Below are 111,592 nucleotides of genomic sequence, written 5' to 3' on the forward strand. Positions count from 1 at the left end.
CCATGGACTGGGCCCGCGCCGGTGCGTTTCGTGAACCACCGCGGGTATCGGACAAATGGAGGTGGCTGTGTGACTGACCAAGGAATCGGCGTACCGGCGATCGGCGCGGCGCCGGTCGGCCGATGCGGCCGTGGCCAGGCCGAGCGTTCGATGACGGGCACGGCGGCATGACCGGCGACACGAGGACCGGCGTCTTCGCGGTGCTGCGGTCCACCCCCGCCCCGGTCAGGTATCTGCTCGGCGGCATGCTGGTCAACCAGCTGGGCGCGTTCGTCCAGACGTTCTTGATCCTGTATCTGACCTTCCGGGGCACCTCGGTCGGCTTCGCCGGGGTCTGCCTCGCCGCGTACAGCGTGGGGGCGATCTTCGGCGCCATGCTCGGTGGCGAGCTGACCCACCGGTTCGGCGGCCGCGCGACGATCGTGACGGTGATGACGTGCGCGGCACCGCTCGTCGCGTCGATCCCGCTGGTCTCGGGCACGCCTCCGCTACTGCTCGCGGTGATCGCGTTGTCCGGGCTGTCGATCCAGGCCTACCGGCCGGCGGCGGCGGTGCTGCTCGCCGAGCTCATGCCGGAAGAGCACAAGGTCATGGGCTTCTCGATGATGCGCATCGCGCTGAACATGGGCGCGGCCGTGGCACCGCTGATCGCCGCCGTGGTCATCCAGGTGAACTGGGACCTGCTGTTCTGGCTGGACGGAGCGACCGCGGCGCTGTGGGCGCTGCTGGCGTTCGTGTTGCTGCCGAAGCAAACCGCGACCCGCCACGACGCCGAGCCCGGCGGCACACCGGTTCCGGCCCTGAGCGCTCGCGAGGTGTACGGGAAGCTGGTCCGGGACACCCGGTTCCTGTGTTACCTGGTGGCAGGCGTGTTCGGCATGATGATCTACGCCGGGTCGGTCGCGGTGCTGCCGTTGAACATCGTCGCCGCCGGCCATCCGGTCGGCCTGTACAGCACGGTCCTGGTGATCTCCTCGGTCGTGCTGATCACCTGTGAACTGAAGATCACCACCTACATCGTCCGGATCCCGAAGTACCTCGCCGGACTGTTCGGCAACCTGGTCAGCGCGGTGGCGTTCACCCTCTACGGGCTGATCGCGCAGCATCCGTTCTTCGTGGTCGCCGGCGCGCTGCTGGCGGTGTCCGGGCTGATGATCCACGGACCGAGCACGGCCGCCCATCCCGCCACGTTCCCGGTCGAGGTGAGAAGCCGGTACATCGCGACGAAGGAAACGCTGTCCGGCGTGGCCGCGACCTTGGGCCCGATCCTGGGGCTGTTCCTCTGGAGCGAGTTCGGCGGTCCGGCGTTCTGGGGCTTCTGCGCGGTGCTGTCCGTCATCGCCGGATCGATGCACATCTACGGCCTCAAACAGCCTCCCGTGCCGGAGCCTGTGGCCGAACCCGAGCCGGAAGTCGTGGGAGAGCGACCATGAACGAATCGAACGGCGTGCTGCTGGTCATCGGCAGCGGACTGAAGCTGTATCGCGAATACCTGGTCTCGTCCATCCACCGGTGCGCCCGCGCGGCCGGAATCGGCTTGGTGCTGCTGAACAATCTCAAACCCACCTGGCAGCACGCCTACTTCGACGAGATCGTCCACACCGACGTGTTCGACGCGGACGAGATGCTCGCCGCCGCCCGTGAGGTCGCCGGACGGCACCGGATCGTCGGCCTGATGTGCTGGGACGAGCCGGTCGTGCTCGCCGCGGGCGAACTCGCCGCCGAACTCGGGGTACCCGGGTTGAGCGTGGACGGCGTCCGCGGTTGCCGCGACAAGAACCGCACCCGCGCCGTGCTGACCGCCGAAGGACTGCTGCAACCGGGCTACGCCTTGACCACCGGCCTCGAAGAGGCACGTGCGGCGGCCGCCCGGATCGGATACCCGGTGGTGCTCAAACCGAGGGCGATGGGCGCGAGCATCGGCGTGGTGTACGCCGCCGACGAGTCCGAAGTGGACGCCGCGTTCGGTGTCGCGATGGGCGCGGCCACCGTCGACCAGAGCCGCTACGGCGGCGGCGCGATCGTGGAAGGTTACGTCTCCGGGCCGGAGATCAGCATCGACGCCGCCGTGTACAAGGGCGAGTACCTGCCGATGTTCGTGGCCCGTAAGGAAACCGGCGACCAGCCGTACTTCGAGGAGATCGGGCACGTCGTCGACGCCGGCGATCCGCTGCTGCACGACACCGTCCTGATGGACGTCCTGGCCAAGGCCCACCGCGCGCTCGGCGTGGAGGACGGCATCACCCATTCCGAAGTCCGGCTGACCGACCGCGGGCCGCTGATCATCGAGATCAACGGCCGCCTCGGCGGCGACCTGATCCCGTTCCTCGGCAGGACGGCCACCGGTCTCGACCCCGGCGAGATCCTGTTCGCCGTCGCGACCGGGCACCGGCCGGTCATCGCCCCCACCCGGGACGTGGTCGCCGGTATCCGGTTCGGCTACCCGGACCACGACTGCCTCGTCCACGGGGTCACCGTCCCGTCCGATCGGGAAACGGTGCCGGGCCTGGTCTTCGCGTCACCGATGATCGACCCGGGGACCACCCTGCGGCTGCCGCCCGGCGGCTACCTCGCCCGGCACTCGTTCGTGGTGTGCGAGGCCGAGGACCGTGAAACCTGTGCCCAGCGACTGGATACGGCTGCCGCCCTGGTGCGGGTCGACGCCGATCCGGTGGACCCACCAGAACCCGGTACCGCGTTCGAGATGCCCGCCGGGCTGCTCGACGTCGACGAACACGAGGGAGTTTCCGCATGACCATGACCGAGCCCGTCCGCACCGATGTGCCGCTGACCGGCGCGCAGATCCTCGCGAACGCGAAAGCGCTCGCGCCGATCCTGCGTGAGCGGGCCGCGGAGATCGAGAAGAACCGGAGCCTGCCCGCGGACGTGGTCGAGCTGCTGCGCGACTCCGGCGCGTTCCGGATCGGCTTCACCCGGGAATGGGGCGGCCCGCACATGACCTCGATGGAGCAGACCGAGGTGATCGAAGCCCTGTCCTGGGGCGACGCGTCCGTCGGCTGGTGCGCCAAGCTCGGCTCGGACATCGGCTTGCACGCCAACTTCCTCGACCAGGAGGAGGCGCGCCGGATGTTCACCAGCATCGACATGCACTCCGCGGGGGTGCTGCCGGTGACGGGGCACGCGGAGCGCGTTCCCGGCGGCTACCGGCTCACCGGCCGGTGGGGCTTCGGCAGCGGTTCGACCCACGCCGAATGGGTCGCCTCCGGCGCCATGGTGTTCGAGAACGGCGAGCCCTACGCCAGCCCGGACGGCAGCAACCCGCACGAGTCGCGCCTGTTCATGGTGCCGGGCGACCAGATCGAATCGGTCGACAACTGGTACACCCTCGGCCTGTGCGGTTCCGGCAGCAGTGACTACAAGATCACCGACGTGTTCGTCCCGGAGAACCACACCCTGACCTTCGACAACCCCAAGGTCCCCAACGGACCGCACGTGCAGCCGGACGTGATCCAGCGCAGCATGTGCGGGGTGCCGCTCGGCGTGGCGAGGGCCGCGCTGGACTACGTCCGCGGCCTCACCATGGAACGGGTCGACATGCTGAAAGGCTCGCCCTGGCGGATGAGCGGCGTCGCCTGGAAGGACAACGAGCACATCCAGATCACGCTGGCCGAATGCGAGGCCGACTACAGCACGACGCGCGCCGGGGTCTACCGGGCGCTGGAACGGCAGTGGGAGGTCACCGCCGACGGGATCGGCACGCTGGACGATCTCACCCCCGACGAGCGGGTCGCGCCGGCACTGACCGGCTGGCAGGCGTTCCAGATGTCCAAGCGGGTCGTGCAGCGGCTCTGCGATCTGCTCGGCACCGCGGCGATCAGGTCGGGCGACCCGATGAACCGGTGGCTCCGGGACTCGATGACGATGGCCATGCACCCGACCGCGAGGGACCGGGTCACCCAGACGGTCGGCGCGCACCTGGTCGGTGCCAAGCCTTCCATGCGGTTCATGCTCGGCATCGTGGACAAGCCCAAGACCGAGTCCGAGCTCGATGCGTGAGCGACCCATCCTGATCGTCGGGTTCGTGACGCCGGTGCTGATGGCACTCACCGGCGCCGAACCCGACGGTTCGGTCATCCTCGTCGAAGAGCCGGACGTGATCCGGAAACGGGATCTGCGCGCGAGACTGGACGGGTCCCCGCTGGTCCGTGAACTGATCGGCTGGGAATACGCCAGTCCCGGCACGGCCGACGAGTTCTACGCCACCCACCGCGACCTCGACCCGGTCGCGGTGGTGCCGCTGATCGAGTACGCCACCCCGTTCGCCGCCCGGCTCGCCGAACGCTACGGCCTGCCGGGCGCGAGCCTCGGCGCCGCGCAGATCCTGCGGGACAAAGCCTTGCTGCGCAAGGTCAGCGCGGCCGCCGGGCTGGCCAATCCGGAGTGCGCCACGGTGACCGGCCCGGCGGAAGTGCTGGCGTTCATGGCCGCCCATCCGGGCCCGGTGGTGCTCAAACCGGCGAACCGGCAGGCCGCGGTCGGCACGCAGATCGTCCGTGACCCGGCCGAAGCCGAGCAGGCCTGGACGAGCTGTGTCGAGCAGGACGAGGGCATCTTCGTACCCGACCGGCCGATGGAACTGTCCATGCTGGTCGAGCGGTACGTGCCCGGGCCCGAGTACAGCGTCGAGATGCTCGTCCGCGGTGGGCGGCGGCTGTTCGCCAACGTCACCGGCAAGCAGCTCTACCCCGGCCCGCGGCCGGTGGAGCTGGCGCATATCGTCCCGGCCGACATTCCCGGCGACCTCGCCGAGACACTGGCGGAGCAGACCGATCGCGTCGTCGCGGCCGTCGGGTTCGCCGACGGCATCCTGCACTGCGAGTGGATCGTCTCCGACGGTGTGCCGTATCTGGTGGAATGCGCGGGCCGGATCGCCGGGGACGGCATCATGGAGGTCATCGACCGCGCCTATTCGATGGAACTGCTGCGTTCGTACTTCATGATGATGCGCGGCGAGCCGCTGCCAGAGCTGCCTCGCCGCGCCACGGGCGGAGCCGCCGTCCGGTTCGTCCCGATGGAGCCGGGAGTGATCGACGCCGTGCTGGGACTCGAGGAGGCCCGTCAGGCGGAAGGCGTGTTCCTGGTGGACATCCAGGTCAAACCCGGCCACCGGTTCTCCGGGCTGCGCAGCTCGTGGGACCGGACGGGGCTGGTGATGGCCGTCGCGGACAGCCCGGCCGAAGCGTTGCGGCGCGCGGAGAAGGCCGCGGGCCTGATCCGCATCGAGGTTCGTCCGTAGCGTTGCTCTCACGCGTGAAGGCCCCCTTCCCTCAGCTGAGGGAAGGGGGCCTTCACGCGCTAGTCGCGCCTTCAGCGGCGCAGCCGCCGGACGGCGGCCGCGGCGACGGCCGAGAGAGCGGCCGCGGCCGAGTACTTCAGGATGCGATGCTGGCGGGTCGCCCGGTGCAGCGCCTTGGCATACGGGACCGTGGTGTTGGTGACCATCGCGTGCAGAGGCATCCAGCGGTGGCGGAGAACCTTCTCCAGCACGGTGTCGCAAGCGCGTTCCAGACGGACCGCCGGCGAGCGCACGGTGTCGCGGAGCTCGGCGAAGTTGCGGTGGGACATGGTCGCCAGGGCATCGGTGTTCGGCTTGCGGCGGGAGTAGTACCTCGTCAGCGCCGACGAGGTGCTGTTCGGATGATGGGCGAGGCTCTCCGTCAGCTCCAGCGCGTCCTCGAAGGCCGAGTTCATCCCCTGTGCCAGGAACGGATAGACGGCGTGGCAGGCGTCGCCGATCAGCACCACCTTGCCCTCGTAGGTCCACGGCGCGGTGCTGACGGTGACGAGGTTGAAGGTCGGTTGCCGCAGGAACGTCTCGCCGAGGTCGGGAACCAGCGACAGGACGTCGGGGAAGTACTCGCGGAACAACGATTCCACGTCCGAAGCCGTCCGCAGCGAGTCGAAGCCGTGCGTGCCGTGGAACGGGAGGACGCAGGAACAGGTGAAGGAGCCGTCGCGGTTGGGGTGGGCGAACATCATGATGTCGCCGCGGGGCCAGAGGTGGAAGACGTCGTCCGCCATGCGGTGGGAGCCGTCGGCCGCCGCCGGGATGTGGAGTTCGCGCCAGCCCCATTCGAGGTAGTTCTGCGAGAACTCCGCACGCTGCTCGTGGTGCATGAACCGGCGGACGGCCGAAAACGCGCCGTCCGCGCCCACCACGACATCCGGCTTCACCACGAGCGCCTGCCCGTTCGGGTCCACAAAGGACACCGAGGGCAGGTCGCGGTCCATCCCCGTGCAGCGCGTGTCGAACACGAATCGCACGCCGGGTACCCGGCTGGCTTCCTCCACCAGCAGCGCGCTCAGGTCCTGGCGCTGGATGGCCAGGATGCCGCCCTCGCCGTACGCCGAGAACCGCAGCCCGCCATCGGTGTTGTGCAGCATCCGGCCCTGCATCGGCACCACGAGCCGCCGCACTTCCTCCGACAGCCCGAGCCGGTCCAACGCCGCCAGGCCGCGCCGTGACAGCCCTAGATTCATCGACGTCACCGCGCTGGCTGTCTCGCGGGGGTCCGGACGACGGTCGTACACCGTGACCGTATGCCCTTGCCTGCCCAGCGAAAGCGCCAGGAAAGCGCCGGCCATGCCGGCGCCCACGATCGCGAACTCCACTATGCACTCCCCTTGTTCACGCACTGACCTCCATGACAGCGCCGAGGATTTCCCTGGCGACGAGCGGTGCGGTGCCGAACCCGGATCCGCCGCAGGCGGGACGGGACCACACCGACGGACGGATCCGGGTGAGAATCGGGCCACCGTCGACGGGATCGGCCGCATAGTGGCATTCCCGCACGGCCGCGACGGCGTAGTCCGCGGCGCCCGCGAGGATCGGCTCGGCGAGCAACCGGTCGGCCCACGGTTCGCGATCCGGTTCCGTGGTGGTCGCGACCTGACGGCACACCGCGTCCGAGCTGATCTTGAGCAGGGTGCCCTCTCCGGGCGGCAGCAGCCAGGCCGTGCGGCCGCCGCCGATCCGGCCGACTCCCGGGGCCGACGCCCACCATGCGGCCAGATCCCGCGGCGGGTGCAGGTAGATCATGGTCTGGCGGTACAACACGACGGGCTGCTCGACCAGCTCGGTGTTCCAGGGACCCGCCGCGACCAGCACGAGATCCGCGCCCACGGCGGTGCCGTCGGCCAGGGTCACCCGATGGTCGTCGATGCCGTCGACGGCGCAGTGCGGCCGCAACGTCACCGAAGGGTGCGCGGCGAGCCATTCGGCCGCCGCGCACAGGAACCGGTCCGCCAGCAGGACCCCGGCGCCCACGTCGTGCACCCCGCCGGTTCCGGCGGGGAATACCACGGGCGCAAGGGTTTCCGGCGAGACGGTGACCGCGGCGAGCCCGGCCAGCGCCGCGGTGTCGAGGGCCAGCTCGAGCTCGTCCGGGGTGCCCGCGGTGACCACGCCGACCGGGCGGAAGAGCGTGGTCCGCAGCAACGACTCCAGTTCCAGCCAACGGCGGCGGGCCTCGGCCATCCGCCGCGTGCCCTCGAGATCGTCCGGGCGCAGCACCCGCAAGGCCCGGTGCTGATCGGACGACGTAGAGGCGGGGTTCGGGACGGGGCCGCGATCGAGCACGGTGACGCGGTGACCCGCGAGCGCGCACTCGATCGCGGTCACCAATCCGGTCACCCCGGCACCGACGACGGCGACCGAAGCCATCAGCCGCCCGCCCCGGCGAGCCGGGGCAATCTCTTGGGGGTGATCGTGTCCGCGTCCACCTGTCCCGGCAACGTCGTGTCGGGCAGCGCGCCCGCGGCGAGATCGATCAGGATCGGGGCGGCACAACGCAGGAAGACGTCCACCTGATGGCAGAGGTCGCCCGCGGTCTCGGCGGTCACCGAGGCGGCCAGCCGGTCCAGCCGCCCGAGTTGCTCGGCGAGGGTCGACGCCACGGCCGTCACGCTGAACCGCGGGAGCTCGTACCCGTCGGCGAACCGCTCGATCATCCGCAGCGCCGTCCGCCTGGCGTCGGCGGAAACCGTCAGCGGACCGCGATCCACCCAGGCGTCGACCGCCGCCGCGACCCGGTTCCACGGCGCGGTCAGCCGGGTCTCGCTGACCCGGAGCAGGGCTTCGTGGGTGAAGTCGGTGCGCTGGTATTCGGGACTGGTGGCGCAGAGATGGAAGCGGATGAGATCGCGCGGTACCTCGGCGGCCAGCTCGCGGCCGGACACCACGTGCCCGCGGCTGGTGGAGAACTTCTCGTTGGCCAGCTCGTAGAACTCGTTGGTGATGTACTGCGCGGGCAGCACGTGACCGCCGAGCGCCGTGAGCATCGCCGTGCCCACGATCGCGAACGGATACGTCGCGTCGAGGCCGAGGAAGTACACCACGGTCGAACCGGAGTCCTCCTGCCACAGCTCGTCGTCGGCGGTGAGGACCGCGCCGCGTTTTTCGGCGGCGAGGGCGGTGGTGAACATGCTCCACGGCATGCCCTCCATATGCGGGTAGATCACCTGCCCCGGCACCTCGGGGAACGGCGCCGGGATACCCCACGACGTCGGCTGGGTGATCGGGAAGTCCGGCAGGGGCCCCGCGAGCGCGGACTCGATGAGCTGGGCCATGCCAGGACGCATCGGGGTCCGGGCGAAGTACGCCTCCAGGTCCGCGCGGTACCGCTCCACCGGGAAGACGAGGATGTCCGCCTCGCGGTACTCCAGCGGCTCCTCCGGGTGCAGCGTCGACCGCGGGCCGATCAGGTCGCCGGGCGCGACCGGGAGACCGCAGCTCTCGCAGATCCCGGCGTACCCGTCGGCCAGGCAGAACGGGCAGCCGCCGGTGACGTACGCGTCCATCAGGTACTCGCCGGTGCTCGGCAGGTACGGGAACCGGACCGTCCGCAGCTCCAGCTTGCCCGTGCTGTGCAGGCGGTCGTAGAAGTCCATGACCAGCTTGGTGAACCGGTCGCCGATACAGCCGAACCCGTCGACCTCGACGCCCATGGTGGTCAGGGTCTGCCGGACCTGCTCGGCGGAGCGCTCCCGCAGGTCCTCAGGCGCCACGCCGAGGCGAGCCGCGGCGGTGACGATGTAGTTCTGGGTGAAGTGCATGCCGGTGCCGTAGAGCGCTTCCGTGCCGGCCGCGCGGGCGTACCGGGTGCAGACGTCCGCGGCCAGGAACGGGCCGGCGAGATGGCCGAGGTGCAGGTCGCCGTTCGCCGTCGGTGCCGGCGAGATCACCACCAGCCGGTTCATCAGGCGGTCCTCGACTCGGCGGCGGCGCCCCGGCGGGCGAGCAGATCGCTGACGATGTCACGGGACCGGTGGGCCAGCACGCTGATCAGCGAGTCGGCGATACCGTGCGTGGCCTCGTTGATGCCCTGCAGATACACCGCGCCCCAGGCGGAATCGCCGAGATCGACCCGGTAGCAGCGGCTGACCGTGACCTCGGACAGGCCGACGCGGTCGGCCAGGTCGCGGACCATCGCGGGCATCCGCTGGTCGAAGCCGGTACCGAGGAGCACCAGGTCGCACTGCAGTGCCTCGACCTTGCCGCTGGTCCGGTCCCGCAGATCGAGGACGACCTCGTCGTCTTCGATCCTGGCGCCAACCACTTCGGTCAGGGTCCGCACCTCCGACCGCTGCTGGCCGATGCCGCGCTGCTGGTAGAGCGTGGTGTAGATGTGGTCGAGGAACGGCGGGGCCGCGCCGGCGTAGTTGGTCAGGCGCATCTCTTCCAGCACCTGCTGGCGGATCTCGGGCGGGCTGTCGTAGAAGCGGTCGACGAACGACGGGAAGAACAGCTCGTTGACGAACTTGCTGGTCTGGTAGTTCTGCGGGCCGATGGACCGCACGATCATGGTCCGGGTGCTGTTGGGCAGATTGTCGTGCAGGGCCATGAACATCTCGGCCGCGCTCTGGGCCCCGCCCACCACGACGGCGCGCAGCGGCGCGTCCGCGGGCAGCTCCGCGATCCGGCGCCGGTACTGGGCGCTGTGGATGAGGCGGTCGGGCGGCAGGTCGGCGAAGACGTCCGGCACGTGCGTGTCACGGCCGCCGCCCACGACCAGGTCGCGGCAGCGGATGGTGTCCCCGTCGGTGAGCGTGGCGACCCAGCCGGTGATCGAACCGTCGGCGCCACGCGCGGGCTCGATGCTCTGCACCTTCGCGTCGTACCGGATCCGGACCTGGTCCAGCGACTTCGCGACCCACTGCAGGTAGTCGGAGAACTCCCAGCGGAACGGGTGGAAGGTGCCGAGGTTGACGAACTCGTCGAGCCGCTTCTGGTCGTGCAGGAAGTTGAGGAACGAGAACTTGCTGCGCGGATTGCGCAGGGTCACCAGATCCTTGAGGAAGGAGACCTGACTGCGCGCCCACGGCATCAGCAAGTCGCGTTGCCACTTGATGTCCGGACTCTGCTCCAGCAGCAGCGTCTGCTCGGCCAGTTCCGGATTCCCGGACTCCTCGATGGCCACCGCGAGCGCCAGGTTCGCAGGCCCCGCACCGATCGCCAGCAAACCCACCTGTATTTCAGTCACAGATACACCCCGTTCGTCCAGAATAGGATGCCGACACTAAGCAGCGGCATTTCCCCGACGATAGGGATGACTTTCCCGAGGTCCGGGGAATCTCACCGGGGCCTCCTCGGGGTTTCCCGATGGCCGGGAAGATCTCCCCTTTCCCGGGGAAATGCGGGCGACTAGCCTCCGCGACGCTTTTCTCCGTTACCACGACGGCATAATTGCCGCCAGGCACCACGAGGCGATCTTACGGGCCAGGCCGTCCGCCTCTTCGTGCTCGCGATACGGTGAGGCACGGTGCCGTCACCAGGGCACGGACGAACGCGATCACCCTGTCTGCCGCTTCTTCCCTGTTGATCGGACGCCTCCCTCCGGCCGGAAAATTGATTGCGATCAATTGCCCATAACAGTCATATAGATCCGTTCGATACTTACTACATAGACTCCTCTCGCGGCCGGCAGCCCCATCCCCGCCACGGTCGAGCGCATCTTCATCGCAGTTCACTGAACGGAGCCGATCAGGCAGGCTCAGTAGCGGCAGGTAGGGGGAAAGATGAATCACCACGCCAGTATCGGCAACACCGCTCGTTTGTGGCCGGTCGAACATCAAGACCGGCGGCGCACCGCGAGCCTGTTGCCCAACCACACCATGTCCGAGGAGAGCAGCGGCCCCGCTTGGGTGACCGTTCTGCTCGCCGACAGCCAGCCGGCGATTCGCTACGGGGTCAGGTCCGCGCTCGAAGACGTCGGCGGCATCGCCGTCGTCGGTGAGGCGGCGACGGCGAACGCGACCATCTCGGAAACCTTCCGGCACCAGCCGGACGTGCTGGTCATCGATCCGCAGCTGGGCGAGTTCTCGACCGTCGACGTCATCAGCCGGGTGGCGCGGATCGCGCCGGAGACCAGGGTGCTGGTCCTGAGCTCGGCCGACGACGACTCCGCGATCAGGTCGGCGCTGCACGCCGGAGCGCGCGGATACCTGATCAAGAGCTCCGATCTGGACCAGGTCGTCCGCGGCGTGCAGGTCGTCGCGGCGGGCGAGGCGATCGTCGGGAAGGCGATCGCCTGCCGGTTCGGCGCGCTGATGCGGTCGGCGACCGGTCCGGACCCCTACCCGTTCCCACAGCTGACGACCAGGGAGCGGGAGGTACTCGACCGCATCGCCGCCGGCAAGGCGAACTCGGCCATCGCGCGCGAGCTCGCGCTCGCGCCGAAGACCATCAGCAATCGCGTTTCCGTCGTCTTCGGCAAACTCGGCGTAGCCGATCGCGCACAGGCGATAGTGCTGTCCCGGGACGCCGGTCTCGGCCGCGGCTGATTCACCGGCAATCGGGAATAGTTCCCCTGTTGCCGGGAAGCAGGCCAAATATAGCCTCGGTCAGCACCGAACGCCCGACATGAAAAGCACGCCGATCGGAGTGGGATGTGACTGACCAAGACCAAGCTGTCGTGGACATCCGCAGGCTGGAACACGAGAACCTGACGCGCGCCTACGGATTGGACATGAAGCTGCTTTATCCGTGGAACGGTATGACGGCACCGTTTCGAGGAGCTTGGTGCGTGCTGCGTCCTGGTGACGTATCGGTTGCCCACGCTCATCACGAGCACGAGATCTTCATCGGAATGACCGGAAGCGCCGAGGTGGTCACCGGCGAAAAGCGACACAAGTTCACCGCGGGTGACCTCGTATTCCTGAAACCGGAGATCGAACACTACCTCGTCAATGACAATGACGAGGACTTCGCCTACTACGCGATCTGGTGGGACCGCGCGATGTCCGACGAGTTCATCACCCACGAGATCGACCGGGCCGAGTCCCATGATTAATTACGACGGGCGGAAATTCCGCAAAGAAGGCGCCGAGGCTATCGCCGAATACCGCCAAGAGGGCGACGTCGTCTGGGCCGAGTTCGCCGGGGGTGAGGTGCGACGGGGAGCGATCACCGGCACCCGCCGGGAGAACGGGGCCCTCCATTTGGGGTACACGCTGGTGCTCGCCACCGGCGAGGTGATCTGCGGGCACACGGTGAACACGCCGGAGGTGGCCGAGGACGGTCATCTCCGGCTGCGTGAGGTGTGGGAACGCTACGGCCCGCACGCCGCCACCGGCGTCTCCTACCTCGACGAGGTGAGCTAGTGTCCCGCAGCCCAGACGACGCGGACTGGCGACTCCTCGACCGCACCGTGGCAGGCCGTGTCCGCCGCCCCGGGGAAACCGGGTTCGGCGAGGCCAGCACGCCGTTCAACAAGAGATTCGCCGGCATCACCCCCGCCGGTGTCGTGTCCGTGGAGAACACCGCGGACGTGCGAAAAGCCATCGAGTGGGCACGTGACGCCGGTGTCGACGTCGTCGCACGGTGCGGCGGGCACAGCTACGCGGGACATTCGGTCAACACCGGTCTCGTCATCGACCTCAGCGCGATGAACACCGTGTCCGCCAACGGATCGACCGGGCTCGTGACCGCCGCGGGCGGCGCGCGGATGGCGGACGTCTATGCCGCCATCCAGCCCCACGAAATGGCGTTCGCGCTGGGCAACGGCGCCACGGTCGGCATCGCGGGCCTCACCCTCGGGGGCGGCTGTGGTGCCACCTCGCGCGTACTCGGGCTCACCGCGGACGCGCTCGTGGCGACCACACTGGTGACCGCGGACGGGCAAGTGCTGCACTGCGACGCGAACGAGAACGCGGACCTCTTCTGGGCGTGCCGCGGCGGTGGCGGCGGCAACTTCGGCGTCAACGTGTCCTTCACCTTCCAGGCGAGGCCGGTGACCGACTGCGCCAGCTACCTGGTGCTGTGGGATCGCGCGGACGCGCCGAAGGTCGTGTCGGTCCTGCAAGAGATCGTGCGGCGGGCACCGGACGAGTTCGCGGCCAGAATCGGCGTCAGCACGGTCGGCGGGTCGAAGTCCGTGGTATCGGCCATCGGGCAGTATCTCGGTTCCGCCAAGGAGTTGCGGGAGATCCTCGACCCCGTCCTGTCCGTCGCCCAGCCGATCCGCATGGACATCGAGGACCGGACCTTCTGGCAGGCCAAGGACGATCTGCTGCACGAGACCGCCGAGGGCGCGTTCGCGGCGCGGACCAACATCGTCACCGAACCACTGCCCGACGAGGCGATCGCCACGATGCTCTCGTTCGTCGACCGCTGGCCCGGCAGCGGCAACCCGGACGGCGGTGGTGCGGCCCTGTTCTCCTGGGGCGGCGCGATCAACCGGGTGGGCGCGACGGACACCGCCTTCGCCCACCGGAACGCGATGTTCCTGCTGTCCATGGACACCTCGTGGGCCGAGAACGACGAGACCGCCGTGGTCGACGCCAACCTTCACTGGCTGACGGACCTGGCGGAGGCGTTGTCGCCGTACGTGTCCGACGGCGCTTTCCAGAACTTCATCGACCCGGATCTCGCGGACTGGCGCGACGCCTACTACGGCGTCAACTACCCGCGACTGAAGGACATCAAGAACCGGGTCGACCCTGACGGCGTCTTCACCTTCGCACAAAGCATCGGATCATGATCGGCGACAACAAGGTTCTCATCTGGACGGCGGCCGAGGTCGAAAGCGGCGCCCTGCCGGCGGAACATCTACCGTATGTCCGGGAAATCCTTTCCTGGGCGGGACGTTACCTGGTGTCCCCCCACCCGGAACTGGGCCGGAACGGCCCGGTATGCCCTTACACCCAGCCATCACTCCACAAAGGACTCTTCCATCTGGCCGCCCTGACCGCCACCAACGGCGAGACAGACGTCCACGACGCGATCGAGAGCCTGCGCTCGTGGCACGAGCGGCTGTCGGCCAGGATTTCGCCCACGGAACGGGAGTTGCTGACGATCCTCCTGGTGCTGCCGCAACTGGACTACCAGGACCCGACGGTGCTGGACGACCTGCAGCGCGAGGCGAAGGACAAGTTCGTCAACGACGGCCTGATGATCGGGCAGTTCCACCCGGTCTGCGACCAGCCCGGCCTGTGGAACGAGAAGTTCAAGGCGCTGCGCGCGCCGGTACCGTTGCTGGCCATCCGCAAACTGGTCGTCTTCGACCTGCCGTTCCTGATGGACAGCACGGTGCACGCCGAAAGCTACTTCCGGCGTTTCGCCCCGGACATCCCGCCCCGCATCCGCGACCAGCTGGTCAAGCGGCTGGCAGGCAACGAAAAATCCTTGCAGACGGCCTGAGCACTTCGGGAGAACACAGATGCGGCACTATCTCATGGTCAGACCGGCGTACTTCGATGTCGAGTACTCGATCAACCCGTGGATGGATCCCGGCAAACCCACCGACACCGAACTCGCGATCACCCAGTGGGAATGGCTGCGGGACCTCTACGTCGAACTGGGCCACCGGGTGGACCTGCTCGATCCGGTGCCGGGTCTGCCGGACATGGTGTACGCGGCGAACGGCGCCACGGTGGTGAACGGGCGAGCGCTGGTCGCGCGCTTCCACCACCGGCAACGCCGCCAGGAGTCCGAGTCCTACCTGAACTGGTTCACCGAAAACGGCTACCACGAGGTGCGGCAGGCGCGGTGGCACAACGAAGGGGAAGGCGACTTCCTGATCGCGGGCTCCCGGATCCTGGCGGGTTCGGGTTTCCGGTCCGACCCCCGGGCGCACGAAGAGAGCGCGGAGTTCTTCGGCGTACCGGTGGTGGGGCTGACCCTGACCGACCCGCGCTACTACCACCTCGACACCGCGCTGACCGTGCTGAACGACGACATGGTCATGTACTTCCCGGAGGCCTTTACCGAGGAAAGCCGGCGACGGATCGAAGAGCTGTACCCGGACGCCGTCATCGCGTCGGCCGCCGACGCGGCGGCGTTCGGCCTGAACGCGGTGTCCGACGGGCGGCACGTCATCCTGCCGCAGTCCGCCACGGGGCTGATCGCCCAGCTGCGGGAACGTGGTTTCGACCCGATCGGCGCCGATCTGTCGGAGCTGCTCAAGGGTGGCGGAAGCGTCAAATGCTGCACGCTGGAACTGCGTCACGCCTGAGGAGGCTGCCCGTCGGAGCGCTGCAGTCGTTCGATGGTCTCGTCGATCCAGTCGACCCAGGTCTGCGCCATCATCTCACCGGCGCGGCGGACCGAATCCCAGATCAGGGGATCGAGTTCGGTCCCTTCGGTGCGGGCGGCGGCCGCGGTGATCTCCTGGGGAAGCTCGTCGGCGAGCCTGTCGCGATCCTTGACGTGGAGATCGCGCATCACCCGGAGCTGGGTCACCGTGTCCTCCGTCGAGCGGGACCCGGAAAAGAAGAAGCGGACCAGGAACGGCACCCGGACCGGATCCCGTTCGGTGACCAGTTCGCCGAGCCAGTCGTCGAAGGCCCGCCGTCCGGCGTCGGTGGCCGAATACACCCGGCGGTCCGGCCTGCCCTGCTGTGGCTCCACTTCGGACACCGCGAGCCCGCTGTCCTCGAGCTGGCTCAGTGTCCGGTAGATCTGACTGAGCTGGGCGGGCCACACGAAGTTGATACTGGTGCGGATCGCGGTGGCCAGGTCGTAGCCGGTCATGGGTTGCCGCAGCAGAAAGCCCAGCAGGGCGAATCTGAGCATCGGGCTCCTTCCGGCGGCGACCGGAAGAGTATCAACCGGATCAGGCCCGGTCCGCGTGCCGGGCGAACCAGGCTTCGAGCAACTCGGTGACCCGCCGGGGTTCTTCGCGGTGGGGCCAATGCCTCGTGTCGAGCCAGTGCAGCTCGGACTCGTCGCACCGGGCGGCACTCGGTTCGGCGAGGAGTTTGCCGAGCGCACCGTCCCGGCGGCCCCAGATGATCTGGGTCGGCACCCGGACCGACAGGTCGGCGTCGGAAGGCGGCAGCGTCCGGAACAGCGCGCGGTACCAGAACAGTGGCCGCTGGATCGTGCCCGGATGGCGCCAGACGGCGCGGTGCCGGTCCACGTCGGCGTCACTCAGATTGGCGCCGCGTTTGAGCATCGCCGCGAGAACCGCGCCGCCGCGGGCACCGAGGACCGTCTCGGCGAGGCCGGGGATCTGGAACGCCAGCATGTACCAGCTCCGCAGCAGCTGGGAGGGCCGCCGGGTCAGCGTGCGGGCGAACACCTGCGGATGCGGACAGTTGACGATGGTCAGCGACCGGAGCAGATCGGGCCGTTCGATCGCCACCGCCCAGGCCACCGCCCCGCCCCAGTCGTGGCCGACCAGATGCACCGGCGCCGCCTTCTGGCGTTCGATGAGGAGCACGATGTCCTTGACCAGTTCGGGCATCCGGTAGTCGGCGACCGTGGCGGGCTTGGACGACAGGCCGTAACCGCGCTGATCCGGCGCGATCACCCGGTACCCCCGTTCGGCGAGCGCGGTCATCTGCGGCTCGAAAGTGAACCAAAGGTCGGGCCAGCCATGGAGGAACAACGCCGCCGGACCGGTTTCCGGACCGTCGGTCTCGACGTGGAGCAGGACGTCGTCGACGTCCACGAACTGCGGCTGGAACATGGGAGCTCCTCGCTCGGTTCAGGCGACTCCGAGTACGGCGGCGACGGTAGCGGACAACGTGCCCGGATCGCGGTCCCGCAAGGGCCGCAGCACCCGGCGGGCGATCCGCGGGGAGCCGAGCGAAGACACCGGCCGGTGGAGATTGAGCACCTCGTTGTACGCCGCCGCCACTTCGGGATCCAGCGCCGCCGCTCGTTCCAGCCGGTTGCGGTAACCCTCGCCGAACCGCGCCGTCCAGGGCGATCGGACACCTTCGGCGAGGCATCCGTGGCGGAGGTCCTCTCCGACGGCGAGGCGCCAGGCGTCGGCGGAGGTCGCGGCCATGGCCCGTGCGGCGCGGCGCTCGAACCCCGGCCGTGGCGCGCCGCCCTCGGCGGTGAGCACCCGGCCGAGCGCGGCCGCCGAGAGGGCGGCCACGCTCATTCCCTGGCCGTAGATCGGATTCGCCGCGCAGGCGGCGTCGCCGAGCGCGAGGACACCGGCCGGCATCTCGCGCATCCGGTCGTAATGGCGCCGGGTGTTGCTGCGGACGCGAAAGGTGCGGATCGGTCCGACGGGTGTCGACCTGCGGAGCGCTTCGGCCACCACCGGCGCTGTCAGCCGATCCGCGAAGGCGCGCAGTTCCGGCAATCCCGTGGGGACCGGCTCGCTCCGCCCGACCGAGCCGAACGAGATGTGCAGCCTGCCGTGTTCGACGCGCAGCACCACACCGCCGACCGGCGAGGCGGATTCCCCGCCGCCACCGAGGATGACCAGCCACTCGGGATCGAAGGAAGGGTCGGGCTCGGTGACCACGCTGACGTACCGGACGTCGGAATGGACGACCGACACCGGCGGAGGCCGGTACCCGATCCGTTCGAGCCACTCCGGCAGCCGGGACCCGCGGCCGGACGCATCGACGACCAGATCGGCGCCCAGGTCGTCGTCGGCCGTCCGGATCCCGGTGACGCGGCGGCGGGTCCGGTCGGTCAGCAGCCCGACGGCGAGCGCCCGGTCCCGGACCACGACGTTCGGCAAAGCCCGCACGCGCTCCCGGATCGCGTGTTCGAGCAGGATCCGGCTGGCGCCGAAACCACCGCTCCACCAGGCGGGGATCCGGATGGTCGTCCCGCCGCGGACCAGGAAGATCGACCGATCCCCCATCTCCGGATCGCCCGAGCCCGGGGTGAGCGCGCCGGCCTCGGCCAACTCCGCGGACAGGCCGGGGAACAGCCCGACCAGTACCCGGCGACCGGACCCCAGCAGACCGTGCGCGTGCCGCGACTGGGGAACGAACCGCCGATGGTCCGGCCGGTCCGGAAGCTCGTCACGTTCGACCACGACCACTTCGTCGTAGTGGCCGGACAGGACCCGGGCGGTCACGAGACCGGCGACGCCCGCACCGAGTACCACTGCTCGACCTCGACCAGCATAGGACATCATTCATATATAACTTGTTGAGTATGAGGCGTCAACCGCGAACGCGCGCCAGCGCCGCACGCGCGACGGCGTACAACAGGAGCGCGCCGGGGAATATGGCGACCAGCGACAGGAGGAAGGCCTTGAACCGCTGACCACCGACCGATTCGTCGGACTCGCCGCGGGCGACCCCGTCCACCACGGCGATGCAGGTGCTGCGATCCGGGTCGCAGATGTCCGGGTCGAGGTTGAAGGAGATCCCGAACCAGATCAGGGCCGCGCCCGCCGCCGCCCCGATGATCATTCCGAGAACCGCGAAGGTGGTCGCGACACGGTTCTTGCGGCCTAGCGAGCCGAGTGCGGCGGCCGCGCGAGTCCTGACCACCCCGCCGACGATCAGGGCGAGGAAGACCGTGCCGGGAACCGCCACGATGGTCCACAGCCAGTCCCCGATCGAAGCGGACACGGCCACCGCCGCCGGCGTCACCAGCATGACGCCCACCAGAACGCCGATCGCCAGGTCGTCTTTCCACGTCGTGCGCTTCTTCGGCACCCGATCTTCCCCCGTCATACCAACAGCCTCGGGGACTCGACGGCCGGACATGACCTGATTTGTACCTGCGGGCAAGGCATCCTCATCGAGGAATGAACGCTGCCCGCTGGTAGCATTCATCCGACGTTGAGTGATCGTCTGATTACCAGTGGGGTTTGCCGTGGGCCAGGACAAGGGAAATGTCGACCTTCCTTCGAACAGGATCGACACGACCGTGCCCAGCGTGGCGCGCGCCTATGACGCGGCCCTCGGCGGCAAGGACAATTACGAGGTCGACAGGCAGCTGCTCGCGCAGCTGAACCAGGCCGTGCCCGAGGTCAACATCATCGCGGTCAGCAACCGCGCCTTCCTGACCCGCGCGGTCCGCTTCCTCGCGGGCAAGGCCGGGATCGACCAGTTCCTCGACTGCGGCTCCGGCCTGCCCACCGCGGAGAACACCCACCAGGTCGCGCAGCGGATCAATCCCGACGCGCAGGTCGTGTACGTCGACAACGATCCCGTGGTGCTCGCGCACGGCCGCGCGCTGCTCGAAGAGAACGACAGGACCCGGCTCATCGGGGCCAACATCTTCGCACCCGACGAGGTCCTGAAGAACGACGTCGTCACCACCACGATCGACTTCGACCGCCCGCTGGCCCTGATGCACGTGGCCACGCTGCACCACCACAGCGCCGACGAAGGAATGCCGCCGGCCCAGGTGCTGCAGACCTACATCGACGCGATTCCCTCCGGGTCCTACGTGGTTTTCTCGCATTTCTTCGACCCGGAGAACGAGCACAGTCCCATCGCCCACCGGGTGCAGGCGATCCTGAACCAGAGCATCAGCCGCGGCTTCTTCCGGACTCGCACCGAGATCGAGGAAATGCTCGACGGCCTCGAACTCATGGACCCCGGCATCGTGGTCAACGACGCGTGGTGGCCCACCGGTCCCCGCACGGAACCGATGCCGGCGGCCGGAAACTGCATTGTCGCCGCCGTCGGGCGCAAGCCCTGAGCGGACCCGCTCAGGTGCGGATGATCCTCCGTTCCGTGGCGACGGCCACCGCACCGGCACGGCTGTCGACACCGAGTTTGTCGTAGATGTGGACCAGGTGCGTTTTCACCGTCGCTTCGGAAATGAACAAGCGCGCCGCGATCTGCCGATTGATCAAGCCTTCCGCCAGCAGCCCCACGATCTCGGTCTCCCGAGGGCTGAGTGCGGCTGTCGGTGCGCGCATATGCCCGAAGAGCCGGGCCGCGACCTGGGGCGCGAGCACGGTCTCGCCGCGCGCCGCCGCGTGGATGCCGCGGAAGAGGTCCTCGGGCGGTCCCGCCTTGAGCAGGTAGCCGGTGGCGCCGGCGGCGACCGCCCTGGTGATGTCCAGTTCGGCGTCGTACGTGGTGAGCACCAGCACCTTCGGGGCATCCGGGAGGGCGGTCAGGCGCTCGGTGGCGTTCACGCCGTCGGGACCGTCGCCGAGTTGCAGGTCCATCAGCACGACGTCGGGCTTCCGGTCCGCGGCGAACAGGACGGCCTCGTCGGCGCCGGTGCATTCGCCGATAACGTCGATGTCGGGTTCTCCGGCGAGCAGCGCGGCGATCCCCGCCCGCACCACCGGATGGTCGTCGACGACCAGCACCCGGACGGTCATCGGACCTCCCTGGTGGGCACGGTGACCGCGAGCGCGGTGCCCTCTCCCGGCGCGCTCTCGACGACCATCTCACCACCGAGTTCGGCGAGCCGCTCGCCGATCATCCGCAGACCGTGGCCCCGGTCGCCGCCCGCGCGCGCCGAGGCCGGATCGAAACCGACACCGTCGTCTCGGACGTCGAGAACGACCCTGTCGGCCAAGTAGGTCAGCGTGAGGGCGGCTTCGCTCGCCCCGGCGTGATCGCTCACGTTCGCCAGCGCGCTCTGAGCGATCCGAAGCAGACTCGCCTCCACCTCCGAGGACAACGGATACGGGGTCCCGCTCGTCTCGAAGCGCACCACGTGCATGGCGGCGAAACCGACCTGCTCGACCAGGTCCTCCAAGGTGGCCGCGAGATCGGCACTGTCGAGCCGCGGCGACCCCAAGCCCGAGACGAACCGGCGTGCCTCGGCAAGGTTGTCGCCCGCCGCGTCGACCGCGCGGGACACGTGTCCTTTGGCCAGCTCCAGATCCGTGTCCCACGATCTCTGCGCCGCCTGCAGCAGCATCCGCATGCTCGACAGCCCCTGGGCGAGGACGTCGTGGATCTCCCGCGCCAGCCGCTCCCGTTCCTGCACCATCCCGGCCAGGCGCTGGCTCTGCGCGAGCTCGACCCTGGCGCGGAGCAGATCCTTGACGAGGTCGCCCAGCTCCACCCGGTCGCGGTCGAGTTGCAGGAACGTCATCGTGGCCATCAGCGCGACGGCGATCGGCGCGAGCACGATGCTCGGATCGAACCCGCTCGCGATCCGCAGCTGGGCGAGGATGGTCGCGACGGTCAGCACCGCGACCACCACGACCACGGTCCGCGGGCGCAGCACCTGGAGACAGACGAAGAACAACGGCACGGCGCACCAGGCGAAGCTCGGCGCCGCCACCACCAGCGCGAGCCAGACGACGATCACCACGGTCAGCCAGACCTGGCGCAACCGGCCGAGCACGGACCAGCTCAGTACTCCCGCCGCGTACACCAGCGCGAGCGTGCCGGTGAGCACGAGGATCAGCGGAGTGGCCCCGCTCAGCCCGTGCCCCGCGACGAACCGCGCGACCGACGCGGCCAGCAACAGGAAGAACCCGGTGTGCATGGCGGCGTTCAGCCTGGTGGCCGCCCCGATATGCGACCTCATTCCGGTCCTCCCTCCGTCGCAGATGATCGTAGGCAGGAAGGGGGGTTCCGCCGCATCAATCGTTCGGTTGATGCCCGCACCGACCGGACGACGCCCGATCAAGCTCCACATTCCCGATTCGCCCACGTCCGCCGGGCAGGAGAGTCGTAGGAGTACGAAACACCCCACGGCAAAGGAAATCCGATGAACGCCAAGCTCCCCCGCACCCGCCTCGTCCTGGGTATGACGGCCGGTCTCGCGACCGTCGCACTCGCCACCGGTCTCGGCGCGGCACAGGCGCAGGACCGGAAGCCGCAGCCGCCCGCGCCGCAGGCCGTGGTGCAGACCAGCGTGCTCGGCGTCGACGCCGCCACCCGCGCCGCGCAGGCCGCGCTGGACGCCGCCGAGAAGGAGGGGCAGCGGGTCACCGTCGCCGTGCTGGACCGGTCCGGCGCGGTGCGCGTCCTGCTCAAGGGCGACGGCGCCGGACCGCAGACCGAGGAGTCCGCCAAGCGCAAGGCCTTCACCGCGGTCTCCTTCGGGCAGCCGACGTCCGCGCTGGCCAAGAACGCCCAGGGCGACGGGCCGACCATCCGTGACATCCCCGGGACCCTCTTCCTCGCCGGCGGAGTGCCGGTCGCCGCCAACGGCGGCCCGATCGCCGGGATCGGGGTCGGCGGCGCGCCCAGCGGCGACCTCGACGAGCGGTTCGCCACGGCGGGTTTGCGCGCCATCGGGGAACTCCGCTGATGATCGGCGGGCGGGCGATCACGGCGCTGCTCGCCGCCGCCGCGCTCGGTGCCTGCTCCGCGCAGGCGCCGAGCGCTCCACCACCCCCGCCCACCCAGTCCCAGCCACCCCGCCAAGGAGTCCCCGTGCAGCAACTCTTCGAAGCCGACGTGAACCTCGTCAGGCAGGCCGTCGAAGCGGGCGCCGACCTGGAGACACGGGACGATCGCGGCCGGACCCCGCTGCTCGTCGCCGTCACCGAGAACCGGGTCGAGGTCGCCGGCGTCCTCGTCGAGGCGGGCGCCGACCCGAACGCTCTCGACGGGCGGCATGACACGCCCTGGCTGGTCACCGGGGTCACCGGGAACGTGGCGATGGCGAAGCTGCTTCTCGGGAGCAAGCCGGATCTGACCATCACCAACCGGTTCGGCGGCGTCTCGCTGATCCCCGCCTCCGAACGCGGGCACGTCGAGTACGTGCGGCTGGTGGCGAACAGCGGGATCGACGTCGACCACGTCAACGACCTGGGCTGGACGGCGTTATTGGAGGCGGTCATCCTCGGCGACGGCGGGCCGCGCCACCAAGAGGTCGTCCGGGCGCTCGCCGCAGCCGGCGCGGACGTGAACCTCGCCGACAAGGATGGCGTCACTCCCCTCGCCCACGCCCGGGCCAAAGGCCAGACGACGGTCGCCCAGATCCTCAAGGAGGCGGCCGCGCGCTGATCCCGGCTATTTTCTGTTATGCCAATTGACACAAGTCGTCGTCGCTGGCTACGGTTTCAGCCGTGGATCAAGCACGAGGACGGGGCAGGCCGCGGAAAGACCCTGCGACGCTGGCCCGCTGGACACCTCCCGAGGGCTGGTCGCGACTGGTCGCCTGGATTTCACCGGAAGAGAAGAAGGCGCTGAAGCACGTGGCGGTCGAAGCCGACGTCCCCGTCGCGGAGCTGATACGTGCCCTCGCCGGCGGACTGGCCGCCGGCGCCATCTCGGCCGAGGAACTCATCGGGCACGTCGCGAAAGGGAAGACCGTCATGGAAAAGATCCCCACGCTTTTCGAGCGCGATGAGCGCTTCCACGTCATCGACAGACCCCGCGCCGAATGCGCGTGGGTGTTCGACGGCGCCGGGGTGGGCACCGAGAAACTGGACGGCACCAACATCCGGCTGACCGTGCGCTCGGGCCGGCTGGTCCGGGTCGAAAAGCGACGCAACCCGAGCAAGGAGCAGAAACAGCAAGGCATCGTGGACGGCTGGTACGTCGACACCGACAGCGAATCCGCCGACGACAAATGGATCCTCGCGGCGGCCGGGAATACCGACGTCACCGACTGGCCGGACGGGGAACATCCCAGCGAGGCACTCGGTCCCCGTATCCAAGGCAATCCCCTGGGACTCGAGGACCACCGGTGCATCCCCTTCAATTTCCAGGCACCGCCCCTGCCCGAGACACCGCGCAGCTACCACGAACTCCGGGATTTCCTCGCCACCCTGGACAGCCGGTTCTCCCCCGGGCACCCCGCCGAAGGCATCGTCTTCCACCACCCGGACGGGCGCCGGGCCAAGATCAAACGCAAGGACTTCCCTCGCGCGGGGAGTGCGCATTGAGAGGAAGGGCAAACGTGTCGGGTTCGCGGTCGGGCCGTGCCGGGGCGGATCTGGACTGGCCGAAGAGAGCCGACCACACTCCGACTGTCCATAGAGGACAGTTTCGGGGCGAGTAAATACCTGATTGAGCCCATATGCACGGTTTGCGACGGGGGTCGCGAGTGGCAATGCGGGTTGGGCGGACCGGTATTTGTTTACCTGCGCGCGACCAGGGCGAACGTGTGGTGCGGTAGTCGAGGGGGGTCGCTCCGGTCTCGGAGCTTGATCAACGGAGGATCGGGGACACTCAACGTCCCCGATCCTCCGTTGATCAAGACCGTGCCACCCCCGCATCCCCGCGGACGGCGGTCGAGCGGGGAGGATTTGAGACGTTGAACGTCTTAAATCTTCCCCACTCGCCTACATCGGCATCCAGAACCCTCTTTGCCACTCACAACCCCCGTCACGAAGCACGCAAGGCACCTAAACCGGGCAACTACACCGTGAAATGAGTCCCTTAAGGACAGTCGAGTCTTCCTCGGGTCTCCCTGGGGAGCCCCGAGGAAGACTCGAAGCCGCCCCTGGCTCAGTACCCATTCACTCGCACCCCGTTCGAGTGAGCGAGGGGTGTCACGACGAGCTTTATCTGCGCGCTCCCCAGGTCGACCTCGAAGGACGCCACCGCGTCGAGCGCGTACCCGTTGACCCGCCAGCAGTGGATGGCCGCGGCCCCCACCACCACGTCAGGGTGGTCGACCCGGACGCTGGGCCCATCCCGCCACTTCAGGTTGCAGCCTTCCGCGAAGGCGTACCCCACGAGCCCCACGCCGGGATAACGCGCGAAGATATTCGCCGCCCATTTATCACCGACCGTCGGGGCGACCGGATCCGCATGCACGATCACTTCGCTGTTTTCCCGCACCGATCGATCGATCTCGCCCTCCGTCGTGACCTGGAGATAATCCTCGCTGAGATCGGCGACACGCTCGGCGGCGATTCGCGGAAAACACTGGACGGCGACCATCGGGCCGCTTCCTGGATCGTAGACCTTCGCCAGCACCATCCAAGCCGTGAGCGGACGATCAGGTGGTACCTCGGGGTCGCCCACCGGGACTACGCGAGGTGCCCTTCGCGGAACGGGCCTCCCCGCGGCTCGCATGATGCCGTTTCGCAGAATCTCCCAGGAGCGGTCCTGTTCTTGGAACATCGCCGCGGCCACCGCGGTCACCTCGGCCGGATCGGGAGGAGCCAGGTTGCGCTCGATCTGCGGCAGCAGGTCCTGCCCGAGGTCGAGGTACGCGCTTTCGCCGCTGAGCAGCGCCGGCGGCGAAACAGGATCTAGCTCCGCTCGGCCGTCGGCGACCAACAGGTAAGGACGCCCGAGTGCGGCTCCGTAGTAGGTCACGGATCCGTGATCACCGAGCAGGATGTCCGCGGCGACTACGCCCGCCTCCCACGGCGTGTGCGGAGGAACGTACATCAATCCGCTGTCGCAGTAATCCTGCAAATAGAGTTTGACCTCACCCGCCGAGTGACCCGCCCACACGTTCGGATGCAGAATGACCAGCAGGCGGTATTCGTGGACGGGAAGCTGAGCGAGCAGCTTGGGAATCAGGTCTTCACGGGTGCCCAACGTCCCGTACCGTCCCCAAGTCGAGCTCACCACCACGAGTTTCTGAGTCTCGGTCACGTTCAGTTGCCGCCGGAAACGGCTCCGCAGGACCTCGGAATCCGCGATCCGGTCGAAGACCGGGTCTCCCAGCACGACCGCGCGTTCCGCCGCCTCCGGCACGCTTTCGCGCAGCCTGTCGATCTGCTCGGCGTGGGACACGTAGATGAGATCGGGGATCACCTCGCCGTCGTGCGTCAGCTGGCTGCGGACCAGACCGGTCGCCACGGTGTCGGACCCGGTGGAGCCGGGCACCAACCTGTTGTAACCGGCGCCGTGGGGGCAAACGACGAGGTAACCGCGCAGACTGGCCAGCTGCCACGACGCGTGAGCGGCGAGGATCACGTCGAAGCTGGACGCGGTCGCTTCTTGCCAAGCCAGAACCTCGTAGCCGCGACTTTCGATGTGATGGGACAGCCCTTGATCGAAAACCGATCCTGGTTCAATGGTGAAGCGGATTTCGGGTACGTCCTCACGCAGCACCTGCAAAAGGCTGAGCAACCGATCCAGCGTCGCTCCGTTGCGCACGACGAGCAACAGGCGGTAAGGCGGCTTCCTCGTCAGACGGTCGACGGTGCCACGTCCTTGATCACCCACAAATAGTTCTCGATCCATGCGCCGGGGGTTATCCGGTAGAGCTCGTTCACGGTTGTCTCAATCTGCCATACATCCGCCCCGATGGCTCAGATCCCGCGTCTTTCCGGAGGATGAGCATCCGGCGGGTCAGCAAGACTCCCGCGACGACGAGAACGATCAGGTACGCGTTGCCGACGAGCGCCTCCGCGAGGTTCCAGGCGCGTTCGGCGCCACCGCCGCCGGGAACCACGGCGACCGTCCAGCCGGTGAACAGGGCCGCGACCACGATCGCAGCCCCGCGCCGCCCCTTGGCTGCGAGGTATCCGAGCGCGGGCACCACCCACACCCAGTGATGGGTCCAGGAGATCGGGCTGACGAGCAGGGAGCATCCGGCCGTGACCAGCAGCGCGGCACGGTCGTCGCCCGCGCGGTGGAGCCGGTGCACGAGCCACATCGCCAGCACAGCGAAGGCCGCGCTGGCCGCCACGATCACCACGGTGGCCGCACCGCCTTCCGGCAGCGTCCGCCCGACGAATCCTTGCCATGACTGGTTTCCCACCCAGCCCTTCGTCGCGGCGAAGTGGGCGTTGAAGATCGCCGAGGTCCAGTACCGCACGGAGTCCCCCGGCAGGACGACCAGCGCGAACGCCGTCGCCCCGGCGAAGGCCGCCAGCGCCCGGGCCGCGTCAGCGAATCGCCTGACCACCAGGAGGTGGACGATGAAGATCAGCGGGATCAGCTTGATCGCCGCGACGATCCCGATCGCGATTCCGCGATAGCGGGAATCGCGCAGGAGGAACATGTCCGCCACCACCGCGGCCATCAGGACGAGATTGACCTGTCCGAGGCCGATGCTCTGCCACACCGGTTGCAGCGCGAAGGCGCCGAGCAGCAGAAGCGGAAGGTGCGCGCGATCGGCGAACGGCCGGAGCGCGACGTAGAGGGAAGGCGCGGCCGCCAGCGCGAGCAGGCCCCAGCACAGCTGGGTCGGCAGCACGGTCAGCGAAGTGAAGAGCAGCGCGGCGAACGGCGGATAGGTGAACGGCAGGTCCAGTGCCCAGCCGGGAAGCGCGAGCAGCGGTGAATAGAGACTTTCCCCGTGGACCACGGCGTACCCGCCGGCCCGGTAGACCGCCGAATCGATGCCGAGCGGGGTGTCCGAGATCCACCAGCCGAGCGCGACCAGGGCGAGTACGGTCATCGCTCCGCCGACGATCACCGGCGCCTGGTTGACGCGCGACGCTTGCGACCATTTCATGGGGAAACGATCTCCGGAAACGCACCGGGGGACATCGCCCCGGGGTTCCGTCTTGGCGCCGGTACCCCGGTACCCGATCCCGCCGGACCCCTACCCCGGTATCAGGGCGCGGTGCCCGGCACGACGAGCCCCGCCTCGTACGCGACCATGACCGCTTGCGCGCGGTCACGCACCCCGAGCTTCGCGAAAACCCTGCTGACATGGGATTTCGCCGTCTGTTCCGCGATCACCAGCGCTTCGGCGATCTCCGTGTTGGAGAGGCCGCGCGCGATCAGCCGGAGCACCTCGGTCTCGCGGGCGGTCAGGTCGGCCACGAGGGAAGGGCCCGCGTGCGCCGACGCGTGGGTCCGGGTGAACTCGCCGATCAGGCGCCGGGTGATCGTGGGCGCGAAGAGCGCGTTGCCCGCGGAGATCACCCGGACCGCGGTGACCAGGTCGTCCAGCGGGGAATCCTTCAGCAGGAAACCGCTCGCGCCCGCCCGCAGGCCGCCGAACACGTACTCATCGATGTCGAAGGTGGTGAGGATCAGTACGCGGACTTCTTGCCGTCCCGCCACGATCCGCCGGGTCGCTTCGAGCCCGTCGAGTTCGGGCATGCGCACGTCCATCAGTACGACGTCCGGTTCGAGTTCGGCGCACAGGGCGACGGCGGTGATCCCGTCCGCGGCTTCTCCGACCACACGCATGTCGGCCTGCGCGTCGAGCACGGCGCGGAAGCTCTGCCTGACCATGGTCTGGTCGTCGGCGATGACCACCGAGATCACGGTTTCGGATGCTCCTCACGATCGAGCGGAACGGTCAGGGCGACGAGGAAGCCGCCGTCCGGCCTCTCCCCCAGCTCGAGATCCGCGGCGAGCATAGCGGCCCGCTCCCGCATCCCCACCAAACCGTGCCCGCTGCCTGCCTGTTCGGTCCTTTTCGGACCCTGTCCGGGGCCGTTCTCGATGAGCAGGCCGACAGCACCCGGCCCTGCCGTGAGCTCGACGGAGACCGACGCTCCGGGAGCGTGCTGGATCGCGTTGCTGAGTGCTTCCTGCACGATCCGGAACACCGACAACGCGACCCCCACCGGAACGGCGTCGAGGTCGCCGCGCAGAGTGAGCTCGCACGACGTGCCTGCGGCCTTGACCCCGTCGACGAGCTCGACCACCCGGGCCAGCCCCGGCTGCGGCGCGACCAGCAGAGCTTGGTCCTCGGACCGGAGCACCCCGAGCAGTCTGCGCAGTTCGGTCAGCCCTTCCCTGGCGGTCCCGGCCAGGTCGGCGAACTCCCGCCAGATCTCGGCTTCGCGATCTGCCTTGTCCTTGTCCGCGAACCGGAACCGCGCCGAGTCCGCACGCAGCGCGAGCACGGACATGTGGTGCGCGACCACGTCATGAAGTTCTCGTGCGATTCCCGCGCGCTCTTCGAGAAGCGCCGCCCGCGTCTCTTCGGCGAGTCTGCGTTCTTGTTGAGCCGCGCGTTCTTCCTCGGCGAGCCTGCGCTGGCGCACCGTGTTGCCGAGGAAGAGCGCAATTCCGCCCAGCATCACCAGCAGTGCCGCGTCTCGCCAGTCCTGGACGAAGGGCGCCGCGGCGGCGAACGAGATCAGCCCCGCCCAGGCCAGTTCCGCCTGGTCGTTGCTCTCCCCCACGAGATAGAAGACGAGCGCCGCCGTGAGCGCGAGGCCCGGCGCCCAATGCCATCCCCACGAGCCGGAGATACCGGGCAAGGTCAGCGGGGTGGTCACGATGCCGACGATCAGCGTGCGCCATCCCCACAACGGCGAACGCACCGCGAGCAGACAGGGCAGCACCGTGACGATCACGTTGAACGTCTTCGCGGGCGGCGACACCGAAACGGTCGAGAACGTGACGAAACCGGACCAGAACGCCCATCCGAGGATCGTGAGACGGCGCAGCCAGCGCAACCCCGCCGAACGCTTCGGCGGGGCGTCGGTTCCGGTGAACGCCGTGTAGAGCAGGGCGGCCCACCACACCCGCAGGCGTTGTCGGTCGATCATCAGGAGTCACCCTACCCCCGGATCGGCTCACCCTGCGTAGTCTCGGCGGCCCGCTCGACCTTGCCGACGAGGAAGACGTAGGACAGGATCCCGGCGATCGTGATCGACAGGTTCGTGCGGGACGGCGGGGCCGTGAGTCCTGAGTGGTCGGAAGGCGCCATCGCGCTCACCACTCCGCGAACGAGCTGTCGGCGTGCCGCCGCACCGGATTCCGCCAGCGGTGTCCCTCCGCCGCGCGTTCGGCGACGTACTCTTCGTTGATCTCGATACCGAGTCCCGGCCCGCCGGGGATCGTGACCTGTCCGCCTTCGTACGCGAACACCGACGGGTCGGTGACGTGGTCGAGGAGATCGTTACCCGTGTTGTAGTGGATGCCGAGGCTCTGTTCCTGATCGTCGCGTTGTAGCAGCCCGCGTCGATCTGGAGGCAGGCCGCCAGCGCGATGGGGATCGGCGAGTTGCGGAGGACCTCCGCGAACCCGTCGATGTGTTCCGAGAGCACCGGTTCCTCGACGAACATCAGCCGGTACGGCTCCAGTTCGCGCAGCAGGACCTTGGCCATCGGCTTGTGCACGCGGCCGTGGAAGTCCACCCCGATGCCGACGTTCGGGCCGACGGCCTGGCGCACGGCGTCCACGTTGGCCACACAGCGATCGACCTTGTCCCAAGTGTCCAAATAGGACAGTTTCTCGGTCCCGTTCATCTTCACCGCGCCGGCTCCTTGCCGATCAGGTAGTCGGGAAAGCTCCGCCACGGTGGCGGCCACCGACGTGATCTTCATCGTTTCCCTATCCCTGCGACGGTTCAGAGTGTCCGTCGCGAGCGACATCGTGAGGGCGTGTTCCGATAATGCGAACACCGTCCCTATATGTAGGATCGCGGAGTGGCCGACCCGGCGCCGCCAGGCACCCAGACCCTCGCCCGCGGGCTCGCGGTGATCCGCGCCGTCGCCGGCGGCGCGGCCGATCTCCGCACCCTGGTCGAGCTGGGTTTCCAGGCCTTGCACGGCAGTCCGCCGCCGGTGGTCGCGCGGCCGGTGCTGGAGGAACTGGCCGCCCAGCTGCGCGACACGGTGCATTTGGCCGTCCGCGACGGGGACTCGGTGCTGTACCTGGACAAACTGCCGGGCTCGCAGGGTGCGGAGATGCGCTCCCGGATCGGGCACCGGATGCCGTTGACCCGCACCGGTGTCGGCATGGCCCTGCTCTTGGACTCGGCGGCGGAGTGGCAAGACGCTGTGTGGCGGCGCCGATCCGCGACGCCACCGGCGCGATCGCCGGAGCCATCAGCGTTTCGGCGACGCGGCCGTACATGCCCACCGCCCGGATGCGCGGCCTGAACCGCGTCGCCGGCCGTGCGGCAAAACAGGTTTCCGCCGGCCTCGGCTACCGCGATCACTGAAAGGCAAGATGCGTCCATGAGCGAACCGTCCTTCACCCTCGTGCAGCTGCGCTACTTCGAGGCGGCGGCCCGGCATCTGAGCATGACCGCCGCGTCGAAGGAACTGGTGGTCTCGCAGTCGGCCGTGTCGACCGCGATCGCGCAGCTGGAGAAGGAAATGGGCGTGCAGTTCCTCTTGCGCCATCACGCCCGCGGGCTCAGCCTGACCACGGCGGGTGAGGCGTTCTACAAGAGGGTGCTGAATTTCCTCGCCCACGGCGCCGAGCTGGTCGAGACGGCGCGGCAGTCCGGCACCGAACTGGTGGGAACGCTGACTGTCGGCTGCTTCGCCACCCTCGCGCCGTTCCGGTTGCCCAGCCTGCTGGCGGAATTCGAAGCCCGGCATCCGAAGGTGCACGTGTCCTTGCGTGAAGGCGAGCATCACGCGTTGAAGACGGCCCTTCGTTCCGGCGGCACCGAACTCGCCCTCCTCTACGGCTACGACCTCGACGACGACATCGATCGCGAAGTCGTGGGCAGCACCGCCCCGTACGCCCTAGTCCCCGAGAGGCACCGGCTCGCGCGCAGGAAGAGCCGCAAGGTGTCGCTCCACGACCTGGCCGAAGAACCCATGGTGCTGCTCGACCTCCCGAACAGCCGCGAATACCTGCTGGCGATCCTGCGCGACGCCGGGGTGGAACCGCGGATCCGGCACCGCAGCACCGGTTACGAGACCGTCCGCTCGCTCGTCGCGTCCGGCCACGGCTTCGCCCTGCTCAACCAGCGCCCGCCGGAGGACACCACGTACTCGGGTTCGAAAGCCGTCCCGCTGGCGCTCACCGACGTCGTCCCGGCACTGGAGATCGTCGTCGCTTCGATGCGCGGCGCCCGGCTCACCCGGCGGGCGCAGGAGTTCCGGGAGCTGTGCCGCACCCACTACACCCGCTGACGATCACCGGTACCGCAGATAGGCCCGATGGGTCGCGATGTGGTCGGCCACGAGCTTGGCGTCGTGCCACACCCCCCAGATGAAACTCGAGCCGCGGCGCGCCTGCCAGGGCAGCCCCAGGAAGTACACGCCGGGCTCGGCGGACACTCCCCGCCGGTGGTCCGGCCTGCCGTTCTCGTCGAACGCGTCGACCCGCAGCCAGCCGTAGTCGGTGGCGAAGCCGGTGGCCCAGACGATCGAACGGACTCCGGCGGCGGCGAGGTCGAGTTCGGGGATCGGGTCGGTGACGCGGTCCGGATCCGGACCCAGCACCCGGGCCTCCGGTTCCTCGGGCAGGTCCAGTCCGTTGCGCACGACGTAGGCGTCGGCTTCGTCGAGAGTCGCGAGGTAGCCCGCGTCTCCCCTGGCGAGGTTGGCCGCGAGGTCCGGCGCGAAGCGGAGAACGCCGTCGTCGTACGAAGAGGTCGAGCCGACGAGCTCGATTCCCATCCCGGCGAGCGCCCGGAAGTCGACCGTGTGCCCGCCACGCGCTCCGCTGACCGCGATGGTGACGTGCTCCGCGCCCCGCGGCGGGGTGTCGGCGTCCCACTTGCCGAGGACGCCGAGCCACCAGCAGAAGTCACGTCCGCGATACCTGCGCGGCGGCCGCTCGTGAGGACCGACCGAGAGATACACGCGGCGCCCGGACCGGTGGAGTTCTTCGGCGATCTGCACGCCCGACGATCCGGCCCCGACCACCAGCACCGCTCCTTCGGGCAGCTGCCCGGGATTGCGGTAGCCGCTGGAGTGGAGCTGCTGGATCCCGGCATCCTCGGGCACGATCGGCGGCATCACCGGCCGCTGGAAGGGCCCGGTCGCCGCGATGACGTAGCGCGTCTCGACGGTCCCGTCCGAAGTCTCCACCTGGAAACCCGGCCGTCCCTCGTTCCTCCGGACCGACGTCACCTCGACCCCGGTCCGGATCGGCGCGGCGATCTTTTCCGCGTAGGCCTCGAAATACTCGGCGACCCGGTCCTTCGTGGGGAAGTCGTCCGGCGCCAGATCGGCGAACTCCAGCCCGGGGAAGCGGTCGTGCCAAGCGGGACCGTTCGCGACCAGCGAGTCCCACCGCTCCGAGCGCCAGCGCTCCGCGATGCGGTTCCGCTCCACGACGAGGTGCGGCACCCCGTGGCCACTCAGGTGCTCGCTCATCGCCAGACCGGCCTGGCCCCCACCCACGACGAGAGCCTCCACCTCTTGGCTCGGCATCCAGACCTCCAGGTTCGTCATCCGTTTCGCTGCGTCCTCTGGATGGTGGCCGCGAAGTGTTGCCTGTGTCCAACAGATGTTTTCGTCCTTCAAGATCTGATTTGCAGATTTAGGGGGCGGTCGGGTTGGTCGTGAGTGGCGTTTCGGGTTAGAACCCGAAACGCCACTCACGACCAACCCGACCCATCCACTACCCGCCATGCATCTGAATTATCGATGCATTGGTCCTGAAAGATCTTCTGTACAGAACACCGATACCGGCGGCACGCTGTGGCGACGGGGCCCGCGTCCGACGGGCCGCCCTCTTCCAGGGAAGGCCGAGCAGTGACCGTCCATCGCCGCATCCGCCCGTTCAACACGCGCGACACCTATCCCGAGCAGAACCTCGACAACGACCTTTGCCAGGCCGTCGTCGCCAACGGCACGGTCTACGTCCGCGGCCAGATCGGCCAGGACCTCGACACCAGCGAGTCCGTCGGGATCGGCGACGCGGCCGCGCAGTCCGAGCAGGCGATGGCCAACATCAAGCTGCTGCTCGAAGAAGCGGGCAGCCGGATGGAGCACCTGGTCAAGCTCACGATCTACCTGATCGACCCGCGCTATCGCGAAGACGTCTACCGCGTCGTCGGCCGCTGGACCAAGGGTGTGCACCCGATCTCGACCGGTGTGGTGGTGTCCGCGCTCGCGCGGCCGGAATGGCTGTGCGAGATCGACGCCGTCGCGGTGATCCCGGAGGAGGGGAAATGACCTTCTCGATCGTGGGCCGCGAGGTCTCCGGTGGCACCGTGCGGTTCGGTGTCGCGGCCAGTTCGTCCAGCCCCGCCGTCGCCGCCCGAGTCACGCATCTGGCGCCCGGCGTCGGAGCGGCTTCGTCGCAGAACATCACGGACCCGCGGCTCGGCGGGCGCCTGCTCGACAGGCTGGCCGAGCACGGTGACGCCGAGCGGGCGCTGTCCGAGGTGGTCACGGCGACGTCGGGCGTCGAGTACCGGCAGTTGACCGTGCTCGGCCCGACCGGGCCCGGCTTCGCCTTCAGCGGCGCCAAGACGCTCGGAACATACGCGTCCGCGACCGCCGACGGTGTCGTGGCCGCGGGGAACATGCTTGCGGGCGAACACATCCCGAAGTCCATTGTGGACGCCTTTCTCTCCTCGGCAGGCGAACTGGAACAGCGGCTCGTCACCGCGCTGAAGGCAGGACTCGCGGCGGGCGGCGAAGAAGGTCCCGTTCGCTCCGCCGGTCTCGCCGTGGTGTCCGGGGTGGACTGGCGGGTCACCGATCTGCGCGTGGACTGGGCAGACGACCCGATCGACCGGCTGGCCGAACTGCTCGACGTCTGGCTTCCGCAGCGGGACGACTACGTGACCCGCGCGCTCGACCCCGGCGCGGCGCCGTCCTACGGTGTGCCGGGCGACGCATGATGACGACGCCGAAGGACGCGGCCCGCGCCGAGGTCGATCGCCACGCCGACGAACTGATCCGGCTTTCGCGACGGTTGCACGCCGACCCCGAGACCGCTTGGGAGGAGCATCGTGCCGCCGCGATGGTGCCGGAGCTGCTCGACCGCGCCGGTTTCGCCGTCACGTCCACTTACTTGGGCCTGGACACGGCGTTCCACGCGAGCTTCGGCGGCGGACCCACCCGGATCGCGCTGTGCGCCGAGTACGACGCGCTGCCCGGTCTCGGCCACGCCTGCGGCCACAACCTCATCGCGGCGAGCTCGATCGGCGCGGCGCTCGGCCTGGCCTCGATCGCCGACGACGCCGGGCTGACCGTCGAGGTCTACGGAACGCCCGCGGAAGAGGGCGGCGGCGGGAAGATCGAGCTGCTCGACCGCGGCGCGTTCGCCGATGTCGACTTGGCGATGATGGTCCATCCCGCGCCCGTCGATGTCGCCGAGGCGCGGCCGTTCGCCGTCAGTCACTCGAAGATCTCCTACCGCGGCCGGTCGGCACACGCCGCCGCGTACCCGGAGGCCGGGATCAACGCGGCCGACGCGTTCACCGTCGCCCAGGTCGCGATCGGCCTGCTGCGGCAGCATCTTCCGGCCTCGGCCCGCGTGCATGGAGTCGTGACCCATGCCGGTGACGCCCCGAACGCGATCCCCGAGCACGCGACCGGCCGCTGGTACGTGCGTGCCGAGACGCTGGCGGAGCTCGCCGAACTGGAGCCGCGCGTGCTGCGCGCGTTCGAGGCTGGCGCGCTGGCCACCGGCTGCGAACTGAGCGTCGAGCCGGAGAGCAGGCCCTACGCCGAGTTCCGCGCCGACGAGACCGCGCTGGCCGCCTACCGCACCAACGCGCTGGAACTCGGCCGCGAGTTCGCGGCGGGCGGGACGGCGTCCCGGATGAACCGGGCGTCGACCGACATGGGCAACGTCTCGCAGGTCGTGCCCGCCATCCATCCCTACATCGGCATCGGCTCCCTGCCCGCGATCAACCACCAGCGCGAGTTCGCCGCGCACTGCGTCGGCGGCGAGGCCGAACGCGCGCTGCTCGACGGCGCGATCGCACTGGCCTGGACCGGTGCGGACCGGGCCAGTGCCGTCAGGCAGCCCGCCTGACCGTCTTCGCGCGACATGGTTCAAGGAGGCATCATGACCACGCAGGACTCTCCCCCCGACGAGTTCGTCACCACCGCCACCGACCCCGCGATGCTGCGCCGCAGCATCGCCGCCGGGGCCGTCGGGGTGTTCGTGCACTGGTTCGACTGGGCCGCCTACGCCTATCTCGCGAGCACCATCGCGTCGGTGTTCTTCCCCGCGGGCGACGCCACAGCCGGTCTGCTCGCCGTCTTCGGCGTTTTCGCGGTCTCCTTCGGGATCCGGCCGATCGGGGCGCTGGTGTTCGGGCCGCTCGGCGACCGGATCGGCCGCAAGCGCACGCTGTCCATCGTCATCTTCGTGATGTCCGGCGCCACCCTGGTCATCGGCCTCCTGCCCGGGTACTCGACGATCGGGATCGCCGCTCCCCTGCTGCTGGTCTTCCTGCGGCTGCTGCAGGGTTTCGCGGCGGGCGGCGAATTCGGGAGCGCGGCGAGCTTCCTCGCCGAGTACGCGCCGCGTCACCGCCGCGGTTTCGGCGTCAGCTGGCTCGAAGTCGGTTCCCTGCTGGGCTTCCTCGCCGGGTCGTTCGTGTTCCTGCTGCTGTCGCTCGGTCTCTCGGCAGACCAGCTGGCGTCCTGGGGCTGGCGGATCCCGTTCCTGCTCGCGGCGCCGCTCGGGATCATCGGCTTCGTCATCCGCACCAAGATCGAGGACACCCCCGAGTACCGCGCGCTGGAGGCGACCGGTGACGTGCCCCGCAGCCCGGTGCGGGAGTTGTTCCGTGACAACAAGAAGCAGCTGTTCCAGGCCGCGGGACTGATGACCATGATGCACGTGCCGTTCTACGCGGTGCTCACCTATCTGGTCACCTACGAGACCGACCATCTCGGCCATTCCGCCGGTGACGCCGCCTTGCTGTCCACCGTGATCTCGCTCCTCGCCCTGGTCCTCGTCCCCGCCTTCGGACGGCTCTCCGACCGGGTCGGACGACGGCCTGTCCTGCTCGGCGCGGGCATCGCGCTCTTCGTCCTGGCGACACCGGCGTATCTCGTGATGCGCACGGGACTCACGGGAACGTGGATCGGCGGACTCACGCTCGGTGTCGTGCTCGCCGCGATCCTCGGCACCTACGCGGTGTGGTCGGCGGAGATCTTCCCGACCCGGACCCGCCAGGGCGGCCTGTCGATCGCCTACAACCTCACCGCCGCCCTGTTCGCCGGGACCGTGCCGTATCTGATGACCGTCCTGATCTCGGCGACCGGCAGCACCCTCGTCCCCGGCCCGTACCTCATGGTCGCCGCCGCGGTCGGGCTCGTCGCGGCCTTCTCTATGCGCGAGACGGCCGGAAAGTCCTTGTCACAGACGGAAGACTGACTCCGGGCGTCAGTCGACGAGCTGCGATGTCCCGGCGGCGGTGACGAAATGCGGGCGGCCGGTGATCGGATGCGGCACGATCGTGCTGCGCACTCCGAACACTTCGGCGACCCGCTCCGGCTCCAGCACCTCCTCGGGCGGCCCTGCCGCGAGGACCCGGCCTTTTTCGAGCAGTACCAGGCGATCGCAGTAGGTGGTGGCGTGGTCGAGGTCGTGCAGGGCGACCACGGTGGTCAGCCCGAGCTCACGGACGAGATCGAGCAGGCCGAGCTGGGCGCCGATGTCGAGGTGGTTGGTCGGCTCGTCCAGCAGCAGGACCGGTGTCTTCTGGGCGAGCGCCCGCGCCACCAGGACCCGTTGCCGCTCACCGCCGGAAAGCCGCGTGAAGACCCGGCGCGCGGCCCAGGCCATCCCCACCCGGTCCAGCGCGTCCCGCACGATGTCACGATCGCCGCCGTTGTCCCGTTCCAGGATCCCCTTGTGCGGTGTCCGTCCCATGAGGACGGTCTCCTCGACCGAGAAACCGTTGTCGAGATCGTGATCCTGGACGACGACCGCCGTCCGCCTCCCAGCCTCGCGAGCGGTGCCCCGCCAGACGTCGGACTCTCCGATGTGGACGGAGCCTCGCACCGGCTTCAACGCCCGGTAGACACAACGCAGCAACGTGCTCTTGCCGGAACCGTTGGGGCCGATGAGCCCGGTGACCGTTCCGGTTCCGACCTCGACGCTCACGTCGCCGAGGATCGGGAGGTCGTCGATCGTCACGGACACGCCCTGGATCTGGATCTTCACCGCAGCGATCTCCTCCGGCCACGCAGCAACATCAGGAAGAACGGCGCACCGAGCGCCGCGGTGAAGATGCCGATCGGCATCTCGTTCGGCTTGTTCACCGTGCGGGTGGCGAGGTCGACAAGCACCAGGAAGACCGCCCCGCCCAGCAGGGACACCGGGATCACCTTGCGATGGTCCGGTCCCACGACCAGCCGCACCGCGTGCGGGACCACCAGCCCCACGAAACCGATGCCGCCCGCGACACTCACCACCGTCGCCGTCAGCAGGGACGCCGCCACCAGCAACAGGACGCGCAACCGGTCGACGTCGACACCCAGCCCGGCCGCGGTGTCCTCGCCGGTCGCGAGCGCGTTCATCATCCGGCCCCGGCTCGCCAGCCACAGCCCGGTGACCGCGGTCGCGGCCGCCGGGATCGCGAGATCGGACCAGGACGCTCCGGCGACCGAGCCGAGCAGCCAGAACATGACTCCGCGCAGTTCCGACGGATCGATCAGCAGTTGCAGCAGGCCGGTCCCCGCCATCCCGAGGTAGGCGACGGCGACCCCGGCGAGGACGAGACTCGTGCCGATCAGCCTGCCGCCGCGTTGCGCCATCACGAAAACCACGAGCAGGCTCAGGGACGAGCCCACGAACGCGCCACCGGCGACCCCGATCCCCGCCGCGATCCCGGTCGTCATCACCACGACGGCGCCCAGCGACGCGCCGGCCGTGACGCCGAAGGTGTACGGGTCGGCCAGCGGATTCCGGACCAGGGTCTGCAGGCACAGACCGGCCAGGCTCAGGCCGGCGCCCGCCACCGCCGCGAGCAGCACGCGCGGGGTGCGGAAGGTCCACACGATCTGATCGGTCAACGGGTCGAGGCCCTCGGTGCCACCGGTCAGATGGGCCCACACGACGGCGAGGACGCGCCCGACCGGGACGTCGACCGTGCCGATGCCGACGGAGAACGCCACGGCCAGCGCGAGCGCGACGGTCAGTCCGCCCAGCAGGAGGGTGAAACCCTTACCCTGCACCAGATGTGTCCGCCGCTGGTCAACGCGCGGCATCGGCGATCTTCCGGACGGCGATCGCGTTGATCGGGCCGAGGTAGATGCTGTCGGAGACGCTGGTGAAGGTCTTGGTCTTCGACGCCTGCCAGGCGGGGAACTTGGCGAACAGCTCCTGGGCCAGCACGTCCGGCTTCTCCCCCGGCTGGAACAACCCGATCACCAGCACGTCGACAGGTGCGGCGGCGAGCGCTTCGGCGTTGATCTCGGCGAGCTGGGTGTTCGTCTTGCCCGCGAACGGGTTCACGCCACCGGCACGGCCGACGATGTCGTCGTAGATCCCGCCTCCGAACACCGCGGGCAGGCCGTTGTTGTTCATCATCGACATCCCCGGGTAGACGACCAGGACGTTCTTGCGCTCCTTGCCCGCCACTTCCTTTTGGACGGCGGTGATTTCGGCGCGTGTCCGGTTGACGTGGTCGGCGGCGCACTGCTGGACGTCGAAGATCTCGCCGAGGCTCAGCAGCAGCTCGGACGACGACTCGACCGACTGCTTCCCGTACCGCTCCTTGTCTTCCGGCCGGGCGTTCGGATCGCCGTTCGCGCAGTTCGACGGCGTGACGAAGCTCTTGATCCCCGCCGCGTCGAGCTGATCGCGGGTGACCGAACCGACCTTGTCGTCGAACCCGCCCGCCCAGGTGGAGATCACCAGATCCGGCTTGAGGGCGAGGACCTGCTCGCGCGGGACCTCGAAGTTCTCGTTGAGCTTCAGGTTCCCCTTCGGGATCGCCTTGATCTTGTCCACGAAGGACGGTTCGTCCGACACTTCGTAGGATTGGCTGTTGGCCAGGATGTGGTCCTGGATCCCCAGGACCACGAAGCTCTCCACCTCGGCTACCGACGTGCCGTTGAGCAGCACCACGCGTTTCGGCGGCGCGTCGAAGGTGACCTTCCGCCCGCAGTTGTCGATGGTCAGCGGGTACGAGGTGGGTTTCGCCACGGCGGGAGGCAGCAGGCCCACGTCGGCCTGCTGGGCGGCCGGCGCCGGTTTGCCGATGCCGCAGGCCGCGACGGCGGCGAGCAGCACGCCTGCCACGAGGACGCACCGGGTCAGGCGGGCGCCGTCAAAAGAGGACATGTCCCAAAGGTCGCGCGGACGTGGCGGAAAGTTCCCGGGCCCGGCGCTCCGGCGTCGCGGCCGGGCTGCTCCGAACGGGCCGCCCGCCCCCGGGGATCACATCCGCGTATGCGAATTTCTTCTTCACGCTTTCGTCCGCGCATTACAAAAAGGCGTTGTCAAGATTCTTTACGCGGCCCGGATTCACCGGGTATTCCGGTGGCGCTACGCTCTCGTCGCGTCGCCTGATCAGGCCACACATTCTTTGCCTGCTGGTCAATTCTCCTCGTTCAGGGATTGGGATGTATGGAAAGCTGTGATGTCGCCCATCCCCGGCCGCGAAAGCGCAACCGGGCACGAATCCGCGGTTTCGCCGCGCTGATCGTCCTGCTGGCCGCGGGCTGCGGCGCCGATCCGGTGACCCCGGTCCCGGCCGCGGTCGGCCAGGAGGACCTGACCCTGCTGCCCGAGGCCACCACGTTCGGCACCCTCGCCGACGCGGCCAAGGACTCCGGTGCCGCGGCCACCGGCAAGGTCGTGCACCCCAAGGACGACCTCGTCGTCTACCAGAGCGTCGGCGGCAAGGCCGTCGCCAAGCTCCCGTCGGTCCAGGTGGGCTCCCCGACCTGGGTCCCGGTGATCGCCGAACAGGGCCCGTGGGCGGAGATCCTGCTCCCGACCAGGCCCAACGCGTCCGCGGGCTGGGTGCACCTCGACCCGGCGCGCGTCGAAATCGCCCAGAACGACTACACCATCAACGTCGACAGGGCGGCCTTCTCGCTCGAGGTCACACGGTCCGGCGAGTCGCTGGGCAAGTGGACGATCGGCACCGGGAAGCCGGAGTACCCGACCCCGAAGGGCCGGGCGTTCCTGCTGGCGTCCATCGAGGAGACCGTCAACGAGTACAGCCCGATCGTCCTGCCGCTGAGCGCGCATTCGGAATCGCACGAGACGTTCGGCGGCGGTCCCGGCACGGTCGGCATCCACACGTGGCCGAATGACAGTTTCCAGGGCCAAGCGAACAGCGACGGCTGCATTCGCGTGCCGAAGGCGGCGCTCGACGAGCTCGTGAAGGTTCCGCTGGGCGCCATTGTCAACATCGTCTGAACAATTCTCGAAAGGGTAGTGATTTGTTCACCAGAAAAGCTCTCGTCGGCGGCATCGCCCTCAGCGCGGTGGCGCTCACGGTCATCGCCCCTTCGGCAGGCGCCGCCGGCCACGGCAGTTCGGCGTTCGCCCTGTCCGCCTCGGGCCTGCTGAAGATCGACCCGGTCCCCGCGGTCGACGGCTCGGACGGCTTCCGGCAGAAGTCGCTCGCGGAGTTCACCCTGCCGCTGCAACTGGTCAAGGTCACCCTGCTCAACGCCCAGGCGGGCGAGAGCGCGGCCAGGGCCAGCGTCAAGGACGTCGAGGTGAACCTCGGCGGGCTCAGCGGCAAGCAGGGCAAGCCGCTGGTCAGCGCGTCGGCCGTCCAGGCGGAATGCAAGGGCGGCAAGGGGTCTTCGTCGCTCGCCAAGGCGAGCATCGGAGGTGTCAAGCTCGACGTCGCCGCCGCGCCGAACACCGCCGTCGGCGTCGAAGGGCTGGCTTCGGTCACGCTGAACAAGCAGGTCGAGCACAAAGACGGCTCGATCACCGTCACCGCGCTGTCGATCAGCGTCGACGGCTTCCAGACGCTCGACCTCGCCTCGGTGACCTGCGCCGCGGGTGGTGGCGACGGTTCGACCACCGAGCCGCCCACGGGCAAGCCGAGCACCGGCAAGCCGTCCAGCGGCAAGCCGAGCGCGCCGCCGACCTCGGCCACCACCGCCAAGCCCGCGGGCGACAAGCCCACCGCCGACGGCAAGGCCCCCACCCCCACCCCGGTCAAGGCCCACCTCGACGTCACCGGCTGACCCGCCTCGATCGTCGCTTAGGCCGTGTCCTGTAAGTCTGTTCGATGGGCTTCGTGATCCAGGTGGTTCCTGACGGTGCGGGCGGATCGGCCTCGTACCGGGTCGTACTCGGCCGCATCCGCCCGTGCCGTCAGGGGCCGCATGGGCGCGGAGACCACGAACAAGACTTGCAGGACACGGCCTAGGGCCCCGTCCGGCTGGACGGGGCCCTTCCCTTTAGCGTTTTGTGCGCATTTTTCGTAGAGCCGTAACAACTTTCGGGCTTCTCGCGCCATAGGGAACAGCTACCGCGTTCTTTCCGGTCCCTGCGCAGGAGGAGTCGTGTGATGGGTTCTCGTCGTCCGCTGTTCTCAGCAAGAGCACTGTTCCCGCGAAGATCACGACGCGCGTTGGCGGTGGGCGTGGTCGGCCCGCTCGTCGGCGCCCTCGCGGTCGCGGTCGTCGCCGTGGCGCCCGCCGAAGCCGCGGTGCCGGCCGGTTTCACCGACACGGTGGCGATCGGCGGGCTCAGCTCGCCGACGTCCACCGCGTTCGCGCCGGACGGCCGGGTGTTCATCGCCGAGAAATCCGGCCTGGTCAAGGTCTTCGACTCGCTCACCGACACGACGCCGACGGTCTTCGCCGATCTCCGTCCGCAGACACAGGACTTCTGGGATCGCGGCCTGCTCGGACTGGCCGTCGACCCCGCTTTCCCCGCCAGGCCGTACGTCTACGTGTCCTACACCCTCGACGCGGTGCCCGGCGGCACCGCGCCGCGCTGGGGTGACGCCTGCCCGACCCCGCCGGGCGCCACCAACAAGGGCTGCGTCGTCACCGGTCGCGTGTCCCAGCTGACCATGGGCCCGGCCGGGACGGCCGTCAGCGAAAAGCCGCTGGTCACGGGCTGGTGCCAGCAGTTCCCCAGCCACTCGGTCGGCGCTCTCGCCTTCGGGCCGGACGGCGCCCTGTACGCGGGCGGCGGCGACGGCGCCAGCTTCAACTTCGCCGACTACGGCCAGGTCGAGAACCCTTGTGCCGACCCGCCCTCGCCCGCCGGGACGAACCTCACGCCTCCGACGGCGGAAGGCGGCGCGCTGCGTTCGCAGTCGCCTCGACGCCCCGCCGGGCAGCCGGTGCTGCTCAACGGCGCGTTGCTGCGCCTCGACCCCGACACCGGCGAAGGCGCGGCCGGCAACCCGTTCGCGAGCAGCACCGACGCCAACGCCCGGCGCGTGATCGCCTACGGCGCGCGGAACCAGTTCCGGTTCGGCTTCCGGCCGGGGACCAGTGAGCTGTGGGCGGGCGACGTCGGCTGGGACACCTGGGAGGAGATCAACCGCGTCGCCAACGTCGGCGACAACGTGGCCGAGAACTTCGGCTGGCCCTGCTTCGAGGGCACCACCCGGCAAGCGGGTTACGACGGCGCGAACCTCGACCGGTGCGAGTCCCTGTACAGCTCCGGCGGGCAGGCCGCGCCGTACTACGCCTACAACCACAACGCCAAGGTGGTGGCGGGCGACCCTTGTCCCACCGGAGGTTCGTCGATCAGCGGCATCGCCTTCGAATCCGGGAGCAACTACCCCGCCGACTACTCCGGCGCGCTGTTCTTCTCCGACTCCTCCCGGGGGTGCATCTGGGCCATGCAGACCGTCGGCGGCCAGCCGAACGCGAGCCGTCTGGTGCCCTTCGTGACCGGCGTCAACACACCGGTGCAGGTGCTCACCGGTCCGGGCGGCGACCTGTTCTACGTCGCGCTGGGCAGCGGTGAACTCCACCGGGTGAGCCATCCCGGCGGCACCAACCGGCCGCCGGTCGCGGTGGCCACCGCGACCCCGTCGAGCGGCCCGGCGCCGCTGTCGGTCCAGTTCGACGGCACCGGTTCCACCGACCCGGACGCCGGGGACACGCTGTCCTACGCCTGGGACCTCGACGCCGACGGCGCGTACGACGACTCGACGGCCGCCAATCCGACGTGGACCTACACGACGGCCGCCGCCGTCGACGCCGGTCTGCGGGTCACGGACTCCCACGGCGCCGCCGCGACGACGACCGTGCGCGTGACCGTCGGGAACCCGGTCGGCCTCGACCCGGTGCCGGTCATCGACAGCCCGACCGGTGCGCTGACCTGGTCGGTCGGCCAGACCGTGCCGTTCTCCGGCCGTGCCGTCGACGCACAGGACGGACAGCTCCCGCCGTCGGCGTTGTCCTGGCGGCTCGCGATCCGGCACTGCGCGGCCAACGGCACCTGCCATACGCACAACGTCCAGGACTTCCCGGGCGTCGCGTCCGGCTCGTTCGTCGCGCCGGACCACGAGTACCCGTCATATCTGCAGCTGACCCTCACCGCGACCGACTCGAGCGGCCGCACGGGTACCAAGACCGTCGACCTCCAGCCGAAGACGGTGTCCCTGAACTTCACCTCCAGCCCGAATCAGGCGATGCTCACCGTCGGCGGGACCCAGCAGCGCACGCCGTTCTCGCGGACGGTGATCGCCGGATCCACCAACTCGATCAGCGCGGACAGCCCGCAGAACGTGCCACCGCTCAACCTGAAGTACGCCTACACCGGTTGGGCACACGGTGGCGCGCGGACACAGAACATCGTCGCGCCAGGGACGTCGACGACCTACCAGGCGAAGTACCGGCTCTGCTGGCTGTTGCAGCCCTGCTGAGCCGTCGCTTTCCGTGCCAAGATGGCCGGACCGACCAGTGTCCCGGCGTTCATCGGAGTCACCATGCCTGTCGTCTTCGTCCACGGAGTTCCCGAAACGGCCGCGATCTGGGAACCGCTACGCCACGAACTCGCGAGGACCGACGTCGTCAGGCTGTCGCCGCCCGGGTTCGGCGCGGCGGTTCCCGACGGGTTCGGCGCGACCGCGGACGACTATCTCCGCTGGCTCGTCGCCGAACTCGAAGCGATCGACGGACCGATTGATCTGGTCGGGCACGACTGGGGCGGCTGCCACGTGCAGCGGGTGGCCGCCACCAGGCCCGACCTCATCCGGTCCTGGTGCAACGACGTGGCGGGCTGCACCGATCCGGACTACGTCTGGCACGACCTCGCGCAGACCTGGCAGACACCCGGTGCCGGCGAAGCCGCGATCGAGCAGATGTTCGGCGGTCCGGCCGAAGACCTGGCGGCGGGGCTGGTCGCGGCCGGGATGACCACCGCGGCGGCGGAGGCGACGGCGAACGCGGACGGTGCGGAGATGGGACGGTGCATCCTGGCTCTGTACCGCTCGGCGACGGATCTCCCGGCGTTCGATTGGGGCACCGGGCTCCCCCAGGAGCAACGCCGTCCGGGGCTCGTCATCAACGCGACGGAAGACCAGTACGTCGGCGGGCCGGAATTCGCCCACCGCGCGGCTGAACGGTTCGACGCCAGGGAAGTCGTCCTGGACGGCCTCGGGCACTGGTGGATGATGCAGGACCCGAAACGGGGCGCGGCCGCGCTGAACGACTTCTACGCCGATCTGGACAACCGGTAGGACGATCGGATCACGCCCGGAGCCGGCGGAGTTCGCTCCGGGCGTGTTCGACTCGTTCGGTCTCCTGTCCGCCCGCGCGGGCGATCTCACGGGCGAGATCTCCCGCGCCTTCGATCGAGTGGCGGGCCTTCCGCCGCGAGTGCAAGCGCTTGCGATAAGCCTTGCGGTCTTTGCGCAGGCCGCTGACCGCGTCCAGCAAGGCGGGATCCAGCACGCTCGTTTCCACCTCCGGACCGAGCAGCCGGCGGATCCAGGCACGTTCTTGCCGCGCGGCACGGCGCAGGACGGCGAACAACACGGTGAGCTCGACGGCCGCGATCGCGAAGGGCAGGACGGCGGCCAGGGAGCCGCCACCACTGATTCCGGTCATGTCGTCCCAGGCGAAGTGGAACACCATCGCCGTCAGCATGGTCGACACACCGAGGACCACGTTGCGCTCGCTCCGGGTCCGCCCGAGGACCCACATCAGGCCGGTGCAGAAGACGGCGCTGAAGAGGGCGTGCGACACGATTCCGGCCGCGCCCCGGATCAGGAACATCTGCAGCGAGGTGCCGACCTGATCGACACCGAAGCTTTGGACGGCACCGTTGTACACGTAGAGCACGTCCTCGAAGACCTGGAAGCCCAGGCCGATGAACGCGCCGATGATGAAACCGTCGTAGGCGCTGCGGACCAGCCTCGGCGCGAGCCCGATCAGCAGCACCAGGCCGAGTGCCTTGCCCCATTCCTCGTTGACCGGCGCGGTGAGACCGGCGGCCCAGTCGGCCGCGAAGGCCGTGCCGCCGAGCTTCGTCCAGATCTCCAGCAGCGCGGTGTTCGCCGGGAGCGCGATCCAGAACGCCGCGGCGATGCCACCCCACGCGAACCCCGCCGCCAGCAGTCCGGCCGGTTGGGCGGTGTAGCGATTGTGGTGGCGCAGCAGCAGCAACCACGGCACCAGGTAGAGCCCGAACAACAGCACGCCACCGGCCAGCGCCGGGGTGTAGAAACCACCGTCGGCGCCGAAGTACCGCACCATCGAGAGCGTGCCGCCGCCGATCCCGAGGAGATACACCCAGAACGCCAGGTTGTGCGGCTGGACGAACCGGAACGGCTGTCCCCAGCCCGACTGTTCGATCGCGGCCAGTTGTGCCGCCTTGCCCTCCGACGGCGCGGTCATCGGCCCGTCCCCGGCGCGACGCTGCGCAGGAATCCCGCCACCACGTCCCGATAGCGCTCGAACTGGCCCGGCGCGGTGCGGACCGTGATCAGCAAGGCGGGTGCCGCCTCGGCCGCCTGACCGGAGCCCGCCATCTTGAACGCCACGTCGAGCCCGTCACCCGCGGGGCCGGTGGTGGTCCGCACGATGCCGACCAGCCCGGCGGTGGTCGTCACCGTGCCCTGTGTCCCGTCGACTCCGGCCGGGCCGGCCCCCCTCGACCGCTCGACCTGGTCGAGGAACGCCTCGGCGGATCCGGAGTACGACGCGCCGCGCAGGTCGATGGTCGCGCCGCCCGTGGCGAGCAGGGCCTGCAGCGACTCCGGCCTCGCGGCGCCGGTACCGACGAGCGTGCCGTTCTCGAGCTGCCAGCCCACCGGCGGGACCGCCGTCGCGCCATCGCCGAGCTCCAGCACCTCACCGGCCCGGATCTCGTTGCGCCACGGGATGACCGCGTTGACCGCCGGTAGTCCGTAGATGAGCACCAAGGCCACCGAAAGGGTGATCAGAGCCGGTCCGAACGTCCGTTTGTCGAGACCGAGGAAACGGTGCTCGACCGGAACCCACCCTGAAGGTGCTGCCTTAACGCCCGAATTCGAGGTCACCGCGAAAACTCTAAACAGCGCCGTGCCGGATCCGCATCTTTTCGGCGGACGCGGGTGACAGGCGTCGACGCCTGTCACCCGCCTGACAGAAACCGGCGCGGCCGGTCGCCACCCGTTGATAGCCCGGCGACTGTTCGGTCGCCGTCCGTTGACAGTGTGCGACCGAGCCGTTTCCATTCTTCACAAGGCGCAGGACACGATCTCCGCGCTTTCTGCGACAGGCCATCGCAGTCAGGCACTTGGTCAGCCGACCTCACGTTCCGACTCGATGTGGAGTTCCCGTATGCCCATTTCCCTTCGCCGTGGCATGACCGTCACCATGACCGCGACGCTGATCGCGACCGCCCTCCTGACGGCGAGCACCTCGCCGGCCAGCGCCGACGCGACCTCGGTGTACACCGTTTCGTCACCGCTGCCCGCGGGGCAGAACGGCGACGTGGTCAAGTCGCAGCCCTCGACCTACAACGGCGCCAAAGCCACCCGGATCCAATACCTTTCCCGGGACAACAAGGACAAGCAGGTCGCCGTCAGCGGAACGGTCTTGGTGCCGTCGACCGCGTGGAGCGGTCCCGGCGAGCGGCCGATCGTGGCCTACGCACCGTTCACCTTCGGCATGGGCGCGCAGTGCGCTCCCTCGAAAACTTTGGCGGGCGAGGGTTCCCGGGACCTGGTTTCCGGATTCCAGAACGGTTTCGTCGACGCGCTGCTGGGCGCCGGGTTCGCCGTCGCGCAGACCGACTACCTCGGACCGTGGGTCGAGGGCAGTGGCGACCATCCCTACGTGAACCGGCTTTCCGAGGCGCACACCGTGCTCGACGTGGTCCGTGCGGCTCAGCGGTTGCCCGGGACCGGACTTCCCGGGAACGGCCCGGTGGGCATCGCCGGCTACTCCGAGGGCGGCAGTGCCGCCGCGGCGGCCGCGGAACTGGCTTCCACCTACGCGCCCGAACTGAACGTCAAAGGCGTCTATTCCGGCGCGCCGCCCGCCGACAAGGCCGCACTGGCCAAATCGCTGGACGGCGGAATATACCTGGGATTCCTGGGTTACGCGCTGATCGGGATCAATCAGGCCTACCCTGAGGCCAACTTGGTCGGCCTGGCCAATCCGGCCGGTGCCGAACTGTTCCTGCAGGCACGGCAGACCTGCACGCTCGACGCCGTTTTCAAGTTCATGTTCAAGCAGACGAGCTCGCTGACCAAGAACGGTCAGCCGGTTTCGTCGTACCTGACACAGCCGCCGTTCGACGCGATCATCGCCGAGAACCGGATCGGGAACCTCAAACCCGCCATGCCGACCATGGTCCAGCACAGCCCGACGGACGACGTGATCCCCGCGGCGGTGGGCAAGCAGATGGCCAAGGACTGGTGCGGCAAGGGCGCCAACGTCCAGTGGAAGGAACTGGTCTCCCTCGCACCTTTCTTCTCCCACGCGCTGGGCATGCCGACCGCGGCCACTGACGCCACCGCCTGGCTGCGGGCCGTGTTCAGCGGTCAGGCGGGCACCGGCAACTGCGGCCGGTTCTGATCCCTCAAGCACGCGGAGGGCTTTTCCCGGACCGTACCGGGAAAAGCCCTCTCAGAACCTCGCGTGAATACCGGCGAGGACCGCGCCCAGACTGGGAAGCCACCGTTGCCGGGGGTCGGGGACGGTGAGCCATTCCAGCGCGACGTCCGGACGCCGGGCGCCGATCGGCAGCGGGAGAAGCGCGCCACCGGCGATCACCTCGACGTCCTTGGGCAGAGCGGCGCGCGGAGGAACGAGGCCGTCCGTCTCGGCGAGCATGGCCACGCGCGGCCCGAGTCGCGACGGGATGACGAACGCGGGCCCCTCGCAGCCTGTCGCGGCGAGGCCGTCGAGGACCGGTCCGGCACTGAGCCTGGGGACCGTCACCGCGCAGATGCCGTTCTCCAGTACCAGAAACGGCCGGGACCCCTGCCGTTTCACCGACCAGCCGAAGAGCCTGCCGTAGTAGGCCTCGAAGTCCTCGGCCGCCGATTCCCGCAGCGCGGAAGACTCGCTTGGCTGGATCTGCTGGTCGAGGGTCATCGGCGACGCCTTCCACTGGGCGGGGTGTGGAGTGCCTCTCACCGTAACGGCACTCAGTGTCATTAGCAAGCAGAACTGCTACCGTCCCCGCCATGACGGATCCGTCACGACGCGTACCGGCCACCCGGGTCGGGGCGACCCCCGCCGGCCGGCGCCAACTGCGCCGTTCGCTCGCCACCGCGGCGGTGGATCTGTTCGTGACCCAGGGATACGAAGCCACCACGGTGGACGAGATCGCCGCCGCCGCGGGAGTCGGCCGCCGCACGTTCTTCCGGTACTTCGACGCGAAGGACGACGTCCTCTTCGCCAATCACGACGAGATCGTGGCGGAGATGGAAGAGGTCTTCGCCACCGCGGACCCGGCGTGCGAGCCGGTGGAGGTGGGCTGCGCCGCGGTGCGCCTGGTACTCGACTCCTACGCCGCCGACATCGACGGTTCCCTCAAGCGCTTCACCTTGACCCGCACCGTGCCTTCGTTGCGGGACAAGGAGGTCGCGACCGTCGACCGCTATCAGCGCGTACTCGCCCGCTATCTCCAGGGCCGGTTCGAGGAGCAGGGCGACCCGATGGCCGCCCTGCGCGCGGCGGTGGCCGCCGCGGCGATCGCGGCCGCCAACAACCACGTGCTGCGCCGTTGGCTGCGCAGCGGCGGCAAGGACGACATCGCGGCCGGCGCGGACGAGGCGTTCACGCTGGTCATCGACGCGTTCCGCACCGGCGGGCCCGCCGCGTCCGGCCAGGAGACCACCGTGGTCGCCGTGCTGAGTTCGGCGGCGCCCATGTCCGAGGTCATCGCCCAGGTCACCGCGGCACTGAACCGCGGCGGCGAACAGTAGGCACCCGGCCCGCACTGACACTCAGTGTCATTCACGCGGCGTCCCCGAATGTGAGCCATCTAACATCCGATTTGTCCGATTACCGGGGTGCCCGCCACCGGCATGCTGCAGGCGCATCAGTGATCGACACAAGGAGGCTCCATGACCGGCGAAAAGGCTGCGGCACAGTCGTTTCCGATGGCCCGGGCGGCGGGTTGCCCACTCGACCCGGCACCGGAATTGACCCGGCGGGCCGAACTCGAGCCGGTGTCGCGGGTGAGGTTGTGGGACGGCAGTACGCCCTGGCTGATCACACGGCACGCGGACGTGCGAGCGGTGCTGGCCGACCCACGGGTCAGCGTCGACGCCACGCGGCCCGCCTTCCCGCACACCAACGCGGTGAGCAAGGCGCGTGACACGCGGATGAAGACGTTGATGCAGATGGACGCGCCGGAACACACCGCCCAGCGGCGGCTGCTGACGCCGGAATTCACGATCAAGAAGATGGCGGCCTTGCGGCCCCGGATCCAGCGGATCGTCGACGACCTCATCGACGCGATGCTCGCCTCCCCCGGGCCGGTGGATCTGGTCGAGGCCTTCGCGTTGCCGGTCCCCTCACAGGTGATTTGCGAACTGCTCGGCGTGCCCTACACCGACCGCGACTTCTTCCAAGGCGTCGCGCGCACACTCGTGATGGACGAACTCGATCCCGGACAGGCCATGGCCGCCAGCGAACGACTGAACACCTACCTGGAAGACCTGGTGGCCGCGAAGAACGCTGAGCCTGGCGAAGACTTGCTCAGCACACTGACCGTCGAACAGTTCCGGACCGGCGCGATGACTCCCCGCGAGATCGCCACGCTGGGCCAGCTTCTCCTCGTGGCCGGACACGACACCACCGCGAGCATGATCACCTTGGGCACGATCGCGCTCCTGACCCACCCGGACCAGCTCCGAGAGCTCCGGGACGGCGACGATCCCGCGGCGGTGGCCGACGCCGTGGAAGAACTCCTGCGCTATTTGTCCATCACCCACACCGAGGCCCGCCGTGTCGCGCGGGAGGATCTGGAGATCGGCGGCAGACTCATCCGCGCCGGCGAAGGCATCATCGCCGTGAAGAGCACGGCCAACCGGGACCGCTCGGCCTTCCCTAATCCCGATGGGCTCGACATCGGGCGCGAGTCCCGCCACCATCTCGCTTTCGGCCACGGCAAGCACTTGTGCCTCGGCGCCCCGCTGGCCCGGGCAGAGCTTCAGGTCGCCTACAGCACGCTCTATCGACGCATACCGACTCTGAAACTGGCGGCACCTCTGGAGGAATTGGCCTTCGACGAGAACGTGATCTTCTACACGGTGCGGGAGCTACCCGTCACCTGGTGATCCGGAAGGACCACGGGCGGCGTCGTTTTCCGGACGGCGCCGCCCGCCTCGGTGGTCAGCCCAGCATCGGACACGGCGAAGGGCACCTTCATCCCGTCGCCCTTTGCCTTACCCCTCAATAGATGGAGGCGGCCCATTCGGGATGGTCGATGAAGGGATTGCGGTTGTGCTGGAACTGGTCGTAGATGACCTGGTTGCGGCGCTGCTCGCCGGCGTCGGGCGGATCCTGGCTGTTCCACTTCAACAGCACCGAGAGACGGCCGATGTTGGGCTTGGAGCCGTTGTCGACGGCATCGTTGGGCTCCAGATCGGCAAAGCCGTCGGTGCCGTCGTAGCGAACGGCCATGTACAGGATCATGCGGGCCACGTCGCCCTTCGCCGCGTCCCGCGGCTCGAACGAATCGTCGTCGGTCAGACTGCCGGGCGCTTCGTCGACCGGGGAACCACCGGCGTCGAAGTCCTTGTTCCCCCGGGTGCTGTTGACCGACACGTCCTCGGCACGCAGATGGTGCAGGTCGGTACCGGGCCCGGTCGCGGTGCCGAAGTCGCCGTGCGACTTCGCCCAGACATGTTCCCGGTTCCACTGGTCGACACCGCCGCCGTTGGCGGTCTTCGCTTGCGAGCGGCCGCTGTAGAGCAGCACGACGTTCGCCGCGTTGGCGGGATCTTCGTCGGTGGCCTTGATCCCGTCCCACACCTGCTCGTAGGTCAGCTTGGTGTTGGTACTGATGATCTTGTGCAACGCCGACTTGAGTTCGGCACCGGTCTTGCCCACCGCGTCCTGGTAGTAGTCGTCGCCTGCCGCGAGTGGTCTCGCCGAGGCCGGCGCCGCCAAGGTGATCCCCACCGCGACGGTGAGCGCGACTACTTGGGCGATACGGCGGGCCGGCTGCATGAACAGTCCTCTCCCCAGAGGCGCCACCCGGATCGCCGTTCGCCGGCAACACCGGACAACGCACTAGTCATCTAGTTGGAAAAATACTGTCATGCTTGTCAATAGGCCCACCCGGTCGCCTCGGCTACACGAAGGTATTACCGCAGGCCATGCACTCTTCGACCATCCCGCCGGGACGATTGGGCGAATCGCATCTCGGGCAGATCTTGACAGCCGCCCGACAGCGAGCGCAGACGGCGTCAACCCCCTTCGGCTTGGCGAGATGACGCAGGAATGACCCCAGCCCCGAGGTCGTCAGTCCGGTCACGGCGCCACTGGCGGCATCCCGGCCTTCGATCTTGATCCGCTCTTGAAGGGACGGCTTGTCGAAGCCCTCCACCCGTTCGCACCAGGGGCACGGCTTGTCGCTCGCTCGCCGCCGGAACTCGTCGACCCGACCCATGTCACTTGTTCCTCAGGCCCACATCCTGTCGTTCGACAGCATCGTCCTGAACGCTCCGTGCATGAACTCGATCCAGTGCGGGTACGTGGTGTCGTTGAGGAGATCCCAGGGCACGAACGACTGACGCGAGCGTTCGTTCTCGGCGACCCCACGAAGATAGGTCCTCACCTTTTTTCGCGTCGAGTTCAGGTTCCGGGGAGTGTAGTGATCGTTGGGAACCCCGTACGCCAGCATCTCCAGTGTCGCCGAGGAAACTCCCAGCGACGAGTCCGTGGCGACCTGGCTGGACGGACCGGGCGAGCGCCGGTTTCCGGAGCCGCGATATTTGAGATCGGCATGGTTATTTTTCAGATGCCGCACGAGTTGCGTGTACATTCCGCTCGTTCGCTTGTCTTTTTCCTTGACCTTCGCGATGTACTTCTTCGGATGACTGACCTGCGGTTCACCGTATCCATCCCAGAAAATGACACCCTCGTCCGCGCTCTTCCTGAAAACGGGCGGTGCTTCCAGGAACCGCTGGCAGATCAGCAGATCGGCGTTGACGTGGCCGGGAAAGACCGGTGTCACCTTGAGCACCTTCTGGACCTTGCCCCACGCGACCATCGATCCCAGTCCCGGCGACATCGTCTCGAAGTCGTAGCTCAGCGCTTGCGCGATGGTTTCCTTGAACCACAGGAATTCCGGAGTGGGTGCCCGCCCCTGCACCCGTTTGCCGAAGCTCGTACCCTGGGCCGCCTCGAAGCCGTCCCGCCAAGTGGGCACGATCGGATGGCACAGTTCGACCACCACGTCGACGTCGCCGCGCGGGTCGATTCGGGTCCCCTTCACCGAAGACCCATGCGGATAGACGTCGAAGCTGCAGCCAGTGGATGCCAGCATCCCGTGGATTCGTTCCTTCAAGAAGACGAAAGTAGCCATTCCGGCGTCACCGACCGTCACATCGACGATGTTGACACATCGCTTGCCCACTCGGCAATCTCATGAGCCGTGATATCGGGCGTCCCCGGAGAGTTTGTCAATCGATCTTGCGTAATTGCGCCAAGACCACAGTGCGGGAAAGGGACGATCCTCGCTGATCCGCGACTCACCCGGGTCAGCCGGACGGCATCGCGGCGTTCGGGTCGACGGTGATCTTGACCGGGATCGTGCGGCCCGCCACCACCGCGCCGGGGGCCGCGCAGGCCGTAGGGCACCACCCCCGGGTGGAGGCCGTGTTGGCCTTGATGTCCAGTTCGGCTGCCAGCTCTTGACCGTCGATGCCCTGGCCGAGTTACAGGTCATGGAATCGGCGCTTGTCAGCGAAAAGTGGTTTCTCGATAAGACCTACGAGCCGGATGGGCTCTTCGGACGACCCCGCTTGATCGGAAAGCCGATTCCGGGAAGGATGACGGACTCCGCCACACGTATCTCCATGGACCAAGGCGAGCTGCAACGAATCATTGTTCTGATCATGCTCTGCGCGGTCGCCGCGATCCGCGTACCGGCGCGTCCGGTCCGCGTCCCGCCGCTGCTCCCGTGAGCATACCCGCGGCCGTCAGTCCCGTCCGGCCACTCCACACAATAGGAACAGGTGATTGTCGTGATCGGCCGGATCGAACCAGGTACGACCGTTCCGGCACACCGCCGTCCGGGTGCCGATTACCGAGGAAGTGTTTTCGCGACACGGGGAACACGGGCGAGGACCAATGGTGATTCGACGCAGAACCCGAATCGGTCAAGGCCGTCTCCGAGCACTTCCCACCGCTCCACACCTCGGTAACCTCGCGGAAACATCGCCATCGAGCCACGTCCGGCGCTGCGGATTCAGCCCCAAGGCGGCCTCTCCACCGGGGAATTCATCGCGTCCGGCGCGCAGACAGTGGTTTCACCTTCGACGCTCGACTTCAAACCCCGATGGCCGTTTCCTTTATTGACACAGAGATGTCATCGGCTATATTATCCGACCGCGGCACGGTATGCGTGGAACGTGAACTTCGCTACCCTTTATCGTGCTCTGGGGAGGATCTACAAGTGGATCTGTATTGTAAAATTCTGGGGTCTTTGGCGATCGAAATCAATGGGCGGGATGTCACGCCGAGCGCACCCAAAATGCGAAGAATACTGACGCTTTTAATACTTCGAAGCAACACGCCCGTCAATATAGACGATCTCGTTCTGGAGCTCTGGGGAAACCACCCTCCGCCCAGCGCGCGCACCACGGTGCACACCTACATCCACAAACTTCGTTCCCTGCTTTTCCCGGCGAATCTGCCGAAACGCGGTTTCGCGTTGCACACCAAACAGCAGAGCTACTTCCTCGAAATGCCACCGCCCTGTCTCGACCTGCACAGGTTCGAACAGCTGGTACGGCGCGGCGAGGGCGCGCTGGAGCGTGGTGAACCACGCCTGGCCGCGGAATCGCTGCGCGAGGCCCTCGGCCTGTGGCGAGAGCCGGTGATGAGTGCCATGGAGACCGGCGCGCTGCTGGCCGCGCACGTCACCGGCCTCGATGAGAGCAGGCTACGCGCCCTCGAACTCCGCATCGGAGCGGATCTTCAACTGGGGCGGCATCGTGAACTCGTGAGCGAATTGAAAGAACTCGTGATCACGTATCCGCGCAGCGAGGTGTTCCACGCTCACCTGATGCTCGCGCTGCATCGCTGTCACCGGCGCGACGAGGCTTTGGGGGTCTACCAGCGATTCCGCCGCGAAATGGTCGAGGAAATGGGTCTCGAACCTTCGCAGCTCCTGCAGCAGGCACATCAGGCCGTCCTGGCGGGCGAACCGGTCCCGAGTACCGCCCCGCCGAAACCCCAGGTCACCATCGCGTCCGAGCGCCCCGCTCAACTGCCGGGCGACAGCGCCGACTTCGTGGGCCGCGGTGGCCTCGTCGAGGACGCGGTCCTGTGGCTGACCTCGGCCGGGCTCGCGGACCTCGCGCCGAGGGTGCTGTCGGTGCACGGTATGCCGGGGGTCGGCAAGACCGCCTTCGCGGTGCGCGTCGCGCAACGGGTGCGATCCCGGTTCGAGGGCGGGCAGTTCTACGCCTGCCTCGGCGCGAGCGGCGAAGCCAGGGATCCGGCGGACGTTCTCGACGGTTTCCTCCGGGCCGCGGGGTTTCCCCCGGAGCGGTTGCCCGCCGGCCTGGAAGACAGGGCCGCGCTCTTTCGCACATGGACGTCGATGAAGCGGGTGCTCGTCGTGCTCGACGACGTCGGTTCCGCGGAGCAGGTGCGGCCACTGATGCCCGCCGGACCGCGTTGTGCGGTGGTGGTCACCGCCCGGCGCGGCCTCCATCCGGCGGCGGGATCACGGTTGGTCGGTCTCGACCCGCTCGAACCGGCCGAGAGCGCCGGGCTGCTGTCCGCGATGATCGGCACGGAACGGGTCGCCGTCGAACGTGAGCACGTCGACCGGATAGTCCAGTTGCTCGGCGGTCTGCCCCTCGCCGTGCGCGCGGTCGGCGCCCAGCTCGGTTCCGTTCCCGGTTGGCCGATCCGGACCGTGCTCCGAGAGCTCGAAAACGACGCGCGCAGGCTCGACGCGTTGTCCTTTCACGATCTGGACGTACGCGGGCGGATCGCGGGCAGCTACCACGTCATGCCGAGGCGGGCTCAGCTTGCCTTCCGGAAGTTCGCCGCCACGGGGAAGCCCACGCTGGCCGATGCCGAGGCGGCCGCGCTGCTCGGTTACGACCGGCTGGAGACCGGCAGGATCCTGCTCACCCTCGTCGATCACGGACTTCTCCGGATATCCGGCGAGGCGATTTCGACGGTGAGCTACGAATTTCATCCACTGATCCGCTGCTACGCCGAAGAACTCGTCGAAGATGTCGCCCGGCGACGTCCGCTGACCCGGCCACGCCGGACGAGGTTCTGCGCGCACCGGCCGCGGACCATGATGCGGCAGCGACGACGACGGCCCGGCTGAGTGCCGGGCCGTCGTCGTTTCAGCTCAGCAGGCAGAGTTCTTTCCGCTCCCCCAGTCTGCGGCCGATCGCCCGCAGGCTGGGAAAGAACGAATACCGGGTATGCCCGATCCGGTCGTCGAAAGCGGCCACCTCGATCAGCCGCAGCTCGGCCAGATCCTCCAGCAACGACTCGGCGTGCTGCTCGTCCACCTCCAGTGTCCCCGCCGCCTGAGCCGCCGAAACGCTCCCGTCCTCCAGCTTCGTCAGCCTCCGGAAGGCGTCCTGCGCGTCCGGGCGAGCCAGCGAACAGCTCCGTTCGACACTCGCCTGCAGGCCGAGGAGATCGGTGCTGATCAAGGGACCGTCGATCACCGTGCTGAGCCGGTGGACCGATCTGGCGATCGCCCAGTGCGGCCGGACCCGCAGCATCCCGGCGACCGAATGCAGCGACAGCGGAAGCCCGTCGCACAGTCTCACCAGTTCCCTGGCGGCCTGTTCGTCCTGGAGAACCCGGTCACTGCCGAGGACCCCGGTCAGCAGCTGAACCCCTTCGGGCTCGGTGAGCGGCCGCAGTTCCACGGTCATGCTCGTCGCCGCGACGAAGAGACGGCGGCGGCTGGTCACCAGCACCCCGCAGTCCGGACTCGACGGAAGCAACGGCAGCAACTGCTCGGGATTGACCGCGTCGTCCAGCGCGAGGAGCACCCGGTGTTCCGTGGTCCAGGTGCGGAACATCCTGCTGCGTTCGTCCGTCGACGCCGGGATCCGGTCGTCGGTCACCCCTGCCGCGCGCAGGAACCCGGCGAGCACCTCACCCGGTTCCACCGGCCTGCCGTCGTCGCCGAGCAGCCTGGCGTAGAACTGCCCGTCCGGATACCGGTCCACGACCTGATGCGCGACGTGGTTGCACAGTGCCGTTTTGCCGACGCCGGGAGCGCCGACGATGACGACCACTGTCGCGGCCCGGCCCCGCCCGGTGCACAACGCCTCGAGTGCCGCGGCGCTCTCGGCCCGCCTCCCGATCAGGACCGCGCCGTCGGGCGGGAGCTGTCGCGGCGGCCTGGACCGGCGGGTGACGACCGGCCCCGTGGCGGAGGCCGGTGAGGACAGGCTTTGGTCCGCCCTCAGCACGGCCCGCTGCAACCGTTGCAGCGAATCGGTGGGATCGAGGCCGAGTTCGTTCGCCAGTGCCTCCCTGGTGCGGTGGTACACGTGGAGCGCCTCGGCCTGTCTGCCCGCCCGATAGAGCGCCAGCATCAATTTCGCCTGGAAACCTTCATGGGTCGGGTACTGCGCCCCCAGCATGGTGAGCTCGCCGAGCAGCTCGTTGTGCTTGCCCAGCTGGAGATCCACGTCGATCCGCTGTTCGAGGACGCCTTTGCGGAGTTCCTCCAGACGTCGCGTTTCGGCCTCCAGGACCGGTCCCGTGCTGACGTCCGCGAGCGCGAGCCCACGCCAGAGCCGCAGCGCTTCCGCGAGCGATTCGGACGCGGTGCCGACCGCCCCCATTTCCAATTCGGCCCGGCTGCGTTTCGCCAGTTGCTCGAAGCGGTGCGAATCGAGCGCGTTCGACGGCAGCGCGAGAACATAACCGTTCGTGAGGGTGTGCAACGCGGCATCACCGGCACCCGCGGGGCGCGAAGAGCGCACGCCTTGCGCCGGTGACAGCTGCAGCAGCTTCCGCAGTTGGTAGATGTAGGTCTGCAAGGTCGTGGCGGCGCTGGCCGTCGGCCTGTCCTCCCAGAGTTCGTCGATGATCTGATCGGTCCGGACGAGATTGTTCGCCTGTAGTGCCAGAAGACTGAACATCCGCCGAAGTTTCGGCGCGGACGGAGTGATCACCACTCCATCGCGGAAGACTTCGAGCGGCCCCAGTAGATTGACCTCCATCGTCAGCACGCTCCCCCAGTTTGCCGGTGACTCGATGACCCGTACGCGAAGTGCGGATATCGATTTCTTTCGGGCGTCCTTCGTGAGTCCTTACAATCTATCGGCTGGTGCGACCCCCACCCTTGAAGATCGGTTGTGGCTTACTACAGCGATCCTGATGTGGTTACCGGCTGACCAAAACCGCGTCCGAGTCGACGACCGGACGTGGCCGGCGACGCGATGACCAGCACTTATCCGCCGGGCGACGCGGAAATCGAACACTCGTCCGCGGCCGTCCGGATTCGATCCGCTCACCCGAGGGTCATCCGATCGATGTAGCCGGGTTCCCGCGCCGCGAGACTTTCTGTACGGGAGCGGGCGACCGAAGGCCGATGTCGGCTCCTGACGGCGCGCCTAACGTGGGCGGCAAGGATCATGCTGGAGGAGGGGGAATCGCCGTGCTGTCAGGTCGCGTGCCACGGATAGCGATCGTCGGTTCGGGGCCGGCGGGGGTGTTCACCGCGGAGGCTCTGCTGAAATCGGAGCGGGGTCCGGCCATCGACGTCTTCGACCGCTTACCCGCCCCGTACGGCCTCGTCCGGTACGGCGTGGCACCCGATCACCCGAGGATCAAGTCGGTGAGCGCCGTCCTGCGGCGGGTGCTGGAGAATCCCGCCGTCCGGTTCTTCGGCAACGTGAGCTTCGGCGTGGATCTCGGCCTGGACGATCTGCTCACCCACTACGAGGCCGTGATCTTCGCGACCGGGGCTCCCGGGCATCGCGGGCTCGGGGTACCCGGCGAGGAGCTGCGTGGCAGCTGGCCCGCGGGCGAATTCGTCTCCTGGTACAACGGCCATCCGGACGCGCTCGTCGATTTTCCCTTGCACGCGAGGAAGGTCGCCGTGCTCGGTGCGGGCAATGTCGCACTGGACGTGACCCGGTTGCTGGTCAAGGACCCCCGCGAACTGGCGGACACCGACGTGCCGGATCACGTCCTCGACGGCTTGCGGTGCAGCAGCGTCGCCGACGTGTACCTGGTGGCCAGGCGCGGGCCCGCCCAGGCCAAGTTCACCACCGTCGAACTCCGGGAACTCGGTCTGCTGCGCGGGGTCGACGTCCTGGTGCGGCCCGAGGATCTGCGGTTGGACGAGGCGGACGAACGGCTGCTCGAAACCAACCGGCAGACGCGGGCCAACGTCGATCTCCTGCGGGAGTGGGCGGAGCGCCCCGCGACCGGCGCCACCCGGCGGATCCATCTGGTGTTCTGGCGGAGCGCGGCGGCGATCGAGGGCGACGGTGCGGTGAGCGGTCTGCGGCTGGCCCGCACCCGTCCCGGCGGCAGCGAAGGTGAAGAGGTACTGCCGGTCCAGGGTGTGCTCCGTGCCGTGGGCTATCGCGCGGATCCGTTGCCAGGACTGCCTTTCGACGCCCGCACCGGGACCTTGCCGCAGCGCAAGGGGCGGATCGTCGACGGCGGCGGGCGGCCGGTCGCGGGCTGCTACGTGGCGGGTTGGCTCAAACGCGGCCCGTCCGGGGTGATCGGCACCAACAAGGCCGACGCCGTGGAGACCGCACGGTGCGTCATCGAGGATCTCGCGGAGGGCCACCGCTCCCGGTCGTCGGATCCGGACTCCGTGCCGCGGCTGTTACGCCGCCGCGGCACGGAGTTCGTGAGCTGGTCGGACTGGCTGCGCCTGGACTCCTACGAGATCAACCGGGGACAGGCGCAGGGCCGGGATCGCAGCAAGGTGTCGGATCTCGATGCCATGCTGGCCATCAGCAAACGCGGTCTGTGAACGGGCACGAGACCTTCAGTGCACCACTCCGTCGAGCAGTTCCAGCTGTGACCGCTCGGCGGCGCACGGCATGAGGATCAGTTCGGTACAGCCCGCGTCGGCGTAGGCCGCCACGGTTTCGCGCAACCGCGCCGGATCGGTGAGGACGCCCTGGGTGATCCGGTCGGTCGCCTTCTCCCCGAGGAACGCGTAGTACTCGCCGACGTAGCGCCGGGCCACTTCCGCGCCTTGGGGGCCGAGCGCGAAATAGGCCAGCGCCAGCAGCCGCGGCTGATCCTGCCTGCCTTCGGCCACCCAGCCGCGCCGGGCGCGTTCGGCGAGCTCCCGGTACCCGCTGGCCGAACTGCCGCCGGAGATCCAGCCCTGCCCGTACCGGGCCGCCCGTCGGATCGCGATCTCCGTATGCCCGCCGAAGATCAGTGGCGGGCTCCCCCGATACGGCGAAGGGCCGATCCGGCCGCCGGGTTCCGCACCCGCCCAGATCGACGTCATGCGTTCCACCGCCGTGTCGAGGGTGCGGCCTCGCCGCGCGTAGGGCAGGTCCGCGGCGACGAAGTCGTCCTCCCTGCCGCCCGCGGCGAGACCGGCCACCAACCTTCCCTCACTGATCCTGTCGAGGGTGGCGAGCTGCTTCGCGAGGAGTGCCGGATTGCCTCGGTACGGCGCGAGCAGAACGGTCGCGGCGAGGCGGATCCGCCGCGTGACACCGGCCGAGGCGGCCAAGGCGACCAACGACTCGCAGTTGCCGTACACGAGCCTGTCCAGCGTCGCGAGCGAGCTGAACCCGGCCTCGTCGGCGTACCGGGCCCAGCCCAAGAGCTGCTCGCCCGCCACGCCGCACACCGCCGCGGGGAGGCCGACTCCGATCTCCACCCGGTCAACCCGCCTTGTGGCCGATCACGACGGTGTCGTTCTCGCCGAGCGGAGCGACCTCCGTCGCGCTGAATCCGGCTTCGGTGAACCAGCTCTGGTACTCCGAGGCCGGGTACTCCGCTCCGCCCGGCGTCGTCAGCATCATGTCGAGGCTGATGATCAGGTTGGTCAGATCGGTGCCGTCTTCGTCCACCATCCGGTCGTACACGACGAGTTTCCCGCCGGGCCGCACCGCGTCGAACGCCTTGCGCACCAGCATCCTGCACTCGTCGGGTGACCAGTCGTGCAGGACGTGACCGATGACCACCACGTCGGCGGGCGGGATCGGATCGGTGAAGAAGTCGCCCGCGTGGAAGGTGGCACTTCCTTCCACACCGAGTGTGCGCATGTGCTCTTCGAACGGCGACCGCATTTCCGGCAGGTCGAACACGGTGCCCGCGAGATGCGGATGGGCCTTGACCAGCCCGCCGGTGAGATTGCCGCGCGCGCCGCCGACGTCGACCACCGAACGGTAGGCGGTCCAGTCGAGGGCCTTGGCCAGCTCCGGCACGATCAGGCTGGTGAGCGCGTCCATCATGCCGAGGAACCTGCGGAGCCGGTCCGGCTCCTTGATCATCTCCATGTAGTCGGCCTCGGCGGTGGGCTTCCCGTTCCGCAGCATCTCCCCGAACCGGCCCCACGCCGGATAGAGCATGTGGTTCGCCCGTTCGAGGAAGCCGCCGACGTACCCGTCGTTGCTCCGCACCAGGTGACGTCCGGCCAGCGCGCTGTTGCGGTACCGCCCGCCGTTGTTCTCGAGAAGGCCGAGAGCGGCGAGCACGTTGAGGAAGTCGCGCGTTCCGCGCGGGTGCAGGTCCAGCTTCACCCGCAGCTCTTCGGCGGTCAGCTCATCGTCGCCGAGCACGGTGAACAGGCTCAGTTCGAGCGCCGTCAAAAGGCATTTGGCGGTGCAGAAGGCGGTACCGAGTTCGAAGACGACACTCGGGCCCGCGCCGTCGATGCTCGGTGCTTGTGTGGTCATTGCTGGTGTTCCTCCTTGATTCGGGGAATCGTGCCTGCGGCGTCGGCGTCGTGGGTCGCCAGGACGACGGCCGCGTCCTTGTCGCCGTCGCCCGCCGCGACGACGCCGGCGTAGCGGTGGGCGAGCGTTCCGGCCAGCGGGAGGGCCACTCCCGCGTCCTGTGCCTCGGTCAGCAGGAGCCGGACGTCCTTCTCCATCAACCGGGCCCGGAACGCGGCGGGTTCGTAGTTTCCGGTGCGCATGAATTCGGCCCGGAACGCCAGGACCGGCGACCGGACCCCGCTGCTCAGCACGGTGTCGAGGAAGGTCTCGCGGTCCAGCCCGGCGACGGCGGCGAAAGCGATCGCTTCGGCCAGTGCGACCGTCTGCGCGCCGAGCATCAGGTTGAAGGCCAGTTTGAGCGCGCTGGCCTGACCGGACTGTCCGAGATGGACGAAGCCGTCGCGGCTCAGCGCGTTCAGGACGTCGCGGGCGGACTCGACGTCGTCGCGCTCCCCCGCGGTGAAGACCCGCAGCCCGCCGGAGCGGGCCATCCCTGGATTGCCGACCACACTGGCCTCCACCCGCCGCACCCCCGCCGCAGCCAGCCGCCGGGCCGCGCGACGGGCGTATCCCGGCGACACCGCGGAGGTGTCGATCACGGTCGTTCCGCTCCGCAGCCGGGGCAGCAGGTCGTCGAAGAGCACCGCGTCGACAGCGGTTTCGTCGCTCAGGCTGAGCAAGATTCTCTCGGCCTTGGCGACGGTTTCGGCCGACTCGGCGAGCACCGCGCCCGCGGCGACCAGTGGCGCCGCCTTCCCCGCCGTACGGTTGTGAACCGTCAATGGGAACCCGGCCTCGAGCAGACGGTGTGCCATCGCGGCGCCCATGGCGCCCAAGCCGACGACGGCGACCTTCCCGGGCCCGTGCCGCCGGGATCCCGGCCCGCTGGTGGCCTCTGACATCGGATGCCTCCGTCCGTCGATCCGGTGCGATCTCGGCTCGAAGGTTCGCGGCCCGTCCTCCAAACACGCTGGTGCGCCGTTGAACCGCCGGAGTTCACCGGGTGCCCAGCGAGCTTCCATCCGCCCTACAACGCCCGCGCGCATCGTGTGGCCTTCGCCCCTCCGTCGCGGAACCCGATGAGGAGAACCATGTCTGCCGAACCGGCACCGTCCTTTCCCTTCCGTGCGGCCGATCCGGTACTTCCGCCGGCCGAGTACCGGAAACTCCGCGCCGAACGGCCGGTCTGCCGGGTGACGCTGCCGACCGGCGACCTCGCCTGGCTGTTGCTCCGGCACGAAGACGTGCGGAACGTCCTCGCGGACGCCAGGTTCAGCCGGGAGGCGATCACCGCGCCCGGCGCGCCGCGGATTCTGCCGATCGCCCGGGGCTCGCGGTCGATCTTCGTGATGGACCCGCCGGAGCACAGCAGGTTGCGCAAGCTCGTGTCGAGGGCGTTCAGCCCCCGCCGGATCGAGGCGCTGCGGCCGCGGATCGAAGACCTCACGAACGGTTTCCTCGACACCATGGCCGATTCGGGGCCACCCGCCGACCTGGTCGCCTCCCTCGCCCAGCCTCTGCCGATCACGGTGATCTGCGAAATGCTGGGGGTGCCGCTGGCCGACGTCGGGCAGTTCCGGGCGTGGACCGACATCATGCTCGGCTTCACCCCCGACCGGCAGGCGGAAGTGCTGGCCGCGAAGGACAACCTCTCCGACTATCTGAGCGAGCTGATCAAGGAGAAGCGGCGGCACCCGACCGAAGACCTGCTGATGGTGCTGATCTCCGCGCAGGACGAGGGAGACCGGCTCAGCGAAGAAGAACTGGTGGCGTTCGGCTACACGCTGCTCGGCGCCGGGTATCACGCGACGACCGCGAGCATCGTGCACTCCTTGCTGACCCTGCTGAGGAATCCGGCACGGCTGGACGAGCTGCGCCGCGATCCCGCTCTGCTTCCCGGCGCGGTGGAGGAGCTGCTCCGGCTTTCCCAGGCGGGCGGCGGCATCGGCGCGTTGCGGATCGCGACGGAGGACGTGCGGATCGGCGACGTGGTGATCCAGGCGGGAGAAGCCGTCCTGCCCTCGATCAACGCCGCGAACCGCGACGACTCGGTGTTCCCCGACCCCGACGAGGTGCGGCTGTCGCGCCCCCGGAATCCCCATGTCGCCTTCGGGCACGGCATCCACCATTGCCTCGGCGCCCAGCTCGGGCGGATCGAACTGGAGGTCACCCTCGGTTCGCTGCTCGAGCGGTTCCCGGATGTCCGCCTCGCGGTGACGGAGGATGAACTCGGATGGAGCAAGGGACTGGCTTTCAGCAGGCCGGACGAGCTCCCGCTCGCCTGGTGAAGTCCATCTCGGACAGTAAGGGGGACACGAATGGATCTCGGGCTCGAAGGCAGGTCGGTCTTCATCACCGGCGGCAGTGGCGGTCTCGGCGGGCCGATGGCGCGGGTCTTCGCCGCCGAAGGGGCCAACGTGGCGCTGACCTACCACCGCAACAAGAGTGCCGCGTCGGAGGTGGCCGAGGCCGTGGAGAAGGACGGCGGCCAGGCCCTGGCCCTGCCGTACGACCTCGGCGACGAACAGTCGATCCGGTCGGCGGTGGACGCCGTGACCGCGGAATGGGGCGGGATCGACGTCCTGGTGGTCAACGCGTCGCCGGCGCGGGGCCCCGACGAACACCGCGGTCCTTTCGAGACGGTGCCCGTCGAGACCTGGCGTGCGCAGTTGCGCGAGGAGGTCGAAGGCGCGTTCCACACCGTCCAGGCTGTGGTGCCGGGGATGAAGGCCCGCGGCTGGGGCCGGATCGTGCTGATGTCGGCCAGCATCGTCAATCGCGGGATGCGCGGCGAAGAGGCGTACGTGGCGAGCAAGGCGGCGCTGCACGGGCTGAACCGGACGCTGGCCACCGAACTGGTGGGCCACGGCATCCTCAGCAACGCCGTGGCGCCGGGGCCGACCGTGACGGCCAATCTGCTGCCGAAGGTCCCACCGGAGATCCGGGCCACCTTGGCAGGCCTGAGCCCGGCGGAGATCCAGCAGGTGCTCAACGAACGGATCCCGCAGCTGCGGTTCGGTCTCCCCGAGGACGTGGCGAGAGTGGTGGCGTTCCTGGGGTCCGACGCGAACCGCCATGTGACCGGCAGCGTGGTCAACGTCGCGGGCGGGCACTGACGACGGAGGCCGTGTGGCGGCGAAACCGCCACACGGCCTCCGTCGTCACTCACGATCGGCGACGAGCTTCTCCAGTACGCCCACCACGTCCGCGGGCGGCGGCCGGAGCCGTGACTCGGCGGCGAGCGCGGCGGCCGAGTCACGGTGGCCCGTGTCCGCCAGCAGCCCGGCGGCCGCCTCACGGACCGCCTCGGGATCGGCCTCCTCCTTGGCGATGACCCGTCCGGCACCGGTGGCCGCCAGTTGCCTGCCGTGCAGCGCGTGATCGGGCAACTGCGGGATCACCAGCTGGGGCACGCCGTGGGTCATCGCGGTGAGCGTCGTCCCCGCGCCGCCGTGGTGCAGCACCAGATCGCAGGACGGCAGCACCAGATCCAGCGGTACGCCGGTCAGGACCCGCACGTCGCCGGGCAGGCCGGCGAGCAGCTCCGTGTGCTCCTCGGCGACCGCGACGACGATCTCCGCGTCCAAGCCCTCCACGGCCTTCGCCATCCGCCCCGCGAGCATCCGCCCCGGTTCGAGCTTGGCCATCGTCGTCCCCCACGTGACGCAGATCCGCGGCCTGGTCCCCTTGGGCGGCGAGGGATCGGGAACCGTGCCGGGACCGTTGTACGGGACATAGCGGATCGGCTGCGGGCGGTACCCGGTCGGGACCTGCAGCCGCGGCGGACAGGGATCCACGGTCAGCGCACCACGAACGTCCACTTCGGACAGCCCGAGCCGATCGGCGAGCGGGCTGATCGCGTCCGGCAGGAAGTCCGCCGCCCGCTCCAAGAGGTCGACGCCGTAGAGCACGCGCACCGCGGGCACTCCGATGGCGGCGGCCGCGAGCGGACCGGCCCACGTCGTCAGCTCGTGGACGAGCACGTCCGGCCGCCACCGCTTCGCCTGCCCGGCCAGATCGTCCACCATGGAATCGGCGAGTTCGACCAGCATGTCCAGCGCCCTCGGCCTGCCGTGCCGCCGGGCGGCGGGCTGCCCGCCCGGCCGCAGCACGTACTCCCGGACGAACTTCGGCACGTCGACGTCGTGTCCGACGGGAACCGCGTCCAGGCCCGCCTGCCGGATCACCGGCGTCAGGCCGGGCTGGCTCGCGACCCTCACCTCGTGTCCGGCGGCCCGGCAGGCCCAGGCGAGCGGGACCATGGGAAACAGATGGGACCGCCATGCCCAGGTACAGAACAGGATCCGCATGCGCTCAGTCCCCCGCGGTCGCTTCGATCAGGCGGAGCGGGGTCCCGGTCTCGGTGACTCCCCGATACCGCAGCCCGGCACGGTCGAACAGTTCGGCGTACTCCTCCGCCGTCCGTTCCCTGCCGTCCATGACCAGCAACATGTGCAGGTCCATCAACGCGTCCCAGGGGTTGGCGGGCGGGTCGGAGATCAACTGTTCCAGCAGGATGACCCGGCTGCCCGGTTCGGCCACCTTCGCCACGTTGCCCAGCGCCTGCACGCACATTTCGTCCTCCCACATGTGCAGGACCTGCCGGAACAGGTAGACGTCGGCCTTCGGCACCTCCACCAGGCAGTCGCCAGCCTCGAGTTCGCACCGGTCCGCGAGCGCGCCGGTGCTCAGCACCGGATCCGCTCGCTCGATGGTGTGCGCCCGGTCGAAGAGGATTCCGCGCAGATCCGGGTTCGCCTCCAGCAGCGCGCGCAACAGTGAGCCGTGTCCGCCGCCGACGTCGACGACCGTGCGTGCCCCGGCGAGATCGAGCCCGCCGACCAGCGCCGGATGCATCGCGACGGACTGCGCGGCGTAACCGCGCAAGGTGGCCGCGCCCGCCTCGTTGTCGTCCTCGGCGAAGTAACTGAAGAGGTCCTTGCCATAGGTGGCACGGAACGCGCACTCACCGGTGCGGACGCTCTCGTCGAGCTTCGCCCACATCTGCCAGCCCCAGTACGAGCCGGTCTGGATCACGTCCCCGATGCGCACCGGCGCGTCGGAGCGCATGGCCCGGGACGCCTCCGTGTGCTCGTAGCGTCCGGGGCCGAGCTGGCGATAGACACCGTAGGCGGAAAGGGCGCGCATCAGTCTCGACAGCGCGCCCGCATCGGCCCCGATCTCGTCCGCCAGCTCGTCGACGTGCACCGGTTCCTCGCCGACGGAATCCGCGATCCCCAGTTTCGCCGCGGCCTGGATCACGCCGCTCGCCCACATGCCCCAAGCCAGCTCCATCACGTTCTGGACGGGCGGTGTGCCGAGTACGGGAGCGCCTTCGAATGCGGTCGCCGGTCCTGGTTTCCGTTCTGCGTCGAGCATGATCATCACCTCGGGATCGTTCGTCGGATGGCATCGTCCTCAGTGGACGGTGCGGGATCGTCGGCCGCGGTGGCGGGCACGCCACCGGGCGGGAGCAGGAAACTCATCACGAAACTGGCGAAGAACAACGCCACGCAGACCCAGAGGCCCGCCTCGATCGCCCGCCGGTGGTCCCCCGTGGCGGCGAGCGAACCGAAGAAGACCGTGCCGAGCACCGCGACACTGATCGCCGAACCGACCTGCAGCGCGGTGGTCATCAGGCCGGACGCCGCACCGGCGTCCCGCACGGGCACCTTGCTCAGCACGATGTTCACCAGGGTCGCGCTGACCATGGCCATTCCCACCCCGATGACGATCGCGCCCGGCACGAGCGCCCACGGGGACAACGCCGGGCCCAGGACATGGATCGGGTAGATCACGCCGGCCACCCCGGCGATCTTGACCAGCGCCGCGATCGACACCACCTTCCGGCCCAGACGCGGGGCCAGCCGGATGGACAGCATCGATCCCGCCACGATGCCGAGTGAGGACGGGAACAGCGTGAGCCCGGTCAGCCACGGCGAATAGCCGAGACCTTGTTGCAGGTAAAGCGAAAACACGAAAGTGTGGCCGGTTCCGGCGAAGAAGACCAGCGCGAGCGGGAGACCCGCGCGGAGGCTGCGATGACGCAGGATCCGCGGCGGGATGAGCGGAGTTCCCCCGCCGCGTTCACGTGATCGCTGATGCCACAGGAAAAGCAGGAGGATCGGCAGCGCCGAGGCCAGACAGAGGAAGGTCCACGGTGGCCATCCGATCTCGTGTCCGCGCACCAGCGGGTACATCACCGCCACCAGGGCCGCCGTCACCAGCAGCACGCCGGCCAGATCCAGCTTCGGCGCCGACTCGGACCGCGATTCCGGCATCAGCCGGATCGCGCCAGCCAGGGCGACCACGCCGACCGGGAGGTTGATCAGGAACACGGCGCGCCACCCGAGCCCGGCGATGTCGGCCTGGATCAGCAGGCCGCCGAGGACCGGACCGGTCATCCCGCCCAGCGCCAGTGAGATCCCGTACATCGCCAGCGCCCTCGGCCGTTCCGTCGACGGGAACTCGACCTGGATGAAGCTGAGCACCTGCGGGATCATCATCGCGGCCGCGGCCCCTTGCAGGACACGGGAAGCCACCAGCGTTTCCGGGTCTCTCGCGAGCCCGCACAGCGCCGAAGTGAGCAGAAAGGCACTCATCCCGGCGAGAAAGGTCCGCTTCCGGCCGAAGATGTCACCGACCCGGCCACCGGTGATCAGCAGGACGGCGAACGCCAGGGTGTAGCCGGCGGAGGTCCATTGCAGTGTCGCCGGGCCCGCGCCGAGGTCTTTCTCGAACGCGGGCAGCGCGACCGTGACGATGGTCGCGTCGAGCAGGTCCATGTAGCAGGCGAGCAGGGCGGGGACCAAAGCCGCCCAGCGCCGCGGATGATGGATTTCAGGGGTGGTGCGGAGGTCCAAGGGAGTCATCGGCCGACTTTCCTGAGGCGTCAGCGTGCTGACCGATGCTCAAGGGAGGGCCTGGGATCGTGCTGGAACCTCGGTGGACCACGCCCGGCGTCAGCTGACCAGACCGGCGCGGTGCGCGAGGATCGCGGCCTGCACCCGGTTGGTCAGCTTCAGCTTGCTCAGGATGCGGCTCACGTGGGTCTTGACGGTCGCCTCGCTCAGGTACAACCGGCTCGCGACGTCGGCGTTGGCCAGCCCTTCCGCCAAGGCGACCAGGACCTCGCGTTCCTTTTCGGTCAGCACGTCCAGCTGTTCCAGCGCCTTGGCCTGACGGGACGGTTCGCGTTCGGTGAAGGTGTGCAGCAGACGGCGGGTGATGCTCGGCGCGAGCATGGCGTCGCCCGCGGCGACCGCCCTGATCGCGGTGATCATGTCGTCGCCCGCGGAATCCTTGAGCAGGAACCCGACGGCCCCGTTGCGGAGCGCGGTCTGCACGTACTCGTCGAGATCGAACGTGGTCAGGACGATGACCCTCGGCGGCCGCGGCAGGGATTGCAGCCGCGCGGTCGCGGCGAGCCCGTCGGACTCCGGCATCCGGATGTCGACCAGCGCGACATCCGGCTGGTGCCGTTCGGCCTCTTCGACGGCGGAGATCCCGTCGGGTGCCTCGGCCACCACCGACATGTCACCGGCCGCCTCCAGAATGGTGCGCAGCATGGACCGCACCATCCATTCGTCGTCGACCACCATCACCCGGATCACGAGCCGGATCCCGTCGACGGCAGCGGGATGACCGCTTCGACCTCGAACCCGCCGTTGAAGGTCGCCCCGCAGCTGAGCGCGCCGCCGATCAGCCTGATCCGTTCCTGCAGGCCGATGATCCCGAAGCCGCCACTGGGCAGCGTGTCCGGCGCCGGAACCGACGCGGGCCGCTGATTGGTGATGGTCAGCCGGAACTCTTCGGGACCGTAGACCATGCGGATCCGGGTGTCGGCGTTCTTCGCATGCTTGTGCACGTTGGTCAGTGCCTCCTGGGCGACACGGTAACTTGCCTGTTCCACGATGGACGGCAGCGGGCGGACCTCACCGAGGGTCTCCACTTCGACCCGGGCGCCCACTGCCCGGGACTGGGCGGCGAGACCGGCGATGTCCTCGATGCGGGGCTGGGGGGACAGTGGCGCGTCACCGACCCGCAGCACCTCCAGCACTTGCCGGAGTTCGCTGAGCGCGTCCCGGCCGATGGACCGGATCTTCTTGGTCAGCTGAAGTCTTTCGCTGTCCCCCGAGACCTCGGCGGTCGCGGCGTGCAGCACGATCAGGCTGACCCGGTGCGCGACCACGTCGTGCATGTCGCGGGCGATGCGGGTGCGTTCCTCGGCACGGGCCTGTTCGGCGAGCAGATCGCGTTCGCGCTCCAGCCGGGAGGCGCGTTCGAGCAGATTGTCCACCAGTTCGCGGTGGGTGAAGCTCCACAGGCCGAGCAACGTCGGTGCCAGGCAGAGCGCCGTGCTGATCGGAACGCTCGCGTCGAAACCGCCGAGGCGCCAGAAGGGGAATCCGACGATCACCAGCGCGATCGCGGCGGTGACGGCCATCAACCGTCGCGATTTCTCGAAGGCCGCCAGCGCGTACAGGCCGAAGACCACACCGATGATCGCCGAAAGCATCGTCCAGCTCACGAGGCTCGCGACCACCAGGAAGAGCGGCCTGCGCCTGCGCACCATCGCGGCGGCGCCGGTCAGCAGGGCGAGCGGGATCGAGGCGATCAGCCGGTTGTCGCTGCCGAGGAGGGGAAAGCCGAAGTCGGGGGCGAATTGCTGTGGCCCCGACCAGACGAAAGTGCCGATCACGCACGCCAGCGCCACCGCCGAATCGATGATCACGTGACGGCGTTCCGATGGTTTCCACGCCCACCACCGCGGGGTGGAGCTCGGCGAGGTCATTCCCCGAGTCTAGAGGAATGATCAAGTGAAGCCGCCGCACGTGGTCCGGACGTACCGGATCGGTCGCGTCTGGAGCGAATTCCCAGTGTTCCGTGATTCCGGGGGAAGACCCTGCCCGGAGCCGGCGGCACGGAAATCCATCAGGAGGGGAACATGGCTGCGGATCCCGTCGAAAGGGTGAGAATTCCCGCGCGGGCGAAGGCGGGCGCGATCATCGCACTCACCGCTCTGGTGATGACAGCCCTGGTCGTGCCGTTGTTGCGGGGAGCGCCGCTCTGGATGGCCGACTTCCAGCTCTATCACGGGGTCGCGAAAGCGGTATTCGACGGGGTTCCGCTGTACGAGCTGAAAGTCGACACCACGGCTTTGGCGGGAATCGCGTTCACCTATCCACCTTTCGCCGCGGTGGTGTTCACGCCTTTGTCCTGGCTGCCCGCCGGCTTCGGGGCAGCGCTCTGGACGTGCGCCTCCCTGCTGAGCCTGGGCGTGATCCTGTGGGTTTCGCACGGCCTCGCGGGAGTCACCGCCCTGGCCCGGCGGCTCCGCCTGACGGTACTGGGCATGGTGGTCGCGCCCCTGCTCACGCCGGTACTGATGAACCTGATGCTGGGACAGGTCAACATCTTCGTCGTCCTGCTCGTCCTGCTCGACTTCTCGCCGCTGATGCCGTCCAGATGGCGGGGTCTGCTGATCGGGATCGCCGCCGGGGTGAAGCTCACCCCCTTGATCTTCGTGGCCTATCTGCTGTGCACCGGGCGGAGGGGGGACGCCCTGCGCGCCACGGCCGCTTTCGGCGGCACGATCGCCGTCGGATTCCTGGTCCTGCCCGGGGAATCCAGCGCGTACTGGCTGCGGGGCCTGCTGCTGGACACCGGCAGGGTGACCGACATCAGCGCGGTGGTGAACCAGTCCTTGCCCGGCCTTTTCGCGCGGTTGGCGGGCACCACCACGGCCCCCGGCTGGTGGTTGCCGGTCTGCCTGGTGGTCGTCCTGCTCGGCCTGCTCGCCGCGAGATGGGCGCACGGGCTGGGTCACGACCTGGCCGGTCTGCTGGTGGCGGCGTTCACCGGGCTGGCGGTGGCACCGATCTCGTGGCCCCACCACGCGATCTGGATCGTGCCCGTGCTGGCCTGGCTCTCGGTCGCGACCTGGCGGGCGGGGTCCGCGTTGCCGAAGGCGGTGTTGTCGCTGGTGAGCCTGTGGTGGGTGGTGCCCGCCTACTGGCTGCTGGCACCGGACAAGACGACTCCGGACCTGACCGCCGTCGACCATCTGGTGATCGCCCTGACGGGCTATCTCGCGGTGACCGCGCTGGCGGTGGCACTGCTGCCCGTCTGGCTTCCCCGCGTTCACACCCCATCGCTCGAACCGGATGTCAATCGATCGATGTAGCCGGTGGCGGTATTCCCGAGACTTCCGGCCCACCGGTGAGATCACTTCGTGCGACGCGGACGGCGCCGTCCTGCTCCTAGATTCGGATCCACAGGCGAGATGGACCACGAAACGACGTGCGCCTGAGCCGAGAACAGGAGAGGTGACCAGCATGGATCCCGCGGACAGGACGGGCGCCGAAGTCCCGGCACGGACGGCGATCGCACCGGACGGGCCATCGGGACCGGCCACCCGGCAGGCGCGGACGCAATGGGCGTTCGCCGCGTTCTCGGTCCTCAACGCCGTGGTGATCTTCCCCGGCGAGAACGCCATCCTCCCGCTCATCCAGACCCTGGGATTCGCGGGCTATCTTCTCGCCGCCGCGATTTCGGTCTATTGCGCGCTGCGATGGGGAATCTCACGGGCCCGCCGGACCGCCATCGTCTTCCACCTGCTGTTCATCCCGGTGCAGTTCCTGTTCAGCTTCCCCGGCCCGCTCCCGCTCGCCGGGATGGCGGTCTCCGCGGTGATTCTCGGCCTCTTGCGGCCGACCTTTCCGAGGCTTTCCCCCGGTAAGCGGAAACTGTGGGTGATGCTGCATGTCGGGCTGTCGGTGAGCTGGCTCGGTATCGCGGTGGCGATGGTGGTGCTCAGCACCGTGGGATACACCACGGAAAGCGCCGGACTACGGCATGCCTCCTACGAATTGATGCACGTCTTCGATCTGTTCATCGTCATTCCGACGATGATGCTGTCCATTCTCACCGGCCTGGTGGTCTCGCTCGGCAGCAAATGGGGTCTGGTCAAGCACTGGTGGGTACTGCTCAAGCTCCTGATCGCGCTGGCCATCCCGGCGGTCGCGATCGTGGAAAGCCAATGGGTACAGGAACTCGCCGAACGGACCACCGACCCGGCAGCCGAACCCGGTGGCACCGGACTGACGCTGATGATCTGCATGATCGCCTTCTCGGCGGCGTTGTGGACGGCGACCTACCTGTCCGTCTTCAAGCCCGGCGGCAAAACCCGTTGGGGCGCCAGGAACACCGAACGCGAACGTGCCGCACGAGCGGGCAAGACAAGGCGCGCGGCCGGGGAACGGGGAGTTCCCGGGCAGCGTGTCGGCGGTCAGGAGCACGCCGCCGCCGAGCACTCTCAAGGAGGAAAGAACTGATGGGGGAAACGAAACCACCTGCTGCGCGAGCCCGCGCGCTGGTGAAGATCTACGGCCAGGGCAGCGCCGGCGTGACCGCGCTGAACGAGGTGAACCTGGACATCCCGGCCGGGAGATTCACCGCGATCATGGGGCCTTCGGGCTCCGGCAAGTCCACGTTGATGCACTGCCTCGCCGGCCTGGACGTCCCGACCGGCGGCCAGGTCTTCGTGGGCGACACCGAACTGACCGGCCTCGACGACGACCGGCTCACGGTGCTGCGCCGCACGCAACTCGGGTTCATCTTCCAGGCCTTCAACCTGGTGCCCACCCTGTCGGCGCGCGAGAACATCGTGTTGCCCTTGACGATCGCGGGGCGGAAGGCGGATCCCGTCCACTTCGGCAATCTCGTCGCGGCCTTCGGGCTCTCCGAACGGCTCGATCACCGGCCGGGGCAGCTCTCCGGCGGCCAGCAACAGCGGGTGGCCTGCGCGCGTGCGCTGATCACCCGGCCGAAGGTGATCTTCGCCGACGAGCCCACCGGCAACCTGGATTCCCGCAGCAGCGGGCAGATCCTGCGATTCCTGCGGAGCGCGGTCGACGAATTCGGCCAGACGGTCGTGATGGTCACGCACGACCCGCTCGCCGCCGCCTACGCCGACCAGGTCATCTTCCTCGCCGACGGTGTCCTGCTGGACCGGCTGGAGGCGCCGACGGCCGAGCGGGTCCACGCGCGGATGCTCCAGTTCGACCACGCGACCGGGACGGGCGCCGCGTCGTCCGTCGCCCGGGCGATCAGGGCGTTCTGACCATGTGGCGAACCGTAATGGCGACGGTGCGGGGAAACTGGTCGCGCCTGGTACTCACGTTCATCACGGTGCTCTTGGGCGCGACCTTCGTGTCCGGCGCGCTGGTCGTCAGCACGAGCCTGTCCGAAGGGCAGGAACCGTTGCGGGGCGGCCTGGACGTCTTGGTCACGCCACTCGGGCGTGGCGTCGGCGAAGACGAGGCACAGCTCAGCCAAGGCGGGCAGAACCGGGTACCGCTGGACGAAGCGCAGCGTGCCGGGCTCGCGGGGATTCCCGGCGTCGCCGCCGCGACCGGGGTCGTGGAGGGGTACGCCGCGGTGGCGGGCGCGGACGGCAAGGTGCTGGTGTCCCAGGGCTTCGAGGTCAGGATGACCGGAAGCAACTGGACCGGGACGGACCGGATGTCGCTGGTCACCGGCCGTGCCCCGGCCGGGCCGACCGAGGTGGCCCTCGCCGGGTCCGTCGCCGCCGATGGCGGGATCACCGTCGGCGACACGGCGACCGTGCTCCACGGCGGCGGAAAGCTCCAGGCCGCGGTGGTGGGCGTCTACGACTACCGGCCCCATGGCCGGGAGGCGGGCTCGTCCCCCACCGTCGCGTTCGACACCGCGACCGCCCAACGGCTGTTGCTGCGCCCGGGGAGCTTCACCAGCGTGGAGATCACCGCGTCGCCGGGAACGCCGGAAGGCCGGCTGACCGAGGCCGTCGCGGCGGCCACCCCCGCCGGTTTCACCACCGTGGACCGGGCCGGGCTCAGCGCCACCCTGCGCGCGGCGACCTCGGAGATCTCCTCGGCGTTGTCCGCCACCGTGCTGGCCTTCACCGGGATCGCGCTGGTCGTCGGGATCACGCTGATCGTGAACACCTTCTCGATGCTGGTGGCCCGTCGCGGACGCGAGCTGGCGCTGTTGCGCGCGGTCGGCGCGACCAGGCGGCAGGTCCGGCGATCGGTACTGCTGGAAGCCGCCCTGGTGGGAGTGCTCGGTTCGGTGACGGGCCTGGCCATCGGCAGCCTGCTGGCCCTTCCCGTGGTGACGTACGCGGCGGAGCTGAACCCCGCCCTCGACGGCGGTGTGGTGATCGGCCTCCCCGCGATAGTGGGGACGCTCCTGGTCGGTACCGGCACCACGGTGGTGGCCGCCTGGCTGCCCGCGCGCCGGGCGGCGTCGGTATCGCCGGTGGCGGCACTGGGCGGTGAACGGCTCGAGGAGGAAAAGGGCTCTCGGTGGCTGTTGAGGACCGGGCTCGCGGTGGTGGTCCTGTCGGTCCTCCTGCTGATCGTCGCGACGGTCGGCGAGGGCACTCCAGGCCGCGCGTCCGGCATGCTCGGGGCGCTGGGCCTGCTGCTGGGCGCGGTGATCTGCGCCCGCTGGCTGAGCGGGCCGGTGATCGGCCTGCTCGGCAGGCCGCTGCGCCGCGGGATGCTCGGCGGGATGGCGGTCCGCAACACGCTGCGCAATCCCCGGCGCACGGCGGCGACCGCGACCGCGCTGACGATCGGCGTGGCCATCGCCATCGGCATCACCATCTTCTCCACGACCATTTCCACGATCAGCGAACGCGATCTCGGCGGTGCCTTCGCCGGCGGGATCGTGGTCACCAACGTGGCGGGCGGTCAGATCGGCGAGGACACCCGGCGGCTGGCGGAGGCCGTGCCGTCCGTGACCGCGGTCAGCACCTTGCGCACCGACCAGGTCCTCCTCGACGGCAAGGAGATCCGTGCGGGCAGCACCGACGTGTCCGCCCTCGGCCGGACCGTCGAAGTGAAACTCGAACAAGGCAACACCGCGGATCTGGCGCGAGGTGTGTTCGTCGCGAAGGCGGTCGCCGAGGAACGGGGCTGGACGCTGGGACGGCGGGTGCAACTGAGTTCGCCCGGTGGTGGCGCCACGCCGGTCGAGATCACCGGGATCTTCACCGAAGCGACGGTCCTCGGCCAGGTCGTCGTGCCTCCCGCACTCGCCGACGCGCATTTCCGGCCGGGTGACGGCAACCCGATGGTCGTCGCGACCGCGCCGGGTACCGACGGGGCCACCGCGGAAGCGGCCTTGCGGCAGGCACTCGCCGGCCGCACCGATCTCGCCGTGATGAGTGCGCCGGAGTACGTGCGCAGCCGCATCAGCGAGGTCGACGTGTACCTCGGTGCCGTCACCGGGCTGCTGGGGCTGTCCGTGTTGATCGCCTTCCTGGGCATCATCAACACTTTGTCCCTCTCGGTGCTGGAACGCGGCCGGGAACTGGGCCTGCTCCGCGCGACCGGGATGACCCGGCGGCAGATCCGCGGGCTCATCCGCGTCGAATCCGTGCTGATCGCCGCGCTGGGCGGGGTGACCGGGGTCGTGGTCGGCGTCGTGCTCGGCGCCATGATGCAGAACTTCATCCTGTCGCGAGGGGTCTTCGACCTCGTGGTGCCGCCGACGATCCTGCTGGCGCTGCTCGGGATCTCCCTGGGCGGGTTGCTGGCGGCCGCCTGGCCCGCCCGCCGGGCGGCGCGGGTGAACGTGATACGCGCGATCACCGTCGACTGACGGCGCGAACCGAAATCAGCTGAGGAGCGGTCCAGTGACCTATGTGATTACCAGTCCGTGCACCGACGTCAAAGACCGGTCGTGTGTGGACGTGTGCCCGGTCGACTGCATCCACGACTCGGGTTCGCAGATGGTGATCGACCCGGTGGAATGCATCGACTGCGGTGCCTGCGTGCCGGAATGTCCGGTGGAGGCCATTTTCTTCGAGACCGACGTGCCGGACGGCGAGCGGGAATCGGTGGCTCGCGCCGAGTCGTTCTTCGGCCAGGGAAACGGATAGCGGCACCGCTTTCCGGACGGGCGTTCTCTCGCCCGTCCGGAAAGCGGCCGGATCAATAGCGCTCGGCGGTCACCGTCGTCACCGAGACGCGCACTATCTGTCCATCGGCGTCCACCGCCGTACCGGTTCCGTTCGAGGTGAACGTGTCCCCCGTCGTCAGGCTTCCTTCATGGTCCACGTGCACGTCGAAAGCGAACTTGCCGTCATCGTCGAAGGCCTGTTCGCGGAAGGTGAAGCGGAACCCGTTCCTGGTCCGCCGCCACCTTCCGATACCGGTGGTCTGACTGCCGGTGTTGGTCTGGATCAGCAGACCTTCGGCGGTGAAAGCGAACAAGCCGCGTTCGTTCCGCGTGCCGTCCGCGAAGGTGACCCGCACCGCCCAAGTCCCTTCAGGACTCTGCGGACGGGTTCTCAGATCGGCGGCAGGCGCCAGATCCTCTTCTTGAGTGGCCATATCCCCCTCCGGGATCGCTGGTGTTAATGGTTTCGTGCCCCCTTATGGCCCAATTTAGCAAGACGCCGACGAGTCGGTCGTGCTTTTCAGGGTTTTTTCAGGAACTCGGCACCAGCGCTGAGGAGCGGGATATTCGGTTCACGGCGTCAATTCACCACCGGGTCCGTTCACCAGCGCACCGGCAAGCTCGCCAGCGCGCGGGCGGTCAGCCCGGTTTTGAGTTCGATCTCCGCGGGCGCCACCGCCAGCCGGAGCGTGTCCGGGATATTCCGTAAAAGTGCGTAAAGCGCCTCTTGCATCTCCAGTCTCGCCAGTTGCGCGCCGAGACAATGGTGGATTCCGTAGCCGAAGGCCATATGAGGATTGCTCGCACGGGTCAATTCGACGCGGTCCGGCCGGGCGAACACCTCGGAATCGTGGTTGGCCGAGCCGAGCGCGCCCAGCACGGCGTCCCCGGCACGGATCGTGACGCCGCCGAGCCGGACATCCTCGAGTGCCACTCTCAGCTGGGTACCGGTCAACGCGAAGGTGTTGTGCCGCAGCAGTTCCTCGATGGCGCTCGGGACGAGGCCCGGCCGGGCGTACAACCGCGCCAGCAGTTCGGGCAGGCGGAGCAGGGTGAACAGCGCGGTACTCAGCGTGCTGGCGGTGCTCATGTGGCCGACGGTGATCAGGATGAGCGCGAAGCTGACCAACTCGCTCTCCGAGAGCTTGTCCTGCTCGTCGCGAGCCGCGATCAGCACGCTGAGCAGGTCGTCGGCCGGGTGGTCGCGCTTCTCCGCGACCAGCTCGACGAGGAACCGTTCGATGTTGGTGCGCGCGGTCAGCACCTCGTCGCGGGTGTGCGCGGACAGACTGAAGATCACGTCCGTCCAGCCGTGCAGGGTCCCGAAGTCCGCATAGGGCACACCCAGCAGTTCGAAGATGACCTTGCTCGGCAGCGCCGCGGTGAACTGCGCGAGCAGGTCCGCGGACCGATCGCCGCTCACCACGTCACGCATCAGCTCGTTCGCGAGATCTTCGACCCGCGGCCGCAGCGCTTCGATGCGGCGGGTGGTGAAGGCGGGCGCGACCAGCCGTCGCAACCGGGTGTGATCGGGCGGATCCATCCCGAGGATGGTTTCCGGGCCGGGGCTGGTGTTCCCCATCCGCGGGCTGCCCGGCCGCTCGGCGGCGGCGCGGCTGAACCTGGCGTCCGCCAGGATCGCGCGGACGTCCGCGTACCGGGTGACCAGCCACGCCCGGTCCCCGGACGGCAGGGTCACCTCGGCGACCGGTTGCCGCGCGCGTAACTCGGCGAACTCCTCGGGCAGGGTGAACTCGGGCGGCTGAGGGAACGGGAAGGTGAGCCCTGCGGTTTCCGTGGACATGGCGCACTCCTTTGCGAAGACGGTCAGGGCGTGTTTCACAAGTCTGTTCGATGGGCTTCGTGATCCAGGTGGTTCCTGACGGTGCGGGCGGATCGCCCTCGTACCGGGTCGTACTCGGGCGCATCCGCCCGTGCCGCCAGGGACCGCCTGGGCGCGAAGACCGCGAACCAGACTTGTGAAACACGCCCTAGGCGAGCCCTGCGCGGTCCAGCGCTTCCGCGGCGGCGCGCAAGATGGACTGTTGTTCCTCGGTCGTGCGCGCGAACGGTGACAAGGCCAAAGTGGTCACTCCCGCCTCGGCGTACGCGGCCATCTTTTCCGCGATCCGTTCGAGGGGACCGAGCAGCGCCGTCGCGTCGACGAAGCCGAACGGCACGGCCGCGGCGGCGCCGGCGTGATCGCCGGATCCGTACCGGTCGTGCACCTCGTCGGCCTCGTCCGGATATCCCATGGTCGTCATCAGGGCGTGGTAGAAACTGTGTTCCTTGGGACCGAGGCTGACGAAGCGGGCGATGTAGGGCCGGACCGCTCCCGCCGCCTCTTCCGGCGACCGGCCGACGACGACGGGTACCGAAGGGATGACCTCGAACCCCTTGTGCCGCAAGCCCGCCTTGTCCCGGCCGAGGCGGAGGTGCGGAAGCGCTTCGGCGATCCGCCCCGGCGAGCAGAACACCCCGAACCAGCCGTCGGCGACCTCACCCGCGAGTTCGAGGCTGCGCGGCCCGATGGCCGCCAGGTAGATCGGGATGGCCGCGCCGAGCGGCGCGCCGAACTGGTGGAAAGGTTCGGCTCGCGCGCCCGGAAGCGGCAGTTCGGTGAGCTCGCCCCGGTAACGCACGGGTTTGTCGTCCAGTGCGAGCCGCAGGATCTCGACGTACTCCCTGGCACGGCGCAGCGGGCGGTCGAACCGGACCCCGTGCCAGCCCTCGGAGATCTGCGCGTTGGAGACCCCGAGTCCCAGCCGGACGCGTCCGGGGGCCAAGGTCTCCAGGGTGGCCGCCGTCATCGCGGTCATCACCGCCGAACGCGCGGGGATCTGGAGCACCCCGGTGGCGAGCCCGATCCGTTCGGTCCGCCCGGCCAGCGTCCCGAGCACGCTGATCGCGTCCGTCCGGTAGCCCTCGGGAACGAACGCGACGTCGTAGCCGAGCCGTTCCGCGGCCAGGGCCACGGCGGGTGCGCCGTGCGGCGCGATGTTCACCCCGAGCTTCATCGGGCTTCCTCCAAACGCGACGGTGACGATCAGGTGATGGTGACGGCGACGGCGGTGCAGACCAGCGCGAGCATCGCCAATGCGGTGCGCAGGAAATGCCATCGCCGCCACAGGGGTCTCGGATCGTGCCAGTCCTCGGGCAGCCGATCCGGATCCAGTTCCCTGGTCTGCCGGTTGATCGGCACGTTGCACCAATGGGAGACCACGGACACGCCGAGCAGCGCGACGGCGGCGCCGCCGAAAAGCAGGGTGGCGGCGATCCCCGGCGTCGACACCGCGAGCACGATTTCGGCCAGGGTCGAGCTCAGCACCACCACCGGCATGGTGGGATCCCAGTTGCGCCCGAGCAGTTTCTGCGCGTAGACGTAGCGGCCGGGTGGCATGGCGATCAACGCGGGCAAGGTGCTCAGGGCGACCGCGAACAGCACCCCGGCCACCGTTCCGCTGCCCGTCAGGGCCAGCACGCTGAGCAGGTCGGCCACCACGGTGCTCATCAGGGGGTGTCGGGCTTGTCGGCCGAGAGCTGGGAGATGCAGCGCATGGTGCTCTTTGCGAAGGTCTTGGTGAACCCTTCGACCGATCCCGTGTCCCTCGGCCGGGCGAGGTACGGCTTGAGCCTGCGCTCGACCTCGCGCACCCCGGGCTGGGTCGCCATAAACCGGGCGATGTCGGCCAGGTCGCCCTCGTACTCGACGAACCGCACCATGATGTCGTTCTCGATGAACACCGCGGTGGACAGGATCCGCCCGACCTCGTTGCCGTCGGCGTCGAGCACCGACGGCGAGCCGGTGCGTTTGAAGCCGGCGAAGATCTCGGCGATCTCGTCTTCGCAGCCTGCCTTGATCCCGTATCTGATGGCGGTGATGGGCATTGCGGACTCCTTTGTTCGAGGGGGTCAGCTCGCCGGCTTCACGGAAATGCCGGCCATTCGTTCCAGCAGCGAAGTGTCGTGAGTGCCTTCGCGGAATGCCGGGGTCCGGATGATCTCGCGGAGCACGTCCCTGGTGGTCCGGATACCGGGACCCTCGATCCGGAACTCGGCCAGCGCGCGGTCCATCCTGGCGAGCGCCTGTTCCCGGTCCGGCGCCCAGACGATCACCTTGGCCAGCAAGGAGTCGTAGTCCGGCGGAACGCGCCAGCCGGGGTAGGCGTGCGTGTCGACCCGGACGAACGGACCGGCGGGCGGGGAGAATTCGACGAGCTTCCCGGGACAGGGGGCGTAGTTCCGGCTGGGATCCTCCGCGTTGATCCGGCACTCCACCGCGACACCACGCGGTCTCACGTCTTCCTGCCGCAGGGAAAGGGGCAGGCCCGCCGCGACCAGGATCTGCTCACGGACGAGATCGATCCCGGTCACCATCTCCGTCACCGGATGCTCGACCTGGATGCGCGAGTTGACCTCCATGAAGGCCGCTTCCTCGCCGGAGACCAGGAACTCGAAGGTGCCCGCGCCGGTGTAGCCGACAGCTCGCGCGCCTTTGGCCGTCGCCTCGGCGAGTTTTCCGGCCAGCCCCGCGGCCAATCCGGGTGCGGGGCTCTCCTCGATGAGCTTCTGATGGCGCCGCTGCACCGAGCAGTCCCGCTCGCCGAGGCAGACCACGTTGCCGTGTTCGTCGGCGAGCAGCTGGATCTCGACGTGCCTGGCGTCCTCCCAGTAACGCTCCAGGTACACCCGCTCGTCGCCGAACACCGCCCGCGCGGTCGCCTTGGTCGAGCGGTAGGTCGGCAGCAGCTCCGCCCACTCCCGGACGATCGCCATTCCGCGGCCGCCCCCGCCCGCCGACGCCTTGATGATCAACGGCAGGCCGATCCGCCGTGCCGTCGCGAAGACCTCGGCCGTGCCGCTCACCGGTTCCGTCGTCCCGGGGAGCAGGGGCAGCCCGGCCTCGCTCATCAGGCGCCTGGCCAAGGACTTGTCCCCCAGCCTGGCCATCACCTCCGGTCGCGGGCCGACGAAGACGAGGCCGTTGCTCACGCAGATCTCCGCGAAATCCGGGTCCTCGGAAAGAAAGCCATAGCCGGGGTGGACCGCTTGCGCGCCGGTCCGCAACGCGACCTCGATCAACGCTGGTGGATACAGATAGCTCTGCTTGGCCGGGCCCGGGCCGATCTGGACGGCCTCGTCGGCGGCGAGCACGGCCGCCGACTCCCGGTCCACGGTGGAATGCGCGACCACCGTGCGGATGCCCATCTCCCGGCAGGTCCGGACCACTCGAAGGGCGATCTCACCCCGGTTGGCCACCAGGAGGGTGTCGAAGACGGGGCCGGTCCGCGGGCTCATTCCGGGGCCTCGGGTTCGATGGCGATCAAGGGCTGGTCGTACTCGACCGCTTCGGCGTCGGCGACGAGGATCCGCGTCACCCGCCCCGCCCGGTCCGCGACGATCGGGTTCATCAGCTTCATCGCCTCGACGATCGCCACCTGCCTGCCGGGTTCGACCACGTCGCCGACGGCCACGAACGGCTTGGCACCGGGCTCCGGGGCGAGGTAGCAGGTGCCGACCACCGGCGTGCGGATCGCGGGCGTTTCGGCGCCGGGTGCCTGCGCCGTCGGCGCCGCCACCGGCTCCGGGGCGGCAGCCGATCGCCCGGCTTCGGCGACCGGCCACTCCACGTCGATGGCCGCGCTGCCCAACCGCACCGTCGCGCGTTTCGGCACCCGCTCGGTCGTGGTGACGACCTCGGCCAGGCTGCGGCAGAGGATCTCCATCGCGTCCTCGGCGCCGAGCTTGAGTATCTCGGTCTCGATCCCCAGTACATCCGACAGATCCCGGCTCGTGGCGAACTCGGGATGCCTTTCGATCATTTCACCGTCTCCCTGGTCGTCGGGCTGATTTCGGCCGAGCCGAATCGCCGGAACCGTGCGCGTCTCGCCGCCACCAGGTCTTCGCCGTCCCGCCCGTGCAGTTCGCGGAGCGCACTGATCACGGCGTCACGCACGAGCGTGCTGGCGGCCGCGGGATCGCGATGCGCGCCACCCGGTGGCTCGGGCACCACGCCGTCGGCCACGCCCAGTGACAGCAACGATTTCGCCCCCACCCGCAGCGCCTGCGCGGCGGCGGACACGGCGGGCGCGGCCGAGCTGCGCCAGAGGATGGCGGCGCACCCCTCCGGGCTGATGACCGAGTACGTGGCGTTCTCGCACAGCAGGACGCGGTCCGCGACGGCCAGTGCCAGCGCGCCGCCGCTTCCGCCTTCCCCGGTGATCACGGTGACCACCGGCACCGGGAGCCCGCCCAGTACCCGCAGGCATTCCGCGATCGCGTTCGCCTGCCCGGTCCGCTCGGCCTCCGGTCCCGGATGCGCGCCGGGGGTGTCGACCAGGGTCACCACCGGGATGCCCAGTTTGGCGGCCAGCCGCATCAACCGGACGGCCTTGCGGTAGCCGGCCGGGGACGGCATGCCGAAGTCGTGGCGCACCAGCTCTTCGGTGGTGCGGCCCTTCTGATGGCCGATCACCATCACCGGCAGGCCGTTGAGCTCGGCCAGCCCGCCCACGATCGCCGGGCTGTCGGAACCGGCACGGTCCCCGTGCAGTTCGACGAAACCGTCGGTCCAGTTCGCGACGTGGTCGAGCGCGGTCGGCCTGCCGGGGACGCGCGCACGCCGGACCACCTCCTCGATTCCCGGGGGCGACAGGCTTTCCGGGTCCCGAAGGACCGGGTCGGCCACCCCGTCGGCCCAGCCCTCCGACGGCGTCGCGGCCGCGCCCACCAGGATCGACAGCAGTTGCGGGAGCTCACTCCGGGGTGAGATGCCGTCGATCAGGCCGTGCTCGAACAGGAACTCGGCGGTCTGGAACGACTCGGGCAGGGTCTCCCCGATGGTCTGCTCGATGACGCGGCGCCCGGCGAATCCCATGCGTGCCCCGGGTTCGGCGACGATCACGTCCGAAAGGGTCGCGAAGGAAGCCGCCACCCCGCCGAAGGTCGGATCGGTGACGAGGGTGATGGTCAGCAAACCCGCTTCGTCGAGCGCGGCCATGGCGTTGCTGGTCCTCGCCATCTGCATCAGCGAGAGCGCGCCTTCCTGCATCCGCGCCCCGCCGGACGCGGTGATCACGAGCAGCGGTGTCCGCCAGGCCAGGGCGGCCTCCGCGGCGGTCACGATCGCCTCTCCCGCCGCCGAGCCGAGACTGCCGCCCAGGAAGCGGAAGTCCATCGCCGCGACGACGACCGGGCGTCCGCCCAGCGTCGCCGACACCACCTGGACCGCGTCCTCGAGCCCGGTTTCGCGCCTGGCCCGGTCCAGCCGTTCGGTGTAGGGCACCAGATCGGCGAATCCCAGCGGATCGCGGACCGACCCGGCGGGCTCGACCGGCTCGGCCGATCCGGGATCCAAAAGCGCGTCGAGCCGCTCGCGCACGGTCAGCCTGCTGTGCCAGCCGCAGCCGGGACAGACCTTGGCCGACCGCGTGAAGCGCTTGCCGTACAACAACATCCGGCACCGTCCGCAGGACACCCAGTCGGGCTCCGGCTCTCGCCGCACACTGTCGGCGGCATCCATGGTCGCCGTCATCGGGTCCTCCCCTTCATCCTGACCCGGGCCGATGGCGGGAGCTCGCCGTCATCGGACGGTGGTACGAATCCGCCCATGCAGCCGCCCAGGATTCCCAGCGACCACACCAGCTTCCCGCCCGCCGTGCGCCACGGCCGGCGGGGCCGCTGTTCCTGTTCGTGGTGTTCGGGTACGGGCGACCGCATGGCCTCTCCTGCTCAGTAGGTGGCGCGCACCTGGTAGATGTCGAACGGCCTGGACAACCGCGTGTCCCGGAACGGGCGCAGCGGCGCGGTCTGGTCCCGGTGCGCCGGTCCGCGCTCCCATTCCTGGAAGGCGGCGACGTCGCTCCACGAACTGACCACCACGAACCCGCTCGGGTCCGAAGTGGACCGCAGCAGCTCGTTGCCGAGCAGGCCGGGGACACCGGCCAGCCGGGTGCTGGACTCGTGGTAGGCGGCCTCGATCCGGTCCTGCTCCTCGGCCGCGTGGTACAGCAGCACCCGCACCCCGCCGCTCACCGGGCTCGTTCCCAGTCACGATGGGACTCCGTGCTCGCCGCGCCCGGCAGGTACGCCACCACGCTCATGGTGGACATCGAGCCGCCGGAGCGGAACGGGTGCAGTTTCTGCCGGTGTTCCAGATGGCGCTCGCTGGTCTCGAATTCGCGGAACAGCGGTTCACTCACCCAATCGCTGACGATGTAGTAGACGCCCTCCTCTTCCGCACGGGAGAGCCACTGGCCGAGATTGGCGGGGTGCGACGTCACGGAATCGCCTATCTCCAGCCAAACTCGCTCGAAGTCGTCCTCGGCGCCGGGTTTGATCTGCATCCGCAACATCACGCGGAAGGCGGCCTCGCCCATCAGGAGATCCCCCCGTCCACCGGGATGACGCCACCGGTGACGTACCGGGCCAGATCACTGGCCAGGAACCGGACCACGTCAGCGACCTCTTCGGGGGAACCGAGCTTGCCGAGCGAGGTCTTCTCCGAATAGCGCGTGATCATCGCGTCGCGCTGTTCCTCCGGCAAGGCTTCCAACGCCTCGGTGTGGATCATGCCCAGCGAGAGCACGTTGAACCGGATCCCCTGTGGACCGAACTCCCTCGCCAGCGTGCGGTTCAGGCCGTGCAGCGCGGCCTTGGTGGCGGTGTAGTGCGCGCGCAACGGGATTCCGACCTCGACGGACTTCGAACTGATCCCGATCACCGAGCCGCCGTCGGAGAGCAGGGGCAGTGCCTGCTGGACGACCAGGTGCACCGCGGTCAGGTTGGTGTCGACGATGCGCTGCCATTCGGCGATTTCCAGTTCCCGGTAAGGGACGTGGCTGATCGCGGCGGCGTTGTTGACCACGATGTCCAGCTTGCCCAGCCTGGACTTGCATTCGCCGAGGAGATCCACGACCTGCGCGGGATCGGCGAGGTCGGCGGGCAGCACGTGGTGCGTGCCGCCGATCTCCTCGAGCTCGCGTTCGAGCGCCGCGGCCGCTTCCTTGTCCTGACGGAAACAGGTGACCACCTCGACACCGTCCCTGGCGAGGGCCAGCACGATGCCGCGTCCCACGCCCCGGGTCCCTCCGGTGACGAGCGCCTTCTTGCCTTTCAAACCGAGGTCCATTTTCCCTCCGCGTCCTGTTCGGATCGATGATCTTTCACAACAGCAGTCCCACCGCGGCGCAGTTGGCCAGCAGCGCCGACGTCGCCGAAGCGGTCCGCGCGCGGTTCCAGCCGCCCCAGTGCCGTCGCGGGTCCCGCTCCGCGAAGTCGTCCGGCAGGTTTTCCGGGTCCAGCGTGCGGATCCATTTGTTGACGGGGACGTTCTTCACCAGCGAGATGGTGATCGTGCCCGCCGCCAGCAGGCCCGCCGTACCGAAAAGCACCTGGGCGCCCGTTTTCTCCGCCACCAGCGCGAGCACCCCGTCGCCGAGCACCGTGGCGAGAAAGCAAAGGGGCATGAACGGGTCGTAGCGGGTCGAGAAGAACCCGTGCGCCTGTACGTAGCGCGGGGCCGGCAGGGTGTCCAGCAGCGGCCAGCCACCGAGCTGCGTTCCCATCAGCACTCCGGCCGCCAGCCCGTTCGCGAGCAGGACCAGCGGGATCACGATCTCGGGCACCGCGCACCTCCAGCCGGTGTGGTCGGATCAGCCGACGGCGGCACTGTCGCGTGCGACCGCTTCGACCTTGTCCTTGATCAGCAGCATCTGGACCGGGGTGTTGCGGTCCAGCCGCTCGCGCATGGCCTCGTCGCCGATCGGCGCCTGCGGTTTCATTTCGAAGTCCTGCACCCAGCGCATGCGCACGCCCCGCTCGGTCTGCGAGTACTCCCAGAAGATCCACATGTACTTGAAGGGACCGGTTTCCACCCGCTGGGAGCGGACGGTCCTGGTCGCCGCGTCCGGTGTCCTCGCCGACACCCAGCTCCACACCTTCCCGTTCTCGTCCGGATGCAACGCGAGCCGGAAGACGACGGTCTCGTCGCGGCGTTCCAGGATCGTCGCCTCCGAGTACTCACTGAAGAGCCGCGTCCAGGATTCGATGTCGTTGGTCATTTCCCAGACCAGGTCCATAGGTGCGTCGATGACGATCTCGTTCTCGGTGTGCCCCGCCATTTCAGATCCTCGCCTCCACGAACTGGGCGTTGACGAACTCGACGGCCTTCGCGGGCGTGGGCATCTCGGCGATCGCGGAATCCGGGATCGTCACGCCGTAGCGGCGCTCCACCTGCCTGGTGAACTCCAGGACGGCCAGCGAGTCGTAGCCGAGGTCGCCGAACTCGACGTCGGCGATGTCACCGTTCAGATCGACTTCGTCGTCGACTCCCGCGCTCGCCCGCAGGATCTCTTTCAGTTCCTCGAAGGTGAACCTGTCCGTCATCTCCACGTCCCTTTCCCTGTTCCTCGCGTCATGGCCCTGAGTACGAGTGCCGCGTTGAAGCCGCCATAGCCGCGCGCGAGGACCAACGCGGTACGCACTTTCCCGTCCCTGGGCTGTTTGGTCACCAGATCGAGATCGCAGCCGGGCGCCTGCCGGACGGGGCCGACCGTATGCGGGATCACGCCGTCCCTGATCGAGAGAAGCGCTGTCGCCACGTCCAACGGAGCGCCTCCGCCGTAGAGCCGTCCGGTCAAGGTCTTCGGCGCTGTCACCGGTACGCCGCGCGAGCCGAAGATCGCGCTGATGGCCCGGGCTTCGGCGAGGTCGTCCGCCGGGACGCCCGCGGCGTCCGCGAAGACGACGTCCACCTCGTCCGGGTCGATCCGTGCGTCCGCCAGTGCCCGCTCGATGGTGCGCCGCAGCGCGGGTGGCCGCGCCGACCCCGGCGGCGGGTCGAAACCGGCGGCGTAGCCCGCGATGACACCGTAGCCACTGTCGCGTTCTTGGGCGCTCCGCGCGCTTTCCACGATCAGGATCGCGCCGCCCTCGCCCGGCAGGTAGCCGCTCGCCTCCGCGTCGAACGGGAGATAGGCGCGGTTCTGATCGTCCACAGTGGAAAGATTCCCGTTCGAAAGCTGGGCGACCAGGCCATAGGGGCACAGAGAAGCGTCGGTGCCCCCGCTGACCACCAACCGGGAACCGCTCAGCGTGAGCCTGCGGGCCTGATTCACCACATCCAGGCCACCGGCCTGTTCACAGCACAGCACGCCGCTGGGACCACGCATGCCGAAGCGGATGGAGATCTGTCCCGTGGTCGCCGCGTAGAACCAGGCGATCGACTGATAGGCCCCGACGCCCGACGGCCCGTCCAGATACAGGCGTTCCATTTCGTGCTGGCCGAATTCGGTCCCGCCGGACGAACCCGCGGTCACGACGGCCATCTCGTAGTCGGGCAGGTCCGCCGGACGCACGCCGGCGTCCGCCAAGGCCGCTTCGGTCGCGGCGAGGCCCAGATGCGTCCAGCGGTCCGTCTGCGGGATCAGCCTGCCGGGAATTCGTTCCTCGGCAAGGAAGTTCGGCAACTGCCCGGCATAGCGGACCGGATAACCCGAAGGGTCGAACCGGGTGATCCGGCTGATCCCGGACTTGCCCGCCAGAACCGACTGCCAATGTTCCGCGACGCCGATACCCGTCGGCGCCACCACACCGATACCCGTCACGACCGGGGCGGTGGCCGCACCAGATGCGTTCATCGAAAGACCTTTCCGAATATCGGTCGCCCGTGTTCTCCAGGGCCTTCTCAAAGACTGGCCGCCCCGCCTGGAAAGTCCCTCCAGGCCCGCTGGACGGGCGGCCTCAGCCCGACGTGGAATGCGTCTCCACGGAGAACTGGGAGATGACCTGCATGGTGGCGTCACGGAAGTAGGCGCCGAAAGCGGCGCCGGTACTCGTGTCCCGCGACGTCTCGAGATAGGGCGCCAGCTTCTCCTCGATCAGATGAACACCGCGCTGCCCGGCCATGTGCTTGGCGATCGCGGAGAAGTCACCTTCGTAGTGGATCACCCGGACCATGACGTCGTCCTTGATGAACACGGCGGTGCCGAGCAGGCGCCCGGCGGGCCTGTCTTCGTCGTCCCGGAACCGAGAGTCGTCCACCCGCTGGAAAGCGGCGAAGATCTCGGCGATTTCGGCTTCATGGCCCGGCTTGACCCGGTAGGTGATAGCGGCGTACATCAGATTCCTCCATCCACGTTCAACGTCGCCCCGCTGATGTAGCGGGACGTGTCACCACTGAAGAAGAGCACCGCGCCGGCGACGTCGGCCGGATCGCACAGCCTGCCGAGCGGGGTCATCCCCGTGATGCGGTCCACCACGGGCGCGGGCAGACCGGCGCCCGGTTCGGTCTCGGTCAGCCCGGGGGCGACCATGTTCACGCGGATACGCCGCGGGCCGAGGTCTTTCGCGAGAGCGCGGGTGAATCCCGTCAACGCGGACTTGGAAGCGGAGTAGTGCACACCGTTGGCCCGGCCGCGAAGGGCCACCGAGGACCCGATGTTCACGATCGAGGCGCCGGTCCCCAGCAGACCGAGTACGGCCTGGGTCACCAGATACGCGGCGGTGACGTTGTGCTCGAAGACGCGGTGCCATTCCTCTTCCGGGAGCTCGCCGAAAGCCGCCGCCCCGTCCACCCCGACGTTGTTCACCAGGACGTCGAGCCCGCCGAGCGCGTCCGCCGCGGCCGAAGCCAGGGAGGTCACCCCCGTTCGCGTGGTGACGTCGGCGCGGACCACCCGGTGCCCGGATCCGCGCTCCTCGAGTTCCCGGTTCAAACTCTGCGCGTCCTCGTCGTCCGTGCGATGGCCCGCGACGACCGTCGCGCCCGCGTCGGCGAACGCCAGCGCGGTGACCCGGCCGATTCCTTTGCTGCCTCCGGTCAGCAGCACCCGTTTTCCGGACAGTCCTTGATCCACCGTCATCTCCTTGTTCAGTGAGGGGTAAATCGAATGTGGCGGGGTCGGCGGCGGAGCCGGTCGAGTCGCATCAGGACAGTCCGCGGGTGAGCGCGCGGCGCCCCGCCCAGAAGGCGAGCCCGCACAGGATCGCGACCGAACCGAGGAGCGAGTAGTAGAGCGGTTCCGGCATGACCGTGTTGAGCCGGACCACCCCGCTGCCGATACCGCCGCCAAGACCGGCGAACAGCCACAGCATTCCCAGTGTCCGTCCCAGGAATCCGGCGGGCAGCACGTCCGCCGCCGCGGAGATCGTCACCGCCGCGATGATCACTTCCCCGCACGCGTGGGTCAGATAGACGACCACCATCCACCAGGGCGAGATCTTGTCGCCGCCGTCGGTCACCAGTGAAGTGGCCACCGACATGACCAGGAAGCCGGACCCCACCAGGAACAGACCGGCACTGAACTTGGTGCCGACGTTGTTCCGTCCGCCCCAGCGCGGCAGCACCGAAGCGATCACCGGCGCCAGCAGGAGGATGAACAGCGGAGTCGCCGCCTGCAACCAGCTCGCGGGCAGGACGAACCCGAGCACGTCGAGGTCGACGTGATCCCTCGCGAAGAGGTTCAGCAGGGACGCGGCGTGCGCGACGATCATCCAGAACAACGCGGAACCCAGGTACACGAACAGGAAGAAGGTCAGCCGCCTGCGGTCGTCCGGCCCCAGCGCCGGATCACCCCGCAGCCGGACGTAGCAGACGATCGGTGTCACCACGCTGAGCAGCCCGATCGCTCCGATCGCGACGGTGGCGTTGAGCAGACCGGCGATCGCGAGTCCGGCCAGTACCACCACGATCGCCAGGCACGACAGGACCAGGCGCCGCACCGTCGCCCGGCGCTCCGCCGTGTCGAGCGGCCGGATCGCCGTGGTGCCGACACCGCCGAACTGCCCCGCGGTCAACCGTAGCTGGATCGTGGTGGCCAGCAGCACCAAGGCGATGGTCAGGAAGGCGAGATGCCAGCTGACCCGCTCCCCGAGGTAACCGGCGATCAACGGCGCGAGCAGAGCGGAAATCTGGGAGGCGACGTACATCAGCGAGATGCCCGCTTCCCGGCTCCGGCTGCCGCCGAACATCCTGTTGATCATCGCCTGGTGGTTCGGCTTGTAGACGGCGCCGCCGATCGCCAGCAGCGGCAACGCCACGGCGGCCGTCCATCCGGCCGGAATGGACAGCAGGAGATAACCGGCGACGTTGACCGCGCTGCCCGCGAACAACGCGGTGCGGTTGCCGAGCCAGCGGTCCCCCACCCAGCCGCCCACCAGCGACAGCATGAACATCAACCCGATCCACGCCCCGAAAAGGGCCGCCGCGTCCGTCATGGCGAGACCGAGACCGCCGCGTTCCGCCGGAGCCGCCGCGTACAGCACCAGAATCGCTTGCAGGCCATAGAAACCGAAGCGTTCCATCGCGTCGCTGGCGAACAGCGTCACGTACCAGCGCGGCATCTTCGCTCCGCGAACCGGACCGTCGCCCCGCGTCCCGTGCTCGGCCCGAGTGGCGGGCCCCGCCGCGTCGTCCACACCTTGTCCCTCCGCCGGAAGCCATGCGGAGAAAGGGATACCGGCGCGGTCTGGGGAATCCCTGGGTTCCTGATCCGTCCTTCGCCCGGCTCCACCGCGGCCCCATCCGGGTCTCACCCGTCCGGGCCATGGTGTCGGCGCGAGTCCGGAAGAGGTTTCCGGGCGTTCGTTCGGAGAGTGAGGAGCATATGGCCGGACAACGCACCGCCCTGGTCACCGGAGCCAACCGGGGGCTCGGGCAAGCGGTCGCCGCCGAACTGTCCCGCCGGGGACTGAGGGTCGTGCCCACCGCGCGGAAAGCGGTCGGGGCGCGCGTGCTCGACGTCACCGACGCTGACAGCGTACGGAAAGCCGCCGAGCAGGTCGGCGCCGTCGACGTGCTGATCTGCAACGCGGGTGTCCTGCTCGACGGCGGCACCGATCCGCTGTCGGTGCCGCTGGATCTCGTCGAGCGCACCCTGGCGGTGAACCTGCTGGGCGGTTGGCGGGTGGCGCAGCTGTTCGTCCCGGGGATGATCAGCCGGGGCTGGGGCCGGGTGGTCTTCGTCTCCAGCGGCACCGGGACCTTCGACGGAGGGCTCTTCACCGGGGCCCCCGGCTATTCGGTGTCGAAGACGGCGCTCAACGGACTGACCACGATGCTGGCCGCGCACACGAAGGGCACCGGGGTACTGGTGAACGCGGTGAACCCGGGGCCGACCCGGACCAGGATGATGCCGACGGCGCCGCGGCCCGTGCACGAGTCCGCGAACGACATCGTCCACGCCGCGATGCTTTCCGACGACGGACCGTCCGGGGTGCTCCTGCGGGACCGGCGGCCCGCCCCCTGGTAGCGGCGCGCTTTGTCGAGCGCGATTTCAGATGTTCCCCACCATCGCCGGAAATCATCGGCCTGCCCAGCCGAATCCGTTCAGAAGGGACGACCGTGCACCGCACCTTGATCGTCGCGAAGCTGCGGACCGACAAGCCCCAGCAGATCGCCGACGCCTTCGCCGAATCCGACGCGACCGAACTGCCGCGGATGATCGGCGTGTCACGACGAACGCTGTTCACCTTCCACGACCTGTACTTCCATCTCGTCGAGGCCGACGAGGACATCTCTCCCAGCCTGTACCGGGCACGCGAACACCCGCTGTACCAGAAGCTCAACACGACACTCGCCGAACTGGTTTCGCCGTACGACCCCGGTTGGAAGGAACCGAAGGACGCGATGGCCGACCCGCTCTACGTGTGGACCGCCGAGAAGGGACGAACGACGTGACGACGATCCAGCCGCCGAAGGTACGAGCCGAGGACGTCGCGTCCAATCGCAAACGCGGAGGTGACATCCGGGTCACCCTGAGCCCGAAGACCGTGGGATCCACCTCCGGTTTCGGCGGCGTGCTGTGGCTGGCGCCCGGCGAGTTCGTCACCGAGCACTACCACCCCCACTCCGAGGAGTTCCTGCACGTCATCACCGGAGATCTGGAGATGACGCTGGACGGCGAGGCGGTGCGGCTCGTCGCGGGGGAATCGCTCCTCGTCCCGATCGGCGTCCGTCATCGGCTGGTCAACCGGGGCGGAGTGCCCGCGCAGGTGGTGTTCCACCTGTCGCCGTTGGCCCCCAGGCCCGATCTCGGCCACGTGGACACCGAGACCCCGGCACATCCGGACCAGTCCGGACCCGACGTCGGAGCGGCGCGATGACGAGGACGGCCGTCATCACCGGGATCGGCGTGGTGGCACCCGGCGCGCTGGGCAGCACGGCGTTCTGGGACCTCCTGTCCGAAGGACGGACGGCCACCCGCCCGATCACCCTGTTCGACGCCGGCCGGTTCCGGTCCAGGATCGCCGCCGAGGCGGACTTCGACCCGGCCGCGGCCGGACTGTCCGCCCAGGAGATCCGGCGGATGGACCGCGCCGCCCAGTTCGCGGTCGTTTCGGCGAGGGAAGCGGTGGCCGACAGCGGGCTGGCCTTCGACGCGATCGAGCCGGAGCGGGTGGCGGTCGCCCTCGGCAGCGCGGTCGGCTGCACGATGGGCTTGGAGGAGGAGTACGCCGTACTGGCCGACGACGGCAAACGGTGGCTCGTCGACCACACCTACGGCGTCCCCCATCTCTACGGCTACATGGTGCCGAGCACGCTCGCCGTCGAAGTCGCGCGGGACGTCGCCGCCGAGGGGCCGGTGGCCCTGATCTCGACCGGGTGCACCTCGGGCCTCGACGCCGTCGGGCACGGGGCGGCGTTGATCCGGGAAGGCTCGGCGGACGTGGTGCTCGCGGGCGCCACGGACGCTCCGCTTTCGCCGATCACGTCCGCCTGCTTCGACGCGATCCGTGCCACCTCGGCGAACAACGAGGATCCGGCGCACGCTTCACGCCCCTTCGACGCGCATCGGGACGGCTTCGTCCTCGGCGAGGGAGCCGCCGTGCTGGTTCTCGAAGACAAGGCCGCGGCTCGCCGCCGCGGAGCGCGGATCTACGCCGAAGTATCGGGTTTCGCCAGCCGCAGCAACGCTTTTCACATGACCGGCCTGAAACCCGACGGTGCCGAGATGGCCGAGGCGATCACCCACGCGCTGCGGCAGGCGGAAATCGACCCCACCGACGTCGGCTACGTCAACGCGCACGGATCCGGCACGAAACAGAACGACCGCCACGAGACCGCCGCGTTCAAGCGCAGTCTCGGCGCGCACGCCTACCGTGTCCCGGTGAGCTCGATCAAGTCGATGATCGGCCATTCCCTCGGCGCGATCGGCTCTCTCGAGCTCGCGGCCTGCGCGCTGGCGCTGGACCGCCAGGTCGTTCCGCCGACCGCGAACCTGCACAACGCCGACCCCGAATGCGACCTCGACTACGTGCCGAACACGGCGAGGGATCACCGGATGGACGTGGTGCTGAGCGTGGGCAGCGGATTCGGCGGCTTCCAGAGCGCCGCCGTCCTGACCAAGGGGTGACGGCCGGCCCCGAAGAGCACACCGGCCGCGGCGGCACTCTCTACGATGGGGAGGTGTTCTCTTTGGCGGAGCCGCCGTTGTTCGCCCGGTTGAAACCGGCGTCGAATGTCCTTCTGGCCGGGGCAGGTGGCGGATTCGACGTCTACGCGGCTCTGCCGCTGGCCTTCGCGTTACGAGCCCAAGGCAAGCGGGTGCACCTGGCGAACCTGTCGTTCAGCGAACTCGCGCGACTGGATCTGGACGACTGGGTGGCACCGGATGTCGCGGCCGTCGGGGCCGACAGCGTGGGCAGCGACGACTACTTCCCCGAACGCACGCTCGCCCGGTGGCTACGCGATCAGGGCCTGCCATCGACGGTGCACGCGTTCCCCCGCACCGGGGTCCGGCGGCTGCGGGCGGCCTATCGCGCGCTCGTGCGGCATCTGGGCGTGGACGCGATCGTGCTGGTGGACGGCGGCACGGACATTCTCATGCGCGGCGACGAGTCCGGGCTCGGGACGCCCGAAGAGGACATGACCAGCCTTGCCGCCGTCTCCGCGATCGAGGACGTCGACAGGCTCGTGGCGTGCCTGGGTTTCGGGATCGACTCCTATCACGGCGTGTGCCACTCCCACGTGCTGGAGAACCTGGCCGCGCTCGACCGGGCCGGTGGCTACCTGGGAGCGCTGTCGATCCCTTCCGCGTCACCGGAAGCGCAGGCCTACCGGGATGCCGTCGCGCACGCGCAAGCGGCCACCCCGATCCGGCCGAGCATCGTGAACGGGCAGATCGCGGCGGCCCTGCGAGGAGAGTTCGGGAACGTGGCGTTCACTTCGCGCACGGCGGGCAGCGAACTGTTCGTGAACCCGCTGATGGGCATGTACTTCACCGTCGACCTGAGGATGCTCGCCGCGTCCGTGGGCTACCTCGACAGGCTGCGGGACACCGAAACCATGCTCGAAGTGGCGCGGGCCATCACGGACCACCGCGACACCGTGCTCCTGCGGCCGGGGCAGGCCTTTCCGCACTGATCGAGTCGTGAAGGGAAATGCGGTTGAGGAGCCACTGGTCCCGGCCACGCCACACCGGCCTACCGGCCGGGCACTTCACGACGTACCTCCGACAGGATCCGAAGAGTGCGGGGAAAGTCACGTAGTTCCTCGGCCAAGGTGTCGAGCACCGGGCTCAGAAACCCGTCGGTGATCCCCCGCGCCGCCAGAAACCCTTCGAGCCATTCGAGATGTTCGGCGAACGGCCGCGATTCGCCGACATAGACCGCCGCGCCGAGGAAGTCGACGATCTGCGTCAAGCTGTCGCGAAACCAGGCGCGGTCATCGTGGTCGCGGGGGAAGACGTCGAGCACGGTTCGCATGGCGCGCACCAGCCGCGGTCGGAGCCGCGTCACGAGCGTGTACTCCTGGTCCGCCAAATGGGGCAGATCCTCGATCGGCCGATGGGTGTCACGGGGACTCACCGGAAGTGCCCGCGCCAGCTCGACCGCGGCCTCGCGCGGGCCCGGCGCCCACAGGTCCGCGCCGAGCATCGACGCGTAACGCCCGTCCGGGCCGAAGGCGCTGCCGCCGATCACGACGGCCGTTCCGGCGCCGTGGCAGGCACAAACGGTCGTATGCGCTGTCGGCAGACGAGGCGCCAGGGAACCGGACAGCGCCACCATCTGCGGTTTGGTGCTCCTCACGTGCGCGATCAAATGCGGCGGGGTCACTTGCCCGCCGAGGAAGTCGACCTGGAAACCACGCAATATCAGCACTTCGGCCAGCAACCGGGCCGCCAGTACGTGCCATTCCCCATCCACACACGCCACCACGACGCGGGGCAGATGCGGCCGTGGACGGCCGACAGCGATGCCGAGGCTGACGACGACCCGCTCGTTGATCGCCGTCGCGGCGTGCTCTTGGGCGACCGTGAGCCGGTTCGTGGCCCACTGTTCGCCTATCCGGCGCTGCGCCCCGCCGATGATCTCCAGCAGGACGGTCTCGGCCCCCAGCCCCGCGTCCAGGCCCGCCAGCGCGGCCTTCCTCGCGGCCGTCTCGTCCCCTGACACCGCTGCCCGCAGCAGCGCGTCTCTCGGCCTTCGCGTCGCGTCATCAGCCATGTGGTGACCGGGAGGGCATTTCGGCGACCCCTCCTCGGGATAGTGCCGGTGCGGAAACCTGTCAGACTCGGAGTCGCTGAACCGGCACTCGCCGTTACCGGATTACGCCGGTTCAGCGACCCTTGCGGAAGATCGCGGTCATCTGCGCCCTCGGGGACATCTGCCACGAAATCGGCCGTCACGACGACGCGATCGGTCACCTCGGCCAGGCTCCGCCGAGGTCCGATCCTACCTGAAGCAAGCCCGCTGAACGCCCCTAGAGGAAGGTAAGTGGCACCTTCTTCAGCTCGCCCGTGTCAAGATCGGCGGCGATGACCTCGCATCCTCCGCCCGGAGCCTTGCAATCGTAGTCCAGCTCGTCCCAGGACAGATACCGGAAGACCGTGGCCGTGGTCGACATACCACCGTTCGCATCCGAAATCGGGTATCCGATGGTGTAACAGTCTCCCTCTATCGTGCATTCGAGCAGCATCGTCTGCCGATTCGGCGTGAAGCCACTGATGCCGACACTGACGATTTGCTCCGCGGCGAGATTCGTCGACGGCGAAACGGTCAGCGTCCAGTCCGATTCCCTTGCCGCTGCGGCAAAGAACGTGCTACCGAGGCCCAGCACGGCGATCAGGGCGACAAGCGCACCCTTTACGGCAAGACTCGATGATTTCATTGGTCCCCCTCCACGGAAACTTACCGGAATAAGTCTGCCGTCGACGCCGGAAGGGCGTCAACCGCCGACAGTGAGAGGAATTCAGGCGGCCCTTTCCTTGTCATATTCCTTCTTGACCGCCATCGAGATCTTGTCACGTTCCTCGGTCCTGAAACCGGCCGCCTCGCAGCACCGGAGGTCCTGTCCCGCCGCGGCGGTGCCGCCCGCGCCCTCCGAGGTAGGGCTAGCCCTACCTCGGAGATCATTGTCTCCTCGGTGGGTTCGCGCCCCGCGCTCGATCAGACTCCTCACCATGGTTCTGGTACAGGATTCGAAGGACGCACCGCCGCGGGATGTCGTCGAGCTCGCCGACGTCACGAAGGTGCACCCTGGCGGGGTGCGGGCGCTCGACGGCGTCACCGTCGGGTTCGGGCGAGGCTCGTTCACCGCGGTGATGGGGCCGTCGGGCTCGGGCAAGTCGACACTGCTGCACTGCGCCGCCGGGCTGGACAGGCCGTCGAGCGGCCGGGTCGTGCTCGCGGGGCAGGACATCGCCGGGCTCCGCGAGCCGAAGCTGACAGCGGTTCGGCGGGCACACGTCGGGTTCGTGTTCCAGTCGTTCAACCTCGTCGACTCGTTGTCGGTGTGGGACAACGTGTTGCTGCCGCAGCAGCTGGCAGGCAAGCGCCCGGACCGCGAGTGGGCCAAGGAGCTGTTGGCGCGTGTGGGGCTCGCCGGCCGGGAAAAAGCGCGGCCGGGTCAGCTGTCCGGTGGGCAGCAGCAGCGGGTCGCCCTCGCCCGCGCGCTGGCCTCCCGCCCCGGGGTGATCTTCGGTGACGAGCCGACCGGCGCGCTCGACCTCGCCACCGGTCGCGAGGTGCTGGCCCTGTTGCGCCGGTTCGTCGACGAATTCGGCGCGACGATCGTGATGGTCACCCACGATCCGGCGGCGGCGGCCTGGGCGGATCGGGTGGTGTTCCTCGCCGACGGACGGGTCGCGGGCGAGTTGCCCGCTCCCACGGCGGAGCAGGTTTCGGCACGGATGATGGAGCTGACCAAATGATCGTGAAACTGGCGGTGGCGAGCGTCAAGCATCGCCTCGGCTCCTTCGTCGGCACTCTCCTGACCGCCTTCCTCGCGGTCGCCCTGATCGCGGGCAGCGGCCTGCTGCTGTGGTCGGTCCTGACCGCGGGCCCGGGCTCCGATCGCTTCGGGGGTGCCGACGCCGTGGTCGCCGGGCACCGCTCGATCACCCTGACCACCGAGGAGGACAAGGGCGACAAGGTCAAGGTCAAGACGAAGGACGAGCGGCTCACCGGCGCGGAACCGCTGCCGTCCACCGTCGTCGAAACGGTCGCCGGCACTCCCGGTGTGACCACGGCGATCGCGGACTACGCGTTCCCGGTCGCGCTCGACCTCGGTGGCGAACCGCTCCGCGCACCGGACGCCGCCACCGTGGCGCACGGCTGGGCGTCCGCCGAAGTGACCCCGTATCCGCTGAGCGACGGCGCCGCACCGCGACCCGGCGAAGTCGTGGTCCAGGGCGGGTTCGGTGTCCGTGTCGGGCAGACGGTGCGAGTGACCAGCCGCTCCGGGGTCCGCGAGCTTCGGGTCAGCGGTGTGGTCGGCGGCGACGTTCCGGGCCAGGCGGCGGTGTTCGTCGCGGATTCCCAGGTCGCCGAGGTGTCCGGGTTGACCGGGCCCACCGCCGTCGTGGTCCGCGGTTCGGAGGCCGGTCTCACCGCCTTGCGGGATCGGCTCGGTGCCACGGCGACCGTCCACACCGGAGCGGACAAGGTGACCGCCGATCTCCCCGGCGCGGTGCCCGACTACATCGGTGCCATCTCGATCTTCGGTTTCGTCCTCGGTATCACCGGGTTCGCGGCGGTGTTCGTGCTCACCGGAACGGTGTCGCTCGCGGTCCGGCAACGGCTGCGCGAACTGGCGATGCTGCGCACGGCCGGTGCCACCCCGAGGCAGCTGCGCGGCATGCTGCGCCTGGAGATCACGCTCGTGACCCTGGTCGCGGCCGTTCCCGCACTGCCGATCGGGATCGTGGTGGCGGAACTGGTGGCCGCCCGGTTCCGGGAGCTCGGCGCGGTACCGCCGCAGTTCACCGTGTCGCTGAACGTGCCGGTGCTGATCGCCTCGGTACTGGCAGGTCTGCTGGTGACGGTGTCCGCCACCGGCATCGCGGCCCGCCGGGCGACGCGGATCGCGCCGACCCAGGCACTCCGGGAAACGGTCACCGCGGGCCACATCGGCTGGGTGCCGCGGGTGGTGGCCGCGGTCGTACTGGCCGGTGGCGCGGCCGCGGTGCTGACCCTGGTCCCGCTCGGCGGCCAGTTCGGCATGGGCATGGGCTTCGTCTCGTGTTCGCTGCTGCTCTGCGCGGTCGCCGCGCTCGGGCCGATCGCGGTCGGCGCGCTGACCGCCGTGGTGTCCCGGCTGGGCGCCGTCACCGGGGTGCTCGGCCGTCTCGCCGGCGCGATGACCCGCGCCGAGAGCCGCCGGGTCGTCGGGGTCGCCATCCCGCTGACCCTGATGTTCGCGATCAACGCCACGATGCTGCTCAACGGCGACATCCTGACCAAGGTCACCGCCGATCAGCAGGCCGCGCGGACCGCGACGGCGACCGTGCGGGTAGCCGCCACCAACGCGCCGGGCCTGCCGCTGACGACCGCGGCCGAGGTCGCCTCACTGTCCGAGGTGACGGGGTCCGCGGCGACCGTCGGCACCCGTGTGGTCGTCGACGAGGGCGGCAAACCGGAGGACTACGCGGCCCAGGGCCTGCGGACCACCGGCGAGCAGGCACTCGATCTCGGCGTCACCGCGGGCGAACTGCCGCTGCAGGACGGGACGGTCGCGGTGAGCGGCCCGCTCGCCGAGGCACGTGGCTGGAAGATGGGCGACCGGCCGGTGTTCTGGCTGGCCGACGGCACCCGGGTCGACCTGACCGTGGTCGGTGTCTACGCGAACTGGCGCGGCTTCGGTGACCTCGTCCTGCCCGCCGGACTCGTGGCCGCCCACGACCCCCGCGGTCTCGTCGGTGCCTTGTACCTGCGAGGCCCGGCGGACCTGGCCGAAAAGGTCGGCGAGCGGTGGCCGACGCTCGCGGCGACCGGCGCCGCGGACCCGAAGGCGGGCACGGCGGACGTCCAGAACCAGCAGGCCGCCTGGGAGCTGATGGTGGTCATCTCGCTCGGCTTCACCGCGATCGCCGTGGTCAACACCTTCGCCATCGCCACCGGCGCCCGTCGCCGCGAGTTCGCCGATCTGCGGCTGGCCGGCGCCACGGCACGCCAGCTGCACCGGATGCTCGGCCGGGAAACGTTCATCACCGTCATCGTCGCGCTCGTGCTCGGCTGCTTGATCAGCGGTGCGGTGGTGGGCACGTTCAGCGTCGCGCAGGACGGGCAGTGGCGGCTGTTCGCCGAACCGGTGCGGTATCTGGCTTTGATCGCCGGGGTCGGTCTGCTCGGTCTGGTCGCCGGGGCGGTCCCCGCCCGCTTGGTGATCAAACGCCGGTCACTGCCCGCTCTCAACGGCTAAGTTGACCTTCATGATCCGCCGCGGGGCCGGCGCACTGGCCTACCTGCTGACCAGCCTGGTGCTGGGGCCCGCCACCTTCGTGTGGGCCCTGGTCACCACGCTGGTCAGCGGCGTGCTCTCGTTCACCTACCTCGGTCCGCCCGCGTTCCTCGCGGTGACGTGGGCGACCCGCCGGATCACCACGCTCGAACGCCTGCGAGCGGGCCTGGTCCTCGGCAGGGCGGTCGAATCCCCCTACGATCCGTTGCCGCGTGCCCACCCGTGGGCGCGCGGCCGCGCGGTGATCCGGGATCCGGCGACCTGGCGGGACCTCGCGTGGCTGCTTCTGTTGCCGCTGGCCGGGGTCGCCGGGCTGGCAGGCGCACTCATCGCGGTGGTCGACCTCGGCGCGATCGTCGCGCCGCTGTGGCTGTGGGCGGTGCCCAACCCTTATCTGCCGCCGATCGTGGACTGGCTGTTCAACACCGTCGGCGGCCGGTTCGCGCTCACCGTGATCGGGCTGGCGCTGGCACCCGCGGTGTGGTGGCTCGTCGTCACGATGGCCCGGCTGCAGGCCCGGCTGGCGGCGACCCTGCTCGAACCGGGACCGCGGGCCCGGCTCGCCCGGCGGGCCCGCGAACTGTTCGCCACCCGCCGCCGCGTGGTGGACGTGCAGGCCGCCGAACTCCAGCGGATCGAACGCGACCTGCACGACGGCGCACAGGCGAGAATGGTGGCCGCCGGGATGACCCTCGCGCTGGCGGACCGCAAGATGCGCATCTCCGGCCAGCCCGCGATGGACGACGTGCGAACCGCGCGCAGGCAACTCGACGAGGCCTTGGCCGAACTGCGCAGGCTGGTGCGCGGCATCCACCCGCCGATCCTCACCGACCGGGGACTGGTCGCCGCGCTCGCGGCCTTGGCGGGCGACGCGCCGCTCCCCATCGGAATCGAAGCGGGAGCACTCGGCGAAATCCCGTCGTCGGTCGAGTCGGCCGCCTACTTCCTGACCGCCGAGTCGATCTCCAACGTCGTCAAGCACGCCGCCGCGGATTCGTGCACCGTGACCATCAGCCGGTCCCCCGGCCTGCTCACGGTCAGGATCCGCGACGACGGCCAAGGCGGCGCCGACCCGCTCGGGTCCGGTTTGGACGGTCTGCGCCGTCGGATCGAAGCACTCGACGGCACCCTGTCGATCACCAGTCCGGTCGGTGGCCCGACCGTCATCCACGCGGAGCTGCCATGCGCATCGTGATCGCCGAAGATCTTCTGCTGCTGCGCGACGGACTGGTACGGATGCTCACCGATACCGGGCACACCGTCGTCGCCGCGGTCGCCACCGCCCCCGAACTCGAGGCCGCGGTGGCCGAACACGTGCCCGATCTGTCCATAGTGGACGTCCGGATGCCGCCGGGTTTCCGTGACGAGGGCCTGCGCGCCGCGCTCGCCATCCGCCGCCGTGCACCGAAGACACCGATCCTGATCCTGTCGCAGTACGTCGAGCGCGCGTATGCCGCCGAACTGATCGCCGACGGCAACGGCGCCGTCGGCTACCTGCTCAAGGACCGGGTGACCGCGCTGGACGAGTTCCTCGACGCCGTCGAGCGCGTCGCCGCCGGCGGTACCGCGATGGACCCAGAGGTCGTGCGGCAGCTTTTCGCCCGCAACAACGGCGACCACGGGATCGCCACCCTCACCGCCCGCGAACGCGAAGTCCTCGGCCTGATCGCGCAGGGCCACTCCAACTCCGCCATCTGTTCCGAACTCGTCCTCGCCCCCGCGTCGGTGGAAAAACACATCAGCAACATCCTGGCGAAATTGGACCTGCCGCCCGCCGACGACAGCCACCGCCGGGTACGCGCGGTGCTGGCCTACCTCAACCACTGACGGACGGCCACGGCGCCTGTCCGGGCCGCGCGCGTCCGCGCGGCCCGGACGGGTCGATCAGCCGTTGGCGGCGCTGGTGTTGACGTCGCCGTTGACGCCCTTGGGGAAGAACCCGCCGGAGGTGACGGCCTTCGGGTTCAGGTAGACGATGTTGAGGACCTGCCCGGGGGAACGGCTGTAGGCGATGCCGTTGCCGTCGGTGGGCACGATGTTGGCCCGGCCGTTCTTGTCGACGACGCCTTGGTCGAGGTCGGTGGTGCCGTCGAGGCTGTCTCGGGCGTTGGAGAGTTTGACGCTGGCTTCGCGGAGGTCCCGGCCGAGCAAGCCGAGGCCGAGGAGGCCGCCGGTGTGCTGGTAGAGCGCGGTGCGGATGTTCGCGGCGTGATAGGCCTCGACAGCGAGGATCCCGGCCGCGGCCTCGAGATAAGTCTTGTTGCTGATCAGCGGCGCGGCGCCCTTGTAGGCGGTGACGCCGACGTCTTCGAACAGGTACGCCGCCAGGAGGAAGTTCTCCTCGCAGGCGAACGCGTCGAAGCTCTGTCCCTTGCGGACTAGGCCCGCCGCCTGTGCCGCCGCGGTGAAGCTGGCCTGCAGGTCGATCGCCGGACGGCTCACCGCCGCGGATCCGAGCGCGGTGCGCAGGAATTCGACGTGGGCCTTCTCGTCCCCGGCGATCTCCTGGGCGTACTGCTTCGTGGCCTTCGTCTTGAACTTCACCGCCCGCCCGCCGCTGACCCCGCCCCGGGTACCGGTACCGGTGGTCAGCGAGTCGGCGAGCCCCTTTCCGGTGACGGCGTGCAGGTAGAATTCGGCTTCGAGGTACTCGAGGTTGAGCGCGAAATTGAGCACCGCGCCGTCGCTGACCCCCTCGGCCGCGGCCTGTGCGACGGCCGGGCGCGGAGCAGCGGACGCGATGGAGCCGCCCAGGCCACCGAGAGCCCCCGCTCCGACGACACCCAGCCCGGTCACCCCCGCGGCACGCAGGAATCGGCGGCGATCCTGTTCGTTCTCCGCACTGCGATTGATCATCGACGCGGCATAACGCTTGCCGAACACGAGCGATCTCCTTCCCGCCCGTGTCCTGCCTGCGCACAACGACGGGCGTACCCGCCCACCAGGCCGTGGCCGTCGGCGGACGAGGCTCTACTACGCGGACACCCGGTTTTCGTGCTGGGCGGACGATCAGCTTGGTCTTGTCCCGGCTTCGGCCGGAATTCACCAGAAACCGACGTCGCGGCCCCCACGTTCCGGTGAACAATCCCGGGCGATCAGGAATTGAACCGGGCCAGGTCCCGGTCGTAACCTGTGAAAAATGCAGTGGACGACGCTTCTCGCCACGCTCGTCGGGGCGGCCATCGCCATGGGAACCTCACTGGGAGTGCAGGCACGCAAGGACCGGCACGAATTGGCGGCCGAGTGGCGGCAGATCCGACGAGACATGTACATGACCTTTCTTTCCGTATTGGCAAGGTCTCGCAGCGAATTGCTGGCGCTTTCGAAGAAAAATGACCTGACCGAAGCGGAACTCGACGAGACGGCCCGTCAGGTGTTCGCGTCCTGCTACGAGCAGCGCCACCATCTCGAAGTGGTCGCGCCGCCCGCTGTGACAAAGGCCGCGCTGGCCTGCTTCCGGACCGTCCGCGCCCTGCGCAACGTGGTGGCGGCGGGCAACGGCGTCACCGACCCGGAATGGAAGGCCAACGCCGGCCAGATCAAACACACCTTGGAGTCCGTGCAGTCAGCGATGCGAGACGACTTGCAGCGAAGGTGACTCGCCTGCCTCGAGGTCCGTAACGGCGCGCTCGTTCCCGGCGACTACCTGACGCAGCCCGGGTGACGGGTGGAGTGCGAGGTGGCCATGGGTACTCCGGACCTGTTCGAGCACGCCTACGCGGCAGCCGTGTCCGAGGAACTGCCACCGGATCCGGTGGCGCAGGAGCGGCCAGGTCGCGAACTGAGACTACGGCGAGCGCCGTCGGCGGCGATCGCGCTCGGCGGATGTGTGGTGACGCCGGACAGGGCGATCGATCCCGGCTACGTGGTGATCGAAGACGGGGTCGTCCGGGCCGTCGAGCCTGTCGCGCCCGAGGCCGTGGAAGTGATCGACACCGGCGGCGTGATCGTTCCCGGGTTGATCGACCTGCACGGCCATCCCGAGTTCAACGTGTTCGCCGCGTGGGAACCGCCGCAGTCGTACGTCAACCGGTACGCCTGGCGGGACAGCGAGCTCTACGCGAAACTGGTGCGTGGGCCACAAAATCTGCTCCTGGAGAAACTGTCGCCGTGGACCCAGCTGCGGTACGCCGAGATCCGCGCACTCGTCGGCGGGGTGACCGCGATCCAAGGCGCCGGACAGCAAGCCTCCCGCTATCAGGACGAAGCCCTCGTCCGCAACGTCGACAAATGGATCTTCGGCGGGCAAGTGGGCCGCGCGATGATCGACCTGCCGTCCGGCACGCGAGGCGCGGACAGTCTCACCAGCATCCTCCGAGGCATCTCTGCGGGCACCGTGAAGGCGTTCTATCTCCATCTGGCCGAAGGCAAGCCGTCCAACTCGCGGTCAGCGACCGAGTTCGACACTCTGGTCGAACTCGGCGGCCTCACTCCCGCCACCGTCATCATCCATGGCACCGCCCTCTCGGAGACCCAACTCGGCGACGCGCACGACGCGGGCGCGAAGCTGGTGTGGTCCCCGCAATCGAATCTGCGCCTCTACGGCGAAACCACCCGGGCCGCGCACGCCGTGCGGCTGGGAATGCCGGTAGGGCTGGGGGCCGACTGGCTCCCCTCGGGATCGAGCAGCCTGCTCGCCGAAATGAAGGTCGCCCGGCGATCCCTCGCCACCCAAACCGGGCACGATCCAGGAGCCCGCAAACTCGTCGACATGGTCACCCGCGACGCCGCACGGATCGCCGGTCTCGAGGACATGCTCGGCACCATCGCCGCGGGCCGCCCGGCCGACCTGGCCGTGTTCGAACGACACCACGACGACCCGTGGGAAAACGTCGCGACGGCCGACCCGTCCCACGTTCAGCTCGTGCTGATCGGCGGCGACATCGCCTACGGACACCACGACCTGGTACACCGGCTTGTCGGCCACGACGCGGCTGACGACTTCGAGAGCCTGCTCGCATGGGGCAAACCCATGCTGCTCGACACCGGTTACCAAGCACGTCCCGGCGAAGCGGCCCCTCCCAGGCTCAGCGCGCTCCGCACCGAGCTGATCAGCGCCTACCCGCAAGTGGGGCCGATCTTCGCCTGATCGGTACGGCACCCAGGACCCGCGCTCCTCCGACCAAGGTCGCACCACCGCACTCGACCCCGGTCTAACGCGGTTTGGCCGCTGGCCCGATGTGCTGCCGATGCCGAATGGACAGACTCGTCGCCGAGCCAAAAAGCCGGGATCGTCTTTCGGGAGGCCAGTCATGTTCAAGAAGGTGCGAAGCCGCCAGATCGCCCGGCGGGTCAAACCCGGCGACGGGCACGCGCTGCCTCGGTTCCGCTGGTGGCAGCAGGTCGGCCGCGCACTGTTCTACCTCCGTCTGGCCGACGACGGTGGGGAAACCGTTTACGCCGTCGACGTCCGGCAGGGACGGACCGACTCCTCCGGTTACGCCAACGCCGATCTGTACCTCGACGGGAGACATCACGCCCGATCCCGGCTCCCGGCCGCCTTCCCCGTCCAGGGTGGCACGATCGAAGTGAAGAAGAGCGCCTTCGGGCTCAAGCGGTGTCACTACGTCACCGCCGGCGGAGCCGAGCGCCAGCTCCATCCGGATCGTGCCTCGGCCGAAGGGCGCCGCGCCCATTTCGACCACGCCCATCCCTCGCTCAGCCGCGGGATCAGGTTCTTCTCCTCGGTCGTGCTCCTCGTCTCCTTGGCCGTCCTGATCATGCAGCTGCTGGAGAAGCTGACCCGGCCGGCGCCGATCGCCGCGCATATCGGGACCTTCATTTCACCCGTGGACCTTCCGACGTGGCTCAACATCGCGATCGGGGCCACCGCGGCGCTGGCCAGCACGGAACGGGCGCTACGGCTGCGGTACCACTGGCTACTCGATGGCGGTGCGGGATGACCGGATCACGTAAGCCCGGTCGCAAGGGAATTCGCACTCACCGGGATCTAAAGCCATTGGAGCATGCCCTCGCCGTTGACAGTGGGGTGTTTCTCGCCGAAGGGAAGCTCGGCTTGGCGCGCGTAGGCGTCCAGTCGTTCGGCGATCTCGGTGAGCATCTCGGTCACGCTCCCCCAGTGGGTCGCGCTGAAACCGTCTCCGGGCGCCATCATCATGATCATGCCGTGGCCGGCTCCGGCGCGCAGGTCCACACAGAGGGTGGATCCCGTGATATCACGGCAAAAAGGGACCAGCGCGGAGCAGAACGGGCTTCCGTCATCGCCCGCTTGGTTCTGGTGTATCTGGTCCGGGCCGCAGCACGTCGGGTCTGTGGCAGAGGACTCCAAAATCCGTTGGTACTCCTCGTAAACCCGCCGTGCGGCGAGAGGCACGAACCCATTCGGCACCAGGTTCCCGGCGCGTTGATCGTATCGATCGGCGATACCGTCCATGAGCGTCCACCAGCCGACGAGGTCCGCCGGGAGTGAGAGACCGACTAGGCGTTGCAGATCGCGGAGATCCTCTGCCGGTCCGGGCGGGCGGATCTCGCGGGCGGTGGCGGGGGCGTGTTCCCGCAGCAAGTTCATGATCTGTTGCCATATCCCGTTCACCGGTGCGGTCACAGATTCCCCTCCTCCTGATTCACTCTCCGCGCATATGCCGAAACCGTGAAAGTGACAATTCGATCATGCTTCTCCGGCCGAGATTCACCTTGGGCCACATAGCGGGGGCCGTCCGGTTCTTGAAACGGTGGTGTTACGGATTCGACTCGCAAAGGAGAAGCTATGCGTACCATGAAAGGGAAGATCGCCGCACTGCTCGTAGCCGGTGCGGCGGCGGTGGCACTGGCACCATCGGCGAGCGCGGCGCCTCTACCGAACTTCTCGGTGGGTCTCCAGCTGAGCGATGGCGGCTGCCGCACCGAGTTCGGCACCCCAGGGTTCACCAGATTCGCCAACTTCGGCGGCACAAGCGCCACCCCGTGGGTCAGTGACACCACCAGGTTCGATCCGGACTGCGCCCGCATCTTCCTCAACCCCGCGTTCGGCGGCGGGCTGCTCAGGGGCGATATCGACTTCCGCATCGGCGGCCGGGCACGGGACAACAACGGCAGGGAACTCGGCGCCATCGTCTACACCCCCTGGGCGAGCGACGGCGGCGGGAACACCGAGGGAATGATCACCGACTCCAACTCCTTCGATCCCGACGAGTACCAGTTGTTCCTCGAGACCCGGCCGCTGCCACCGGGCGCGGGATTCACCGACTTCCGCTTCATGATCTTCGCGCGCGACGCCGGTGAGGGTGACGGAGAAGCGAAGTTCACGCCGTGGGCGAGCCAGAACGGTGGCCCGAGCCCGTATGCGCCGGACCGCAACTTTTTCGACCCGGACGGGTACGTGATCGGGCTGGAGGTCGTCTAGTTCCGTGGGACCACAACGAAAAGCCCGCTCCCAGGCGCGGGCTTTTCGTTCGTCGGGCCGATACCCAGCCGAAGTGTCACTCGCCCCGTGACCAGATGGGTTCTCCCTTGTACGTCGTGATCGACCGCACCTGACAGCCCATCGCGTCGACGGCGTCCAAGATCACGGTGCGCGCCTCCTCGTCGTCTTCCGGCGGGTACGCGACCCGTATCCCGTGCCCGTAAGCGTTTTCGTAGGTCAGCAACCAGTCTCGGCCGACAGCCTTGAAATGATCCTGGCGGCCGCTTTCTCCTCCGTCGAACGCGCCTCGGTCGGCGGTGGGTCTCACAGCGTCGCGCAAGATCCGGAGCCTCTGCTCATACGGCAGCTCGCCACCGTGAAGCCTGACAAGGACGTGGGATCGATCGCGGCGGGGGTCGAACCACGGCGCCGGCGGCGGTGATCCGAGCAAGGGCACGTCGAGCTCCCCGCCGAAGTAGGCGCAGAGAAACGCCACCGCACTCGACTCGTAGCGATCCGCGCTGTCCCGCGGGTTCCAGACCACGGTCGTCCAGTCGTCGGGCACGCCGCCGGTGAGCCAGCACAACGAGTCGCCGTTACCGGTACGAGCCCACTCCAGCACGCCACCCGGTTCCGGCCACAGCGGGAACGGCACCGCCTCCGGAAACTCATCTCGAAAGCCCCCGGCCATCGGGAGGAGATCACGCGCGCTCGTGAGGAGATCATCAGGGCTCAGCAGGGAGATGTCATCGAAATCTCCCTCCCCGTAGCGAGCAGCCAGTTCCTTGAAGTCAGACGGCAGAACAAGCCCGAGCTCGACCTCGACCGCCTGCCAGTCGCCGCCGAAACCGACCGGGTTCTCCGGCGGCGTGATCAACAGGACCAGATCATCAAGTGTCGCCACGCCGAGAGGATACGGGGATCGGGCCGCTCAGCCCGATCCCGTCCTTTGCCGCGGGATGGCTCCCTCTGGCGGAGGCGGTATCGGCGGGAATCCGGTCATCGCGTAGCCCATCAGGGCCAGGCCCTCCACGACCATCGTGACGAGCGAGCGGAGCCTCTCGCGTCCTTCGCGCGGTGCCAGCCGGGGCCGGTGCGGGATCGACACAGCGTTCGGCATCAGGACTCCCGGCTGCTGACGCGGACGTGCCGGTCGCGCCCGGCACCATAACCGGCACAGGCCATGACCAGGCTCAACCCGGCGAGGAGAAGGAGCGCGGCCGTCCAGCTGCCGGTCGTGTCGTGGAGGACACCCAAGAGAAGTGGCCCTGCCGCGGCGACAAGGTAACCCACCGACTGGGCCATCCCGGCCAGTGCGGTGGTCTCGCCGGGGCCAGTGGCACGTTGACTTTGAAAACTCAGTGCCAGCACGAGGCAGGCTCCGTTGCCCAACCCGAGAAGAGTGCACGCCACGACGGCGAGAGACGGCAGAAGAAGCAGGATCGTGAAGCCCGCGGCGGCGATCACGGCGGCGGCCGCGGCGATGAAGCGCTGATCGTGGCGGCCCCGGGTGAGCAGGGGCAGCGACAAACCCGCGACCAGTGCGACGACCTGGTAGTAGAACAGCATCCAGCCCGCGCTCGCCGTGCTCGTCCCCTGCTGGCCGAGGATGCTGGGCAGCCAGGCGATGGCGGTGTAGAAGGCCAGGGATTGCAGGCCCATGAAGAAGGCCACCTGCCACGCCAGCCAGGATTTCCACGGGGTCCGGGCGTGGGTCCCAGGGGACCGCGCGCCGCCGTCCTGGCGGGCTTCGCGTAGCCGGGGCAGCCATGCGACGAGAGCGACCACCGCGATGACCACACCCCAGGCCAGGGCCGAATGCCAGGTTCCGGGCAGGACCTCGGAGAGCGGGACGGAAACGCCGGACGACACGGCGGCGACCACTCCCATGACGGTGACGTAGAGGGCGCTGACGGTGTGCACCCGCGGGCCGGGGACATGGGTGCGGATCACCGTGGGCAGCAGGACGTTGCCGACCGCGATCGCCGCCGCGAGGATCACCGTTCCCGCGAACAGGCAGGCGATCGAGGGCAGGGACCGGACCACCGTGCCCACCACGAGCGCGGCGAGGGCCACCACGAGGAGGCGGGTGGTGCCGACCCGGTGCGAAACCCGGCCGACGAAGGGCGAAGTCGCCGCGAACATGAGCAGCGGCACCGTGTTCAGCACACCACCCGCGGACGCGGTCAACCCGGTGTCGCGCTCGATGGCGGGCAACAGCGTTCCCACCCCGGTCAAGGTCACGCGGAGGTTGGCCGCCACCAAGAGGATCGCGATCAGCAGGCCGGCCGACAGGACCGGCGTGGTGGCCTGTCCCCTGGCAGGGGCGAGGTCGACGTCGGGGGGACTCGAGGCGGTCACTGCTGTGGGTCCGTTCCGGTCTCGGTGAGCTTCACGATCTCGGTGGCGCAGTAGCGGGCGCCGACTTCGTCCTGGGCGGCGATCGCGTCGACGAGACGCCGGTGCAGGACGGTGTGCTCCGCGGCCGTGGTGGTCGACCAGGTCATGGCGCCGATCTGCTCGGTGACCGCGACGCTCAGGACGTCGTAGACCTCGGTGAGCAGGCTGTTCCCGCTGGCCGTCACCACCGCCTGGTGGAAGCGGGCGTCGACCTCCGCGCCGGTGGCCGCCTCCGCGGCCGTTTCGGCCTCGTCGAGCAAGTCTCGAAGGCGGGTCAAGTCGTCTTCGGAGCGCCGCAACGCGGCCAGGCCCGAGGCGTACTCCTCCAGTACCGCACGGAGTTCCAGCACATCGCTCCGCCTCGAACTGGTGGCCCTTCGCATCAGCGCCAGGTGCATCTCGCTCGCCGACCGGACATACGTCCCGTCACCTCTGCGAGCCTCCAGCAGCCCCATGTGCACCAGTGCGCCGAGCGCTTCGCGCACCGTCGTGCGCCCGACGCCGAGTTGCTTGACCAGGTCGTGCTCGGGCGGAATCCGCGTCCCCACGGGCCATACGCCCGAGGCGATCTGCTCACGGAGGGTGTCCACCAGCTGTGCCGACAGACTCGCGACGCGACGCGGCGTCCGAAGATCGTTCATAAGGCGACCCTAACACCGAATGTCTGACATTTGTCAGTGTGACGCAGGTCGCGCTCGACCTGCGGTGGGGACTAGCGCCGGAACCAGCGCCGTCGCTTCGACGAGTTTTCCGCGGATTCGGTCGGCTCCAGTCCCAAACTTCCGGTCAGGAAGAAGGTCCCGGTCACGATGTTGCCGCGCGCGGGCGGGTGCTCGAGGTCGGTGGTCGCGATGGCGACGTCGAGCTCGATCTTGGCGATGGTGCGCACCCGAATCCGATGAAAAGCCTTACCGGTAAAGGTGTTCACCGGAGTATCGACCTCGATGACCTCGCCGGCGAACAGCGCGTGCGCCGAGGGCGTCTGGTCGGGCGAGCGCTCCGCGAGCGAGAAAGTCCCGGAAGGGATGAAGAAGTCGGCGGCGAACTTCGGCCCGTCATCGTCCTGCGAGGCGAAGTAAGCCTCGGCGTCGGCGTG

109 protein-coding genes and 3 pseudogenes (1 of these 112 only partly in view) are annotated in these 111,592 nt (G+C 68.8%); 50 read left to right on the forward strand and 62 right to left on the reverse strand.

Annotated features, from left to right (window positions below; genetic code table 11):
• The first annotated feature begins 167 nt into the window (after positions 1-167).
• The 4 genes from ACLJRM_RS14955 to ACLJRM_RS14970 are packed head-to-tail and all read left to right on the forward strand — an operon-like array spanning position 168 to position 5,257.
• Entirely contained in the window at positions 168-1,433 is a 1,266-nt protein-coding gene (locus ACLJRM_RS14955; protein ID WP_101609036.1) for an MFS transporter, read from the forward strand.
• Positions 1,430-2,755, forward strand: a complete 1,326-nt coding sequence (locus ACLJRM_RS14960; RefSeq protein ID WP_101609037.1) for an ATP-grasp domain-containing protein — start codon at positions 1,430-1,432, stop codon at positions 2,753-2,755. Before ACLJRM_RS14955 ends, ACLJRM_RS14960 begins: the two co-directional genes overlap by 4 nt.
• Complete coding sequence (locus ACLJRM_RS14965; protein ID WP_101609038.1) at positions 2,752-4,017, forward strand: acyl-CoA dehydrogenase family protein; 1,266 nt, start codon at positions 2,752-2,754, stop codon at positions 4,015-4,017. Before ACLJRM_RS14960 ends, ACLJRM_RS14965 begins: the two co-directional genes overlap by 4 nt.
• Positions 4,010-5,257, forward strand: a complete 1,248-nt coding sequence (locus ACLJRM_RS14970) for an ATP-grasp domain-containing protein (RefSeq protein ID WP_101609039.1) — start codon at positions 4,010-4,012, stop codon at positions 5,255-5,257. The genes ACLJRM_RS14965 and ACLJRM_RS14970 overlap by 8 nt, the downstream gene beginning before the upstream one ends.
• Positions 5,258-5,328: 71 nt before the next feature.
• Here the strand turns inward: ACLJRM_RS14970 and ACLJRM_RS14975 are convergent, their stop codons facing one another.
• From ACLJRM_RS14975 to ACLJRM_RS14990, 4 genes are read right to left on the reverse strand one after another with little or no spacing between them, the layout of a single operon-like run.
• A complete protein-coding gene (locus ACLJRM_RS14975; RefSeq protein ID WP_410663264.1) occupies positions 5,329-6,633 on the reverse strand; it encodes an FAD-dependent oxidoreductase in 1,305 nt (434 codons plus the stop codon).
• Between the two features lie 16 nt (positions 6,634-6,649).
• On the reverse strand, positions 6,650-7,684 hold the full coding sequence (locus ACLJRM_RS14980; protein ID WP_410663265.1) for an NAD(P)/FAD-dependent oxidoreductase: 1,035 nt from the start codon (positions 7,682-7,684) through the stop codon (positions 6,650-6,652).
• A complete protein-coding gene (locus ACLJRM_RS14985) occupies positions 7,684-9,219 on the reverse strand; it encodes a class I tRNA ligase family protein (RefSeq protein WP_410663266.1) in 1,536 nt (511 codons plus the stop codon). The genes ACLJRM_RS14980 and ACLJRM_RS14985 overlap by 1 nt, the downstream gene beginning before the upstream one ends.
• A complete protein-coding gene (locus ACLJRM_RS14990) occupies positions 9,219-10,502 on the reverse strand; it encodes a SidA/IucD/PvdA family monooxygenase (RefSeq protein WP_101609043.1) in 1,284 nt (427 codons plus the stop codon). Before ACLJRM_RS14990 ends, ACLJRM_RS14985 begins: the two co-directional genes overlap by 1 nt.
• A gap of 535 nt (positions 10,503-11,037) precedes the next feature.
• On the opposite strand from ACLJRM_RS14990, the gene ACLJRM_RS14995 reads away from it, so the two are divergent.
• From ACLJRM_RS14995 to ddaH, 6 genes and pseudogenes are all read left to right on the forward strand, one after another.
• A complete protein-coding gene (locus ACLJRM_RS14995) occupies positions 11,038-11,802 on the forward strand; it encodes a response regulator (protein ID WP_101609044.1) in 765 nt (254 codons plus the stop codon).
• A 107-nt stretch (positions 11,803-11,909) separates the two neighbouring features.
• Positions 11,910-12,311, forward strand: coding sequence for a cupin domain-containing protein (locus tag ACLJRM_RS15000; protein ID WP_174720429.1), 402 nt, complete (start codon positions 11,910-11,912; stop codon positions 12,309-12,311).
• Entirely contained in the window at positions 12,304-12,621 is a 318-nt protein-coding gene (locus ACLJRM_RS15005; protein ID WP_101609046.1) for a hypothetical protein, read from the forward strand. Before ACLJRM_RS15000 ends, ACLJRM_RS15005 begins: the two co-directional genes overlap by 8 nt.
• Complete coding sequence (locus ACLJRM_RS15010; RefSeq protein ID WP_101609047.1) at positions 12,621-14,000, forward strand: FAD-binding oxidoreductase; 1,380 nt, start codon at positions 12,621-12,623, stop codon at positions 13,998-14,000. The genes ACLJRM_RS15005 and ACLJRM_RS15010 overlap by 1 nt, the downstream gene beginning before the upstream one ends.
• Positions 13,997-14,659, forward strand: a complete 663-nt coding sequence (locus ACLJRM_RS15015; RefSeq protein WP_101609048.1) for a DUF6875 domain-containing protein — start codon at positions 13,997-13,999, stop codon at positions 14,657-14,659. The genes ACLJRM_RS15010 and ACLJRM_RS15015 overlap by 4 nt, the downstream gene beginning before the upstream one ends.
• A gap of 13 nt (positions 14,660-14,672) precedes the next feature.
• Positions 14,673-15,473: pseudogene (ddaH, locus tag ACLJRM_RS15020) on the forward strand (dimethylargininase); the annotation flags it as partial.
• Here ddaH and ACLJRM_RS15025 read toward each other — a convergent pair.
• From ACLJRM_RS15025 to ACLJRM_RS15040, 4 genes are read right to left on the reverse strand one after another with little or no spacing between them, the layout of a single operon-like run.
• Positions 15,464-16,033 carry a PadR family transcriptional regulator gene (locus tag ACLJRM_RS15025; protein ID WP_101609050.1) on the reverse strand — a complete coding sequence of 190 codons (570 nt, stop codon included), beginning with the start codon at positions 16,031-16,033 and terminating at the stop codon, positions 15,464-15,466. The pseudogene ddaH and the gene ACLJRM_RS15025 sit on opposite strands and share 10 nt — an antisense overlap.
• A 40-nt stretch (positions 16,034-16,073) precedes the next feature.
• Positions 16,074-16,931 (reverse strand): alpha/beta fold hydrolase, encoded by an 858-nt coding sequence (locus ACLJRM_RS15030; RefSeq protein WP_101609051.1) that lies wholly within the window; start codon positions 16,929-16,931, stop codon positions 16,074-16,076.
• Positions 16,932-16,949: 18 nt separating this feature from the next.
• Positions 16,950-18,323, reverse strand: coding sequence for an NAD(P)/FAD-dependent oxidoreductase (locus ACLJRM_RS15035; RefSeq protein ID WP_410663267.1), 1,374 nt, complete (start codon positions 18,321-18,323; stop codon positions 16,950-16,952).
• A 58-nt stretch (positions 18,324-18,381) separates the two neighbouring features.
• On the reverse strand, positions 18,382-18,900 hold the full coding sequence (locus tag ACLJRM_RS15040; protein ID WP_410663268.1) for a hypothetical protein: 519 nt from the start codon (positions 18,898-18,900) through the stop codon (positions 18,382-18,384).
• A gap of 142 nt (positions 18,901-19,042) precedes the next feature.
• On the opposite strand from ACLJRM_RS15040, the gene ACLJRM_RS15045 reads away from it, so the two are divergent.
• The gene (locus tag ACLJRM_RS15045) at positions 19,043-19,876 is read left to right on the forward strand and encodes an SAM-dependent methyltransferase (protein WP_101609054.1); all 834 of its coding nucleotides are present in this window, start codon (positions 19,043-19,045) and stop codon (positions 19,874-19,876) included.
• A 10-nt stretch (positions 19,877-19,886) separates the two neighbouring features.
• Here ACLJRM_RS15045 and ACLJRM_RS15050 read toward each other — a convergent pair whose 3' ends face one another.
• The gene (locus ACLJRM_RS15050; protein WP_101609055.1) at positions 19,887-20,513 is read right to left on the reverse strand and encodes a response regulator; all 627 of its coding nucleotides are present in this window, start codon (positions 20,511-20,513) and stop codon (positions 19,887-19,889) included.
• On the reverse strand, positions 20,510-21,679 hold the full coding sequence (locus ACLJRM_RS15055; RefSeq protein ID WP_101609056.1) for a sensor histidine kinase: 1,170 nt from the start codon (positions 21,677-21,679) through the stop codon (positions 20,510-20,512). Before ACLJRM_RS15055 ends, ACLJRM_RS15050 begins: the two co-directional genes overlap by 4 nt.
• 183 nt (positions 21,680-21,862) lie before the next feature.
• On the opposite strand from ACLJRM_RS15055, the gene ACLJRM_RS15060 reads away from it, so the two are divergent.
• The 3 genes from ACLJRM_RS15060 to ACLJRM_RS15070 all read left to right on the forward strand — a co-directional run bounded on the left by ACLJRM_RS15060 (position 21,863) and on the right by ACLJRM_RS15070 (position 23,993).
• Positions 21,863-22,408 (forward strand): GlcG/HbpS family heme-binding protein, encoded by a 546-nt coding sequence (locus tag ACLJRM_RS15060; RefSeq protein WP_101609057.1) that lies wholly within the window; start codon positions 21,863-21,865, stop codon positions 22,406-22,408.
• Positions 22,408-23,109 carry an ankyrin repeat domain-containing protein gene (locus ACLJRM_RS15065; protein ID WP_174720430.1) on the forward strand — a complete coding sequence of 234 codons (702 nt, stop codon included), beginning with the start codon at positions 22,408-22,410 and terminating at the stop codon, positions 23,107-23,109. Before ACLJRM_RS15060 ends, ACLJRM_RS15065 begins: the two co-directional genes overlap by 1 nt.
• Before the next feature lie 62 nt (positions 23,110-23,171).
• Positions 23,172-23,993: a hypothetical protein gene (locus ACLJRM_RS15070; protein WP_410663269.1), complete on the forward strand. Its 822-nt coding sequence runs from the start codon at positions 23,172-23,174 to the stop codon at positions 23,991-23,993.
• Positions 23,994-24,558: 565 nt separating this feature from the next.
• Here ACLJRM_RS15070 and ACLJRM_RS15075 read toward each other — a convergent pair.
• The 6 genes and pseudogenes from ACLJRM_RS15075 to ACLJRM_RS15100 all read right to left on the reverse strand — a co-directional run.
• Positions 24,559-26,256 (reverse strand): hypothetical protein, encoded by a 1,698-nt coding sequence (locus ACLJRM_RS15075; protein ID WP_410663270.1) that lies wholly within the window; start codon positions 26,254-26,256, stop codon positions 24,559-24,561.
• Between the two features lie 28 nt (positions 26,257-26,284).
• Positions 26,285-27,475, reverse strand: coding sequence for a glycosyltransferase 87 family protein (locus ACLJRM_RS15080; protein ID WP_410663271.1), 1,191 nt, complete (start codon positions 27,473-27,475; stop codon positions 26,285-26,287).
• Between the two features lie 101 nt (positions 27,476-27,576).
• Positions 27,577-28,239, reverse strand: coding sequence for a response regulator (locus ACLJRM_RS15085; protein WP_101609062.1), 663 nt, complete (start codon positions 28,237-28,239; stop codon positions 27,577-27,579).
• Entirely contained in the window at positions 28,236-29,477 is a 1,242-nt protein-coding gene (locus tag ACLJRM_RS15090) for a sensor histidine kinase (RefSeq protein ID WP_101609063.1), read from the reverse strand. The genes ACLJRM_RS15085 and ACLJRM_RS15090 overlap by 4 nt, the downstream gene beginning before the upstream one ends.
• A gap of 11 nt (positions 29,478-29,488) precedes the next feature.
• Complete coding sequence (locus tag ACLJRM_RS15095) at positions 29,489-29,638, reverse strand: hypothetical protein (RefSeq protein ID WP_410663272.1); 150 nt, start codon at positions 29,636-29,638, stop codon at positions 29,489-29,491.
• Positions 29,639-29,643: 5 nt separating this feature from the next.
• Positions 29,644-30,236: pseudogene (locus ACLJRM_RS15100) on the reverse strand (enolase C-terminal domain-like protein); the annotation flags it as partial.
• Between the two features lie 123 nt (positions 30,237-30,359).
• Between ACLJRM_RS15100 and ACLJRM_RS15105 the strand changes: the two are divergent.
• Positions 30,360-30,877 (forward strand): annotated as a pseudogene (locus ACLJRM_RS15105) (IclR family transcriptional regulator).
• Between the two features lie 16 nt (positions 30,878-30,893).
• Complete coding sequence (locus ACLJRM_RS15110; RefSeq protein ID WP_101609064.1) at positions 30,894-31,805, forward strand: LysR substrate-binding domain-containing protein; 912 nt, start codon at positions 30,894-30,896, stop codon at positions 31,803-31,805.
• Positions 31,806-31,808: 3 nt separating this feature from the next.
• On the opposite strand, the gene ACLJRM_RS15115 is transcribed toward ACLJRM_RS15110, so the two are convergent.
• Positions 31,809-33,074 (reverse strand): flavin-containing monooxygenase, encoded by a 1,266-nt coding sequence (locus ACLJRM_RS15115; RefSeq protein ID WP_233224274.1) that lies wholly within the window; start codon positions 33,072-33,074, stop codon positions 31,809-31,811.
• Positions 33,075-33,377: 303 nt separating this feature from the next.
• On the opposite strand from ACLJRM_RS15115, the gene ACLJRM_RS15120 reads away from it, so the two are divergent.
• From ACLJRM_RS15120 to ACLJRM_RS15135, 4 genes are read left to right on the forward strand one after another with little or no spacing between them, the layout of a single operon-like run.
• The gene (locus tag ACLJRM_RS15120) at positions 33,378-33,800 is read left to right on the forward strand and encodes a RidA family protein (protein WP_410663273.1); all 423 of its coding nucleotides are present in this window, start codon (positions 33,378-33,380) and stop codon (positions 33,798-33,800) included.
• A complete protein-coding gene (locus tag ACLJRM_RS15125; RefSeq protein WP_101609066.1) occupies positions 33,797-34,474 on the forward strand; it encodes a DUF1028 domain-containing protein in 678 nt (225 codons plus the stop codon). The genes ACLJRM_RS15120 and ACLJRM_RS15125 overlap by 4 nt, the downstream gene beginning before the upstream one ends.
• On the forward strand, positions 34,474-35,616 hold the full coding sequence (locus ACLJRM_RS15130) for a M20 family metallopeptidase (RefSeq protein WP_410663543.1): 1,143 nt from the start codon (positions 34,474-34,476) through the stop codon (positions 35,614-35,616). The genes ACLJRM_RS15125 and ACLJRM_RS15130 overlap by 1 nt, the downstream gene beginning before the upstream one ends.
• 33 nt (positions 35,617-35,649) lie before the next feature.
• Complete coding sequence (locus ACLJRM_RS15135; protein ID WP_410663274.1) at positions 35,650-36,972, forward strand: MFS transporter; 1,323 nt, start codon at positions 35,650-35,652, stop codon at positions 36,970-36,972.
• A 9-nt stretch (positions 36,973-36,981) separates the two neighbouring features.
• Here the strand turns inward: ACLJRM_RS15135 and ACLJRM_RS15140 are convergent, their stop codons facing one another.
• Genes ACLJRM_RS15140 through ACLJRM_RS15150 form a run of 3 tightly spaced genes read right to left on the reverse strand, consistent with a single transcriptional unit; the run spans position 36,982 to position 39,888 of the window.
• The gene (locus tag ACLJRM_RS15140) at positions 36,982-37,764 is read right to left on the reverse strand and encodes an ABC transporter ATP-binding protein (protein ID WP_410599442.1); all 783 of its coding nucleotides are present in this window, start codon (positions 37,762-37,764) and stop codon (positions 36,982-36,984) included.
• The gene (locus tag ACLJRM_RS15145) at positions 37,761-38,810 is read right to left on the reverse strand and encodes a FecCD family ABC transporter permease (protein WP_410663275.1); all 1,050 of its coding nucleotides are present in this window, start codon (positions 38,808-38,810) and stop codon (positions 37,761-37,763) included. The genes ACLJRM_RS15140 and ACLJRM_RS15145 overlap by 4 nt, the downstream gene beginning before the upstream one ends.
• Entirely contained in the window at positions 38,797-39,888 is a 1,092-nt protein-coding gene (locus ACLJRM_RS15150; RefSeq protein WP_410663276.1) for an ABC transporter substrate-binding protein, read from the reverse strand. Before ACLJRM_RS15150 ends, ACLJRM_RS15145 begins: the two co-directional genes overlap by 14 nt.
• Before the next feature lie 285 nt (positions 39,889-40,173).
• Between ACLJRM_RS15150 and ACLJRM_RS15155 the strand changes: the two genes are divergently transcribed.
• From ACLJRM_RS15155 to ACLJRM_RS15170, 4 genes are all read left to right on the forward strand, one after another.
• Entirely contained in the window at positions 40,174-40,974 is an 801-nt protein-coding gene (locus tag ACLJRM_RS15155) for a L,D-transpeptidase (RefSeq protein ID WP_410663277.1), read from the forward strand.
• A 23-nt stretch (positions 40,975-40,997) separates the two neighbouring features.
• Positions 40,998-41,762, forward strand: coding sequence for a choice-of-anchor P family protein (locus tag ACLJRM_RS15160; protein ID WP_410663278.1), 765 nt, complete (start codon positions 40,998-41,000; stop codon positions 41,760-41,762).
• A 401-nt stretch (positions 41,763-42,163) separates the two neighbouring features.
• Entirely contained in the window at positions 42,164-44,413 is a 2,250-nt protein-coding gene (locus ACLJRM_RS15165; protein ID WP_410663544.1) for a PQQ-dependent sugar dehydrogenase, read from the forward strand.
• A gap of 21 nt (positions 44,414-44,434) precedes the next feature.
• Positions 44,435-45,229 (forward strand): alpha/beta fold hydrolase, encoded by a 795-nt coding sequence (locus ACLJRM_RS15170; RefSeq protein WP_410663279.1) that lies wholly within the window; start codon positions 44,435-44,437, stop codon positions 45,227-45,229.
• Between the two features lie 10 nt (positions 45,230-45,239).
• Here the strand turns inward: ACLJRM_RS15170 and ACLJRM_RS15175 are convergent, their stop codons facing one another.
• A complete protein-coding gene (locus tag ACLJRM_RS15175) occupies positions 45,240-46,388 on the reverse strand; it encodes a PrsW family intramembrane metalloprotease (protein ID WP_410663280.1) in 1,149 nt (382 codons plus the stop codon).
• The gene (locus tag ACLJRM_RS15180; RefSeq protein WP_410663281.1) at positions 46,385-47,032 is read right to left on the reverse strand and encodes a hypothetical protein; all 648 of its coding nucleotides are present in this window, start codon (positions 47,030-47,032) and stop codon (positions 46,385-46,387) included. The genes ACLJRM_RS15175 and ACLJRM_RS15180 overlap by 4 nt, the downstream gene beginning before the upstream one ends.
• Before the next feature lie 283 nt (positions 47,033-47,315).
• On the opposite strand from ACLJRM_RS15180, the gene ACLJRM_RS15185 reads away from it, so the two are divergent.
• Positions 47,316-48,557 carry a lipase family protein gene (locus tag ACLJRM_RS15185; protein WP_101609076.1) on the forward strand — a complete coding sequence of 414 codons (1,242 nt, stop codon included), beginning with the start codon at positions 47,316-47,318 and terminating at the stop codon, positions 48,555-48,557.
• A gap of 51 nt (positions 48,558-48,608) precedes the next feature.
• On the opposite strand, the gene ACLJRM_RS15190 is transcribed toward ACLJRM_RS15185, so the two are convergent.
• On the reverse strand, positions 48,609-49,079 hold the full coding sequence (locus ACLJRM_RS15190) for a glycogen operon protein GlgX (RefSeq protein WP_101609077.1): 471 nt from the start codon (positions 49,077-49,079) through the stop codon (positions 48,609-48,611).
• A 92-nt stretch (positions 49,080-49,171) separates the two neighbouring features.
• On the opposite strand from ACLJRM_RS15190, the gene ACLJRM_RS15195 reads away from it, so the two are divergent.
• Together ACLJRM_RS15195 and ACLJRM_RS15200 are read left to right on the forward strand one after the other, a co-directional pair.
• On the forward strand, positions 49,172-49,915 hold the full coding sequence (locus ACLJRM_RS15195; protein ID WP_410663282.1) for a TetR family transcriptional regulator: 744 nt from the start codon (positions 49,172-49,174) through the stop codon (positions 49,913-49,915).
• 141 nt (positions 49,916-50,056) lie between these two features.
• A complete protein-coding gene (locus ACLJRM_RS15200) occupies positions 50,057-51,274 on the forward strand; it encodes a cytochrome P450 (RefSeq protein WP_410663283.1) in 1,218 nt (405 codons plus the stop codon).
• Positions 51,275-51,389: 115 nt separating this feature from the next.
• On the opposite strand, the gene ACLJRM_RS15205 is transcribed toward ACLJRM_RS15200, so the two are convergent.
• The 3 genes from ACLJRM_RS15205 to ACLJRM_RS15215 all read right to left on the reverse strand — a co-directional run bounded on the left by ACLJRM_RS15205 (position 51,390) and on the right by ACLJRM_RS15215 (position 53,400).
• Complete coding sequence (locus ACLJRM_RS15205) at positions 51,390-52,169, reverse strand: endonuclease I family protein (protein ID WP_410663284.1); 780 nt, start codon at positions 52,167-52,169, stop codon at positions 51,390-51,392.
• Positions 52,170-52,293: 124 nt separating this feature from the next.
• On the reverse strand, positions 52,294-52,611 hold the full coding sequence (locus tag ACLJRM_RS15210; RefSeq protein ID WP_410663285.1) for a hypothetical protein: 318 nt from the start codon (positions 52,609-52,611) through the stop codon (positions 52,294-52,296).
• Between the two features lie 12 nt (positions 52,612-52,623).
• Positions 52,624-53,400 carry a hypothetical protein gene (locus ACLJRM_RS15215; RefSeq protein WP_410663286.1) on the reverse strand — a complete coding sequence of 259 codons (777 nt, stop codon included), beginning with the start codon at positions 53,398-53,400 and terminating at the stop codon, positions 52,624-52,626.
• A gap of 457 nt (positions 53,401-53,857) precedes the next feature.
• On the opposite strand from ACLJRM_RS15215, the gene ACLJRM_RS15220 reads away from it, so the two are divergent.
• Positions 53,858-54,130: a hypothetical protein gene (locus ACLJRM_RS15220; protein WP_410663287.1), complete on the forward strand. Its 273-nt coding sequence runs from the start codon at positions 53,858-53,860 to the stop codon at positions 54,128-54,130.
• Between the two features lie 680 nt (positions 54,131-54,810).
• Positions 54,811-56,520, forward strand: coding sequence for a BTAD domain-containing putative transcriptional regulator (locus tag ACLJRM_RS15225; RefSeq protein WP_410663288.1), 1,710 nt, complete (start codon positions 54,811-54,813; stop codon positions 56,518-56,520).
• Between the two features lie 19 nt (positions 56,521-56,539).
• On the opposite strand, the gene ACLJRM_RS15230 is transcribed toward ACLJRM_RS15225, so the two are convergent.
• Positions 56,540-58,390 carry a BTAD domain-containing putative transcriptional regulator gene (locus ACLJRM_RS15230; RefSeq protein WP_410663289.1) on the reverse strand — a complete coding sequence of 617 codons (1,851 nt, stop codon included), beginning with the start codon at positions 58,388-58,390 and terminating at the stop codon, positions 56,540-56,542.
• 437 nt (positions 58,391-58,827) lie between these two features.
• On the opposite strand from ACLJRM_RS15230, the gene ACLJRM_RS15235 reads away from it, so the two are divergent.
• On the forward strand, positions 58,828-60,165 hold the full coding sequence (locus ACLJRM_RS15235) for an FAD-dependent oxidoreductase (RefSeq protein WP_410663290.1): 1,338 nt from the start codon (positions 58,828-58,830) through the stop codon (positions 60,163-60,165).
• 15 nt (positions 60,166-60,180) lie between these two features.
• Here ACLJRM_RS15235 and ACLJRM_RS15240 read toward each other — a convergent pair whose 3' ends face one another.
• From ACLJRM_RS15240 to ACLJRM_RS15250, 3 genes are read right to left on the reverse strand one after another with little or no spacing between them, the layout of a single operon-like run.
• Positions 60,181-61,038 (reverse strand): LLM class flavin-dependent oxidoreductase, encoded by an 858-nt coding sequence (locus ACLJRM_RS15240; protein ID WP_410663291.1) that lies wholly within the window; start codon positions 61,036-61,038, stop codon positions 60,181-60,183.
• A gap of 4 nt (positions 61,039-61,042) precedes the next feature.
• Positions 61,043-62,059 carry a methyltransferase gene (locus ACLJRM_RS15245; RefSeq protein WP_410663292.1) on the reverse strand — a complete coding sequence of 339 codons (1,017 nt, stop codon included), beginning with the start codon at positions 62,057-62,059 and terminating at the stop codon, positions 61,043-61,045.
• Positions 62,056-63,003 (reverse strand): NAD(P)-dependent oxidoreductase, encoded by a 948-nt coding sequence (locus ACLJRM_RS15250; protein WP_410663293.1) that lies wholly within the window; start codon positions 63,001-63,003, stop codon positions 62,056-62,058. Before ACLJRM_RS15250 ends, ACLJRM_RS15245 begins: the two co-directional genes overlap by 4 nt.
• Before the next feature lie 189 nt (positions 63,004-63,192).
• Between ACLJRM_RS15250 and ACLJRM_RS15255 the strand changes: the two genes are divergently transcribed.
• A complete protein-coding gene (locus ACLJRM_RS15255) occupies positions 63,193-64,389 on the forward strand; it encodes a cytochrome P450 (protein WP_410663294.1) in 1,197 nt (398 codons plus the stop codon).
• Between the two features lie 30 nt (positions 64,390-64,419).
• On the forward strand, positions 64,420-65,217 hold the full coding sequence (locus tag ACLJRM_RS15260) for an SDR family NAD(P)-dependent oxidoreductase (RefSeq protein ID WP_410663295.1): 798 nt from the start codon (positions 64,420-64,422) through the stop codon (positions 65,215-65,217).
• Between the two features lie 45 nt (positions 65,218-65,262).
• On the opposite strand, the gene ACLJRM_RS15265 is transcribed toward ACLJRM_RS15260, so the two are convergent.
• The 5 genes from ACLJRM_RS15265 to ACLJRM_RS15285 all read right to left on the reverse strand — a co-directional run bounded on the left by ACLJRM_RS15265 (position 65,263) and on the right by ACLJRM_RS15285 (position 70,895).
• Entirely contained in the window at positions 65,263-66,363 is a 1,101-nt protein-coding gene (locus ACLJRM_RS15265) for a nucleotide disphospho-sugar-binding domain-containing protein (protein WP_410663296.1), read from the reverse strand.
• Positions 66,364-66,415: 52 nt separating this feature from the next.
• Positions 66,416-67,480, reverse strand: a complete 1,065-nt coding sequence (locus tag ACLJRM_RS15270; RefSeq protein ID WP_410663297.1) for a methyltransferase — start codon at positions 67,478-67,480, stop codon at positions 66,416-66,418.
• A 5-nt stretch (positions 67,481-67,485) separates the two neighbouring features.
• Positions 67,486-68,973, reverse strand: coding sequence for an MFS transporter (locus ACLJRM_RS15275; protein ID WP_410663298.1), 1,488 nt, complete (start codon positions 68,971-68,973; stop codon positions 67,486-67,488).
• A gap of 90 nt (positions 68,974-69,063) precedes the next feature.
• On the reverse strand, positions 69,064-69,714 hold the full coding sequence (locus ACLJRM_RS15280; protein WP_410663299.1) for a response regulator: 651 nt from the start codon (positions 69,712-69,714) through the stop codon (positions 69,064-69,066).
• Positions 69,711-70,895, reverse strand: a complete 1,185-nt coding sequence (locus ACLJRM_RS15285) for a histidine kinase (protein ID WP_410663300.1) — start codon at positions 70,893-70,895, stop codon at positions 69,711-69,713. The genes ACLJRM_RS15280 and ACLJRM_RS15285 overlap by 4 nt, the downstream gene beginning before the upstream one ends.
• Before the next feature lie 153 nt (positions 70,896-71,048).
• On the opposite strand from ACLJRM_RS15285, the gene ACLJRM_RS15290 reads away from it, so the two are divergent.
• From ACLJRM_RS15290 to ACLJRM_RS15310, 5 genes are all read left to right on the forward strand, one after another.
• Positions 71,049-72,287: a glycosyltransferase 87 family protein gene (locus ACLJRM_RS15290; protein WP_410663301.1), complete on the forward strand. Its 1,239-nt coding sequence runs from the start codon at positions 71,049-71,051 to the stop codon at positions 72,285-72,287.
• 151 nt (positions 72,288-72,438) lie between these two features.
• Positions 72,439-73,437 (forward strand): hypothetical protein, encoded by a 999-nt coding sequence (locus tag ACLJRM_RS15295; protein ID WP_410663302.1) that lies wholly within the window; start codon positions 72,439-72,441, stop codon positions 73,435-73,437.
• Entirely contained in the window at positions 73,437-74,225 is a 789-nt protein-coding gene (locus tag ACLJRM_RS15300; protein ID WP_410663303.1) for an ABC transporter ATP-binding protein, read from the forward strand. The genes ACLJRM_RS15295 and ACLJRM_RS15300 overlap by 1 nt, the downstream gene beginning before the upstream one ends.
• A 2-nt stretch (positions 74,226-74,227) precedes the next feature.
• On the forward strand, positions 74,228-76,753 hold the full coding sequence (locus tag ACLJRM_RS15305; RefSeq protein ID WP_410663304.1) for an FtsX-like permease family protein: 2,526 nt from the start codon (positions 74,228-74,230) through the stop codon (positions 76,751-76,753).
• A 34-nt stretch (positions 76,754-76,787) separates the two neighbouring features.
• Positions 76,788-77,033, forward strand: coding sequence for an indolepyruvate ferredoxin oxidoreductase subunit alpha (locus tag ACLJRM_RS15310; RefSeq protein WP_410663305.1), 246 nt, complete (start codon positions 76,788-76,790; stop codon positions 77,031-77,033).
• Positions 77,034-77,085: 52 nt separating this feature from the next.
• Here the strand turns inward: ACLJRM_RS15310 and ACLJRM_RS15315 are convergent, their stop codons facing one another.
• The 18 genes from ACLJRM_RS15315 to ACLJRM_RS15400 form a co-directional block, all read right to left on the reverse strand.
• Positions 77,086-77,487 (reverse strand): hypothetical protein, encoded by a 402-nt coding sequence (locus ACLJRM_RS15315; RefSeq protein WP_410663306.1) that lies wholly within the window; start codon positions 77,485-77,487, stop codon positions 77,086-77,088.
• A gap of 167 nt (positions 77,488-77,654) precedes the next feature.
• Entirely contained in the window at positions 77,655-78,857 is a 1,203-nt protein-coding gene (locus tag ACLJRM_RS15320) for a cytochrome P450 (protein ID WP_410663307.1), read from the reverse strand.
• 187 nt (positions 78,858-79,044) lie between these two features.
• Positions 79,045-80,070 carry an LLM class flavin-dependent oxidoreductase gene (locus tag ACLJRM_RS15325; protein WP_410663308.1) on the reverse strand — a complete coding sequence of 342 codons (1,026 nt, stop codon included), beginning with the start codon at positions 80,068-80,070 and terminating at the stop codon, positions 79,045-79,047.
• A gap of 29 nt (positions 80,071-80,099) precedes the next feature.
• Positions 80,100-80,564: a DUF1772 domain-containing protein gene (locus ACLJRM_RS15330; RefSeq protein ID WP_410663309.1), complete on the reverse strand. Its 465-nt coding sequence runs from the start codon at positions 80,562-80,564 to the stop codon at positions 80,100-80,102.
• Positions 80,564-80,941, reverse strand: a complete 378-nt coding sequence (locus ACLJRM_RS15335) for a SchA/CurD-like domain-containing protein (protein ID WP_410663310.1) — start codon at positions 80,939-80,941, stop codon at positions 80,564-80,566. Before ACLJRM_RS15335 ends, ACLJRM_RS15330 begins: the two co-directional genes overlap by 1 nt.
• Positions 80,942-80,965: 24 nt before the next feature.
• Positions 80,966-82,351: an acetyl/propionyl/methylcrotonyl-CoA carboxylase subunit alpha gene (locus ACLJRM_RS15340; RefSeq protein WP_410663311.1), complete on the reverse strand. Its 1,386-nt coding sequence runs from the start codon at positions 82,349-82,351 to the stop codon at positions 80,966-80,968.
• The gene (locus ACLJRM_RS15345; protein ID WP_410663312.1) at positions 82,348-82,875 is read right to left on the reverse strand and encodes an acetyl-CoA carboxylase biotin carboxyl carrier protein; all 528 of its coding nucleotides are present in this window, start codon (positions 82,873-82,875) and stop codon (positions 82,348-82,350) included. Before ACLJRM_RS15345 ends, ACLJRM_RS15340 begins: the two co-directional genes overlap by 4 nt.
• Positions 82,872-84,587, reverse strand: coding sequence for an acetyl-CoA carboxylase, carboxyltransferase subunit beta (gene accD, locus ACLJRM_RS15350; protein ID WP_410663313.1), 1,716 nt, complete (start codon positions 84,585-84,587; stop codon positions 82,872-82,874). The genes ACLJRM_RS15345 and accD overlap by 4 nt, the downstream gene beginning before the upstream one ends.
• 197 nt (positions 84,588-84,784) lie before the next feature.
• Positions 84,785-85,087: an antibiotic biosynthesis monooxygenase family protein gene (locus tag ACLJRM_RS15355; RefSeq protein WP_410663314.1), complete on the reverse strand. Its 303-nt coding sequence runs from the start codon at positions 85,085-85,087 to the stop codon at positions 84,785-84,787.
• Positions 85,084-85,431, reverse strand: coding sequence for an antibiotic biosynthesis monooxygenase family protein (locus ACLJRM_RS15360; RefSeq protein ID WP_410663315.1), 348 nt, complete (start codon positions 85,429-85,431; stop codon positions 85,084-85,086). The genes ACLJRM_RS15355 and ACLJRM_RS15360 overlap by 4 nt, the downstream gene beginning before the upstream one ends.
• Positions 85,431-86,183 carry an SDR family NAD(P)-dependent oxidoreductase gene (locus ACLJRM_RS15365; RefSeq protein WP_410663316.1) on the reverse strand — a complete coding sequence of 251 codons (753 nt, stop codon included), beginning with the start codon at positions 86,181-86,183 and terminating at the stop codon, positions 85,431-85,433. Before ACLJRM_RS15365 ends, ACLJRM_RS15360 begins: the two co-directional genes overlap by 1 nt.
• Before the next feature lie 34 nt (positions 86,184-86,217).
• Entirely contained in the window at positions 86,218-86,679 is a 462-nt protein-coding gene (locus ACLJRM_RS15370) for an anthrone oxygenase family protein (protein ID WP_410663317.1), read from the reverse strand.
• A gap of 27 nt (positions 86,680-86,706) precedes the next feature.
• Positions 86,707-87,174: an SRPBCC family protein gene (locus ACLJRM_RS15375; RefSeq protein WP_410663318.1), complete on the reverse strand. Its 468-nt coding sequence runs from the start codon at positions 87,172-87,174 to the stop codon at positions 86,707-86,709.
• Between the two features lies 1 nt (position 87,175).
• Complete coding sequence (locus ACLJRM_RS15380) at positions 87,176-87,439, reverse strand: acyl carrier protein (protein WP_410663319.1); 264 nt, start codon at positions 87,437-87,439, stop codon at positions 87,176-87,178.
• Positions 87,436-88,692 carry a ketosynthase chain-length factor gene (locus ACLJRM_RS15385; protein WP_410663320.1) on the reverse strand — a complete coding sequence of 419 codons (1,257 nt, stop codon included), beginning with the start codon at positions 88,690-88,692 and terminating at the stop codon, positions 87,436-87,438. Before ACLJRM_RS15385 ends, ACLJRM_RS15380 begins: the two co-directional genes overlap by 4 nt.
• A 103-nt stretch (positions 88,693-88,795) precedes the next feature.
• Positions 88,796-89,173 (reverse strand): SchA/CurD-like domain-containing protein, encoded by a 378-nt coding sequence (locus tag ACLJRM_RS15390; RefSeq protein WP_410663321.1) that lies wholly within the window; start codon positions 89,171-89,173, stop codon positions 88,796-88,798.
• Positions 89,173-89,916, reverse strand: coding sequence for an SDR family NAD(P)-dependent oxidoreductase (locus ACLJRM_RS15395; RefSeq protein ID WP_410663322.1), 744 nt, complete (start codon positions 89,914-89,916; stop codon positions 89,173-89,175). Before ACLJRM_RS15395 ends, ACLJRM_RS15390 begins: the two co-directional genes overlap by 1 nt.
• A gap of 64 nt (positions 89,917-89,980) precedes the next feature.
• Positions 89,981-91,471, reverse strand: coding sequence for a peptide MFS transporter (locus tag ACLJRM_RS15400; protein ID WP_410663323.1), 1,491 nt, complete (start codon positions 91,469-91,471; stop codon positions 89,981-89,983).
• A 188-nt stretch (positions 91,472-91,659) separates the two neighbouring features.
• Here ACLJRM_RS15400 and ACLJRM_RS15405 point away from each other — a divergent pair, with 188 nt between their 5' ends.
• From ACLJRM_RS15405 to ACLJRM_RS15425, 5 genes are all read left to right on the forward strand, one after another.
• A complete protein-coding gene (locus tag ACLJRM_RS15405; protein ID WP_410663324.1) occupies positions 91,660-92,304 on the forward strand; it encodes an SDR family NAD(P)-dependent oxidoreductase in 645 nt (214 codons plus the stop codon).
• A gap of 92 nt (positions 92,305-92,396) precedes the next feature.
• Positions 92,397-92,732, forward strand: coding sequence for a TcmI family type II polyketide cyclase (locus ACLJRM_RS15410; RefSeq protein WP_410663325.1), 336 nt, complete (start codon positions 92,397-92,399; stop codon positions 92,730-92,732).
• Positions 92,729-93,157 carry a cupin domain-containing protein gene (locus ACLJRM_RS15415; protein ID WP_410663326.1) on the forward strand — a complete coding sequence of 143 codons (429 nt, stop codon included), beginning with the start codon at positions 92,729-92,731 and terminating at the stop codon, positions 93,155-93,157. The genes ACLJRM_RS15410 and ACLJRM_RS15415 overlap by 4 nt, the downstream gene beginning before the upstream one ends.
• Entirely contained in the window at positions 93,154-94,407 is a 1,254-nt protein-coding gene (locus tag ACLJRM_RS15420) for a beta-ketoacyl-[acyl-carrier-protein] synthase family protein (RefSeq protein WP_410663327.1), read from the forward strand. The genes ACLJRM_RS15415 and ACLJRM_RS15420 overlap by 4 nt, the downstream gene beginning before the upstream one ends.
• Positions 94,408-94,460: 53 nt before the next feature.
• A complete protein-coding gene (locus ACLJRM_RS15425; RefSeq protein WP_410663328.1) occupies positions 94,461-95,417 on the forward strand; it encodes a DUF1152 domain-containing protein in 957 nt (318 codons plus the stop codon).
• 59 nt (positions 95,418-95,476) lie between these two features.
• Here the strand turns inward: ACLJRM_RS15425 and ACLJRM_RS15430 are convergent, their stop codons facing one another.
• A complete protein-coding gene (locus ACLJRM_RS15430) occupies positions 95,477-96,499 on the reverse strand; it encodes a B12-binding domain-containing protein (RefSeq protein ID WP_410663329.1) in 1,023 nt (340 codons plus the stop codon).
• A gap of 256 nt (positions 96,500-96,755) precedes the next feature.
• On the reverse strand, positions 96,756-97,163 hold the full coding sequence (locus ACLJRM_RS15435; RefSeq protein WP_410663330.1) for a neocarzinostatin apoprotein domain-containing protein: 408 nt from the start codon (positions 97,161-97,163) through the stop codon (positions 96,756-96,758).
• Between the two features lie 292 nt (positions 97,164-97,455).
• Between ACLJRM_RS15435 and ACLJRM_RS15440 the strand changes: the two genes are divergently transcribed.
• The 4 genes from ACLJRM_RS15440 to ACLJRM_RS15455 are packed head-to-tail and all read left to right on the forward strand — an operon-like array spanning position 97,456 to position 102,560.
• Positions 97,456-98,205: an ABC transporter ATP-binding protein gene (locus ACLJRM_RS15440; RefSeq protein ID WP_101609089.1), complete on the forward strand. Its 750-nt coding sequence runs from the start codon at positions 97,456-97,458 to the stop codon at positions 98,203-98,205.
• On the forward strand, positions 98,202-100,694 hold the full coding sequence (locus ACLJRM_RS15445) for an FtsX-like permease family protein (RefSeq protein ID WP_410663331.1): 2,493 nt from the start codon (positions 98,202-98,204) through the stop codon (positions 100,692-100,694). The genes ACLJRM_RS15440 and ACLJRM_RS15445 overlap by 4 nt, the downstream gene beginning before the upstream one ends.
• 10 nt (positions 100,695-100,704) lie before the next feature.
• The gene (locus tag ACLJRM_RS15450) at positions 100,705-101,928 is read left to right on the forward strand and encodes a sensor histidine kinase (protein WP_410663332.1); all 1,224 of its coding nucleotides are present in this window, start codon (positions 100,705-100,707) and stop codon (positions 101,926-101,928) included.
• On the forward strand, positions 101,916-102,560 hold the full coding sequence (locus tag ACLJRM_RS15455) for a response regulator transcription factor (protein WP_101609090.1): 645 nt from the start codon (positions 101,916-101,918) through the stop codon (positions 102,558-102,560). The genes ACLJRM_RS15450 and ACLJRM_RS15455 overlap by 13 nt, the downstream gene beginning before the upstream one ends.
• A 57-nt stretch (positions 102,561-102,617) precedes the next feature.
• Here ACLJRM_RS15455 and ACLJRM_RS15460 read toward each other — a convergent pair whose 3' ends face one another.
• Positions 102,618-103,616: a ferritin-like domain-containing protein gene (locus ACLJRM_RS15460; protein WP_101609091.1), complete on the reverse strand. Its 999-nt coding sequence runs from the start codon at positions 103,614-103,616 to the stop codon at positions 102,618-102,620.
• Between the two features lie 256 nt (positions 103,617-103,872).
• Between ACLJRM_RS15460 and ACLJRM_RS15465 the strand changes: the two genes are divergently transcribed.
• From ACLJRM_RS15465 to ACLJRM_RS15475, 3 genes are all read left to right on the forward strand, one after another.
• Positions 103,873-104,331: a hypothetical protein gene (locus ACLJRM_RS15465; RefSeq protein ID WP_410663333.1), complete on the forward strand. Its 459-nt coding sequence runs from the start codon at positions 103,873-103,875 to the stop codon at positions 104,329-104,331.
• A gap of 87 nt (positions 104,332-104,418) precedes the next feature.
• The gene (locus ACLJRM_RS15470; RefSeq protein ID WP_410663334.1) at positions 104,419-105,822 is read left to right on the forward strand and encodes an amidohydrolase family protein; all 1,404 of its coding nucleotides are present in this window, start codon (positions 104,419-104,421) and stop codon (positions 105,820-105,822) included.
• Positions 105,823-105,985: 163 nt separating this feature from the next.
• Entirely contained in the window at positions 105,986-106,636 is a 651-nt protein-coding gene (locus tag ACLJRM_RS15475; RefSeq protein WP_410663335.1) for a hypothetical protein, read from the forward strand.
• Between the two features lie 47 nt (positions 106,637-106,683).
• Here ACLJRM_RS15475 and ACLJRM_RS15480 read toward each other — a convergent pair whose 3' ends face one another.
• Positions 106,684-107,298, reverse strand: a complete 615-nt coding sequence (locus ACLJRM_RS15480) for an SMI1/KNR4 family protein (protein ID WP_410663336.1) — start codon at positions 107,296-107,298, stop codon at positions 106,684-106,686.
• A gap of 162 nt (positions 107,299-107,460) precedes the next feature.
• On the opposite strand from ACLJRM_RS15480, the gene ACLJRM_RS15485 reads away from it, so the two are divergent.
• Complete coding sequence (locus tag ACLJRM_RS15485) at positions 107,461-108,096, forward strand: hypothetical protein (protein ID WP_410599470.1); 636 nt, start codon at positions 107,461-107,463, stop codon at positions 108,094-108,096.
• 76 nt (positions 108,097-108,172) lie between these two features.
• Here ACLJRM_RS15485 and ACLJRM_RS15490 read toward each other — a convergent pair whose 3' ends face one another.
• The 5 genes from ACLJRM_RS15490 to ACLJRM_RS15510 all read right to left on the reverse strand — a co-directional run.
• Positions 108,173-109,000, reverse strand: coding sequence for an SMI1/KNR4 family protein (locus ACLJRM_RS15490; RefSeq protein ID WP_410663337.1), 828 nt, complete (start codon positions 108,998-109,000; stop codon positions 108,173-108,175).
• 27 nt (positions 109,001-109,027) lie between these two features.
• Entirely contained in the window at positions 109,028-109,216 is a 189-nt protein-coding gene (locus ACLJRM_RS15495; protein ID WP_410663338.1) for a hypothetical protein, read from the reverse strand.
• Positions 109,216-110,457: a CynX/NimT family MFS transporter gene (locus ACLJRM_RS15500; RefSeq protein ID WP_410663339.1), complete on the reverse strand. Its 1,242-nt coding sequence runs from the start codon at positions 110,455-110,457 to the stop codon at positions 109,216-109,218. Before ACLJRM_RS15500 ends, ACLJRM_RS15495 begins: the two co-directional genes overlap by 1 nt.
• Positions 110,454-111,137: a FadR/GntR family transcriptional regulator gene (locus ACLJRM_RS15505; protein ID WP_101609099.1), complete on the reverse strand. Its 684-nt coding sequence runs from the start codon at positions 111,135-111,137 to the stop codon at positions 110,454-110,456. The genes ACLJRM_RS15500 and ACLJRM_RS15505 overlap by 4 nt, the downstream gene beginning before the upstream one ends.
• A gap of 71 nt (positions 111,138-111,208) precedes the next feature.
• A protein-coding gene (locus ACLJRM_RS15510) for a hypothetical protein (protein WP_410663340.1) crosses the window boundary here: on the reverse strand, positions 111,209-111,592 show its 3' end. It continues 408 nt past the right edge of the window; the window shows 384 of its 792 coding nt (coding positions 409-792); its start codon lies off the right edge, out of view; it ends in the stop codon at positions 111,209-111,211.

This window comes from Amycolatopsis sp. lyj-84 (genome assembly GCF_046549075.1).
In the GTDB taxonomy this organism is placed as follows: Bacteria; Actinomycetota; Actinomycetes; order Mycobacteriales; family Pseudonocardiaceae; genus Amycolatopsis.

What these genes read in the sequence shown, in the direction of transcription:
- ACLJRM_RS14955 (WP_101609036.1), top strand. Translation starts at nt 168, where the DNA reads ATGACCGGCGACACGAGGACCGGCGTCTTCGCGGTGCTGCGGTCCACC.
- ACLJRM_RS14960 (WP_101609037.1), top strand. Translation starts at nt 1,430, where the DNA reads ATGAACGAATCGAACGGCGTGCTGCTGGTCATCGGCAGCGGACTGAAG.
- ACLJRM_RS14965 (WP_101609038.1), top strand. Translation starts at nt 2,752, where the DNA reads ATGACCATGACCGAGCCCGTCCGCACCGATGTGCCGCTGACCGGCGCG.
- ACLJRM_RS14970 (WP_101609039.1), top strand. Translation starts at nt 4,010, where the DNA reads ATGCGTGAGCGACCCATCCTGATCGTCGGGTTCGTGACGCCGGTGCTG.
- ACLJRM_RS14980 (WP_410663265.1), bottom strand. Translation starts at nt 7,684, where the DNA reads ATGGCTTCGGTCGCCGTCGTCGGTGCCGGGGTGACCGGATTGGTGACC.
- ACLJRM_RS14985 (WP_410663266.1), bottom strand. Translation starts at nt 9,219, where the DNA reads ATGAACCGGCTGGTGGTGATCTCGCCGGCACCGACGGCGAACGGCGAC.
- ACLJRM_RS14995 (WP_101609044.1), top strand. Translation starts at nt 11,038, where the DNA reads ATGAATCACCACGCCAGTATCGGCAACACCGCTCGTTTGTGGCCGGTC.
- ACLJRM_RS15005 (WP_101609046.1), top strand. Translation starts at nt 12,304, where the DNA reads ATGATTAATTACGACGGGCGGAAATTCCGCAAAGAAGGCGCCGAGGCT.
- ACLJRM_RS15015 (WP_101609048.1), top strand. Translation starts at nt 13,997, where the DNA reads ATGATCGGCGACAACAAGGTTCTCATCTGGACGGCGGCCGAGGTCGAA.
- ACLJRM_RS15025 (WP_101609050.1), bottom strand. Translation starts at nt 16,033, where the DNA reads ATGCTCAGATTCGCCCTGCTGGGCTTTCTGCTGCGGCAACCCATGACC.
- ACLJRM_RS15030 (WP_101609051.1), bottom strand. Translation starts at nt 16,931, where the DNA reads ATGTTCCAGCCGCAGTTCGTGGACGTCGACGACGTCCTGCTCCACGTC.
- ACLJRM_RS15040 (WP_410663268.1), bottom strand. Translation starts at nt 18,900, where the DNA reads ATGACGGGGGAAGATCGGGTGCCGAAGAAGCGCACGACGTGGAAAGAC.
- ACLJRM_RS15050 (WP_101609055.1), bottom strand. Translation starts at nt 20,513, where the DNA reads ATGACCGTCCGGGTGCTGGTCGTCGACGACCATCCGGTGGTGCGGGCG.
- ACLJRM_RS15055 (WP_101609056.1), bottom strand. Translation starts at nt 21,679, where the DNA reads ATGAGGTCGCATATCGGGGCGGCCACCAGGCTGAACGCCGCCATGCAC.
- ACLJRM_RS15060 (WP_101609057.1), top strand. Translation starts at nt 21,863, where the DNA reads ATGAACGCCAAGCTCCCCCGCACCCGCCTCGTCCTGGGTATGACGGCC.
- ACLJRM_RS15065 (WP_174720430.1), top strand. Translation starts at nt 22,408, where the DNA reads ATGATCGGCGGGCGGGCGATCACGGCGCTGCTCGCCGCCGCCGCGCTC.
- ACLJRM_RS15075 (WP_410663270.1), bottom strand. Translation starts at nt 26,256, where the DNA reads ATGGATCGAGAACTATTTGTGGGTGATCAAGGACGTGGCACCGTCGAC.
- ACLJRM_RS15080 (WP_410663271.1), bottom strand. Translation starts at nt 27,475, where the DNA reads ATGAAATGGTCGCAAGCGTCGCGCGTCAACCAGGCGCCGGTGATCGTC.
- ACLJRM_RS15090 (WP_101609063.1), bottom strand. Translation starts at nt 29,477, where the DNA reads ATGATCGACCGACAACGCCTGCGGGTGTGGTGGGCCGCCCTGCTCTAC.
- ACLJRM_RS15095 (WP_410663272.1), bottom strand. Translation starts at nt 29,638, where the DNA reads ATGGCGCCTTCCGACCACTCAGGACTCACGGCCCCGCCGTCCCGCACG.
- ACLJRM_RS15110 (WP_101609064.1), top strand. Translation starts at nt 30,894, where the DNA reads ATGAGCGAACCGTCCTTCACCCTCGTGCAGCTGCGCTACTTCGAGGCG.
- ACLJRM_RS15115 (WP_233224274.1), bottom strand. Translation starts at nt 33,074, where the DNA reads ATGACGAACCTGGAGGTCTGGATGCCGAGCCAAGAGGTGGAGGCTCTC.
- ACLJRM_RS15125 (WP_101609066.1), top strand. Translation starts at nt 33,797, where the DNA reads ATGACCTTCTCGATCGTGGGCCGCGAGGTCTCCGGTGGCACCGTGCGG.
- ACLJRM_RS15130 (WP_410663543.1), top strand. Translation starts at nt 34,474, where the DNA reads ATGACGACGCCGAAGGACGCGGCCCGCGCCGAGGTCGATCGCCACGCC.
- ACLJRM_RS15135 (WP_410663274.1), top strand. Translation starts at nt 35,650, where the DNA reads ATGACCACGCAGGACTCTCCCCCCGACGAGTTCGTCACCACCGCCACC.
- ACLJRM_RS15145 (WP_410663275.1), bottom strand. Translation starts at nt 38,810, where the DNA reads ATGCCGCGCGTTGACCAGCGGCGGACACATCTGGTGCAGGGTAAGGGT.
- ACLJRM_RS15150 (WP_410663276.1), bottom strand. Translation starts at nt 39,888, where the DNA reads ATGTCCTCTTTTGACGGCGCCCGCCTGACCCGGTGCGTCCTCGTGGCA.
- ACLJRM_RS15155 (WP_410663277.1), top strand. Translation starts at nt 40,174, where the DNA reads ATGGAAAGCTGTGATGTCGCCCATCCCCGGCCGCGAAAGCGCAACCGG.
- ACLJRM_RS15170 (WP_410663279.1), top strand. Translation starts at nt 44,435, where the DNA reads ATGGCCGGACCGACCAGTGTCCCGGCGTTCATCGGAGTCACCATGCCT.
- ACLJRM_RS15175 (WP_410663280.1), bottom strand. Translation starts at nt 46,388, where the DNA reads ATGACCGCGCCGTCGGAGGGCAAGGCGGCACAACTGGCCGCGATCGAA.
- ACLJRM_RS15185 (WP_101609076.1), top strand. Translation starts at nt 47,316, where the DNA reads ATGCCCATTTCCCTTCGCCGTGGCATGACCGTCACCATGACCGCGACG.
- ACLJRM_RS15190 (WP_101609077.1), bottom strand. Translation starts at nt 49,079, where the DNA reads ATGACCCTCGACCAGCAGATCCAGCCAAGCGAGTCTTCCGCGCTGCGG.
- ACLJRM_RS15195 (WP_410663282.1), top strand. Translation starts at nt 49,172, where the DNA reads ATGACGGATCCGTCACGACGCGTACCGGCCACCCGGGTCGGGGCGACC.
- ACLJRM_RS15200 (WP_410663283.1), top strand. Translation starts at nt 50,057, where the DNA reads ATGACCGGCGAAAAGGCTGCGGCACAGTCGTTTCCGATGGCCCGGGCG.
- ACLJRM_RS15205 (WP_410663284.1), bottom strand. Translation starts at nt 52,169, where the DNA reads ATGCAGCCGGCCCGCCGTATCGCCCAAGTAGTCGCGCTCACCGTCGCG.
- ACLJRM_RS15210 (WP_410663285.1), bottom strand. Translation starts at nt 52,611, where the DNA reads ATGGGTCGGGTCGACGAGTTCCGGCGGCGAGCGAGCGACAAGCCGTGC.
- ACLJRM_RS15230 (WP_410663289.1), bottom strand. Translation starts at nt 58,390, where the DNA reads ATGGAGGTCAATCTACTGGGGCCGCTCGAAGTCTTCCGCGATGGAGTG.
- ACLJRM_RS15245 (WP_410663292.1), bottom strand. Translation starts at nt 62,059, where the DNA reads ATGACCACACAAGCACCGAGCATCGACGGCGCGGGCCCGAGTGTCGTC.
- ACLJRM_RS15250 (WP_410663293.1), bottom strand. Translation starts at nt 63,003, where the DNA reads ATGTCAGAGGCCACCAGCGGGCCGGGATCCCGGCGGCACGGGCCCGGG.
- ACLJRM_RS15255 (WP_410663294.1), top strand. Translation starts at nt 63,193, where the DNA reads ATGTCTGCCGAACCGGCACCGTCCTTTCCCTTCCGTGCGGCCGATCCG.
- ACLJRM_RS15260 (WP_410663295.1), top strand. Translation starts at nt 64,420, where the DNA reads ATGGATCTCGGGCTCGAAGGCAGGTCGGTCTTCATCACCGGCGGCAGT.
- ACLJRM_RS15265 (WP_410663296.1), bottom strand. Translation starts at nt 66,363, where the DNA reads ATGGTCCCGCTCGCCTGGGCCTGCCGGGCCGCCGGACACGAGGTGAGG.
- ACLJRM_RS15270 (WP_410663297.1), bottom strand. Translation starts at nt 67,480, where the DNA reads ATGCTCGACGCAGAACGGAAACCAGGACCGGCGACCGCATTCGAAGGC.
- ACLJRM_RS15275 (WP_410663298.1), bottom strand. Translation starts at nt 68,973, where the DNA reads ATGACTCCCTTGGACCTCCGCACCACCCCTGAAATCCATCATCCGCGG.
- ACLJRM_RS15285 (WP_410663300.1), bottom strand. Translation starts at nt 70,895, where the DNA reads ATGACCTCGCCGAGCTCCACCCCGCGGTGGTGGGCGTGGAAACCATCG.
- ACLJRM_RS15290 (WP_410663301.1), top strand. Translation starts at nt 71,049, where the DNA reads ATGGCTGCGGATCCCGTCGAAAGGGTGAGAATTCCCGCGCGGGCGAAG.
- ACLJRM_RS15295 (WP_410663302.1), top strand. Translation starts at nt 72,439, where the DNA reads ATGGATCCCGCGGACAGGACGGGCGCCGAAGTCCCGGCACGGACGGCG.
- ACLJRM_RS15300 (WP_410663303.1), top strand. Translation starts at nt 73,437, where the DNA reads ATGGGGGAAACGAAACCACCTGCTGCGCGAGCCCGCGCGCTGGTGAAG.
- ACLJRM_RS15305 (WP_410663304.1), top strand. Translation starts at nt 74,228, where the DNA reads ATGTGGCGAACCGTAATGGCGACGGTGCGGGGAAACTGGTCGCGCCTG.
- ACLJRM_RS15315 (WP_410663306.1), bottom strand. Translation starts at nt 77,487, where the DNA reads ATGGCCACTCAAGAAGAGGATCTGGCGCCTGCCGCCGATCTGAGAACC.
- ACLJRM_RS15320 (WP_410663307.1), bottom strand. Translation starts at nt 78,857, where the DNA reads ATGTCCACGGAAACCGCAGGGCTCACCTTCCCGTTCCCTCAGCCGCCC.
- ACLJRM_RS15325 (WP_410663308.1), bottom strand. Translation starts at nt 80,070, where the DNA reads ATGAAGCTCGGGGTGAACATCGCGCCGCACGGCGCACCCGCCGTGGCC.
- ACLJRM_RS15330 (WP_410663309.1), bottom strand. Translation starts at nt 80,564, where the DNA reads ATGAGCACCGTGGTGGCCGACCTGCTCAGCGTGCTGGCCCTGACGGGC.
- ACLJRM_RS15335 (WP_410663310.1), bottom strand. Translation starts at nt 80,941, where the DNA reads ATGCCCATCACCGCCATCAGATACGGGATCAAGGCAGGCTGCGAAGAC.
- ACLJRM_RS15340 (WP_410663311.1), bottom strand. Translation starts at nt 82,351, where the DNA reads ATGAGCCCGCGGACCGGCCCCGTCTTCGACACCCTCCTGGTGGCCAAC.
- ACLJRM_RS15345 (WP_410663312.1), bottom strand. Translation starts at nt 82,875, where the DNA reads ATGATCGAAAGGCATCCCGAGTTCGCCACGAGCCGGGATCTGTCGGAT.
- accD (WP_410663313.1), bottom strand. Translation starts at nt 84,587, where the DNA reads ATGACGGCGACCATGGATGCCGCCGACAGTGTGCGGCGAGAGCCGGAG.
- ACLJRM_RS15360 (WP_410663315.1), bottom strand. Translation starts at nt 85,431, where the DNA reads ATGGGCGAGGCCGCCTTCCGCGTGATGTTGCGGATGCAGATCAAACCC.
- ACLJRM_RS15365 (WP_410663316.1), bottom strand. Translation starts at nt 86,183, where the DNA reads ATGGACCTCGGTTTGAAAGGCAAGAAGGCGCTCGTCACCGGAGGGACC.
- ACLJRM_RS15375 (WP_410663318.1), bottom strand. Translation starts at nt 87,174, where the DNA reads ATGGCGGGGCACACCGAGAACGAGATCGTCATCGACGCACCTATGGAC.
- ACLJRM_RS15380 (WP_410663319.1), bottom strand. Translation starts at nt 87,439, where the DNA reads ATGACGGACAGGTTCACCTTCGAGGAACTGAAAGAGATCCTGCGGGCG.
- ACLJRM_RS15385 (WP_410663320.1), bottom strand. Translation starts at nt 88,692, where the DNA reads ATGAACGCATCTGGTGCGGCCACCGCCCCGGTCGTGACGGGTATCGGT.
- ACLJRM_RS15390 (WP_410663321.1), bottom strand. Translation starts at nt 89,173, where the DNA reads ATGTACGCCGCTATCACCTACCGGGTCAAGCCGGGCCATGAAGCCGAA.
- ACLJRM_RS15395 (WP_410663322.1), bottom strand. Translation starts at nt 89,916, where the DNA reads ATGACGGTGGATCAAGGACTGTCCGGAAAACGGGTGCTGCTGACCGGA.
- ACLJRM_RS15405 (WP_410663324.1), top strand. Translation starts at nt 91,660, where the DNA reads ATGGCCGGACAACGCACCGCCCTGGTCACCGGAGCCAACCGGGGGCTC.
- ACLJRM_RS15420 (WP_410663327.1), top strand. Translation starts at nt 93,154, where the DNA reads ATGACGAGGACGGCCGTCATCACCGGGATCGGCGTGGTGGCACCCGGC.
- ACLJRM_RS15430 (WP_410663329.1), bottom strand. Translation starts at nt 96,499, where the DNA reads ATGGCTGATGACGCGACGCGAAGGCCGAGAGACGCGCTGCTGCGGGCA.
- ACLJRM_RS15435 (WP_410663330.1), bottom strand. Translation starts at nt 97,163, where the DNA reads ATGAAATCATCGAGTCTTGCCGTAAAGGGTGCGCTTGTCGCCCTGATC.
- ACLJRM_RS15440 (WP_101609089.1), top strand. Translation starts at nt 97,456, where the DNA reads ATGGTTCTGGTACAGGATTCGAAGGACGCACCGCCGCGGGATGTCGTC.
- ACLJRM_RS15445 (WP_410663331.1), top strand. Translation starts at nt 98,202, where the DNA reads ATGATCGTGAAACTGGCGGTGGCGAGCGTCAAGCATCGCCTCGGCTCC.
- ACLJRM_RS15450 (WP_410663332.1), top strand. Translation starts at nt 100,705, where the DNA reads ATGATCCGCCGCGGGGCCGGCGCACTGGCCTACCTGCTGACCAGCCTG.
- ACLJRM_RS15455 (WP_101609090.1), top strand. Translation starts at nt 101,916, where the DNA reads ATGCGCATCGTGATCGCCGAAGATCTTCTGCTGCTGCGCGACGGACTG.
- ACLJRM_RS15465 (WP_410663333.1), top strand. Translation starts at nt 103,873, where the DNA reads ATGCAGTGGACGACGCTTCTCGCCACGCTCGTCGGGGCGGCCATCGCC.
- ACLJRM_RS15470 (WP_410663334.1), top strand. Translation starts at nt 104,419, where the DNA reads ATGGGTACTCCGGACCTGTTCGAGCACGCCTACGCGGCAGCCGTGTCC.
- ACLJRM_RS15475 (WP_410663335.1), top strand. Translation starts at nt 105,986, where the DNA reads ATGTTCAAGAAGGTGCGAAGCCGCCAGATCGCCCGGCGGGTCAAACCC.
- ACLJRM_RS15485 (WP_410599470.1), top strand. Translation starts at nt 107,461, where the DNA reads ATGCGTACCATGAAAGGGAAGATCGCCGCACTGCTCGTAGCCGGTGCG.
- ACLJRM_RS15495 (WP_410663338.1), bottom strand. Translation starts at nt 109,216, where the DNA reads ATGCCGAACGCTGTGTCGATCCCGCACCGGCCCCGGCTGGCACCGCGC.
- ACLJRM_RS15505 (WP_101609099.1), bottom strand. Translation starts at nt 111,137, where the DNA reads ATGAACGATCTTCGGACGCCGCGTCGCGTCGCGAGTCTGTCGGCACAG.